Here is a 115,343-nt window from a genome sequence, read left to right as displayed (position 1 = left end):
TTTAAATTTGAAAAAGCCCACTCGAAAGAGTGGGCTTTTTTGCGTTTCTGGGTTTTGAAAATTACCTAAGCACTCAGAACTCAAAACATCTATCGTTAAGGTGTAATGTATTTACTCTCTGCCACTTTCCAAAAAGCCTTCACTAATGGATTCTCTAACTGATTTTTGTTGCAGCAGACACCAAGTTCAAAAGGCTTAATTGGCAACACTTTTAAGCGATTTATCTTCTCTCTCACCGGGCTATTGTTGATCACGACATCAGGTGCGATACCTACACCGCATCCTAGTGCAACCATACTTACGATGGCTTCATGCCCTGACGTTTGCGCGTAGATATTCGGCTTTATTTTCATTTGTTTGAGCCAAGTATTGGCTCTATCTCTTGCTGTCCCTGCTTCTGGGAGAATGAATGGAATGACTGACCAGTTTGGTCTTTCTTTTTGTAGCTCCTCCGCAAATGAACTCACGCCGACAGGAGCGATGACAGAAAGCGGTATTTCACTGATCGTTTCAAATGCGATTTTGCTTGGCATCTGCTCAGATTTGGCTGAGATGGCAATATCGGCTTCATCTGCTAGAATTTTGTCGATCGCTTGAGCTGGATCGCCGGTTGATAGCTTAAATTCGATAAAAGGATGCTGCAGACGAAAATCAGAGATTAACTCTGGCAGGTGGCTGTAGCTTGCAGTAACCGAACAAAAGAGACGGATTTCTCCTTTCAACTCGTCCTCTGCTCCCTTTAGGTGACTTTGGTACTGCTGCCATTCGCCAAGAATTTTTAAGGCGACAGGAACCAGTTTTTTGCCTTGGCTCGTTAAATCAACACTGCGATTGTCCCGCAAAAATAATTGTTGGCCAGTTTCTTCCTCTAGCTTTTGTACTTGTCTGCTCAAGGCTGAAGGACTCACATGCATCGCTGCTGCGGTCTTAGCGAAACTTTTACTCTCACACAGATGAATAAAAAGTTGCAGGCTTTTGATATTCATTAAATCTTCATTTCCATGTTGCACAAATTGCAATAACTAATTGTGAATATATCACTTTAAGCAATTTAATGTCTGTTTTAGTATGAAGTTATTCGGTAAGGCAATTACCGACCTCAATGGAAGAATCTTAAAGGAGCACCCAGATGGCTAATTATTTCAATACCTTAAACTTGCGCGAGCAGTTGGACCAATTAGGTCGTTGTCGCTTTATGGACCGTAGCGAATTTGCTTCAGAAGCGGATTACTTAAAAGGCAAGAAAGTGGTCATCGTAGGTTGTGGTGCTCAAGGTCTTAACCAAGGTCTGAATATGCGTGACTCTGGTCTAGACGTTGCTTATGCGCTTCGCCAAGCAGCGATTGATGAGCAACGCCAGTCATTCAAAAACGCAAAAGACAACGGTTTTGAGGTAGGTAGCTACGAAACGCTAATTCCACAAGCTGACTTAGTAGTAAACCTTACTCCTGATAAGCAGCACACAAACGTTGTTGAGACGGTAATGCCGCTAATGAAAAAAGGCGCAGCGCTAGGTTACTCACACGGCTTCAACGTTGTTGAAGAGGGCATGCAAATCCGTAAAGACCTAACAGTAGTAATGGTTGCACCTAAGTGCCCGGGCACGGAAGTTCGTGAAGAGTACAAGCGTGGTTTCGGTGTTCCAACTCTTATCGCTGTTCACCCAGAGAACGACCCAAAAGGTGAAGGTTGGGATATCGCGAAAGCTTGGGCTGCAGCAACAGGTGGTCACCGTGCAGGCTGTCTAGAGTCTTCTTTTGTTGCTGAGGTGAAATCTGACCTAATGGGTGAGCAAACTATCCTTTGTGGCATGTTGCAGGCTGGTTCTATCGTATGTTACGAGAAGATGATTGCTGACGGTATCGAACCTGGCTACGCAGGCAAGCTTCTTCAATACGGCTGGGAAACGATCACGGAAGCTCTGAAGTTTGGTGGTATCACTCATATGATGGATCGCCTAACTAACCCTGCGAAAGTAAAAGCATTTGAACTTTCTGAAGAGCTAAAAGAGCTGATGCGTCCGCTATACAACAAGCACATGGATGACATCATCACAGGTCACTTCTCTAGCACGATGATGGCTGACTGGGCAAACGACGATGCAAACCTACTAGGCTGGCGTGCAGAAACGGGTGAAACTGCTTTCGAAAACTACCCAGAAACTGACGTAGAAATTTCTGAGCAGGAGTACTTCGATAACGGTATCCTGATGGTTGCTATGGTTCGTGCGGGTGTTGAGCTAGCATTTGAAGCGATGACCGCTTCTGGCATCATCGATGAGTCTGCTTACTACGAGTCTCTACACGAGCTGCCACTTATCGCAAACACTATCGCACGTAAGCGTTTATACGAGATGAACGTGGTTATCTCTGATACGGCTGAATATGGTAACTACCTATTTGCTAATGTAGCAACGCCGCTACTGCGTGAAAAATTCATGCCTTCTGTTAGTACAGACGTCATTGGTAAAGGTCTAGGTGAAACGTCTAACCAAGTGGATAACGCGACTCTTATCGCTGTGAATGAAACAATCCGCAACCACCCTGTAGAATATATCGGTGAAGAACTACGTGGTTATATGACTGATATGAAGCGTATCGCGGTGGGCGGCTAATTTTCTTTGCTGCAAGGAAGAGAAAATATTAAATGAACTCTGGCCAGACTGGAGTCGGTAAATACAAAAACACGACATCTAATCAAAAAGCTTGGTCGCCGTTGACCAAGCTTTTTCTTTTTAGCCACTTATGAAACAAGTCGGTTTAATCCGAATAAAAAAACGCTCCTTTATGAGGAGCGTTTTAACACTTATTTTTCTGCAAGCTTCTCTTCAAGCTCCGCCAATTTCTGTTCCATTTCTGTTAGCTTTTGACGTGTACGTAGTAAAACTTGAGTTTGAACATCAAACTCTTCACGACTTACAACATCTAGCTTGTTTAGTTGGCCTTGGATTACTTGACGAACTTTCTGATCAACATCAGAGCCCAACTCTTTTACAGGTTGAGGCATTGAGTCGTGAATCTGTTTAGCAATTTGCTCTAATTTCTTTGGGTCAAACATAGTGGCTAAAACTCCTTTTGATTTGTCCTCATTTTAAGTAAATGATACGTGAAAGTCGCCATTTAGATGGCAAAAAAGAGAGCGGCAATAAAAAAGGTCACCGAAGTGACCTTTTTGAATGCCTTAAAAGCTTATCTGTTATCCGCTAATTCACGGTGGGCTGCTTTCGCTTCATCAACTCGTGCCAACTTCTCCAAGTCTTTGTCTTCAACAAATACTGGCAGTGGTTTGTGTTTTTCTGCTAGGTAGCTGTAAATCACAGGTAGTACGAATAGTGTGAACAATGTACCAATTGCTAGACCAGCAACGATTACGATACCGATACTGAAACGTTGCGCGGCACCTGCACCGGTAGCGTACATCAGCGGGATCAGACCTGCGATCATTGCTGCGGTTGTCATTAGGATAGGGCGAAGACGCACTTTCGCAGCCTCCATCACCGCATCAATACGAGACAGTTTATTATGTAACTGCTCTTCTTTGGCTACTTCACAGATCAAGATGCCGTGCTTGGTGATTAGGCCGACCAGCGTGATCAAACCAACCTGCGAGTAGATGTTCATTGAGGCCGTACCCCACGCCAACGCGATCAAGGCACCACATATTGCTAGCGGTACAGATACCATGATGACAATAGGGTCGCGGAGTGATTCAAATTGAATCGCCAGAACGAGGAAGATGATCGCAAGTGCAAGACCAAAGGTTGCATACAAGGCACTACCTTCCGTTACAAACTGACGAGATTCGCCCATGTAATCGTGGTTATAGCCTGCAGGCAGTTTGGTTTGTGCGATGTCTTCAAACCAGTTAATTGCATCACCCATAGCAACGTTAGGCGATGGCACCGCACCTACCGTCGCGGAGTTTAGCTGGTTGAAGTGTGGCAAAGAGCGAGGCTCTGCTATCACATCAATCGTAATCAAGCTGCTTAGTGGGACGGCTTTACCATCAACAGAACGCACATAGTAGTTCTTCATCGACTCTGGGTTTAGACGCCATTTACGTTCAACTTGAGGAATCACTTCATATGAGCGGCCGTTAAGGTCGATACGGTTAACATAACCATCAGCCATCATGGTGCTGAGAGTGATACCAATATCTTGCATGGTCACACCATAGGCACCCGCTTTGTCTTTATCGATCTTAATCTTCATGGTTGCTGAATCGTAGTTCAGGTCCAGATCGGAGTAGACAAACATTGGACTACTTGCAACATCGGTCAGGATATCGCTAGCGATAGTAAACAAGCTTTCGAAGCTATTTGGTGTCGTAATTACAAACTGGACAGGTAGGCCTGAGCCCGCACCAGGCAGTTCTGGCATTTGGAACGCAGTGACAGACATACCTGGGACACTTGAAACTAGGCCTCCCACACGTTTTGTGATTTCAGATTGACTTGCTTCTCGTTCACTCCATGGCTTCAATGTTGCTAGACCAAACGCTTGGTTTGAGTTTGGCACACCGTTAAATACCTGAGCGTATTCTACTTCTGGCTGATCAGAGAGAATCTTATTCACGTCATCCATGGTGTTTTGGATGTAGTCCAAGTTCGCGTTTGATGGTGCGGTACCCATCAGAACAACCACACCTTTATCTTCGGACGGCGCCAGCTCACTAGGAATAAACTTAAATAGAATCGGTAAGCTCGCAAATACAATTATCGCAAATGCAATTACAACAGGACGGTGAGCCATGACTGCTGTAAGCATTTTCTCATAGCGACTAGTCATGCCATCAAGGATATGATGAACTTTTTGCTCAAACTTGCTCGGTTTTTCGTTCGCCTTCAGCATCTTTGAACACATCATAGGTGATAGCGTTAAAGCGATGATACCGGACACAAATACCGAACCTGCTAGCGTTAAAGCGAACTCTTTGAACAACGATCCTGTAATACCACCCATCAACGCGATTGGTGCGTATACTGCACCTAGCGTTAATGTCATAGCAATAACTGGCACTGCAATTTCACGAGTACCAATGATTGCTGCACGGAATGGTGATTCGCCCTCTTTGATATGACGATCCACGTTTTCTAGTACCACGATCGCGTCATCCACCACCAGACCGATGGCAAGTACCATCGCCAGTAGTGTCATCAAGTTCCAAGAGAAGCCCATTGCCTGCATAACCATCGCTACACCAATCAAAGAGAGTGGAATAGTGACGATAGGAATGATGACCGCACGGAACGAACCTAGGAACAGTGTGATCACTACAAGTACGATAATTGCCGCTTCAAGAATCGTTTTCACTACTTCGTGAATTGACTCGTTGATCGCAATGGTAGAGTCGTACATCACGTTCATTTTGATGTTACTTGGTAAGTTGCGCTCAAGTTGAGGTAATAATTCAAGCACATCAGCAGCGATGTTGATTGGGTTGGCACTTGGCGCGGCGTTGATTGCAGCAACCACTGCTTCTTGGCCGTTTGCACTTGCACGGTAAACGTCGTGACTCTTCTCAAGTGTTACCTTCGCGATATCACCTAAGCGAATAACGTCCCCTTCACCCGTTTTTACGACCAACGCTTCAAGCTCAGCAACGTTTGATACCTGAGTATCCGCGCTGCCGTTATAAAGCACGAACTCACCCGTCGCTTGACCCGTCGCAGATTGGTAGTTATTGGCGTTAAGAACGCTCATCACATCCGTTGCCGTTAGCTTTAATGCGCCCATTTTGGCTGGATCTAGCCATACGCGCAGCGCGTATTTCATACCACCGTAAAGGTCAACTTTTGATACACCATTTACAGTGAATAGCTGTGGGTTGATTACACGCTCAAGGTAGTCGGTGATCTGGCTGGAAGACAACTCGTCACTGGTAAAACCAATATACAATACCGCGGTAGTAGAACCGGTCGACATGGTTACGGTCGGGTCTTCGGCTTCTTTTGGAAGCTGGGAACGTACCGAGTTAGTTTTCGCTAAGATGTCAGCCAATGCCGCGTTTGGGTCGGTATTCAACTTCATGTTGACAGTAATGGTTGATTTACCTAACACCGATTGCGAGGTCATATAATCAATATTATCGGCTTGCGCCACCGCTTGCTCCAAGGGCTGAGTAATAAAGCCCTGGATCAAGTTGGCACTTGCACCGTAGTAACTGGTGGTCACGGTGACCACTGTATTCGTCATTTCAGGGTATTCACGAACTTGCATTTTGAACACGGCTTGCAAACCAAGCAATGCAATCAAAAAACTGATCGATACCGCTAAAACTGGACGTTTTATAAAAACATCTGTAAAGCGCATGATGCCTCCAACTTAAAGCATTGGTGTTTCAGCAGGTGGGGTAGTTGCATCGCTTTCAACAATGCTTACTTTTGCGTGGTTACTTAAACGGACTTGACCCGATGTCACCACTACATCACCTGGCTTCACGCCTTCTAGAATGTGTGCGATATCTTTAGAGCGTTCGCCAACTTTTACCACATGCTGCTTAACGCGTTTCTCGCCATCTTCTTCCGTTACGATGTAAACATTGTCGCCGTATAGCGTAAACGTGATCGCAGTTTGAGGCAGAGTGACCTGATTTTCTAATTTAGGCAGAATGATGTTTGCACGTGCGAACATACCACTACGCAGTTTGCCATCACTGTTAGGGATATCTGCTTGAACCTGAATCAAGCCACTTTGTACGTTAACCGCAGGCTCAATTGCAGAAATTGAACCTTTGAAAGGCTGATCTGGGTAGGCATCCACGAAGATATCCACTTCTTGGTCGATATTGATACGTGAAATATCGGTTTGCGGCACGGTAAAGCGTAAGCGCATCACGCTGGTGTCTTCCAGGCGAACAATATCGGTACCCGCTTGTAGGTACTGACCTAGATACACGTTACGAATACCTACTACACCATCAAATGGCGCTTTGATCTCGCGTCGGTCGATGGTCGCTTTCAAGCTTTCAATGTCCGCTTTTAAGGAGAAGTAGTTCGCTTCTGCTTCGTCATACGCTTCTTTAGAAATAGAGCCTTTTTTAAATAGCCCTTGGTAGCGTTTGTATTTCGCTTCTGCTGCTGGCAACTTGGCTTGCGAGCTCTTTAAATTCGCTTTCTCAACGTCAGAGTCAAGCAGTACTAATGGCTGACCTGCTTTGACTTGAGTGCCGGAATCAAATGCGATTTTGTCGATAACACCACTGGTTTCGTTTGCGACCGTCACACCTTGGTTTGGTTCGATAAAACCGATAGCCTCGATCACTGGTACCCAATCAACCGCTTGTACTTCCGTCACGGTTACTGGGAACTCTGGTTCAGGACGGTTTGCCATGTATTCAGCAATCTTTTGTTGCTTAAATAAATTGAAACCTATCACGCTGCCGAACAAGAGAACGGCGATAAGTAACATAAAGAAAGTCCACTTTTTCATTCTATTAAGAACTCCAAGTTAGTGTTTAATAATTGCATCCCAACTGGCTTCAATAGCAGCTTCTAATGCCGCCTTATCCAGTTGATAAAATCCCAAAGCGTGTTTCCTAGCAAGTGCAACACTTGCCTCAAAACTCAATCCAGAAAGCACTTCGTTATCGAGAGGCTTGAATACGCCCTCTTCTTTCCCCTGATTAAAAAGAAGATCTACTTGGGCAAACATTTGTCTTTCAAGTTCCCGAGCTTTGCTACTATTTGAACAGGGTAGAGACTCATATTGAACTCGATTGCTGAGCGCATTTAAATTCGAGCTCGCTAGATTCCAAATATTGAGCCACATGGTTCGATATCGCTGTTTTAAAGGCATCTCTTCACTCACGCCCAGTTGCACAGCCGTAGCGACGCGCTTTGCAACGTTAAGGCGTAACTCCTCCAAAAGATGTTCTTTATCTGAGAAATAACGATAAATCGTTCCTGCTGCGACACCTGCTTCATTGGCGAGCTTTTGCATGGAAAGCCCTTGAAAGCCCGATTCAGCAATGAGTTGCTCTGCAGCGACTAAGATTTGTTCTCGCTTATCTACAGCAGGGTTATCCTTCATAATCCTACCACTAGTGAATGAACGTTCATTCATTATAGCTCAAATACCCGCCTTTTATGCAACAGAATGTTGCGCTTGTTGGTATGAAAATTACAAGAAATCAGCGTAGCTTTCACGAGGCCACCCCTTTATCATAGGCGCCACATTTATCACCCGCAGAGAATTTCTATGAAGCTGAACCCTAGTCAAGATGAAGCCGTGAAATACGTGTCTGGTCCATGCCTAGTGCTAGCTGGTGCTGGCTCGGGCAAAACTCGTGTTATTACCAATAAAATCGCTTATCTGGTTCAGCAATGTGGCTACAAAGCGCGTAATATTGCAGCGGTGACGTTTACCAACAAAGCGGCGCGTGAAATGAAAGAACGTGTCGGCCAAACGTTGGGGAAAGCCGAGTCTAAAGGTTTGATGGTATCAACGTTCCACACCTTGGGATTAAACATCATCAAACGCGAATACAAGCATTTAGGGTTAAAAGCGGGCTTTTCACTGTTTGATGACCAAGACCAACTGGCGCTACTCAAGGAACTTACCGAAAAGCAGCTTGATGGTGATAAAGATCTGCTACGTCAGCTTCTGAGTTGTATTTCCAACTGGAAAAACGACATGTTGACGCCAGAGCAAGCCAAAGCGCGTGCGCAAGGTGAGCAGCAACAATTGTTTGCGTTCTGCTTTGATATGTACCAAAAGCAAATGAAAGCCTATAACGCGCTCGATTTTGATGACCTAATTTTGATGCCCGTCTTACTCTTGCGCAATCATGAAGACGTTCGTCAACGTTGGCAGAACCGTATCCGCTATCTGTTGGTCGATGAGTACCAAGATACCAACACGAGTCAATATGAGTTGGTGAAATTAATCGTCGGTGAACGTGGGCGATTGACGGTCGTAGGAGATGATGACCAGTCCATTTATTCATGGCGTGGTGCGAAACCTCAGAATCTAGTCTTGCTGGGTGAAGATTACCCGAATTTGCGATTGATTAAGTTGGAGCAAAACTACCGCTCAACGAGTCGAATCCTGCGTGCGGCCAACATTTTGATAGCCAATAACCCTCACGTCTATGAGAAGTCCTTATTCTCAGAAATTCCTGACGGTGAAAAACTCAAAGTGTTGTTGGCTAAAAATGAAGAGCATGAGGCTGAGCGTGTCACGGGGGAGTTGATTGCACACAAATTCTTGAATCGAACCGACTATCGTGATTACGCAATTTTGTACCGTGGTAACCACCAATCACGCTTAATTGAAAAGTCTCTAATGCAAAACCGTGTGCCGTATAAAATTTCTGGTGGCACCTCGTTTTTTGCACGAGCAGAAATTAAAGACATCATGGCGTATTTGCGCGTTTTGGTTAACCCAGATGACGACAATGCATTCTTACGCATTGTGAATACACCACGACGTGAAATTGGCCCAGTAACTTTAGAAAAGCTAGGCAGTTATGCCAATATGCGTGGGAAGAGCCTGTTTGAGTCGAGTTTTGAAATGGGGCTCGAACAGCACTTAACGGGACGCGGCCTGGAAAATTTACGTCGTTTCACCCAATGGTTAGTGGCGATTGCTGACCAAGCTGAGCGTGGTGATACCGTCGAAGCGGTTCGCTCGCTAGTTCGCGATATCCATTATGAAGATTGGCTATACGAAACTTCAGCAAGCCCGAAAGCCGCTGAAATGCGAATGAAGAACGTTTCTGATCTTTACTCCTGGATAGTGGCGGACCTAGAAGGTGACAACTACGATCAAGAAGAGAAAACGTTAAAAGAGGTCGTTCAGCGTTTGACCTTGCGTGACATGATGGAACGTGGCGAAGAAGATGAAGACAGCGATGCAGTACAACTGATGACGCTGCACGCATCAAAAGGCCTTGAGTTCCCATATGTATACCTAATTGGGTCTGAAGAAGGTATTTTACCGCACCAAACCAGTATTGATGAAGACAACGTCGAAGAAGAGCGTCGTCTGATGTATGTTGGCATTACCCGTGCGCAGCGTGAACTGACTTTCACTATGTGCAAAGAGCGTCGACAGTTCGGCGAGTTGATAAAACCGACTCAAAGCCGATTTTTGGATGAGTTGCCATTTGATGACGTTGAATGGGAAGCCAATAAAAAGCCAGTATCAGCAGAAGAGCGTATGGCGAAAGGTCAGGCACACATTGCCAATATTCGAGCAATGTTTAAGAAATAGAGTAACCTTGTGCTCACTGACTAAAAACAAAAAGGCTTGCCAGTTGGCAAGCCTTTTTCGTTGATGTCTTTACTTATAGACCTTCAATCATGTGGTCGATTGCTGCGATGATTTCATCGTCAGAACAGTCCATACAGGTTCCTTTGGCAGGCATCGCATTGAAGCCTTCTAACGCGTGCTTCACTAACGTCTCTTTGCCTTGTGCAATACGCGGTGCCCAGTCATCGGCATTACCTGTTTTAGGTGCGCCGTTTACACCAGATGCGTGACAAGCAATACAAAAAGTACCATAAACTGTGGCGCCATCACGTGGACCGGTTGGTTCTTCTTTCACTGGCTCAGAACCCGCTAGATAAACATCACCGACAGGTTGGATGCGTTCTGCGATCGCATCGTATTCAGTTTGGCTGATGTCAGAAGCTAAAGCTGCCGTAGAAAACGTTAAGGCAGCGAACAAAACGCTAATCATTTGTCGAGACATATCCATTAAACCCACTTCACATTCCCGAGGTAAGTGACTTACCTATTTATATAGTTAGAGTATTAATGCCGAGCAGAGAAATCACTAAATTCCACTGAATGGCATAGAATGATTAGACAACTTGGTTGCAGCTGTTAAATCAATGTAAATAATGGGTGATTATATCCCGATAACTTGTTGCAATAAACAACAAGTTATCCATGACAGGGCGTGAATCACATCAAAAATTCAGTTTAAAGGAAGATAACTGTCGAAAAAGAGACCAAACGATAAAAAAAGTAAAAAAAGTACTAGACGGCATAGTGTGATATCCGTATTATTCCACTCCGCCGATAGGGCATGCGCCCGTAGCTCAGTTGGATAGAGCGTTGGCCTCCGGAGCCAAAGGTCGAAGGTTCGAATCCTTTCGGGCGTACCATTGCCTCGGAGGATACATCGGTAAAAATCAGTGGTGGCTATAGCTCAGTTGGTAGAGCCCCGGATTGTGATTCCGGTTGTCGCGAGTTCAAGTCTCGTTAGCCACCCCATTCTTTCTTTTTTAGATTGAATGCGGTAGCATTGCTCCCAATCTTGATTAAATCAAGATAAAACATCGTCGGTGAATAGCGCAGTTTGGTAGCGCATCTGGTTTGGGACCAGAGGGTCGGGGGTTCGAATCCCTCTTCACCGACCACTATTTAGTTTATGGCTGAGATAGCGGTAAACATGACAATTTGATGGTGGCTATAGCTCAGTTGGTAGAGCCCCGGATTGTGATTCCGGTTGTCGCGAGTTCAAGTCTCGTTAGCCACCCCATTCTTTATTTAAAGAATATATGCTCGGTGAATAGCGCAGTTTGGTAGCGCATCTGGTTTGGGACCAGAGGGTCGGGGGTTCGAATCCCTCTTCACCGACCACTATTAGAAAGCCTGCTTTTTAGCAGGCTTTCGTCGTTTTAGAGTTTATGATCTCGCTTGGACTGTATTAGTCGGTAATGTATCAATGGATTTGAACCCAAGTGGGGTTCGCCTGAAGTTAGAATTCGGCTCTTCACCGACCGCTATTTAGAGCCCCAGTCGAAAGACTGGGGCTTTTTTGCATCTATCCTCTTAAAAGCATCTGCATTCGATTTCAATTTCACCAAAAGTGTACAGCTCTAGGGGCTTTTGACCACCTATGATCCAAATGCTTTTCGAGCTGACAAAATAAACCCCAGAACGACGTCTGGGGTTTTGTGTTTTTCTAATCCGCTACTTTTATTGGGCGAGTGTTTTAAGGATTTCTCTCAGCTCTACCGTTTCTTGGATTTCAAAATTTGGCGTTATATCTGTTGAGTTACTTGCGCCTGTCGCATTTACCCACACACTCAAAATGCCCATATTGTTAGCGCCTGCTATATCTGCTGGTAAAGAGTCGCCAATGTGTAGGGCTTCTTCTGGTTTTACTTCGACCAAGTCGAGCGCTTTTTGGAAAATGCTCGCAGCGGGCTTCTCTTCAGGCTCTTCTCCCCCCACAATAATATGGTCCACCCAGTCGCTCATCTGTGTCGCGCTGAGTTTAGGGTGTTGAGAAAAAATCGGGCCGTTAGTGATCACGACGAGTTTATAATGCTGACGAAGGTCGCTGAGCATTTCTTTTACACCAGGGAAGAAAGTGAACGCGCCCATACGTGCAGAGTCAAAGTAGTCTTGAGCTTGTTGAGCCTCTTCGGTATTAATGCTGACTCCGTGCTCCGCCAATATGTTTTGGATCAGGCCACAACGGAACGCGTTTTCATCAGGTAGCAGAGCCACAAGGTGAGGGAATTCCGCATTCAGCTTCTTGTACACACCCTGTAAGTAGCGCTGTAAGAAAGCTTGTGGTTCGGTAACTTGCGGGTAGGTCTTATGAATCCAAGTCGTAAACTTTTGTCCTGCAACTTTATCGGCTTGTGACGTCGCACATAAAGTCTCGTCCATATCAAAAAAAATCGCTTTAAGCACAGGGGCTCCTTTCATTTACAGCTTGGCTCTAACATTGATTATCTATTATCCCACTCTGAATTGTTCCGTAAAGGGTTAAAACCGACGTGTTTCACCTACAATGGGAGATTGATGGTAACCGCACTTTCTTTTGTTTAGTCAACAAACCGCTTAAGCGGCGCATAATCGTCGTCGACAGAGGATTTGTGTGGTTTTGCTGTTGTGTTCACGTTTTAGCCTATCCTTTCTCTTTCTAAGTTTGGCTTTTTATATTTGCCGACTATTTTATTAATAGTTTTTTATGTTGAAAAATTGCTTTTCGCATACGATATTGTTTGTTAAATGTTAATAATTGCACATGAATAGTATGGTTAATGGTCCTGGTTGGCTCGTGCTTATTTTTTAGAGCATTTTTCTAGTTTTATTGGTGCATGGCGCACAAAAATAGTGTGATATGAAAATGGTTAAATACTTGTTAATGCATTTTTATTCGCTCATTGTGCGTTTATTTAATGTTTTCTCGGCGGAATATACTTTAATTGTTGCTTTTTTGTGTGATTTTTGCCAAATTGTTTCCGCATTAAGATTTCAGAGTATTATTCTGAATTTGAACGGATTCATTCAGGTGATGAATGGTGCCTTTGGCGCGATTCGATACCACAGACAAGGCAGTAGAGGTCTGAAATGTCACTATTAGAAGTGAAAAACCTTCGTATTGAATACCCATCCCGACACGGCGTTCACGCTGCCGTGAAGTCACTTTCTTTTCATATTGAACGTGGTGAAATCGTGGGTGTTGTTGGCGAATCAGGTGCGGGTAAATCCACCGTTGGTAACGCCGTTATTGATTTGCTTAGCCCTCCAGGTCGCGTTGCTAGCGGCGATGTTTTCTTGGATGGAGAAAAAATTTCTGGTTTATCACCAGAAGCGATGCGTAAGGTTCGCGGATCGAAGATTGGTTTTATTTTCCAAGATCCAATGACCTCACTTAACCCACTTTTTACGGTTGAGCAGCAACTGAAAGAGACGATCCACGCCAACATGAAAGTCTCTGATGAAGAGGCGTATCAGCGTGCGCTTTCTCTAATGCAGCAAGTTGGCATCCCGCAGCCAGAAAACCGCTTAAAACAATACCCACACCAATTCTCTGGTGGTATGCGTCAGCGTGTCGTCATTGCGATTGCTTTGGCTGGTGAGCCAGATCTGATCATCGCCGATGAGCCAACTACGGCACTGGACGTTTCTATCCAAGACCAAATCCTCAACTTGATCCGAGAATTGTGTATCAAGAATAATGTCGGCTGTATGCTGGTTACTCACGATATGGGTGTGGTCTCCAACGTCACTGACCGCGTCGCGGTAATGTATCGTGGTGACTTGGTGGAGTTTGGACCAACAGCCAAAGTGTTGGGCGATCCTGATCACTCCTATACTCGCAGCCTAATTTCAGCCGTTCCACGTTCAGACAGAAAGCTCGATCGCTTCCCTTTGGTCAGCTACATCGAAGAAGCGGCAGAAATGGAGCCACTCGACATCAAGAATCACTGGCTAGGACAAAGCCAGGATGAGCGCGAGTACACAGGCCCGCTTTTGGACGTGAAGAACGTTAATCTGCGCTTTGTCACCAAAGACTCTTTATTTGAAAGCCGTCGCGAATACGTGCAGGCATCCAATAATGTGAGCTTTGAAGTGCATGAAGGCGAAACCTTTGGTTTGGTGGGTGAGTCTGGCTCTGGAAAATCAACCATTGCGCGAGTCATTGCTGGTTTATACCAACCTAACTCTGGTCAGGTGAAGTTTGAGGGTATTGACCTGACAGCTTTAACCTCTGAGAAAGAACGCCGCCCAATGCGTCGTCAAATGCAGATGGTGTTCCAAAACCCGTATACCTCAATGAACCCTCGTATGAAGGTATTCGATATTATTGCTGAGCCAATCCGTTTTCATAAACTGACGAAAAACGAGTCGGAAACTCGCCAAATCGTGAATGACCTTCTCGATCATGTTGGTTTGGGTCGTATGGCTGGGCTTAAGTACCCTCATGAATTCTCCGGTGGTCAGCGTCAGCGTATTTCTATTGCGCGTGCGTTGGCGACTCGTCCTCGACTTTTGATTTGTGATGAACCGACATCGGCACTGGACGTATCGGTACAGGCACAAATTTTAAACTTGCTGAAAGATCTGCAAAGTGAGCTGAACTTGACTATGTTGTTTATCAGCCACGATTTACCTGTTATTCGTCAGATGTGTGACCGAGTAGGTGTGATGCAAATGGGTACACTTTTAGAAGTGGCACCAACAGAACAGTTATTTACGGCACCCCAACACGAATACAGCAAAAAATTGATTTCTCTGATGCCTGAATTTACAGGCTTGCGAGAAGAGATCGAGACGGCATAAACCAAGCACCTCGCTTGGCTAACCTTTAGTCATAACAAAGACGCAAACACAACAACAAGGGATCCGTATCCCCGCATGAAGGAGTTATGCAAATGAAAACCATGAAAAGCAAATTAGCAGTGGCGCTAATGGCGGCGGGCCTAAGCTTTAATGCACTGGCTGCAGATATCAAAGTTGGCTACGCAGCTGACCCAGTATCGCTTGACCCACATGAGCAGCTATCAGGTGGCACACTGCAAATGTCACACATGGTATTTGATCCGTTGGTTCGCTTTACTCAAAAAATGGATTTCGAACCTCGTCTAGCAGAGAGCTGGGAGCGCATTAACGACACTACCGTTCGTTTTAAATTGCGTGAAGGTGTGAAATTCCACTCTGGTAATACCCTAACGGCTGACGACGTTGTATGGACGTTTGAGCGTCTACAAAGTTCTCCTGATTTTAAAAACATTTTCGACCCGTACGAGAAAATCGTCAAAGTGGACGACAACACGTTCGATCTTGTAACCAAAGGTCCTTACCCACTTGTGCTGCAAACTGCAACGTACATTTTCCCTATGGACAGCAAGTTCTACACGGGTAAAACAGCAGACGGTAAAGACAAGTCTGAGCTAGTGAAGCACGGTAACTCATTTGCATCGACTAACGTATCTGGCACGGGTCCATTCATTGTGACTTCACGTGAACAGGGCGTAAAAGTGGAATTTGAACGCTTTAAAGATTACTGGGACAAAGAGTCGAAAGGTAACGTTGATAAGCTAACGCTTGTACCAATCAAAGAAGACGCGACTCGTGTAGCTGCGCTACTTTCTGGCGGCGTTGACATGATTCACCCGGTAGCACCAAACGATCACAAACGTGTGAAAGACGCAGACGGCATCGATCTAGTCACGCTACCAGGTACTCGTATCATCACGTTCCAACTAAACCAAAACAGCAACGAAGCACTGAAAGATGTTCGCGTTCGCCAAGCGATTGTTCACGCAATCAACAACGAAGGCATCGTTAAGAAAATCATGAAAGGCTTCGCTACTGCAGCTGGTCAGCAGAGTCCAACTGGCTACGTTGGTCACGATGACAAGCTAGTACCTCGCTACGATCTGAAGAAAGCAAAACAACTGATGAAAGAAGCGGGTTACGAAGACGGCCTGACTCTAACTATGATTGCGCCAAACAACCGCTACGTAAACGATGCGAAAGTAGCGCAAGCGGCGGCGGCAATGTTGTCTAAGATTGGCATCAAGGTTGATCTGAAAACCATGCCTAAAGCGCAATACTGGCCTGAGTTTGATAAGTGTGCGGCAGACATGCTGATGATTGGTTGGCACTCGGATACAGAGGACTCGGCAAACTTCAACGAGTTCCTAACCATGACTCGTAACGAAGAAACCGGTCGTGGTCAGTACAACTGTGGTCACTACTCAAACCCAGAAATGGACAAAGTAGTTGAAGCTGCAAACGTAGAGACGGACCCTGCGAAACGTGCAGCAATGCTGAAAGGTGTCGAAGCGACGCTATACAACGATGCTGCATTCGTACCGCTACACTGGCAAAGTGAAGCGTGGGGTGCGAAGTCTAACGTGAAAGCCGCAGACATCGTGAACCCAATGGTAATGCCTTACTTTGGCGACCTAGTTGTCGAGTAATCATACTTAGTCATGACAGAGAGGGGCGCCAGTCCTTCTCTGTTTTCGACACTTGGCTCGGTTTTGTTTCAGTCGGATTGAGCCAGTTTTACAGACTGAATTTTCTCTCTAAGTTTAGAGATCTATGGATAGTTAAGGGGCAAGGAATGTTTTCGTTTCTGGTCAAGCGCCTGTTTCAGGCACTGATAGTGATGTTTGTGATCAGTTTGGTGGCGTTTGCCATTCAGGACAACCTGGGTGATCCGCTGCGTGAGCTTGTAGGTCAGTCGGTTTCGGAATCGGAGCGCCAAGCGCTACGCGACGAATTGGGCCTGAACGATCCCTTTATCACAAAGTACACGCGCTTTGTGGGTAATGCACTGCAAGGTGATTTGGGTACATCATACTTTTTCAAGCGACCTGCGGTTGAGGTGATCCTCGATAAGCTGGTGGCAACATTAGAGCTCGTGTTTGGCGCGACGCTCATCATTATCGTTTTCTCTATACCACTCGGGGTGTATTCCGCGATTCACCCGAAGAGTGTCTTTACCAAATTTGTTATGGCGATGAGTAGTGTCGGCATCTCGATTCCGGTGTTCCTAACCGCAATCATGCTGATGTACGTCTTCTCCATCGAACTCGGCTGGCTGCCTTCCTACGGGCGAGGTGAAACCGCTAACGTGCTCGGTTGGGAATCTGGCTTCTTTACTATCGATGGTATTAAGCACCTTATCCTGCCGTGTATTGCGCTAGCGTCTATCATGCTGCCGTTGTTCATCCGTCTGGTACGTTCAGAAATGCTGGAAGTACTGAGCTCGGAATACATTAAGTTCGCGAAAGCAAAAGGTTTGAACTTACAAAAGATTTACTACCAACATGCACTTAAGAACACCATGCTGCCAGTATTGACGGTAGGTGGCGTGCAGATTGGTACCATGGTGGCTTACACCATCCTAACCGAAACCGTATTCCAGTGGCCGGGTACAGGCTTTCTTTTCCTAGAGGCAATCAACCGTGTCGATACACCGTTGATCACAGCTTACGTTATCTTTGTTGGTCTGATTTTCGTGGTAACCAATACCATCGTTGATTTGCTGTACGGCATCATCAACCCAACTGTGAACCTAACTGGAAAAGGAGCTTAATCATGAGCCAATCAAATGTAACACCAGCTCCTGAAGCCGCTCCATCTGCATGGCAGCGTTTTAAAGAGTCGGACTTCTTGTATTACTTCAAGCGCGACAAAGTGGCGATGGCAAGTTTTACGGTCTTTATGATGTTCTTAGTGTTGGCATTAGCTGCGCCAATTCTAGCTCCGACTGACCCGTATGATCTAACGTCTATCGATATCATGGATTCAGAGCTACCACCGTCTTGGATGGAAGAAGGCGATGAGCGTTTTGTTCTTGGTACTGATGAGCAAGGCCGTGATATTTTATCGACCATTCTTTACGGTTCTCGTTTGTCTTTGACGATCGGCTTTTTAGCCGTCGGTCTTCAGTTGATTCTGGGTATCATCATTGGTTTGTCGGCGGGTTACTTCGGTGGTCGTATCGATAGCTTCTTGATGCGCTTTGCGGATGTTCAACTATCGTTCTCAACCATGATGGTGGCGATCATCGTATCGGCCATTTTCAAAGCCAGCTTTGGCAGCGATTTTTACAGCCAATACGCGGTGGTGATGCTGGTGGTGATCATCGGTGTGGCTGAATGGCCGCAATACGCACGTACCATTCGTGCTTCAGTACTGGCTGAGAAGAAGAAGGAATACGTAGAAGCGGCACGAGTGATGGGCTTTAAAGCGCCACGCATCATGTTCCGTCACATCCTGCCAAACTGTCTATCACCAATCTTGGTTATCTCGACGGTACAGGTAGCGAATGCGATCATGTCGGAAGCGGCACTGTCATTCCTAGGTTTGGGTCTTCCTGTTGATCAGCCGTCACTAGGTGCGCTGATCAGCATCGGCTTTAACTACATCTTCTCAGGTGCGTGGTGGATTACTGCCTTCCCAGGCATCGTGTTGGTTACACTGGTTCTGGTTATCAACTTATTGGGTGACTGGTTACGAGATGTATTCAACCCGAAACTGTACAAAGGCTAAGAATTTTCCCGCCAAGCGTTGTAAATTCGCTTAATTCCTTCCTAAACTGAGAGCCGGATGCAAATTCCGGCTCTTTTTTTGCTAGTTATTCTTTGTTCACATTTTTTTGGCGCTTTGCCGCCATAATGACCTTACCCACTAATTTAGAGTGAAGTGTATGGAAATGAAGAAGGCACAACACCCATCTCGTATCTTCCAAGCAAGCCTAGCTTTCGGCTTGTTGCTGGTATGCGCCCAGTTTTCTAGCCCAGTATCGGCGGAGGAGTTCCTTTGCCAAGCTACTCAAGCCAGCGAGAAAGAACTGCCGATGCTTGAGAAAACGTGCCCAATTGGTAACGGAGTATGGGGAAAGAAAGTGCCGCAAGGAGGCAACTACCTCTACTGGATTCAATGCGGATTACTACCAAAGCCAATGTCACTCGCGAAAGCAAAGCCGCTTTACAGCAAGATTACGACTGACGTGTGGATGAAGCCGGAGTCCAAAGGTTATCGCTGTTTGATTGGGCCTTACAAAGATCTGTCTGATGCGAGAGGGGATTTGCGAGGAGTCAAAACCTTGTCGAATTACAAAGAGGCGTTCATCCGCGTGGTTGGAAAAGAGAATAAACAGTCTACGACACCATCTAAACCCGCTGTGCCGTCGAAATCAGCCGCATCTTCGGTTAAGCCAACACCGACGGTGACCCCGAAATCCGCGCCAGTTCCTGCCGTGCGAGCTGATACCGACGCCTTTACAGCGCCGGCAGAGAAGTCAAAGACCAAGGTAAAAAATACACGTGATAATTCTTCGTCCAAGCCTGTTGCTAAGACCAAAGCGAAGCCAGTTGTGAGCGGGAATGATGACATTGAAGTTCGGTTGAGAACCTCCTTACAAGGCAAAACGTACGTGGTGCCGTACTTACTCGACCACCACAATCAGTTTTACATGGAATACGGCAAACCGTGGAATCGTCTCAACTACGAAAACTCGCAAAAAGTATGTCAGCAACTGGGTATGAGCTTAGCCAGCCCTGCAGAATTCAAAGTGTTGAGGGCGTCTGGTGTGATGGAAAAAAATCAATGGCCACTGCAACTGCCGTATTGGGGCAAAGATAAGAAAGGTTTGTTCGCAGATCGTGAGCCAAACCAGCTCACCGGAACCTCATTATTGAACGTAGTGTGCGTGAAATAACGACTCAAATATTGCGGTCAAAAAGATAGAAGAAAGCCCCGAGTTCGGGGCTTTTTTGCGGTCTCAAATATTATCGCTATTTGAGTGGCGTTTCTTTGTGACAGTTAGAGCAGATATACACTTCTTTGATGCCGACCAAGCGTTCCCAAAGCGTTCTGCGTCTTCTACGCAAATGCACGCTATCACAGCAAGGGTTAACGATGGTTGCTTTAGTCATCATCGCCAGGCTCCAAAATCGGGAGCGAACTCGCGATGCTCGTCATGGCTTCTTTGTTGTGAGAGTACAGACCATATTCCGGCGCGGATTCATGACCGTTTTGCTCTTTACTCCAACGAATACCGATGTAGAAGTCACCAAAATCACGGTTGATGTAACGATGACGAGTTTTGTAATCTGACTCTGAGCCTGTTTCTTTTAGAATCAGCAGCTCACGGCCTTCATCACTCTGGATTTCCCAATTACCTGGAGTTTGGAATCCTGTTGGCATGAACGACGTGTAGTTGTAAGTATCAGCGTCGTACTCGTACGTACCTGACGAGTATTTCAGGACTTTGTCGTCGCCCGAGCCTTTACTTTCTACCATCAAGTCATGCTCTACCGTGCCGTGTTTGATGTGTTCTGCAACCGAAAGTGATTCTGCAAATGGTGTATTGCTTGAATCCATCCAGAACAGCTCATCATCTGAGATTTTAACGATCATCTGAGTGCCGTTATGCTCGGTTGTGTGCTGGTACAGCATTTCATACTCTTCGCCGTAGCTGTTGTATAGCTTGCCGTCTTTCAGCTCGACGTCTTTACAGCCTTTATTGTGGTATTCCGCGTAACCAGTTTGTTGGTCCAAATCGGAAAGAATAGCGTAGGCATCGTGTTCCCATGTGTTTTCTAGGAAGTCGCTGATGCTCGCTTTGTACTCTTGATTCATCTCATCATGGTTTGAGCCCCAGCAGAATAGTAGGCCTTCAGAGTCTTGCATCAGCATGGCGTAGCCAATTTCACCGTCTTTTTGTGCAAAGCTACCCATTTTCCACTCTTGGCCGTTGAAGTGCTCTTGAGTGAAGCCCAAAGTCGGCACTACTGGTGGTGGCGTTACGCCTTCGATAACCGTTGGCATGCTGAGCGCAATCTGTACCGCGGTATGGCCATCTGTTGCGCTAATCGCAAGTGCTGCACCAGCTTCGCTCGCTTTTGTCGGTGTGCCTTTAATGGTGATAATCGCATTACCATCCTCAGATACTGTTAGACCTTCAATGTCCACATAGTCCGCTGAGTAGTCGGTGATATGACCGTCTTTATCTTGGAACAAGCTAGAAATATCGAGCGTTTGTTCAAATACTTCACCTTGTTGTAGGTACCAACCATCAACGATGGACTGTAGATGCGCTTGTTCTGTTTCTACAACCATTGGTGGTAAGTTTGCCGATTCGATTTCGAACTTAAATACGGTGCTTACCGTACCCAAAACCTTACCTGAAGAATCAATGTCTTGCGCCGTTAGGACGATCTCAAAATCACCAGCTTTTTCTACGATAGCAGTCGGATATAGAACAATCAGGTTGCCAGTTTGCGCAACTTCAATGCCTGTGCCTGCTAAGTTGTGCGTCAGTTTGGTTGTCACAAGGTTTTGGTCTTTGTCTGTGAAAAGACCTTCGATGTTTAGTTCAACGCCATCAAAGCCTGCGCCTTGTACGATTTTTGGTAATTTGCCAAGCTTATCTTTAGCAGCCTCTTCGACGGTTTCGTTTACGGTTAGCTTGTTATTGATTGCCGTTTCAGGTGCTAAGTTGTCGCTATTTGGGGTCGCGTCAGTGATGATTGGGCGTAGGCTTGCATCATTGATGTTTTCGCCGGATGCGATAAGACGATCGACTTCTTGGTTTGCCGCTTGAGCAAATTCAGTGGCCTTTTTCTCGTAGTTAGCTGGGTTTTGCGCTTTTGAGTCGGTCAGAATCTGAGCGGTTTTATGTAGTTCGGCGTTTTTTGTCGCACCTTCAACAAAATCACTGTACAGATCAATTGGTGCTTCTTCTGAGCCTCCTAGCGCTTGGTTTACCTTGGCTTTTGCGTCTTCTTCACTAATGGATGGATCTTTTGCCATTTCAATCGCAACAAGGTCTGTGATAGGTGAAATCACGTTTGACGATGTTGGTGCACGGAACACGATTTCGTGGGCCATGGCTTGGCCTGGATGATCCATATCAACCGTGTATTTGCCAGCGTACTCTTTAGCATCCAAAGCGATAAGCTGTTTCTGCTTTGCACCGTTTGGTGTAATGGTCTGCAGTGCTAGAGTGTTTTCTGGTTTTGCATCCAATTTAAGCTGACCTTTCTCATCGGTCAGACCAAGGAATGTTTCTTGAGTGTCCCATTGGCCGTTGTTGTTCGTATCTTCAAAAACAACTGCATGTTTGAAGTAGCCGTCAAAGCCTGTGATCACAACACCGTTGTTAGCACTGTTTGAGCCACCATCTGAACCGCCACAGCCAGTAAGAGCGATAGCCACTGACGCTGCTAATAAACTCACCTTATTCATTATTCATTTGTCCTTGTTTCGTTTCCGAATGAGAAAGTCGCTTTTTTATTGTTTTTATCTTTCAATCTCACTAGTGAGATTGAAGAGAGTGGTGTCTTTTTAATGACTATTGAGCCTAGGTTCAAGACACGAAAAACCGCACAAAACCCGTAAAATTTATTTCTATTTTTTGTCTATGATGGAAAATTGATAATTTGATCACGGTTCCAGTTTTATTTTGGGGATGATTGTTTTGTCAAAATAACCACCTGTAAAGAAAGGTTTATTGGGTGTCGCTAAGGACAGGGGCGTGATAAATCATGTTGATCTTAAATTCCTCAACGCGATCAGCGAGCTCAGGTTTCGGACGTAAAATGTAGCTATACACCTCGCCATCAAGTAGTTCATCGTAAGGGAAATAGTTAAGATCAAACGATAACGATTGTTGTCCAGTAGCGGGGGCGCTGATGAACTCGTGGCAATCAATTTGGTAAGTCGGATCGTCTGGGTTAGGGTCTGATATGATGTCTATTTGATAGTCTCCTTGACCAGCAATGACATGGCTGTGATACCAAATGGCGACATCGCTACAATACAGGTTAGGACCATAAGTTCGTAAATTGAGATCGGATTCGAGACTTTCACCATGCGGACCCACGACTTTAGTACCATAGTGATAAATATAATTGCCAGCTTCAGCAACCAGATACCCCCCGCTTGGGAGAGGTAACAAATAGTCAAAAAAGGATATCTGGCGTAAATATCGCCCTGTCGGTGCGTTGATGCGCTTTTCCATCGATTGCTTGTTTTTTTGCATGGTGTAGCTTTCGAATTGTTTGCCATCAAATACGGTGGTGAAATAGTTCAGAGTCTCTTTATGAACCTGAGATGCGTATACCTTTTTGGTGGTCCAAATTTGGCGTACGCCGTGGACATAAACAATCAACGAGTCATCACTGATTTTGTACTCACCCACCTTTTTTAAGTCTCCCTTTTCAGGACACTGGTGTTTGTTGTTTGAGGCGGCATAACGTACCTCGTCATCCTCAAACTGAAACGCTTCGCAATACACCACTTCATACGCGTACGCGGTACCGCCAAGATTTTGCGTCGTCTCCAAGCGATAGACAATGTCGCCAATTAACGGGTGTTCCGTGTCATTGTGACCTGGAGTGACAACAGGCAACTCAAAACGTGTTGTGACCCACGCATGGTCGCTGTCGCCGTGGTAATCATCACGCGCCGCTACCGCCAGGTATGTGGTGGTTTTAATGTTCTCTGGTGCACCTAGTACCATCATTTGTCCTTGGTTTAGCACCCTTAATCCATTGGCGTTTTCGAGCCAAATCCGAGTGGTGAGGAGATCGCCATCCGGGTCTTCAAACAGTTGGTTAAGATTGAGCGAATAGCTAATCGGAGAGTTTTGGTTGAGCTCCCAAGCATAAATAATGGTTTGTAGCTGTTGTTCCACCGTGAGGTTGATGATGGGTTTATTATTCTCTGATGGGGCCTCTTTTGAGCGGCTGTCTTCATAACCCAATGACGAGTCGTAAAAAGAGCCGTCTTCTGTAGTATGAAATGGGTTCGTAACTGGCCCTGGTTGTCCTAAAATGGCAGAGTTGAAGGCGTCATCACCGTCTTTTTTGTGGGCGTTCTCCAACGCAGAACCTGTCAACGCTTGCTTTACTTCAACTAAAGATGTGCGCTCATATTGACGATGTGTTCGCGTGGTTGATTGGCTCGTGCTGTCTGATGAGTCCGCCGCGGATGCCAAGCTGGATTCGTCTGACATGCAGTATACGCCGAGCAAACCGACGCAGATTGCGCCGATTATCCAAAACTTTTTGCTTATCATTACGCGTGCGCCATTCGTGATTGCAACCAGCTGCGAGAGAATTTTAGGTCTTTCTCTATTAAGCTTGCGCTGCACTCGAGCAGTTCACTGATTTCTTGGTTTTTCATTCCCATTAAATACTTGAGTTTGAGTGCACTTGATTGGCGTGGGTAACGGCTACTGAAGTTATCCAGAGCTTTATCCATGATAATCAATTGTTCGAAGCGATCTTCTTCATCTCTCATCAATGTGATGTGTTGACGCTTTTGTGCTTGGTGCGAGCGTGCGTTATCGATCAAGATTTGACGCATCACTTTGGCGGCCATCAAAAAGAAATCACGTTTTGTTTCAATTTCACTCATGTCGCAGTTGGACATCTTCAGGTAAGCATCATGAATTAATGCCGTGGTGCTGTTGACGCTATCGGCCAATACCTTGTTGTCGGTGCCGTACTTTTCCGCGTTTCGTTCACGCTCGTGTTGGGCGATCTTACGTAACTGCAAATACGCAAATTGGTAAAGCTCACTCTCAGCTTGTTTATCACCAGATTGCCATTGTTGAATGATTTGTGTCAGTGCTACTGCTGTTGCCATGGTTATACATCCTCGCTCACTTTGACAAATTCAGAAATGGTGTGGGTTTCAATGCGATCAGAGCCGTCTCGGTTGCGGAGAACATCTTGTTGATAGCGATATAAAATGCCTTGTTCCCAAGTTGCGCCAGCGGGCAAATATTCCCAAGTGGTGTAATTGATTTCGGCAGGGGTCGTTGACCAACGTACCATGACATTCATTTGCGCAAGCTCGGCTTTGGGTTCGTCATTGTTGACCCACCACATGTCCGCATACTCTTGGGTGACATCTTGTGTGTATAGGCTTGCGTCGGTTGGACAGGTGTCTGCATTGTGCGGCAGTCGCATGACTTGTTGGTGGCGCATCAATAGGCACGATTGTGTCATGGACTGCTGGTGGTATTGGGTCTGCTGCCATACCCCGAGGTAGTCGATGTCGTGTTCGTTCGTGTTGGGGTAGGTAAACCACAGCATTTCTGTACGATTGTGGTGGTGGATGTTTTTTTTACGCCCAAGGCCTTGTACTTTTTCCATCAGTAGCTCAGTACTTGGATCAAAGTTGAGTGCAACGGAGCGGTATTTCCAGTCGCCTTCATCATCAAAGTCTTCGAGAGAGAAACCATTCAAGTCGTTGCGGGTGCACCCAGTGATTGAGCAACCGACGATATTAAACCAATCCGCAAACTTGCTTATCGGTTCGACAACATCTTCCGTGATAGGGCGCTTCATCGAGAGGAAGCAACCTTGAAAATGATCGCCAATGCTTGGATGCTCAATCAATGAATCTTTGGTGATGGTGAATCGAGTTTCACCAAACGGAGGGCGATATTTAGGATGATGTTGATAACGTAAATCGTAAGCACAAGCGCGGCCTTGCCAATCTTTCTTTTTGATCACGATGTTTTTGAACGTCATGCCGCGAGGTTCGAAGATGATCTCATCAGAGGCAAAGTTTTTCTCAATGTACTGCTGGCTTTCGTTTAGGTGCTCGATTGCCTCATCGACAGATACCCAGTCGAGATTGAGGTGACGTTTGGCGTCATCCAGATAATTGAGGTCAAGGCCCTTGAGCTGGTTTTGAAAGCGAGCATCAGACAACACGCGGTTGGCTAAGACAATTTCCTTACGATTCTCAGGTGTGCTGTCGAGAGAGAGCAGCAGGCGCGTCATATTGATGCTACGACTGGGTTTGGTTGTTGCCATCGTCGGTGTAAGCACTTCTTGGCTCGATAAGGTTGTCAGCAGATACCCCTTATCATCGTTGCCAAGGAAGAAGCTAATCACATCACCAGGTTGGTAGTGAAATGCCCCTTGTTGGGTAACGCCAGTGATATTGGAACTGGTTTTGTAATACAAGCCAGTCACTGGCGCATCGATAAAGTAGCCTTGCTTCAAGGTTGAAGTGGGCGGGTGTGAAGTGGCAGTAGAAGTGTCTGCTGCTAACGTGGAGGTAGCCGTCAATGCAGACAGCCAAAATACCACTGAACGTGTATACATCTTGTTTTAAGCCTTATTGGTTGGTGCTGTCCTCAGACGCACAATTTGGCTGACAACTCATTGGAGTAGTTAGGTGCTTCTTTGGCACCGGTGTCATCATCGCCAACAACATTTTTTGTTTTATATGTTTGGGGATATCTGGATTAGAGAGTATCCGCCTTCGTGTTAACTCCATCATGGAGCTCACCGAGAGGTGTTCGACATTCTGCCCCTTCGCGTGGAAGATAAGGCGGGTCATTTCGTACATCATATCTTCTGCAATCTTCTTCTCTTGTTGCAGTTGGATATTCTTTTGCATCATGGCGCTGCCAAATATCACACCTGAGAGTACGATGATGCCTGACAATGCCGAAGCAAGAGGGCGCCGTTGCACCAAGCGAAAGGCGCTATACAAGGGCCAGTGTTTTTTCTGCTCGATAGGGCGACGTTCGATAATTCGCTCGATATCAATGCGTAGCGCTCGCACATCTGGGTATCGCACTTGGGTGGCTGGACGCGTCGCCCGTCTTATCACCCAATACACATCAGACCAAACCGCTGGTGACGGAAACATCAAAGCGAGGATTTTGCCCAATGAATAAACATCGCTTTGTTCTGTCAGTACTTGTCCTGCCTGCTGCTCAGGGCTGGCAAAGTTTTGGCTAAAAGCAATCAGTGCCGAGGGTGAGCCCTCTCGGGTGGAGTGCGCTTTTTGAGTTAAGTTGAAGTCGAGCAGTTTGGGTCGTTTGCTACGATCGATCAGTATATTTTCTGGTTTTAGATCGGCATGCAAAACATGATGCTGGTGGGCGTGCTCCATCGCCTGACAAATCTGCTTAAACAGCAACAGTTTTTCCGTCTTTTCCAGCTTATTTTCTGACAGGTATTCATCTAAGGTTTGACCAAATACCCGCTCCATCACGATGTAAACTGAATCTTGATGAAGACCGCCATCAAACACTTTCGCTATGTACGGATGGTTTAGACGCGCGAGCAGTTGTGCCTCATCGAAGAGTGCACGTTGTCCCAGCACATTACTCAAATTGCTTTGAATAAACTTGATGGCCAGATCTTGTTCGAACGTTTCATCTGCACGTAGGGCGGCGTAAACGACACCCATGCCACCGCGACCCAACTCATGAGTTAGGCGATACTTACTGATGACTTCTCCGCTTAGATCGACGTCTCGGTTCGTAGCCTGGTGAGCACCAAAGTAAAGTAACTGCGTTAGTTGTTCTTCTGGTGTCTCATTGGCTAAAAGAGGAACGAGTTGTTGATACAGCTCAGGTTGACTTTGTTGCAATGCTTGGAGGTATTGCTGCTTTTGGGAGTCGTCCAGATCAAGCAAGTGATAGTAAATCTGGGTTTCGCTAGAGCCTAACTGCACTGTGCCTAATGTCTTATTCTTTTAGGTACGGCATTTTATAAGAACTTTGATATAAATGTCATTTATTTATTCGGCTTTGACTCACAATGTATGAAACGCAATTTGGTGGCTAATAGAATAATAACGTCATGATTTTGCGAATTATTTTTACTGAGCTTGTCGGCAGAGAGTCTATTCGTCATAATGTTACTTGTAACATTACTGATAAATCACATATTTATGGCTCAACAGAATAAGAAAACTCGCACGACATTGCAGGATGTCGCAGACCAAGTTGGTGTCACGAAGATGACGGTTTCACGTTATATGCGTAACCCTGAATCGGTGGCAGAAAAGACTCGGGCCAAGATTGCGACTGCGATTGAAGAGATGGGATACATCGAAAACCGCGCCCCCGCTATGCTGTCAAAGTCGTCCAGTAAAGCCATTGGTATTTTACTGCCCTCATTGTCCAACCAAATTTTTGCTTCCTTTGTTCAGGGCATAGAGATGGTGACCAAAGCCAATGGCTATGAGACGCTTTTAGCGCATTTTAGCTACGATGAGCTTGAAGAAGAACGCAAGATCGCATCATTACTCTCTTATCAGGTCGATGGACTTATTCTCACTGAAAGCCATCATACGCCGCGTACATTGCAAATGATAAAAAATGCAGGGATCCCTGTAGTGGAAACCATGGAACTACCACCAAAGCCGATTGATATGGCGGTTGGGCTAGATCATGAAGATGCCTCGTACACAGCGGTTAAGCAGATGCTAGATTCAGGTAAGCGTACAATCGTTTATTTTGGGGCGCGTTTGGATACGCGAACCAAGCTGCGTATGCAAGGTTATGATCGCGCGATGACGGAAGCAGGGCTAGAACCTAAGCACGTATTAACGGGTGACCACTCTAGCTTCTCTTTAGCGCATGATTTGCTTGAACGCGCGCTAGAAACTCACCCAACGCTTGATGGCGTATTCTGTACCAACGACGACATCGCGATAGGGACCATGCTGAGCGCGCAACAACGTGGCATTCAAGTTCCGCAGCAGCTGGCGGTTGTGGGCTATAACGCGCTGGATATTGGTCAAACCATCAGCCCGAAACTGACTAGCGTCGATACACCGCGTTTCAAAATCGGTGAAAAGAGCGCAGAGCTTTTGATCGCGCGTCTGAAAGGTGAAGCGCAAGAAGAAAAAGTGGTTGATATGGGGTATCAAATTACCTCCGGAGAGAGTGTTTAACTCGCAGTTAACCGCTCTCTGTATTCGCTCATCAATGGTATTGGCAGGTTAGGGTATGGCACATCAGCTGGATGCATTGGATCTCAACTTAATGCGTTTATTAAAGGCCGTGGTGGAAAACCGCAGCATCAAGCTGGCCGCGATGCAGCTGGGCATTTCTCAACCGAGTGCCAGTCGCGGCGTAATGAAGCTTAAGCAAGTGTTTGATGACCCGCTGTTTGTGCGTAAAGCGCATGGGGTTGAGCCGTCACCGATGGCGATACGTCTCGCCGCCGAGTTCGACAACATAATTGCACCACTGGAAAAAGTGGTGCAAGAGTTTGAAGTGTTCGATCCACTGCAATACCAAGGGCAGATCGCGATTGTGACCGACCCTTATTTGATGGATGAGCAAGGGCAGCGATTGCTAACTGGCTGTCATCGAGCCTTTCCCAAAGCGCACTTTGCCTTTTCCAGTTGGAACAGTTACTCGCACGATGAAATGCTAGAGGGCGAGCACGATTACTGCATTCTTGACCAAGAGACCGAGCTGTCGAAAGACATTTATATGCGTCCGTTGTTTGTTGAAAAACGGGTGATTTTGGCACGTAAAAACCACCCGACTTTATCGAAAGTCAGTAATGATTGGGACACGGTGTCCAAACTGCCTCTGGTGTCTCTGCCTGCGCCCGCTTCGTATAAACCACTTTGTACCGTGGAGTCCGAATATCGTCGTATGGGCTATGAGCCTGTGGTGTTACTTAAATCCTATAATTTGCGTGTGGCGTGCCAAATGTTGCAAGAAACCGACGCGATTATGTATGCCAGCCAAAGCTCAGCAGTATTGATGCCGGAGCTGGACTCTTACGCGATGCCTTTGGTCAACCGTGAGTTTAGCCAGTTTGTCGTCTCTGGCGGTTTCTTACAAACCAATCGCAACCATCCTTTGCACCGACACTTACATAAAGTGGTACGCCAAACCCTGAAGACGCCATTAATTTTCGCACAGTGATGACTGGTTATTGTCTCGCGTCACCGAGATTCTCTGCATAAGATAACCATGAAGAAAATGTGTGATTACATAGGCAACTCGATCCTATAGATATTCAAAAATGAATATCTCAATTACCTGTCTCTTTTTCCTGCTCAGCGCTAACCTTATCTCAAATAGTCAGGAGAAGTGGCTCATTTTTATCTTTTTAACTTTTTGAATGTCGATACAGATGCGTGACATTCACCATTCTCCGTTATGCAGTTTTTTAATTTCTGATGGAGGATTCATCATGATAGTTGCACGTCTATTTTTATTGCTCGCCATCGTTGCCGAAGTAGCAGGCACCAGCACCATGTCTTTTATCGGACAAGGTCATGGATGGTTGGGCTACATCGTGATGTACGTATTGATTGCGGTGTCGTACTACTTCCTCTCGATTGCAGCGAAAAAGATTTCTATCGGCGTGGCATACGCTGTTTGGGAAGGGTTGGGTATCTCATTGATCACGGTCGTTTCAATCGTGTTGTTTGATTCTGACTTAAATACCCAAGAGCTGCTTGGTTTGATGTTAGCTGTCATCGGCATCGTTTGTGTGACTTTAGGGGAGTTACACGGTCAATCTAACACCAAGAAAAACGCCGATAAACTGACAAAAGAACGTTCATTTTCTACAAGTGTAAGGTGTGAATCATGAGTCAATTTTTTACGATGTCATTTGGATTTGTCGTGATGGCTGCCTTGGTCGATATCGTGGCGAACATGGCGCTCACACGTTCTCACGGCTTTAAATACAAAGGCTGGGGCATTACCGCGATTGTGTTGGTACTGACAGCATTCACGCTGTTGGCACAAGCGGTTAAAGAGATCGACTTAGCCATTGCTTATGCTTCTTGGGGCGCGATCGGTATCTTGGGTACCGCAGTGGGTGGTGCCTTGCTGTTTAAGCAGAAACTCAAGCCAATCGGCTGGTTTGGTATCTTTGTGGTGATTGCTGCGGTCGTGGTGATGAAAACCGCTTAATGCAATCCTCTGAACCCCAGATATCTTCATTCTGAACAGCGAGGGACGCGCGTGATTCAGAATCTACCGACAACAAAGTGCAGTGGCAGAGGGGGTTTCTCTGGCTTCACAACACGTTGATAGTAGATCCCTGATCTCGCCTAGGCTCGTCGGAATGATGGACTAATTCGTTTATTTAAAAAGAGAAATGACCAATCCCAAAGCTCGTCATTCTGAACAGCGAGGGACGAGCGTGATTCAGAATCTACCAACAAAAAGTGCTGTGGCAGAGGTGTTTTCTCTGGCTTCACAGCACGTTGATAGTAGATTCCTGATCTCGCCTAGGCTCGTCGGAATGACGGACTAATTCGTTTATTGAAAAAGAAAAATGACCAATCCCACATCTCGTCATTCTGAACAGCGAGGGACGAGCGTGATTCAGAATCTACCAACAAAAAAGTACTGTGGCAGAGGTGTTTTCTCTGGCTTCACAGCACGTTGATATTAAATTCCTGATCTTGCTTAGGCTTGTCGAAATGACGAGGTTTTTCTTCTCGCCTTAAACAATGAAGCTTGCGCCTTCTTCTGCGCTAGAGACGTTTTGGCGGATCACGCTAAACAAGCCTCGTCCCCAAGTTTGTTGGGTCGATTCGGTATCGAAATGAATCAACTCGCGACCAGTGGTGTCGCTTAAGTTGTTCAGTTCACCCGTTTGGCAATCCAGACGAATCAAATCACCGTTGCGCACTAAACCAATCGCGCCGCCACGAATGGCTTCTGGAGAAACATGAATCGCAGACGGAATTTTACCTGACGCGCCAGATAAACGACCGTCAGTAACCAGCGCCACTTTAAAGCCCGCTTTTTGCACGTTACCTAAAATGGGCATCAGCTTGTGCAGTTCAGGCATGCCGTTTGCCGCTGGGCCGTTGTGTGTGACCACAACGATGCAATCTTTGTTCAGCTCACCACGTTTGTACGCGGCTTCCACTTCGTGTTGGCATTGGAATACGATCGCTGGTGCAACAATCACGCGTTGCTCTTCTTTCACCGCAGACACTTTCACCACGGCTTTGCCCAAGTTGCCAGTCAGCACGCGAGTGCCGCCAGTGTTTTGGAACGTGGCGTCTGGTTTGGCGATCACGTCACCGTCTTGGCTGCCTTGGCACGGTGTCCAAGTCAGTTGTCCATCGACAAGGCTCGGCAGCGTCATTTGGTCTTCAAATTCACCAAACACGGGTTTCACATCGCGATGCAAAAGCTCGGATTGGTTCAAGCGGTGCAATAACGCAGGCACGCCCCCCGCGTCTTGGAACGCGTTCATATCGGCTGGGCCGTTCGGGTAAACGCGAGCTAACAAAGGAACCACATCCGACAGATCGCTGATGTCTTGCCACGTGAGCAAGATGCCAGCAGCACGCGCCACGGCGATCATATGAATGGTGTGATTGGTGCTGCCGCCAGATGCGAGTAGAGCGATGATGCCGTTGACCAAGCTCTTTTCTGTGACCACTTCTGCCAACGGACGGAAGTGTGCAGAACCCGCCGTCATTGAGGCGATTTTCAGAGCCGCGTGATCGGTTAACGCTATACGCAGTTGGGTATGGGGATGAATGAATGCCGAACCTGGCAGCATCAAGCCCATGGCTTCGAACACCAACTGGTTGGTGTTGGCGGTGCCGTAAAACGTACACGTACCCGCAGAATGGTAAGCGCGACACTCCATATCCAGCAGAGCGTCTTTGCCGACTTCACCCGCTGCGTATTTTTGGCGCACGTCGACTTTCTCTTCGTTGCTGATGCCTGTTGCCATCAGACCCGCTGGTACAAACGCAGTCGGTAGGTGCGCGTAAGACAGCGCGCCCATCAGTTGCCCCGGGGCGATTTTGTCACAGATGCCAAGCAGCAATGTGGCATCAAAGACATTGTGGCTCAAAGACAACGCCGTTGATTGCGCAATTAAGTCACGCGAAAACAGCGACATATCCATGCCTGCTTGACCTTGAGTCACCCCATCGCACATCGCTGGCACACAACCTGCGACTTGCGCTGTATGGCCGTAGTCCGCCAGCACTTGTTTGATTTGCGCTGGGTAGTCTTGGTACGGCTGGTGGGCGCTCAACATGTCGTTGTAGGCGCTGATCAGCGCGACATTGGCATGAGTAAAATCGAGAATATTTTTCTTTTCAGAAGAGCAAGAAGCGGCGACTGCATGGGCTAAGTTACCACAAGATAAACCAACACGGCCTTTGCCAGCTTCGGCTTGCACTTCGGTGCGAGTAAGAAAGGCAGCGCGCGCTTCACGGCTGCGCTCGGTCAAACGTTGTGTAACCTCAAGAACAACAGAGTGAGTCATTACGCCACCTCGATCGCTTGCATTTTGATTAGCTCAGCGGCAGAGCGTTCCACCACGTCGCTGATGTCTCCGTCGATACTGACGATCAGAGTTTGAGGCTCGTTGTCTGGGCGCTCTAGCGTCTCGAATTGGCTCTTCACCATGTTTTCTTTCATGAAGTGGCCTTTGCGCATACGCATGCGATTAAGGATCAACTCCATATCGCCATCAAGGAACAGGAAGGTCACGTTGTTGTTACCTTCGCGGATCTGATCGCGGTAAATCTTTTTCAGTGCTGAACAGACAATAATGCCGTGTTCGTTTTTGCTTTCTAGGCTGTACGCCGCATCACGAATGCGTTCTAGCCATGGCTTGCGATCATCATCGTTCAGAGGCTGGCCCGACGCCATTTTCTGAATGTTCGCTCGTGGATGAAGATCATCACCATCAATGAATTTACGCCCTAGCTTTTTCGCTAGATGCTCACCAATTGTGCTTTTACCACTAGCACAAACGCCCATAACGATGACACTACTACCAGCCATAACTTATCCTCATAACCAAATTTGCGCGTGATCTCAATTTTTGAATTCACTTTAAAATATGGGTTTATCTTATTCATGTTATCGGTAACATGTTACCGGTAACTGAAATAAATGTGAACCATAACACAAACAATAATTCTTAAAGGTGAACCTATGGAGCAATTAACCCAAGCCCCAGATCCTACGTTCCTACTGACGATTGCAGGCCTTGCCATTGCAGCGTTACTCGTTCTGATCATTAAACTGAAAGTCCATGCTTTTGCTTCCCTTACTATGGTGAGTTTAGGCACAGCAATCGCCACTGGCGTTCCTTCTGAGAAAGTCGTATCGACCATAATGGGCGGCTTCGGCGGCACACTGGCTTCCGTGGCATTACTGGTTGGTCTTGGTGCGATGATCGGTAAAATTCTTGAAGTGACTGGCGGTGCGAAAGTGCTGGCAGACACTTTGATTGGTCGCTTTGGTAAAGAGCGCGCACCATTTGCTTTGGGCGTTGCTTCATTACTGTTTGGCTTCCCAATTTTCTTCGATGCTGGCCTTGTAGTGATGATGCCAATCATCCTAAGTGTGGCGGCTCGTTTTGGTGGCTCACCAATTAAATACGCGTTGCCTACTGCCGGTGCTTTTGCGGTTATGCACGCGTTTGTTCCACCACACCCAGGTCCGGTTGCAGCGGCAGAATTCCTTGGCGCAAACATCGGTCTGCTATTGGTGGTGGGTATTTTGGTTGCTATTCCCACTTGGTACCTTGGCGCTTACCTATTTGGCTTGTACGCGGGCAAAAAATTCGATATCCCACTATCTAAAGCCTTCTTTAATGGCGAAGCGATGGTGGATGAGCGCAACGCACCAAAATTTGGCACGGTTATGACCATCCTTGTGCTGCCAGTCCTGCTAATCTGTTTGGATACGGTATTGAACACACTGGCGGTTGCAGGTTTGATTGATGGCAAAACGGCACTGGTTGAGTTCCTACGTATGCTAGGTAAAACCCCAGTCGCGTTGCTGATTACTTTGATTGTCTGTCTGGCTGTGTTTGCCAAAGACTACGGCATGGCAAAACTAGAAAAATTATGTGGTGAGTCATTGGCTCCAATCTGTGGTGTTATCCTAGTAACGGGCGCAGGTGGCATGTTTGGCGGCGTACTGCGCTCAAGTGGTATCGGTGATGCACTGGCTGACGTTCTTACAGACACAGGTATGCCTGTGATTGTGGCGGCGTTTGTGATTTCAACCTGTCTGCGTGTTGCTCAAGGCTCGGCAACCGTAGCGCTAACCACGACGGCGGCTCTTATCGCGCCAGTTGTGGCAGCATCAACAGGTTTGAGTGAACTAGACCTTTGCTTTATCGTAATCGCGATTGCGGGTGGTGCAACGGTACTGTCTCACTTCAATGACTCTGGTTTCTGGTTGGTCTCTCGTCTGCTTGAGATGGATGAGAAAACCACATTAAAAACTTGGACGGTAATGGAAACGTTACTTGGTGGTATCGCGTTTATTATCGTCGCAACATTAAGCTTTATTCTTTAGAGGTTCCCCATGACAACACTTGAACAACGATTAAGAGAAATCAAAATCGTCCCAGTTATCGCAATCAACGACGTAGCACACGCTCTGCCACTGGCAAAAGTGTTGGTAGAAAACGGTTTACCATGTGCTGAAGTAACATTCCGCACAGAAGCGGCGGCAGAGTCGATTCGCATCATGCGTGAAGCGTACCCAGAGCTGTTGATTGGCGCGGGCACCGTTCTGACCACAGAACAAGTGGATATCGCAATCGAAGCGGGCGTGGACTTTATCGTTAGCCCAGGTTTCAACCCAACCACAGTGAAATACTGTCAGCAACGTGGCGTGACTATCGTACCAGGTGTAAACAACCCAAGCTTGGTTGAGCAAGCGATGGAAATGGGTCTGCGTACGTTGAAGTTCTTCCCTGCTGAGCCATCAGGCGGCGTAAACATGCTGAAAGCACTCACGGCGGTTTACCCAGTTGAATTCATGCCAACAGGTGGCGTAAGCCCATCCAACGTTGAAGATTATCTAGCGCTGAAATCGGTTGTAGCTTGTGGCGGTACTTGGATGGTGCCAACCGCAATGATGGACAACGGCGATTGGGAAGGCATTGCTGAATTGGTTCGCGCAGTTAAGTAAAACGCACAAACGGCGCCGAAATACCCCCGAACGTTAGAAAACGTGATACGAAAAAGGGTCATCAAGTTACTTGATGACCCTTTTGCTTTTTGGAATGAAACAGCTTTAGAAGTGATGCTTCATAAAGCGCTTAATAAAGCGAATGAAATCTGCTTCGGCTAGCTTCGCGCACTTCAATGTTTGGGCGTGAGACAATTCTACATCTCCCAAGCCTTCTGCCATGTTGGTGATCGCACACACTGCCAATACGGGTAAGCCGCAATGCGCCGCAGAAATCACTTCTGGCACGACCGACATGCCCACTATATCACCACCGATGATTTGCATCATGCGGATTTCGGCTGCGGTCTCAAAGTTGGGGCCAGTGTAAGAGACAAACACGCCTTCATTCAGGTGAATACCATTGGCTTTGCCGACTTCAAACGCTTCTGCGCGTAGGTCTTTGTCGTACGCATTGGCGAGGCTGAAGAACCTCGGGCCGTACTCTTCATCATTCGGACCGATCATTGGCGATTCAGGCATGGTATTGATGTGGTCATGAAATACCACCAGAGAACCGACATCAATACGCTCAGGGCGAAGTGAGCCTGCTGCGTTGGTGACGAGCAAAAACTCACAGCCCAGCTTTTTAAAGGTGCGCACGGGCGTGGTCATGACCTTCATTGAGCCGTGTTCGTAGTAGTGACCGCGACCTTTCATGCACACTACGTCTACGCCGCCCATGGTACCAAGCACCAACTCACCAGAGTGGCCTTGCACGGTGCTAACCGGAAAGCCTTCGAGCTCTTCGTATGGAATGACCACTTTGTCTTGTAGTTCGTCTGCCAATACGCCTAAGCCAGAGCCTAAAATAAACGCCGCTTTAGGTTGGAAGTTTGGTTTGCGTTCGCGAATGGTTTGTAGTGCGCCGATTACTGGATCGTGATTCATGTTAGTCACCTTCTGGTTATGTGTTGATTCCATTGTGTGACTTTCTGCGCTGGTTATCTTTGCTTTATTCGCTACTATCATCCTTAAAAAGAGGATGATGAAATTCGCCTAGGACTCAATGCATGAAGTCAGAACCATTTGAGCGCGTGACGCTGAAGATGCTGCGTTACTTTTACGAGGTCGCACAAACCAAGCATTTCACTAAGGCCGCCGAGAATCTCAATATCACCAATTCGCCGTTGAGCAATCGCATCAAAGAGTTGGAAGAAGTGCTTAACGTCAAACTGTTTGAGCGTGATTCAAGAAACGTCATGCTGACGGAGGCCGGGCGATTGTTGGAGTCCAAATGCCAACTGATTTTTCAGACCTTGGATGTCTCACTCAATCAAGTGCAGCAAGTGGGTTTGAACCAGAGAAATATCTTGCGAGTTGGTGTGGTAAGTAGTGCATTTTGGGGCGGATTTGATCGTTTGTTACAGCGCTTCCATGCTGAGCATAGCACTTATCACGCCGACATTTTTGACCTTAACCCAGAGACGCAAAAGAAGCATCTGAGTGAGAAGAAAATCGACGTGGGCATTGTACGTTTTGCCGATGCACTCAACATTTATCCGTATCAGTCGGTGTCTTTGGGCAAAGATGTGTTTGTGGTGGCGGTGTCGGAGCAACATGAGTTAGCCAGCAAATCTTTGCTGCGGCTCCAAGATTTAAAGGCGTGTGAGTTTGCGTTTATGAGTTTGGCGAATTCTGCCTCGGCAAACTTCATCATCAATGCCTGTCTGCAAGAAGGCTTTTCACCCCATATTGGCAAACAAGTGGTGGAGCCAAGCACCTTGATGGCATATGTAGCAAACAGCAATACCGTGACGTTGGTGCCGTCGACGTTTTCTCAGCATCATTGGCATGGGATTCGTTTTATCAAGCTGAAAGAGTCACTGCGTGCAGACTTATGTCTGATTCATGACGGTAAGCAGGAGAGTGCTATCAAAGCCGAGTTTATTCGCACGTTATTGGAGAATGCGAGTTAAGCATGGGCTAACAAAAAAAGGTCACCCTAAGGTGACCTTTTCAAATGATTCGCTGAAATCAGCAATGCGATTAGCGCGCAATTAACGCATCGTTACGAACTCTTCTGAGCCCGTTGGGTGGATAGCCACAACCGAGTCGAAGTCTGCTTTGGTTGCGCCCATCTTCATTGCTACGCCGAAGCCTTGGATCATTTCATCTACCGTGAAACCGATGCCGTGTAGACCAACAACCGTTTCTTCTTCACCCGCACATACAAGCTTCATCTTACATGGTTGACGGTGCTTAGTAACGGCGGTGTACATCGCAGTAAAGCCAGATGTGTAGACTTTGATGTTGTCTTTGCCGTACTTCTCTTCCGCTTCTTGCGTTGTAAGACCGATAGTGCCGATTGGTGGGTGGCTAAATACCACAGTTGGAACCAAATCGTAGTCCATCTTCGCGTTTGGTTTATTGTTGAACAAACGCTCAGAAAGTTGACGACCCGCTTTCACTGCTACTGGTGTTAGCTCGATACCGCCTTCCATGATGTCACCCACACAGTAGATGCCTTTCACGTTGGTTTCTTGGTATTCGTCTACCTTAATGTAGCCTTTTTCGTTCGTTGCAACGCCAGTTGACGCTAGGTTGATTGCGTCAGTTGCTGGGTGACGACCGATTGCCCAAATCAGTTGGTCAACGTTTTGGCTCTCACCGTTTTCTAGGTGCAGAGTTAGGCTGCCATCGGCTTCTTTTACCACTTCTTTTGGTACAGAATGGGTATGCAGTGTTGGGCCTTCTGCTTCCATTACTTCAACCAACGTATCGATGATCATTGGATCGAAGCTACGCAGTGGTGACTCTTTACGTACGAACAGGTGCGTTTCTGTACCTAGTGCGTGCAGTACGCCAGCAATTTCAACTGCGATGTAGCCAGCGCCGACAACCGCAACGCGTTTTGGTTGCTCTGCTAGGTCGAAGAAGCCGTTTGAATCGATGCCGTATTCAGCGCCTGGAATGTTTGGAATAGTAGGACGACCACCAACCGCGATTAGGATGTGATCCGCAGTATAATGTTCACCGTTTACTTCTACGGTTTTCTCGTCAACAAACTTAGCAAAGCCTTTAATTACGTTTACTTTGTTGTTGCCAAGAACGCGATCGTAAGATTGGTGAATACGACCAATGTACGCCTGACGGCTCTCAACCAGTTTGCTCCAGTCGAAACCTTTCACGTCGACATCAAAACCGTAATCTTCTGCGTACAGGTTCATTGCTTCTGCGATTTGTGCGCCGTGCCACATCACTTTCTTCGGTACACAACCTACGTTGACACAGGTACCACCGAGATCTTGAGCTTCGATTAGCGCAACTTTCGCGCCGTACATCGCCGCACGGTTTGCAGATGCGATGCCGCCACTGCCGCCACCGATACAGATATAGTCAAAATGAGTCGCCATTACTTTCTCCAAGAGCTTATAAATTTTATCTGGTACATAGATAGATTGGGATGACCTTGCCTGAACTCAATGCCACCGTTATCCCACTATCATAAATCGAATGTAACGAATTCCTAAATGGGAAAAAGTGACATTGCTTATGACAAATAGCGATGAGAGGTATAAAAAGAAGAATAAGCGCGATCAGACGGCGGGGTTGAGAGCATAAAAAAGCGCAACGAGAATGTCGTTGCGCTGAGAGGTTTCGGTGCAGAAGTGTTTACTCTGGCACAATCCAGTCCACTTTCCAGTGGCCGGTGGCTGGTGCGATCGCGTCTTGCAGGAATGGCAGAATTTCTTTCATCTGGCTTTCCAGTTTCCACGGTGGGTTAATCACAATCATGCCGGATGCCGTCATGCCGCGCTCGTTGGTATCGGGTGCGACACCCAATTCGATTTGCAGAATCTTACGAATGCCGAGGCTCTCTAGACCTTCAATCATGTCTTCGATGTCGTGACGGTTTACCACTGGGTACCAAATCGCGTAGATACCGGTTGCCCAACGTTTGTGGCTTTGGTAAATCGCTTGCACCACATCGCGGTACTCTTTAGCTAGCTCGTATGGCGGGTCAATCAGTACCAAGCCACGACGTTCTTGCGGTGGTAGGCTGCCTTTTAGACGCTTAAAGCCATCTTCTTTGTAGATGCTGACTTGGCGGTCGCGATGGAATTCTTGTTCCAGCAATGGATGATCGGCTGGGTGCAGCTCTGTCAGTACCATGCGGTCTTGTGGGCGGATTTGCGCACGCGCCACACGCGGTGAGCCTGGGTAGTAGCGCAGCTTATCGCCGTTGTTGAGTGCTTTGATGGCATCGATGTAGCTTTTGATGTCTTCAGGAATGTTTGGGTTATCCCAAATACGCGCGATGCCTTGTTTGTATTCGCCCGTTTTCTCAGACCATTCGTGAGTCAGATCGTAACGGCCCACACCCGAGTGGGTATCGTGATAAACGAATGGCTTATCTTTTTGTTTCAGCGCATCAAGAATGAGGCTTTGAACGATGTGTTTGACCACGTCGGCATGGTTGCCAGCGTGGAAGCTGTGGCGGTAACTTAACAAATTAAACTCTCGAAACACTCTTTGGCTGAGTGTGGTCTGTGATTTCAGATACAATAAATTTTCGCTGTGTTGAGGGTATTATACCCAACATCCTTGCAGATGCAGAATCTCCGTTTGATTTTGCACGACTTAAAATGCGCTCACTATTGAAATCTCTTTAAGTCACCCATACTTACTAAACATATTGAACCTAAGTGGGATCGCAGTGCTCCAATAGAGTGCTCTGCCACTTAGGCAGAATAAGACTCAAGGACAGAGCAAGCTCTCGTTGATCATCCGGTCATCGCAGCATAGAGAAAGGGAACGGAGCTCCCCCAATCCATGTTGTCGGCTTACTTGTGCATTGGGTCCGCCTATTTTATGGGCAGTCATAGAGCCAAAACACAAAAGGAATTATTCATGTCTAATCCACTTCTAACGTTTACGGACCTACCTCCGTTTTCGCAAATCAAACCAGAACACATTAAACCTGCTGTCGAGCAGGCGATTGCAGATTGTCGCGCCAAAGTTGAAGAGGTGCTAAAAGACAACACCAACCCAACTTGGGAAAATGTGATTGCTCCTCTAGAAGAAATTGATGACCGTCTGAGCCGCATTTGGTCGCCAGTTGGCCACATGAACTCTGTGGTGAACAGCGAAGCTCTGCGTGAAGCGTACGAAAGCTGCCTACCAATTTTGTCGGAATACGGCACTTGGGTTGGTCAGCACAAAGGCCTGTACGAAGCGTACAAGACCATCAAAGCGAGCGAAGAATTTGCAACGCTAACGCGTGCCCAGCAGAAAACCATCACCGATGCGCTACGTGACTTCGAATTATCGGGCATTGGCTTGCCATCAGACGAGCAGCACCGTTACGGCGAGATCAGCAAACGCATGTCTGAGCTGAGCTCTAAATTCTCCAACAATGTGCTGGATGCCACCATGGGTTGGACCAAGCACATCACGGATGAGAAAGACCTCGCGGGTATGCCAGAATCGGCGTTGGCAGCAGCAAAAGCCGCTGCAGAAGCAAAAGAGCTCGATGGCTACCTGATCACGCTGGATATCCCATCTTACCTACCTGTCATGACGTACTGCGACAACCAAGAGTTGCGTAAAGAAGTGTACGAAGCGTACGTGACGCGCGCTTCTGATCGTGGTCCAAACGCAGGCAAATGGGACAACTCAGAAATCATTACTGAGCAGCTAAAACTGCGTCATGAAATCGCACGTATGCTGGGCTTCAACACCTTCAGTGAGAAGTCGTTGGCGACGAAAATGGCAGAAACTCCGGCTCAAGTGCTTGGCTTCCTAAATGACTTAGCGACACGTGCGAAACCGCAGGGTGAGCGCGAAATTGAAGAGTTGCGTCAGTTTACTAAGAGCGAATTTGGCGTTGAAGAGCTGAACGTGTGGGATATCGCTTACTACAGCGAGAAGCAAAAACAGCACTTGTTCCAAATCTCGGACGAAGAGCTGCGCCCATACTTCCCAGAGTCAAAAGTCGTGAGCGGTCTGTTTGAAGTGCTAAACCGCGTGTTTGGCATGACCGTTACCGAGCGCGAAGGCGTAGACACTTGGCACGAATCTGTGCGCTTTTTCGATATCTTTGATGCTGAAGGCACACTCCGTGGCAGTTTCTACCTAGATCTCTATGCACGTGAACACAAACGTGGCGGCGCGTGGATGGACGATTGTCGTGGTCGTCGTATTACGCTCTCTGGTGAACTGCAAACGCCGGTGGCGTACCTAACGTGTAACTTCAACCGTCCAGTGGGCGACAAGCCAGCACTGTTCACGCACGATGAAGTTGTGACGCTATTCCATGAGTTTGGTCATGGAATCCACCACATGCTGACGCAAGTAGAAACTGGCGCGGTATCAGGCATTAATGGCGTACCTTGGGATGCGGTTGAATTGCCAAGTCAGTTCCTGGAAAACTGGTGTTGGGAAGAAGACGCACTGGCGTTCATTTCTGGTCACTATGAGACAGGCGAGCCGTTGCCAAAAGTGATGCTAGATAAGATGCTCGCGGCGAAAAACTTCCAGTCGGCGATGGGTATTTTGCGTCAGCTAGAATTCGGTTTGTTCGACTTTACTCTGCACACCGAATACGACCCAGAAGTGGGTGCACGCGTTTTAGAAACGCTGGCGAAAGTGAAAGAGAAAGTTGCGGTGGTTCCAGCAGTTGAGTGGGCGCGCTTCTCGCACAGCTTCGGTCACATCTTCGCTGGTGGTTACAGCGCGGGTTACTACAGCTATCTGTGGGCGGAAGTGCTGTCGTCAGACGCGTATTCTCGCTTTGAAGAAGAAGGTATCTTCAACAAAGAAACGGGTCAAAGCTTCCTGAACAACATCTTAGAAATGGGTGGCAGTGAAGAGCCAATGGAGCTGTTTAAGCGCTTCCGTGGTCGTGAACCACAAATTGATGCGCTATTGCGCCATTCTGGTATTGCAGCGTAAGCGCACGCTGTCTTTCCAAAAATACTAAGGCCAACCATTCGGTTGGCCTTTTTTGTCCATTTTTTATAAAAAATTCACGGATTCACACTGCGGTTAATTGGGTTCTGCAGCGATATCAATGTTTCCGTAGACTGAACCTCATCAATGGCTTGCAGCTTATCAATCAGCACAAATTGCAGTTCTTCAATCGATTTGCACATCAATTTGACGAATATGTTATACGCGCCCGTGGTGTAGTAAGCTTCAACGACTTCGTCGAGCGCGTTGAGTTTTTCTAGCGCGGAATGGTAATCGCGAGCTGCGTTTAGGTTAATACCAATGAAGCAGCACACATCGTAGCCGAGCTTTTTGGTATTTACGATCACCTCCGTTCCTTCGATGATGTCAGCCGATTTCATCTTCTCAATACGCACATGGATAGTGGCAGGGCTGACATCGAACTGCTTTGCCATTTCTGCGTAGGGCGTTCTGGCGTCAGCCATCAGTGTTTTTAATATTGCGCGGTCAAGGTCGTCGAGTTTCGGCAGGCTCGCATTCATACTATTATTTCCGTTAGGGATAGAGTTTTACCTCCCTTTTATACTCATAGCGGATAGGATTCACAAGGTTTGGCAGGAGTAACTGCGGGTTAACTCCGAGCTATGGAGATAATGTGCAGCGTTTTCTGGTTATTGTCGCGCTATGTTGGAGCGCGTTTGCCGCGGCCTCAGATCCGAAAGTTTTGGTCGTGCACTCCTATCATCAAGGTTTTTTCTGGACGGATTCCATACAGCGAGGTATCGAGCAGCAATTGGGTGATCGATCGCTGGATATGCGTGTGCTCTATTTAGACTCGAAACGTAACCAGAGTGAGCAGTTTTTCGCTCAGCTTGAATCCTTATATCGTACGAAATTGAGCAAAGAACGATTCGATGCCATTTTAGTGAGTGATAACAACGCGCTTGAACTGATGCAGCGTTTGGCGCCAATCATCAAAGACACTCCGGTTATATTTAACGGCATCAACAATTATCATCCTTCTTTGCACCAATCTCTGAACGCAACAGGAGTAACAGAAGATGTCGATTTGGAGGCAAATTTAGCCCTCATAGAGCGACTACACCCTGATTACACCCAAATTCTTATTGTCAGTGACCATTCCGTAACGGGAGAGGTATTACGCTATCAAATCGACGATTTTGTACATGAACATCCGCAATATCGCGACAAAATCGTGCAAGTTATTCCCGATAGTATCATTGACTTAAAGCAACAAGTGGCGAAGCTGAATAAAGATAAAGTCGTCTTGTTTTGGACTTATTACCGAGATAAACAGGGTGTGGTTGGCAGTGAACGTGACTGGATTGGCGTTAACAGAGCCTCAAATGCGCCGCTGTTTATGGTGCACGACATTGGCTTAGGGCACGGTGCGGTTGGTGGCGTGATCCAAAGTGGTTATCGGCATGGCATAGAGAGTGCTGAGATACTTGAGTTTGTGTTGGATAACCCTGACCAAGCTCTGCCAGCCGTGAAGAAAAGTGATTCTGAAATCAAGCTCGATTATCAAGCTGTAGTGCGCTGGGGGCTGGGTGCTGAGCAAGAGGTCTCTGCGGTATTTTTTAATAAACCGATGAAGTTTTCTGAGCGTTTTGCCAAAGAAATTCGCTTGTTTGGTAGCCTGTTTGTGGTGATGTCGGTGGTCATTTTGTTGATGGGTTACTATTTACAGCGGATGCGTCGCAGCGAGAGTGCCGCGCGAGAAAGCCAAGCCATCTTAGAGTCGATTTTTGATCAGAGCATGCAGTATATGGGCATTTTGGATGCCAACGGTGTACTTAAATCGGGCAACGATCACCTGCAATCTTTGCTGTATCACCAAGGGCTGCGTTTAGACCGACCACTTTGGTTTCATCCCAATTGGAGTGAGAAAGCACAAGCGTTGCTTGAGGCGTATTTCCACGCGCCTCACCATCAAGTGTCGACGTTTGAGGCTGAAATTTGGAGTAAAGAGCACGGTACATTGGTGTTGGAAATTTCACTCAAGCCTTTTTCTCAGCAAGTAGGAAATCAAAAGCAATACTTGTTTGAAGCGCGCGATATCACTAGTCGTAAGTTGATGGAAGATAAGCTCTATCAACGCGAATCAACCCTGCGTAACTATTATGAGCAACAGCCCGTCATGATGGTGACACTCGACAGCAATAACCGCATTCAAGAAGTGAATCGATTTGCTCAGCTACTCCTTGGCTACAAACCGATGGACATGCTCGGACACCGCCTAAGGGAGTTTTATTTTGATGACAAGGTACTGTTTCCTCGCCAAGTGCTATTGCAACCCAATCAACAGGTGCATGGGGTCTGGCGACGTGAAGTCGAGTATCGCCATGCAAACGGTCATCGTGTTTGGGTACGCGAGAACATTCGTCCACTGAGTGAATCTGATCAGCTGTTGATTGTGGGCGAAGATATTACAGAAACTAAACAGCTTTCCGAGAAACTGGAATATCAAGCGCGCTATGACTTACTGACAGGGACTTATAACCGAAACCACTTTGAACTAGAGCTCAAGACCGCACTGCGTGAGGTGGACAGCCATCGTCGCGTCCACGCCATGCTGTACCTCGACTTAGATCAGCTAAAAGTCCTCAATGATACGGTTGGGCATGATGCGGGTGACGCGGCGATTCAATTTTGTGCCAGCATGTTAGAGGAAGTGTTGCCATACAATTCCATCTTGGCTCGAATGGGAGGCGATGAGTTTGCGGTACTACTCAAAGATTGCGACGAATACGGCGCGATTAATATCGCTAAACTGATCATCTCGACGTTGAGTGAACATCTCTTTATTTGGGAAGATACACGCTTGTTCATCAGTTGTTCTATTGGTATTCGTATCATCGATCATACGGCAGAGACGCCGCAAATGGTGCACGCTCAAGCGGACTCTGCGTGTCATGCCGCCAAGGAGCAAGGCCGTAACCGCTACAATCTGTTCAGCTTAGATAACGAAGAGCTACAACGTCGCCAGATGGAAATGCAGAGCGTCAATTTGGTGCATGAGGCATTGTCGAATCAGCGTTTAGAGTTGTTTGCTCAACCGATCAAAAGCTTACAACAGCACGATGCTCAGATGTATTTTGAGATTTTAGTGCGCATTCGCAATGGATATGGTGATTATGTTTCTCCTGCACTGTTTATTCCGGCTTCCGAGCGCTACAACATTGCGCATTGGATTGATAAACAGGTCATTACTCAAACGCTAGAATGGTTTGAGCAACGCCCGGAGGTGGTTGAAAAACTCGGTCGTTGTTCGATAAACCTTTCAGGTCAATCTATGGGGAATCAAGAGTTTATCGATTTCTTATTGGAGCGATTGGAACGTTCGTCCATGCCGTGTGAAAAAATCTGTCTAGAAATCACCGAGACAGCAGCGATGAGTAATCTTGAGCAAGCCATTGAGCTCTTCACCAAGCTCAAAGCGTTGGGTTGCATGATTGCATTGGATGATTTCGGCTCGGGCTTGTCTTCATTTGGTTACTTAAAGAAACTTCCCGTTGATATCGTGAAAATTGATGGTCTTTTCGTGCGAGATATCAACGTAAATGAAATGGACCGTGTGATGGTTCGCTCGATCAATGATCTGGCAAAACAGCTAGGCAAAGTGACGGTGGCGGAGTTTGTCGAAAACGAACAAGTCATGCAGCATTTGATCGATCTTGGTGTGGATTATGGCCAAGGCTACGGTATTGGGCATCCTCAACCGCTTTCTGAGTTAGTTGAGCGACTGACGGCTGAGTAGTCTTGTCATATCAAGCTCAACCTAGCATTGAGAGGTAACTTAGGTATACACTCAGCGCCAGTTACCGCGATTTTTTATTGGAGCCTCCTTTTGCAACTGCAATTGATCTGTGAAGACCCGTCTCAACAACCTCATCTGGATGAACTGGCTGCGCGCTGGCAGCTTTCTCACACTGACGAGAGCGATTTTGCTTTGGTGTTGACCACCGAGCGTTTAGAGCTGCGTAAAGTGGATGAGCCAAAGTTGGGCGCTATTTTTGTCGATTTAATTGGTGGCGCAGTGGGGCATCGCCGAAAATTTGGTGGTGGTAAGGGCCAAGCCATCGCAAAAGCCGCAGGTTTGAACAAAGGGGCAACGCCAACCGTTCTAGACGGCACGGCGGGGCTGGGACGTGACGCATTCGTTTTGGCTTCGCTCGGCTGTAAGGTACAGATGGTGGAGCGACACCCGGTAGTCGCAGCGTTGCTGGATGACGGGTTAGCGCGTGCGAAACAAGACCCTGAAATTGGAACTTGGGTATCAGAGCGTATGTCGCTGATCCATGCCTCCAGTCATGATGCATTGGAACAGCTGGCACAAGATGAAGACTTTGTTCAGCCAGATGTGGTGTATCTCGACCCTATGTATCCGCACCCAGAAAACAAGAAGAAATCGGCGCTCGTAAAAAAAGAGATGCGCGTTTTCCAATCGTTGGTTGGCGCCGATTTGGACGCCGATGGTTTGCTAGATCCTGCCATGGCGTTAGCCACAAAACGCGTGGTGGTGAAGCGCCCAGACTATGCAAACTGGTTGAACGAGCAAAAGCCGACCATGGCGATTGAAACCAAAAAAAATCGCTTTGATGTCTATGTTAAAGCCTCAATGGCATAACTTCCTGACCGCTCAACTTTTCTTGTCACAGTACGGTGTATCGTGCTGTGATAAAGCCTCTCTTTCTGAATCGTTACTGATAGTTTTCTCTTGCTAATTCTCCTCCCTGACTGTATATCTAACTAAGAATTATTATTATTTCACTTGTTGTGATGCGGTCGATTATTGGGAAGCTGGAGTAGTAGAATGGCTAAACGCTTATGTAAAATGAGTCGTAAACAAATCGCGGCGGAGCTTGGCGACATCCATCGTTTAGTTGTCGCACCAAAGTTTGTTTGTCGCTCTTGCGCACGTTCTTCAGCGGCCAAAGATACCCTGTGTAAGCCAGCCGCTATTCCGCCGCAAAAATGCCAAGACAAGCCATTGAACGAGCAACAATCATGTGGCTTATTGGCTGAAGCGCTGCCAGTACAACCGATTCCTGTGACAACAAAACAAAGCAACGAAAAAGCAGCGATTGTGAAGCGTGTTGTTGAGCGCGTGAAAGAGAAAAAGCAAGCCGAAAAATCCCTGGAGCCAGTAAGAACCGACGCACCAGTATGGTTTGATTTAGCGGATAAAAAATCGCTTAAGAAAGCGAAAAAAGCACTGAAAAAGCATTATAAGCAGCAGAAGAAGTTGTTAAAAGTAGCGAAAAAACAACAAAAGTTACTTAAGCGTCAGCGCAAGCTTGAAGCGCGCAATGCCAAGCTAGAGGTGTTGCTATCAACGCCACCTAATGCGTTGATGAGCACAAGCTCGCAAGTCAAAGTGCATTAATCTAATCCAAAAAAACGCTCTCCAGTTGGAGAGCGTTTTTTATTGTCGGTATGTGTGTTGGGAGCGGTCGCTTTACTTCTTGGCGTAGCTCATTTCGACGCGCTTTTTCACCCAGGTTTCGTTAATCCATAGCGATAGCATGATGATCGCACCGCCAATGGCGAGTCGCATGACATCAACATCGCGGTTCCAAATCACAATGTTCACAATCAAACCTGCTGGCACTAACGCGTTGTTCATTACTGCAAGTGCTCCTGCGTTTACCATGGTTGCGCCTTTGTTCCACGCGAAGTAACCAAAACCGGAAGCAATTAAACCAAGGTACGTCAGAATGCCCCATTGCGTTGCGGTGGTGGGTAGTTTGTCGAGGTTGCCCATCAGAGCGAAAGCCACGGTTGCTACACAAAGCGCACCTAAGTAGAAGTAACCAAACACGGTGTGTTGTGGCAAATCAACCGGCTCACTTTCCATGATGTATTTGTAGCCTACCTGACCAATGGCAAAACAGAGGTTTGCTCCTTGTACGACCAAAAAGCCCAGCAGGAAGTCTTCATTAATGCCTGCAAACTTAATCCAGGCTGCGCCAAATACAGCAATCGCCGCGGTAACCAAATACCAAGGTGAAAAGCGACCTTTCAAGAAGTCATAGATCAGCGTGACGTAAATGGGTGTGAATACGGTGAACAGCAATACTTCTGGCACGGAAAGGAGCAAAAAAGATTGGTAGTAGAAGCAGTACATCAGACCAAGCTGAAAGCCACCGACCGTCATCAGTTTCGCGATTAGGGATTTGCTAACGCCACGGAATTTTAAAAAGGGAATGAAAACCAGACTCGCCAGTGCCACGCGCATGAACACCGAGAACCAAGAATCAACCTGACCAGCGAGGTAAACGCCGATCAGGCTAAATGAGAATGCCCAAAGTAGGGTAACTGCGGATAGATAAGCCATGGATGAGAATCTTTATCAACAACAAATGTGCCCGCAGTCTAACCAAGTTTTAACGTCGCGCCAATCAGTCTTTTAGCGGTACGACCAGCATATCGACTGGAGAGCAGTTAATCAGTTGTCGAGTCGAAGACAGAATCTTGCTCCAGAAATCTTGGTGATGACCACAAACCACCAAGTCGATACTGTAATCTTGAATGGTATCGCACAGCTCATTACTCAAATCGCCACTACCGACCAACGTATGGGCTATTGGGTATTGCGCATATTCTGCGAAATTCGCCAATTGTGTGCGCGACGCTTCCATCGCTTGATGTTGCGCTTCTGCCATATTGATGTCGATAAGCCCGGTGTAGAGCTCTGCGTAGTTCACGTCGATGTGAATAAAAGAGACTTTCGCATCCAGAGGTTTAGCCAGTGATACGGCTTTTTTAATCAACACTTTACTGTCGTCTGACAGGTCGACTGCCACAAGTATGTGTTTGTAACTCATATTGCTATCTCCTTGTAAGGTCATAGTTTTAGATTAGCACTAACCCCCAAAAAAATTTGCTGAAGTGATCTCATATCAGTGTCGTAGGTACAAAGTCTTGTCTCAGTAATCATGTTATAGTGGCGTTATACCCAAGTGACTTTGAGATGCGGAGTTCAGCGCTCCGTTACTGACTATAGTTCAAGTAAAACCTTGCCTCTGATGTAGAGCAAGTCAATCTCGCGGCGTCGTTTATCTCGAGGTTACTTGGGTATATTGCATGCACATTAATAGGAGTTAACATGCTGTCTCAAACTATGGTCGAACAATTGAATGAGCAAATTAACCTAGAATTTTTCTCATCCAATCTATACTTACAAATGAGTGCTTGGTGTGAAGACAAAGGTTTTGAAGGTGCGGCTGAATTTTTACGCGCTCACGCCGTAGAAGAAATGGAGCACATGCAACGCCTATTCACCTACGTAAGTGAAACTGGCTCAATGCCAATTTTGGGCGCTATTGATGCACCAAAGCATGATTTTGCTAGCTTAGGTGATGTTTTCCGCGAGACCTTCGAACATGAGCAAATGATCACGGAAAAAATCAATAAATTGGCACATGTTGCATTTACTAGCCAAGACTACTCAACGTTTAACTTCCTACAGTGGTACGTGTCTGAACAGCACGAAGAAGAGAAGTTGTTTAAAGGGATTTTAGATAAGATCGAATTAGTAGGTGAAGATGGTAAAGCATTGTTCTTCATCGACAAAGATCTAGCACAAATGGCGAAAGAAGGTTCATCTTCAATCATGGATGCTCCAGCTGCGTAAACGCGTTTTTTGACGCTATAAGTAGCGGGTAAAGACGAAGCATTGATCGTCTTTTTCTCTTGAGCATTGTTGAAGATGTAGGGAGGAAAAGATGATCAGTGGAGACACAATCTTATTTGCGCTAATGGTGGTAACTGGAGTCAATATGATCCGGTATCTCACCGCTCTTCGTTCTCTAATTTACATCATGCGTGAAGCGCATCCGTTGTTATATCAGCAAGTTGATGGCAATGGCTTTTTTACCACCCATGGAAATGTCACTAAACAGGTGCGTTTGTTCCACTACATCAAAAGTAAAGAATATCACCATCACCACGATGAAATTTTTACTGGTAAGTGTGAAAGGGTGCGTGAGCTATTTGTTTTATCGACCGCTTTACTCGGTGTTACCCTACTCGCGGCCTTCATTCTTTAAAGAATCAATAATCTAGCGAGTTAATCTCCTAGGATTGTACGGGCATGCATAGCGCTTACCGTTTAAGCGCTTTTCCCCTTCGAGATTTGTCGGTAGAATGTCGCGCCTAGAAAGCAAGGATGTGCAATGTGCACATCCTTTTTTATTTCGATTCGATCCCAATCAGTCTAAGAGCTACCGATGAGTAAGAAATTTGATGTTGTTGTAATTGGCGCAGGTGCAGCGGGTTTGATGTGTGCTGCAGAAGCCGGCAAGCGAGGCCGCCGTGTTTTGGTGCTCGATCATGCTAAAAAGCCAGGACGTAAAATCCTTATCTCAGGCGGTGGCCGTTGTAACTTCACTAATTACGACGTCTCAGCCAGCAACTACCTATGCCAAAACCCGCATTTCGTTAAGTCGGCGCTTTCTCAATACACCAACTGGGATTTTATCTCGATGGTGTGTAAGCATGGTATTGAATTTGAAGAGCGCGATCACGGTCAGCTGTTTTGTGTCGATGCGTTTACGGCTAAAGACATCGTGAAGATGCTGTTGGCTGAGTGTGACATGCCGAATATCGAGCAGCGTTACCAATGCGATGTTCACTCAATTGAGAAAATCGATGAAGGTTTTCGTTTGCACGCGGGTACCGAGCCAGTTGAGTGTGAGTCTTTAGTTATCGCAACAGGTGGCTTGTCGATGCCAAAACTGGGGGCGACACCATTTGGTTATAAAGTCGCGGAACAATTTGGTCTTCGAGTTATCCCAACTACGGCAGGGCTGGTGCCATTTACGTTGCATAAAGAAGACAAAGAAGATTTTGCTGAGTTATCTGGTATCGCGGTACCTGCGGAAATTACAGCTGAAGATGGCACCATGTTCAAAGAAGCCCTGTTGTTCACACATCGTGGTTTATCTGGCCCAGCCGTTTTACAGATTTCATCATTCTGGCGAGCGGGGCAAAAGGTGTCGATTAATCTGGTGCCAAACGATGATGTTGCCGAGTTATTAGAACGCAGCCGTGAAAAGCATCCGAATCAGTCGCTCAAAAATACGCTCGCTAAAGTGCTACCAAAGCGCTTGGTTGAAGTCTTGATTGAACGTAAAGAGCTGGTCGATAAACCGCTAAAGCAGTTCAATCAAAAGGAGCTTGCGGCGATTGTGGCGCGCTTAGAACATTGGGATATCGCCCCGAATGGCACTGAAGGCTACCGAACCGCGGAAGTGACACTAGGCGGTGTGGATACCGATCACTTATCTTCGAAAACCATGGAATGCAAAGACATCAAAGGGCTGTACTTCATTGGCGAAGTGATGGATGTGACTGGCTGGTTAGGGGGCTACAATTTTCAGTGGTGCTGGTCGAGCGGCTTTGTCGCGGGTCAGTGGGTGTAATCAAACACTACACATCCGCATAAAAGATAAGATAAAAAAAGAGCACTGAATCGTATTCCGTGCTCTTTTTTGTAGTTCCACAGCGAGTTACTCGTCTTGATACTTTTCGAGTTTGTTGTAGAGCGTTTTAACGCTAATGCCTAATTCCTGCGCTGATTCCGTTTTATTGCCTTGATTCTCTTCAAGGGTATTGAGAATGGCGGCTTTTTCTAGCTCTTCTAGCGAAACGCCCGCTGGAACAAGGTCTTCGATGCTTGTGCCTGTTTCCAATGGTGGTGTATCGAATATCAGGTGTTCATCTCGGATGGTGTCGTCAGCCAAAATAAATGCACGCTCGATCGTGTGTTTGAGCTCACGGACATTACCTGGCCAATCGTGTGCAGCGATTTTTTGGATGGCAGAATCAAGAATGGTTTTGGTTTTAGCCTCATTTGCGTTGCGGTGCGCGATAAAGTGCTTAGCCAGACCGACGATGTCACCGCCTCGCTCTCGCAGCGGCGGTATCGTTAATGGGAAGTGCGATAAACGGAAAAACAGATCTTCACGCAGGAACTGCTCTTCAATGGCGACTTTAGGATCACGGTTGGTGGCGGCAATGATGCGAGTGTTGGCGATATGCACCGTATTACTGCCCACTGGGCGATATTCTCCGGTTTCCAAAACACGCAATAGCTTCACTTGATGCTCGATAGGCATCTCGGTGATTTCATCTAAAAACAGCGTGCCGCCTTCTGCCTGTTTAAATACACCTTGGTGAGTTTTATTCGCTCCGGTAAAGGCGCCTTTTTCATGGCCAAACAGTTCACTATCGACCAATTCTGGGCTAATCGCACCACAGTTAATCGCGATAAAGGGTTGTTGCTTGCGATCACTGGCTAAATGAATGGTCTGTGCGACTAACTCTTTACCCGAGCCACTTTCTCCAACAATGAGGACGTTGGCTTCTGTTTTTGCGACGCGTCGGATCATGCGATAGAGCTGATGCATTGGCGATGAGGACCCTACCAAAAGGCCAAATTGGTCGAGATCGCTAGTGGACACTTTACGTCCTTGATCTTGTTTTTGCTGATAGTACTGGCTGACTTCGCTTAGGGTGTCCGTCAAAATGGCAATATCGACGGGTTTTCTGTAGTGAAAAATTGCACCTAAGTTCATTAGCTTATCCAAATTTTCGTTTGGAGCACCAGAGCTAATGATGATCAAGTCCATATCGTAGATGTCTTCGATATTAGAAAGGCGCTGGTAATCTGCGCTAGTAAAGTGGGCGACTTCAACAATCGCAACTTCCGGTTTGAGTTGTAGGAAATCTTCAATCCAACCATCTGCGGCATCGGTATTATGCAGACGAAATTTGTTCAGTTCCTGGCAAGAGGCGATAGCATCTTTAAGTGTCGGGTCTTGTATTCGTAGAAACAGGCTTGGCAACGACATAGAAATGTCCTCTTTACTATGACAGAAACAATGTACGTGGATTATTCTAAGTGCACAAGACAAAATATTGTCAGCAGAGATTTAAGGGTCTGTAGGCTATTTTAATTTTGTTGATCCTCTCTTGGTATATATCAGTAATAATTCTGATAAATATTGCTTCTTTATTCGGGTGTCTCACATTTTAAATAATAATTCTGCGATTAAGTGAAGTCGAAGAAATAATGTCTCATCTTTTATTGGCGTATTATGTAATTGATTGCGAAATTATTAACGATTAAAAATTACATTTCTTCTGTGTAAATAATTCATACTTATATTGTCTTGTTCGTCTTATTTTTATGTCTTGTTTTTATTATTCCTTTAAAAATAACAAGTTACAAACTTGGCACATGGTTTGCTCCTATGGAAATACAACGTCAATAAAGGAGAATTACCATGAATAACATCGCAGCTAAAATTGTACTTACGTCAGTTCTTGCTACTTCATCTACAGCAGTCTTAGCGAGTGATAAATGGGAAAAAGAATCCATGGACGCTTGGCTAGATGGTAAAGCTGAAACGACGCTGCTGCTAAACAGTAACCTTAACTCTTTTGATATCAACACCGATGTTGAAAATCAGGTAGTTACCCTTTCTGGTTCGGTAAACAATGACCTTGAAAAATCGCTTGCCGAAGAGCTTGTAACAGGTCTTGATGGTGTGAAAGAAGTAAATAACGAATTGTCAGTGGTGAATGAAGGTAAGAAAGAAACCGATTCAGAGGCATTAGCCACACTGACCGACTCTAAAATCACGACTATAGTTAAAACGCGCCTACTGATGGATACCAATGTAAGTGGTACGGACATTGATGTAACGACGGAACGTAAAACGGTAACGTTGGCAGGTAAGGTTAATTCAGATGCGGAGCATGATCTTGCACTTTCAATTGCAAATAATACCAATGATGTAAATAAGGTGATTGATAAGCTAGAAGTGGTTCAATAATAACGAGCCGAGTGACCTAACCCAATTTTATTAGGAGGTAACACTATGGTTCGTTGGATGTTTATTTTTCTGGCTTTGGCACTGGTTTCTGCACTACTAGGTTTTACTGGTATTGCAGGGGCGGCGGCCTCTATCGCGCAAGTGATATTTTACCTATTCCTATTGTCATTAATTGTATCAATAGTGATTATTCTGCTAGGAAGAAAAAACGTAAATAGATAGGAGATTTCATGCGACTTACGTCATTAATTTACCGTATCGCCGCAGTATTTGGTTTGGTGTTCGCACTGGCTGCTTGTAGTGAAGAAGGGCCAATGGAACAGGCAGGCAAGAAGATAGATGAAGCCGCCGAAGAAACTCAAAATGCGATTGAAGATGAGTGTGAAAATATTAAAGAGAACTTGAACGCAGAAGACCAAGATTGTTAGTCGAGTCAGGTCAGCTTTTTGTTCACAGCAATGTAAGAGAAGGGCGGTCAATCACCGCCCTTCCTTTTATCCCAAGTGTTTACAATCAGTGAGGAGTCAAAGATGAAAAACATATTTGATGTACTAAAAGAGAGTCATGAAAAGCAACGCCTTTTACTCGATGCTCTGATGGAAACGTCTGGAGATTCCCCTGCACGCGAAGAGTTTTACCACAATCTGAAGGATGAACTCGAACAGCACGCCGCCGCAGAAGAGCGTTTTTTCTACGCGCCTTTAATCGAGAGCGATAAAACCATCGATCTTACTCGTCATGGCATCGCAGAGCACCACGAGATTGATAAAGTGATTGCACAGCTTGATGCAACCGACATGAGCTCGCCAGCATGGCTCAACCTCATGAAAACTTTGCGTCACAAAGTATTGCACCACCTCGAAGAAGAAGAGCAGCGTTTTTTCCAATTGGCCGGTAAGGTGATGACCGATCAGCAGAAAATGAAACTAGCGGATAGCTACGTCGAAGAAATGGCTAGTTAGGTGGAGTATTGGTCCTTTTCGTGCCATTTCGGCACGGGAAGGGGCCCAATCAAAGCGTTTACCAAGCTAATTAGCCTAAACTAAAACCAGCTTATTCTCACTTTCACTAAAAAAGCGCACTCGCTGAAGGCAAGGAGAGCGAATGTTTATCATCAAATATTATATTCTTGGCGCTCTGATCAGTTTATTGGCCGCTATTTATATTCCCCAAATCATGGTTAGCCTGTTGTTCTTATGGGTATCTCTTTCTTTAGCATTAGTCAGCGTAGCCTACGTTTTCGACATTCCCTCCATTTTTAGAAAAAACCAAGACGGCAAGATTGTCAGGTGGATCCGCTGGGCATTCATCCCCTTTTTACTGGGCGCTAGAGCATATAATGCCTGGGAAAGACGGCGCGATACTGTGCCTCCGATCCAAAAAGTCAGCGATAATTTATACCTCTCCCGTCGGCTATTTCAGAGTGACTTAGATTTTCTCGAATCCAATGACATCTCTTGTATTGTCGATGTCACCGCAGAGTTTGCTGGGCTTGAAAGTGCGATGACCGACAAGCAGTTTCATTACCTTTCGATTCCGGTACTCGACCACAAAGCCCCAACGCTAGAGCGCCTTCGCCATGCGATTAACTGGATTGATACGCAAATCTCGTGCTCGCGAGCTGTGGTTGTGCATTGTGCGTTAGGGCGTGGTCGATCGGTGTTTGTTGTTGCGGCGTATCTACTGAGCAAAGATCCGTCGCTGACGGTTGAATCTGTGATGAAAAAAATCAATGACGTGCGCAGTACCGCGAGATTGAATAAATTGCAGATCAAAACGTTACGAGCGATAAGTGAAAAAGGCGTACTGGGTCTGGATCAGTCCACTTGGATGGTGGTTAACCCTGTTGCAGGTGGCGGCAAATGGGAGGAAAACGAACAGCACTTGATTCGTGAACTAACCAAAAAATATCGCTTGAGTATTCATCAAACCACCACAAATCTCAGCGCTGAGCAGCTAACACAACAGGCAAAAGAAAGTGGGGCTAAGCAAATTATCGTAGCGGGTGGCGATGGCACAGTGACGGAAGTGGCGAGCCAGCTGGTAGGTACCGATATCAAACTCGGTATTGTTCCGCTCGGAACCGCCAATGCGTTATGTCATGTGCTCTATGGAGTTGGCGCAAAATTCTCACCAGTTGAAAAAGCGTGTGAAGCATTGCTAGCAGGTCACTGCCAACGTATTGATACGGCGGAGTGTAATCAGAGGCTTATATTGTTAGTCCTAGGTATTGGACTAGAGCAGAAAATGATCGAGCATGCGCAGCGAGAAGAGAAAAACACCTTTGGACAATTGGCCTACTTAACGGGCTTTTTTAACGCGGTGGTGGCGGAAGATACGCAAACGTTGACCGTTGCGATGGATGCGCCATTTGAAGATGAAAACCGCGAAAATGGATCACAAACGCTAGAAGTTCATAGCTTTGTCGTTGCGAACATCGCTCCTTTTAGTACGTTGCTCGCGCAAGGTGGTGGTGCTCCGCAGCCTGACGATGGCAAGCTGCATATCACGTATTTAGATAACACCGAATCTTTAGGCGGACGCCTCATCGCATTGTCTGATCTGACATTAACCAGCGTAGGTGCGCAGGAGGAATCGACTCATTTTCAATACGCGACGGCTCAGAATGTCACTATTTCTGCGAACAAACCGATTGAGTATGTGATTGATGGTGAGCTTTATTCTGATGAGCAATTAGCGATTAAGCTTCGTCCAAAATCGTTGAATGTATTTGTCCCAAGCGGGAGAAGTAAATCGGCTTAGCTTTAAAACAGATAAGCAGTGGATAATGCGCGATTTGCCTAGTGCTTTATAGCGCGCCTTTGTTTACCGGTTTAGTCATAGTTTTGAGGGAACCAATAAGGTCGCTGCGTAGGTGCAGCGGCTTTTTTATATCGGCATTTTTTGTATCTGAGAGAGCGTCTATTTATCGTTCTCGAAGTGAAAGGAAGAAGGGGGTGAGTATGACTACTCACCCTGGGGTAAGTGCTTTTCAATTTCATCGTTTTCGACTTGTAAAGCAGCTAACCAGTAAGAAACAAGCGCCGTTAAGTTGGTGTCGTCAATGGCTCTGAGTAGCGCTTTTAAATCATCTAACAACAACTTGTTCATGAAATGCATTTCTTTGTAATTACCTAATTCGGCAACGCCGTATTCGGTGGCATTTTCTGCAATGAATTGTTCACCATCTTGGTCGAAGAACAACTTCGCCATCTTTTTGATCATCACTTTTTCTATTTTAACGAATCGATACGCCGCTCTTGCGAGTGTCATATGCGATTGCGGATTAACGAGAGGCAAACACGTTTGGCGATGGTGTGTCATTTTTACGAGTAGCTCCCTTACTCGATTATTATCCAATGTCATACTGACCTCTTTATTTATGACTACCGTGTTGATTACTCGGTTTAGTGTTTTCTAGTTTTGGTTGTATTGAGGTGCCTGTGGTCTTATCAGAAATGGCCAAAACGAGTTGGCCATTTTCTCTGCCAGCGCTTGATTGCAAAGGCGACCACTAAGGATCAGCTGATAAGGCTGATGCTGCTGAGCTTTTCTTTACAGCTTTTGATATCACTGCGAACTTTCAGTAGAACCGAATTATCCGCTTGCTCTGGGTGGCTAGTAATTAGGTTTTCAATCTCTTTGAGCACCTTGCTTTCAACACCTTCGAGCTGTTCCAAATACATGGACTCTTTGTCAGAAGACACCTCCTTCATCACATCGCTGTATACCTCACGCGCTTTAATGGTGTAGGAAACCGGAGTGTCGTCGGCAGAGTCTTCCTGGTTATTTGCCAATGTGTAGGGAGTAAGCTCAAGCACCGCTCGCTCACGTACTCTAAGCAGTTCTACCAACACATTATTCAAAGAAGTGTTGTCAATGTTCTCAATGGCCTTGTTGTAAATGTCATTTCCGCTCTCGATAAGCTCAATGATTGAGGCGATATTTTCATTTTTCATATCTCACTCCTGATTTGGTTGGTGATGGGAGTGTTTGTACGTATGGGGAACAAACACAGATGTTTCATCTTTAGTTGCAGGTTGTATGCCAATGAATGTTATTTTTCTATTAATCAATTGGTTATGAGTTTATTGCGCAAGAATTGGAGGGTTGCAGACGAGGCGCTAAGAAAAAATTACAAGAATGTTGGGGGAAGTCTGGAAAGAATTACACGTACAGATAAGGATTTGTCGTGAAACAAAACAAAAATCAAATAAAAACAAATACTTATGATTTTGGCACGGATATGGCTTTGTAGTGAGTAAGTGAGTTCAAAAGTTGTTTCACTTGATTTACTACTCAACTCATCAACGGAGGCTAGTTATGGCTACAACAAAAGAAAGCACAGTAAAACCTCAAGAGCAGTTAGAAGAAGCATATCACTTAGCGGAGCAAGCTACGACGGAAGCCGTCGGCGCAATGAAAGACCAAGCTAAAGAGAAATTTGATGTGGGCGCGGAACACGTTCAGCAGGCGACCAAGTCGGCAGAGAACGTTATCAAGGAGCGTCCATTGCTGAGCATTGGTTGTGCCTTCCTTGCGGGTTGGGCGGTTTCGAAGCTGATCAAATAATCACGGTCCAACGGATTAAGCCACATAACAGAAGGCGAGGGTTCCAATGAATAATTCCGGACAAGTCACCAACCAGCAACCGGGCTCGGCCGCAGCAGACAGCGGTCGAGCCCCAAGTGGGGCAGAAGAGCAGGATATCCAACAAACCATCAATGGTTTGAGCAGTATTCTTTCACAACTGGACCAATTGACTCAATCGCTGAAAGCGTGGTCGGGTTCAACGTTGGATTTGTTCCTCTTGGAGGTGAAAATTAATGCGTCCGCAGCGCGACAGATTTTGCTGTGCGCCATTGTTTTTACCTTATTGTCGGTATTGTTCGTGTTCAGTTTGTGCCTTGCTTCTGGTGTTGTGGCTTATCAGCTGACCGCTAACGTGTATGTTGCAGTGGGCGTATTTATTGCGTCCTTAGGTTTGGCATTATTGTCTTTAGCTTGGTGGCAGAAGCGTTTAGTTGGTTTCCTTGGATTCAAAAATACGACAGAACAGTTGCAGGAGGGATGGGATGCGCTCGCTACAAAAGCTCAATCGAGCCATGCGAATCAAGCGGATGGAAGGTAAGGCATCTTTAGAGCAATGCTGCTTGTCGATGGAAATGTTCACGTTTACCACTAAGAAGTTTGTGAAAGAAAATCCTTGGACGACGCTAGGTATTAGTGCTGTCGTTGCCGTTACCGCTGCCAAAGCGGGTCGATTGTCTCGACTGACTTCCTCTATTTCTTCCATGGGGCTATTGGCGAGTAGTGTCTCCGAACTAACGGATTCGCTTGCCAAGCCAGTTAGGGCCGCGTCTTCTGACCAGTCGGGCGTAGAACAAGAGCGAAATGCTGAACCACAAGCAGGCACTACTGCTTCGACAGAAGAGACCGCGACACAAACAGAAGTCGAGCAACCCCAATAACGACTTTCGCCGATAATGATTCCTACCGACCTTGAGCCTTTTTATGACAGCGAAATTGAACATCCCTGCCAACACCGCGATTGGTGCAACCCTTCTTGTCTTATTGCTCGTTCCAGGGTTGTATTTTGCTAAGCCAATCTTGTTACCTATTGTGCTTAGTACCTTTATTTCTCTGTTATGCAGTCCTTTCATTAATTATCTTGAAGACAAAGGTTTACCGCGCGCGATTACCGTCGTGGTGACTCTGTCATTCTTGGTTGGTGCTTCAATTATTGGCCTTGCTGCCATGTCGGAGCCAGCTAAGCAGTGGTGGTCTGAACTACCCAGTATCGTGAAAAATGTGTCGCAAGAAGTGAGTGAAGTGACTCAAGCCTCGGCGGATCACCTTAATACGCCGCTGAATATTGCCAGCGATATGGGTATGGATGAAGTCGGGAATAACACCGTATTTTCTTTGGTGAAGACACTCGCGACCACGACGCCGACCATTTTGACACAAGCGATGATCGTGCTGTTTATGGTTTATTTTATGCTCAATCATGGACGCAGCTTATTTCGAAAGTCAGTGTCGTACTTGCATGGGTTTGCCAAGCAGCGCCAAGCGATTGAACTGGTCAAAGCACTACAGAAAGACCTATCTCGATACATTGGCACTATCACGTTGGTGAATGCGGGACTTGGATTGAGTGTTGGGGCGGTGTTTTTTGTTTTAGGCCTTGAGGACCCATTCTTGTGGGGCGCGTTTGCTGGCGTGATGAATTTTGCGCCGTATCTCGGCCCTGTCATCTCCATGGTGAGTTTCGGTTTTGTGGCTTATCTGCAGTTGGAGTCGGCCAGTTTTATGCTCACTGTGGTGTCTATCTATTTGTTGATCAACTTGATTGAAAGCCAGTTTGTTACGCCAACGTTATTAGGGAAAAGGTTCAACTTAAATCCGTTAGTGATCTTCGTTTGGCTCGTGTTCTGGGGTTGGCTTTGGGGCGGTATGGGGCTCTTAATCGGTGTACCGCTATTGGTCTGCATTAATATTTTGGTTGAGCGTCTAGAGTTGTGTCAATCAACTCAAAGTCAACCAAGACAAACCATCCCCGAGGATATGGCTCCACGAGAATGACTTGGGCTACAAGCTGGCTCAACGAAAAAGTTTTTCCGCACTTACAGGTCGGCTAAAAAGATACCCTTGACCGTAAACACAGCCTTTTTCGAACAAGTAATCGGCTTGCTCCTGAGTTTCTATTCCTTCCGCTACCACTTTCAATGACAGTGTTTTGCCCATGGCGATAATCGCATTCACAATCGCATTGCTATCGCTGTTGCTGGGTACATCACTGACAAACGAACGATCAATTTTCAGCTTATTTATGGGTAAACCTTTCAAATAAGACAAAGACGAATAGCCTGTGCCGAAATCATCCAGAGAAATCTCGATGCCTAACTCTCTTAGTTGATTTAACGACGCAATGGCTTGTTGAGGGTCGATCAGTAAAAAGCTCTCGGTGATCTCCAAATCCAGCCGTTGAGCAGGGAAACCAGTTTGATTGAGGATATCGCTCAATCTCTGAATGAAATTCGATTGCTGAAGCTGTAATGCCGACACATTAACCGCAATTCTGCCAAACTCAACGCCTTGTTCCAGCCAAGCATTTCCTTGCTGACAAGCGTGTAGCAAGACCCACTCGCCAATGCTTTGGATAAGCCCCGTTTTTTCTGCAATTGGAATAAAGTCGGCTGGTGGTACAAGGCCAAATTCGGGGTGCTGCCAGCGTAATAAGGTTTCAACGCCAACAATCGCATGTTGCTCCAAGTTATATTGTGGCTGGAACTCTAATCGAAGTTGCTGCTTTTCTATCGCTTGATGTAAAGCAGATTGAATGCGCACATGGGATACCGATTTATCGGTTAAATCTGGCGAGTAAAATGCGTAGCCGTTGCGCCCATTTTTCTTTGCTAAGTACATTGCTGTATCTGCGTTTTTGAGTAAGGTTTCGCTGTCTTGGCCGTCTCTTGGGTATAAGGCTATGCCAATACTGGTCGAGACGCGCAGTGAGTCGTGGTTTGCCAAGTCGAACGGTTGTTGGAAAACGCTGAGAATATCGCCGACGGTTTCCAGCAAAGCCACATCACTGTGGACGTCCGGCAAAATGATCACGAACTCATCGCCGCCAATACGAGCCACATGCGCATTTAAGTGAAGAATATCTTGCAGACGGATAGCCAACTTAGACAGCAACTGATCACCACAAAAGTGACCCATGCTATCGTTGATGTGCTTGAAATGGTCGATATCCAGAAATAGGGTGGCAAACGTCTGTTGGTTCTTGTGCCCGGTTTCAATGTGTTGCTCAAGCAAGCTAAGTAAATGGGTGCGATTAGGTAGATTCGTTAACGGATCATAAAAGGCCATGCGCTGCAGTTTTTCTTCGTGCGCTTTACGCACGGAAATATCTTCAAATACACAGATGTAGTTAATGAGATGATTTTTATCGTCCATTACGGCACTAATGGTCGCTAACTGCGGGTAAATGCTGCCATCTTTCTTTCGGTTGATGAACTCGCCTTTCCATTGACCTTTGGTTTCGAGTTGATGCCACAACTGTTTATAGAAGCCTTGGTCATGATGACCTGAGCGCAGAATTCTGGGGTTCTTTCCAATCACCTCTTCAGAGCGATAGCCGGTGATTTGAGTAAAGGCTGTGTTTACATCAATGATGTTGGCATTGCGATCAGTAATGACCATGCCTTCTTGTGAATTATTAAAAATTTTGGACGCCAATGAGAGTTGCGTTTCGACCATTTTCCGGCGTGTGATGTTGCGCGTCATGCCCAGAATACCAATTAAGTTTCCGTCATTATCACGAACAGGAGACTTAATGGTTTCTAGCCAAGTTGGGTTATTGTTTTCATCAATTTGGCGGCATTCTTCGACGATGTTCAGCGTGCCTGTCGCCACGACCAAGTTATCGGCCTCAATGAACTTCTCTGCTCGCTCGTGGCTAAATAGTGCGAAATCATCTTTGCCGATGATCTCACTGTTGGTCTTTTGCCACGCATTTTCTACGCTTCGATTGGTCATCGAATAAAGACCATCCATGCCTTTTATCCAAATATGGTCTTCAAGACAGTCGATAAACTCTTGCAGCGTCGGTAATGGTGTGGTCGCTGCAGTTTGATGGCGTGTTCGTTCTTGCTGGTAGTGTGAGCTGACATCAAAGCTCATTCGCCCCACTAATGCACTCAGCCAAGCAGATACTACCGTGATTTGATCGTCAGGGTGAGTTAGCGCTAATACGGCAAACAGATCGCCATTTGGTAGCCAAATTGGACCTATGCTCAAGGTTTGCTGTCCAAAGGATGTGTGGCTTATCGTCAAGTCTGTCAGTTTAAATTGATCGGCAACTTGCACTACCACTTCGACGATAGCGCAATGATTTTGAACCGAGGTGGACACCTCAGTTGATAGCCACTGCTGGGTATCGCTCAGAGTATAAAGTTGTCCCTGAGCTTGAGTAGCATCACAGCATTGTTGCAGAGCCTGTTGCCAGTCTGCCATCAAAGGCGAAGGAATAGCGAAGCGAAACATAATTAATAACGTGTCCTGAAGCGCCCAAAGATAGTGGTATTAGAATCTAGCTTAAGCTATTGGGCCGTGTTGGTATCGTATCCAACGCTTAGGTAATTCCCAGCAGCGTAAGGCGCTTTCTATCATTAAACTGTTAGCTACATCTCTTTTTTATCCAACTCATTGCATCGTTTATTGAGGTTTTTTGTTCATCATTGAGAAGTGCTCATGGCTTTGGTTTTTTTACCCCACGATACTTGTTGGACCACTAATCCACTGATGATCAGTATTAAACCAATCAAGGTTGATGGATGAATTTCTTCACCAATGATGGTTGCCAATAGCATCAGTGAGATGAATGGCGAAGCAAAGATCAGATTACTGATGCGGGCTGTGTTTTGCGTCGATTTGAGGGCGCTTAGCCATAGGACGAAAGTAATCCCCATTTCAAATAGCCCGACATACGTCACCGCTGCCCAGCCTTTAATTGAGATTGCCTGCCAGCTCGCACCTTCATAAATACTTAAACCAATGGCAAATGGAATAGCGACCAAAAAACCAAGTAATACACCAACCACAGGGTCGGCCTTATTTTTGGTGTTTAAAATCCAGTAACCAGCCCACAACAGTGTCGATAGCAGCGCCAGTCCCACGCCCAACGGGCTCTCGAATTGCATGCCGAGAACATTGCCCTGCGTGGCAATCACAATCACGCCTACATAGCTAAAACCGCAAGCGAGCCAATCTTTAGCTCGGATCTTCTGCCCTAAGAAAACAGCAGCCATTAGCGTCAAGGTAATGGCCCAGCTGTAGTTGAGCGCTTGGGCTTGGGATGCAGGCAACAAGTCATACGCTTTAAAGAGAATGACGTAATACGCCAAGGGGTTAATCAACCCAAGCAGTAGGTAATACCAAGGGTTTGAGAGGAAGGTGGCACTTAATTGGCCCAACTTGCCTTGCACACCACAGATTATCGTCAGCGCAATCGCAGAGACGATACTGGCAATGCACAGCATTTGGATTGGCGTAAATTCTGCCAACGTGAGTTTAAATGCGGTTGCAACGGTAGACCAAAGTAATACTGCTGAGAGCCCAAATCCTAGGGCGCGACGCTCGTTCATGATGCCTCTGCGTGATGATGTGCCGCTCGGTTCAGTTAATTTGAGCGGAAGAAAGAATATTATAGGAAGGCCTAGTGTATGCGAGGATTTTTCATCCAACAAACTGGACATTTATCCAGTGTCTAAATACCATTGTTATAGATACAAAACACAGGCTAACTCGCTATTATGCAATGGATTCTTGAGTACCAATCTCTCATTCTCTCTTCTCTTTGTGCTGCCACGCTTAGTGGTGTCGCCGTCGGTTGGTGGGTGAAACAGCGTTTTATCACCCAAACTCAGCTTCTCGAACAACAACTTGTTTCAGAAAAGCAGCTTCACCAACAGCAGCTTGAACAGGTTAAACAAAGCCTTGCCGATGCCCAGCAAGAGTTGGATGAATTAGATGATGAGCGCGATAAAGCCGCGTTTGAAGTACGCCAAACACACGGAAAGCTGATGGCCGCAATGGAAAAACTGCGTTACTTCGAGGCCGTAAAGCAAGAGCGCCAACAATACTTTGATGAGCTTGGTCAGATGCGTGAGCACAAATCACGTCTAGAAACGCAACTGCGTGAGCAGCAAGCACGTCATGAGCAAATCAACCAAGCCAATGCCGAAAAACTGCAAATTCTAGAGCAAGCGGAAGCGCGCCTGAAACAGCAATTTGAGCACTTGGCCAACCAACTGTTTGAAGAAAAAACCGCGAAGGTCGACTTGCAAAACCGTCAGAGTTTGGAAGGTTTGTTGTCACCGCTCCGAGAGCAGCTAGAAGGATTCAAAAAGCACGTTAATGACAGCTTTAGCCAAGAAGCTAAAGAGCGCCATACCTTAGTGCATGAGCTCAAAAACCTGCAACGTTTGAATGAGCAAATGACGCGAGAAGCGGTTAATTTGACCCAAGCGTTGAAAGGGGACAACAAGCAGCAAGGTAACTGGGGCGAAGTGGTGCTCGCGAGGGTACTTGCCGAGTCGGGACTGCGTGAAGGGCACGAATATCAGACTCAGGTGAATTTGCAAAATGAAGCAGGCAAGCGCTACCAACCTGATGTGATTGTTCATCTCCCACAAAACAAACAAGTGGTTGTGGATTCTAAAATGGCGCTGGTTGCCTATGAGCGCTATTTCAACGCCGAAACTGATGCTGAGCGAGATCAGGCTTTGAGTGCGCACTTAGCCGCACTGCGTGCGCACATTAAGGGTTTAAGCATGAAGGACTACCACAAACTCAAAGGTATTCAGAGTTTGGACTATGTGCTGATGTTTATTCCGGTTGAGCCTGCGTTCCAAGTCGCGATTCAAGCCGATCCAAGTTTGATCAAAGACGCGATGGAGCAAAACATCATTTTGGTGAGCCCAACAACGTTGCTGGTGGCACTGCGCACCATTGATAATCTATGGCGCAATGAACGCCAGAATGAAAACGCCAAAATGATTGCGCAGCGCGCGACAAAACTCTACGACAAATTACGATTGTTTGTGGACGACATGGAAGGGCTCGGCGGTGCGCTGGATAAGGCGAATCAAAGCTATCAAGGCGCAATGAACAAGCTTGCCACAGGGCGCGGGAATGTGATTCGTCAAGCCGAAAGCTTTAAGCACCTTGGGGTTGAAATCAAACGACCAATTTCTTCTGACCTCGCACAGTTAGCGCAGAGTGATTCATTTTCAGAAAATGACCCGTTAGTAGAAAGACATCCGGCTGAGGATAAAGTAAACTAATCGCCCGCAGTGCAGTGGGCGATTTTATTTGTCAGCAAACGCCCCGCAGAGAGAAAGCGCTGCCTAAGAGGAATTAGAATGACGGACACAAGTTTGCAATCCAATACAGCGTTAGAGAATGAAACCACCCACTTTGGTTTCTCTACAGTGGCAAAAGACGAAAAAGTGACTAAGGTTGCCGAAGTATTCCACTCCGTGGCAACAAAATACGACATCATGAATGACCTGATGTCTGGTGGTATTCACCGCCTTTGGAAGCGCTTCACTATCGATTGTAGTGGCGCTCGCCCTGGCCAACGTATTCTTGACCTAGGTGGTGGTACGGGTGATTTAACGGCGAAATTCTCGCGCATTGTTGGCGATGAAGGCCATGTCATCCTTGCTGATATCAATAATTCAATGCTTAACGTTGGCCGCGATAAACTGCGCGATAACGGAATTGTGGGTAACGTGCATTACGTTCAAGCCAACGCAGAAGAACTGCCGTTCCCAGATGACTATTTTGATGTCATCACCATCAGTTTTTGTTTGCGTAATGTGACTGACAAAGACAAAGCGCTTCGTTCAATGTTCCGCGTACTGAAGCCAGGCGGCCGTCTATTGGTGCTAGAATTTTCGAAACCAGTGCTAGAGCCGTTATCGAAAGTATACGACGCATATTCATTCCACTTGTTGCCGAGAATCGGTGAGCTAGTTGCGAATGACTCAGAGAGTTACCGCTACCTAGCGGAGTCAATCCGTATGCATCCAGACCAAGAAACGCTGGAAGGCATGATGCAAGACGCAGGTTTTGAAAACACCAAATACTACAACTTAACTGGTGGTATTGTGGCTTTGCATCGCGGTTATAAATTCTAAGGGTTAACGGCATGCCATTTGAACCACTTATCACCGCTGTGATTGAAACGTCACTGAATACTCTGATCAAAGACGACCCTGCATTGGGCCGTCGTTTAGCGCGTCTAAAAGGTCAAGTTATTCAAGTTCACCTGAAAGAGATCAATAAAACACTGACGTTCGTTTTTAGTCAGCAAATTGATGTGCTCGGTCATTACGAAGGGCAGCCTAACTGCTACTTATCGCTCAACTTGAGCGTGTTGCCAGAGCTGCGTGACCAGGCCAACATCACTCGCCTTATTAAACAAGATAAACTTGAGCTTGAAGGCGATATTCAATTGGCGCAGAAATTCTCTCAGTTGATGGTGGATTGCAAGCCAGATGTTGAAGAGTGGTTGTCTCGCGTAACTGGCGATGTCGCCGCACATACCTTTGTGCAAGGTTCAAAAAACATAGGCAACTTCCTCGCATCTCAAGCAGAGAAACACCAGCGTCATCTTGCGCAAGTAGTGACTGAAGAGTGGAAGTTGGCACCTGCTCCTCTAGAAGTGGCGTATTTTTGCGACCAGGTTGATGAGGTTCGTAGCCAGGCTTCTCGCGTTGAAGCACGCTTGACTGCTTTGCTGAATAAGCTGGATGCAGATAAGCCGGCATTGGAGAAACCATGACGCCAGCAGAACTAAAGCGCTTATACCACATCGCCAAAGTACAACTGGAATACGGCTTAGATGAGCTGCTTCCCGATCACCAACTGACCAAAGCTCCGTTATTACTGCGCAAAAGCCTGTTCTGGATTAAGAACAAGCATCCAGAAAAGCCACTCGGTGAGCGTCTGCGTTTAGCGTTGCAAGAGCTGGGGCCGGTTTGGATTAAGTTCGGCCAGATGATGTCAACGCGCCGTGACTTATTTCCTCCGCATATTGCTGATCCCCTAGCTTTGCTTCAAGACCAAGTGGCGCCATTTGATGGTGAGCTAGCAAAAAAGCAGATGGAGCAAGCATTAGGTGGCCCGTTAGAAAACTGGTTTACCGAGTTTGATATCAAACCACTGGCGTCTGCGTCGATTGCTCAGGTGCATACTGCGCGTTTAAAAGACTCTAACCAAGAAGTGGTATTAAAGGTTATCCGCCCAGATATTCGCCCGGTCATTGATTCAGATCTAAAACTGATGCACCGAATGGCGCGTATAGTCGCCGGAGCGATGCCTGAAGCACGTCGTTTAAAACCAGTTGAAGTCGTGCGTGAGTACGAGAAAACATTGCTTGATGAACTCGACTTACGACGTGAAGCGGCGAATGCCATTCAGTTGCGCCGCAACTTTGAAGGCAGCGAAGAATTGTATGTTCCTGAAGTTTTTCCTGACTTCAGTAATGAAACTGTCATGGTTTCTGAGCGAATATATGGCATTCAAGTCTCTGATATTGAAGGCTTGAAAGCAAATGGCACCAATATGAAATTGCTCGCGGAGCGCGGCGTGAGTGTGTTCTTCACTCAGGTGTTCCGAGACAGCTTCTTCCATGCCGATATGCATCCGGGGAACGTGTTCGTCAAACCAGAACACCCAGAGAACCCAATGTGGATCGGGCTAGATTGCGGAATCGTTGGTACACTTAATAGTGAAGACAAGCGTTATCTGGCGGAAAACTTCCTGGCGTTTTTCAATCGAGACTACCGCCGAGTGGCGGAGTTACATGTGGATTCAGGATGGGTGCCTGCCGATACCAATGTCGATGAGTTTGAGTTCGCGATTCGTATTGTGTGTGAGCCTATTTTTGCTAAGCCACTGTGCGAAATCTCCTTTGGTCATGTGCTGTTGAATTTGTTCAACACGGCACGTCGATTCAACATGGAGGTTCAGCCACAACTTGTATTGCTGCAAAAAACGCTGCTGTACGTGGAAGGTCTTGGTAGGCAGCTGTACCCTCAGCTTGATTTGTGGGAGACCGCAAAACCATTCCTTGAAGAATGGATGATGAATCAAGTTGGGCCGCAAGCTTTGGTGAATGCGATTAAAGATCGCGCACCATTTTGGGCGGAGAAGTTACCGGAACTGCCAGAGCTGCTTTACGATAGCCTGAAACAAGGTAAAGCGATGAACCAACGAATGGATCAGCTTTACCAAGGGTATCGTCAGAGCAAGCGCCAGCAGGCGACAGGAAAGTTTTTATTTGGCGTTGGCGCCACTTTAGTCGTATGCTCGGCAATATTGGTGAACAATGCTTTTGAGCAGCTTTCGTTGGCCAGCGGTATCGCAGGTGTCACATTTTGGCTGCTTAGTTGGCGAGCTTATCGTCAATAGACGTTAAACTCTTGAAATATTTTTGTTTATTTAAAGACCCGAGGTAAAGAGAATGGGTGGTATCAGTGTTTGGCAACTTCTAATCATTGCTGTAATTGTTGTATTGCTATTCGGAACTAAGAAACTACGCGGTATCGGTGGCGATCTGGGTGGTGCCGTTAAGGGCTTCAAAAAAGCGATGAGCGAAGATGAACCTGCGAAAAATGACAAAGACGCAGACTTCGAACCAAAAAGTCTAGAAGAGCAGCAGAAAAAAGAAGCTGCTCCTGAAACGAAAAAAGACAAAGAGCAGGCGTAAAACGTGTTTGATATCGGTTTTTGGGAACTGGTATTAATATCTGTTGTTGGTCTGGTCGTTCTTGGGCCGGAGCGTTTGCCTCATGCTATTCGCAGCGTGTCTCGCTTTATCGGTGCCGCTAAGAGTATGGCAAATAGCGTCAAAGACGAATTGTCACACGAGCTGAAAGTCCAAGAGCTGCAAGAAAACTTGCGCAAAGCAGAACAAATGGGGATGGATGATTTGTCCCCTGAGTTGAAATCTTCAGTCGAAGAATTGAAGAAGGCAGCGCAATCTGTAAATCGTCCTTACGCAAAGAACACCGATTCAGAGGCTGAGCCTGTAAAAACAGAGCCAGCAGCAGAAAAGGTAGAGAAAGCGGAAGAGAGCAAGGTTACAGCGGCAGATAAGAAAGCCGAATAGTCTCATTAGGAGGAGCTACTAGTGATTGGTAGCTCCTTTTTGATCTGGTTTTTAATAAGAGGTTTGCCATGTCTACCGTCGAGCAGACACAACCTTTAATTAGTCATTTGTTGGAGCTTCGCAACCGACTACTGCGCTCAATTTTGGCAGTGTTGGTGGTGTTTGTCGGACTAATTTATTTCTCTAACCACATTTACGAGTTTGTTTCCGCACCTTTAGTAGAGCGTCTACCTGAAGGCGCAACCATGATTGCTACGGATGTGGCTTCACCCTTTTTCACGCCACTGAAGTTGACGTTAATCGCTTCGGTATTTATTGCGGTGCCGTTTATTTTGTATCAAGTTTGGGCCTTTGTTGCTCCTGGCTTATACAAACATGAGCGTCGTTTGATCATGCCGTTGCTGTTCTCTAGTTCGCTATTGTTCTACTGTGGAGTGGCATTTGCCTACTTTGTGGTATTCCCATTGGTGTTTGGCTTCTTTACCGCTATCTCTCTTGGTGGGGTAGAGTTTGCAACTGATATCTCGAGTTATCTCGACTTTGTGCTGGCGCTATTTATGGCGTTTGGTATCGCATTCGAGGTGCCTGTTGCGATTATTTTGTTGTGTTGGACTGGGGCCACCACACCAGAAGATCTAAGACAGAAACGGCCTTATATCATTGTGGCGGCGTTTGTCGTAGGTATGGTGTTAACGCCACCAGACATGATCTCGCAAACCTTACTCGCTATTCCGATGTGTTTACTGTTTGAAGTCGGTTTATTCTTTGCGCGTTTTTATACGCGTCGAGGCGAAGAGGCAGAAGCTGAAACCGAAGAATAAGTTTACTGTAGATGTAAAAAGCGGCTCAATTGAGCCGTTTTTTTGCGGTTGGTTTGTTTCTTGGGCTAATTACTTAACTTTCATGACGTAACCACACTTTGTGCATACGTATACTTCCTTGATGCCCAGCAGCTTTTGAAAAAAACTGCGCGGTACGCGTTGTAAGTAAGCACCATGTGTACACACTTCAACTTCCATATTCATGCTGTTTTACATTTGTGCTAATTAATGGGCATAAAGCAGTATAGAAAAAGAATATGTCTAGTTGTCGACAGTTTTGCAAAACAGACGAAGTAAAGTGGCGATATGAGAGGTAAGTAGAGTTGCTAGTTAATTATTATGTTTATCAATAACTTTGTGTGGGTTGTTCTATTATTTCAATAGGTTGAATCATTCATTCAATAGTTTAGGTAATAAAAAAGCGACGTTGATTTCGTCGCTTTTTTCAATTTTCGTGAATTAAATATTAAACAGCTTTTTGGCATTTTCAGTCGTTATTGCATCGATAGTTGCGACATCGACATCACGCAAGTCGGCAACACGTTGTGCAACGAGAGAAGTGTAGGCTGGTTCATTACGCTTACCACGGTGCGGTACAGGCGCTAAGTATGGACAATCGGTTTCTAAAATGACCCACTGCATATCCAAATGTGGAATGACTTTATCCATCCCGCCATTCTTAAAGGTCGATACGCCACCCAAGCCTAAGTGGAAGCCTAGCTCATTGATTGCTTGCGCTTCTTCTAAAGTGCCTCCAAAACAGTGGAATACACCACGCAGACGACCATCTTGCTCTTGTCTTAGCAAAGTGAGTGTTTCTTCAATCGAATCACGAGTGTGGATCACGACCGGTAAATCCATCTCTTTTGCCCAGTTTAGCTGAGTCACGAATGCCATCTCTTGCTCGGCGCGATAGGTTTTGTCCCAATACAGGTCGATACCAATTTCGCCCACCGCAATAAACTTGTGTTTCTCAAACCAGCCGCGGATGATTTCCAACGTTTGCTCAACGTTGTTATCCACATAGCAAGGGTGGAGTCCCATCATTGAGTGGCACACGTCAGGATATGCCGCTTCGGTTTGTAGCATGGGCTCAATAGAGTCCAGATCGATGTTTGGCAACAGGATCTTATTAATGCCTTGCGCTAAGGCGCGTTGTACTACTTCATCGCGGTCGTTATCAAATTCGCTGGCATAGATGTGCGCGTGGGTATCGATCATCGTTACTCTCTGTGCTTCATGGTTGGTTTCGTATTCGAAGTATACTTGAGTGTGAGTGCTGGGTCATTTTCAGTTTTTTTCATTACCTTTTTCCAGATTGTCACTCGCAACATGCATCAAGAGTGATATGATTTTGTTCACCAGATGATTTGATCATCATAACCGTCCAGACAAGGAGAAAATGGTGTCTGTATCAATTCAAGGTCCATTCCCTGCACGCCGTATGCGTCGTTTACGTAAGCACGATTTTAGTCGTCGTTTGATGGCTGAGAACCAACTTTCTGTTAATGATCTGATTTACCCAATGTTCATCCTAATGGGTAAAGGTCGTCGTGAGAGCGTGGAGTCCATGCCGGGTGTAGAGCGTTTGTCGATTGATTTAATGCTAGAAGAAGCGCAATACCTTGCAAATCTAGGCGTTCCAGCAATCGCGCTTTTCCCTGTCGTAAACCAAGACGCTAAAAGCTTATGTGCTACTGAAGCCTACAACCCAGAAGGTTTGGTCCAGCGAGCAGTACGTGCGCTTAAAGAACATATTCCTCAAATCGGTGTGATCACAGACGTGGCACTTGACCCATTCACGACGCACGGCCAAGACGGCATCATCGATGAAGATGGCTACGTAATGAATGATGAAACCACGGAAGTACTGGTTAAGCAGGCTTTGTCTCACGCTGAAGCGGGTGCTGACGTCGTCGCGCCTTCAGACATGATGGATGGCCGTATTGGTAAGATCCGCGAAGCATTAGAAAATGCGGGCTACATTCATACACAAATCATGGCTTACTCGGCTAAGTACGCGTCGAACTACTACGGACCATTCCGTGATGCGGTTGGCTCTTCTTCAAATCTAAAAGGCGGCAACAAGAAAAACTACCAAATGGACCCAGCAAACATTGACGAAGCGATCCATGAAGTGGCGCTAGACATCAATGAAGGTGCGGACATGGTGATGGTTAAACCTGGTATGCCATACTTAGATGTAGTTCGCCGAGTTAAAACCGAACTTCAGGTACCGACGTTTGCGTATCAGGTGTCTGGTGAGTACGCGATGCATAAAGCGGCGATCATGAATGGCTGGCTCAAAGAGCGCGAAATTGTGATGGAATCACTACTGTGCTTCAAACGTGCAGGTGCTGACGGCATCTTAACGTACTTTGCGAAAGATGTGGCTGAGTGGTTGGCAGAAGAGAATGCACAAACTGCTCAACACCTAAATCGTACTCCGGAAGCGACTGAAGAGTAATTATCGCTCAGTGAGAAACACCAGACCAACAAGAGTTGTTCGTCTGTATATACCCAAGTAACCTCAGGCGGATTACAACAGTAACAATCCAAGGTGCTTGGGTATTTTTATTTTGGAGAAGAGAACAATGACAATGCTGATTCGTGAAGGCACATTGGAAGAAGCACTTCAAGTTGTGGCACGTGTTACCGAATTTTCGAAAGGAGAAACGGTAGACTCCATGACTCAACGTTTAGAAGAGAAAAACAGTTTAATCCTCGTTGCAGAAAAAAATGGCACGATTGTCGGCTTCAAAATAGGTTACGAATTAGAGGATGGTGTTTTCTATAGCTGGTTAGGTGGTGTAGTTCCTGAGGCTCGAAATGAAGGCGTGGCACAATTACTTTTGGAAGCACAAGAAGATTGGGCGGCTGAGCAAGGCTATAACACGTTAAAAGTGAAATCTCGAAATCAGTTTCCTGCTATGCTTCGATTGTTATTGAGAAATGGGTATATCATTGAAAAATTTGAAGAAAAAATTAATCTTCGTGAATCTCGAGTTCATTTCATTAAAGCGATGTGAAAATAAATGAGATTTTTTCTCATTTAACTGTTGACTACGAAATGAGAATCATTATTATTAAACCTGTCTTAGGGAATGAGGAAGAGTTCACAAGGACGTTGAATGACTTATTAACAGAAGTTGATTAACTGAAAGTTGAGAAGTGATGAAACATTTTTCCGAGAACTTGCACGAATTCTTTTTGACACGACATTGCTCACATTGCTTCCAGTGTAATTTATAGCTTCTTGGTTAAGCTGCTCTATTTACAGAATTTGCTTTACCACTTCTGCTAGGCGACCCCATTCGGGTCGCTTTTTTCTTTTCTACGATTTCTATTTGACGTCACTATTCGTATTTTTTTCCACACACGATGATCATTTAAGGATCGTTGATCTTCTCGCCGTTTTATAAAATAAATATTTAAAAACAATAAGTTATCATGTGTGTTTTTTGTGTTTTCTATCATTGGATAACCAGTGGATAATTTCTATAAACAGAGTTATCCACAGGGTGAGGTTGTCTTCGTGAATAAAATCGAAAAATTTACGCGACCTAGATCGAGCGAACAAGATAGATTCGGATCAGCAGTCATGGCATCCTAGGCAGATCTCTCAAGTACTGAATTGGATACAGACAATTATGGCAAGTATTCCTGAAAATCCGTTGATCCTTATCGACGGCTCTTCTTACCTATATCGCGCTTTTCACGCCTACCCGGGCACCATGAGTAATGGTGAAATTCCAACTAATGCCGTTTACGGTGTCGTGAACATGTTACGCAGCATGATGCGTCAGTTTGCGTCTGAGCGCATCGCGGTGGTTTTCGATGCGAAGGGAAAAACCTTCCGTGATGATATGTATGCAGAATACAAAGCTAATCGTCCGCCAATGCCGGATGATCTGCGTTGCCAAATTGAACCATTGCACAATGTTATTCGCGCGATGGGTTTACCACTAATCTGCGTTCCTGGTGTCGAAGCGGATGACGTCATTGGTACGTTGGCGCATCAAGCATCACAAAAGGGCATGCCTGTATTGATCAGTACTGGTGATAAAGACATGGCGCAGTTGGTGGATGATAATATTACCTTGATCAACACCATGACGAACGTCGTGATGGATCGTGAAGGTGTGGTTGAAAAGTTTGGCATTCCACCTGAGTTAATCATCGACTACCTAGCGCTGATGGGCGATAAAGTAGATAACATCCCTGGTGTACCAGGCGTGGGTGATAAAACAGCGACCGCACTACTGCAAGGTATTGGCGGTCTGACTAAGCTGTATGAAAATCTCGATGACATTGCTGCGCTCGGTTTCCGTGGTTCTAAAACCATGGCGAAGAAGCTCATCGATAACAAAGAAAATGCCATGCTGTCGTACGAGCTCGCAACCATTAAATTGGATGTTGAACTTGAAGAAACGCCAGAATCACTGCTGAAAGCGGAACCAAATAAAGACGAACTAGTGAAGTTGTATGGTCAACTGACGTTTAAATCTTGGTTGAACGAGCTACTTGAAGGTGGTTCTGGGTCGGTAGAAGCTGTTGAGCTTGCTGGCTCTGCTCAAGCCTCTGCTTCTCATGCTGAGATGGAAACTTCCGCAGTGACAATCGACCGCAGCCAATATGAAACGATTCTGGATGAAGAAACCTTCAATGCGTGGCTAGACAAACTTCAAACGGCCGAGTTGTTTGCGTTTGATACGGAAACCGACAACCTAGATTACATGCTAGCGAACTTAGTTGGTTTGTCATTCGCTGTCGATGAAGGTATTGCCGCTTATGTGCCTGTTGCACATGACTACCTAGATGCACCTGAACAGCTTGATCGTGATTGGGTTCTAGAACAGCTTAAGCCAATTCTTGAAGATGCAGCGAAAGCAAAAGTTGGTCAAAACTTAAAGTATGATGCGTCTGTATTGGCTCGTTATGACATTGAGCTAAAAGGTATCAAGCACGACACGATGTTGGAATCGTACATTTACAACAGTGTCGGCGGTAAACACGATATGGACAGCTTGGCGCTTCGCTTCCTACAACATAGTTGCATTTCTTTTGAGCAAATTGCAGGTAAAGGCAAAAATCAGCTTACGTTTAACCAAATCGAGTTGGAACAAGCATCGCCATACGCGGCAGAAGATGCGGATGTGACCCTTCGTCTGCACAATCGCTTGTTTGCGAATATCGAGCAGGATGAAAGCCTGAAGACAGTGTACGAAGAGATTGAAATGCCGTTGGTGCCAGTTCTTTCGCGCATTGAACGCACCGGGGTCTTTATTGACGAAATGAAGCTGAGTGCGCAGTCGGTCGAGATTACCGCTCGCCTTGATGAGCTTGAAAAGAAAGCGTATGAAATTGCAGAGCAAGAGTTTAATATGAACTCGCCAAAGCAATTACAAGCCATCCTATTTGAAAAAATGGGTTTACCGGTGGTGAAGAAAACGCCATCAGGTACACCATCGACGAATGAAGAAGTGCTGCAAGAGCTTGCCTTAGATTACCCACTGCCAAAATTGATTTTGGAATACCGTGGTTTGGCGAAGCTTAAATCGACGTACACGGATAAGCTGCCGAAGATGATCAACCCAACAACAGGGCGTGTGCATACTTCTTACCATCAAGCGGTAACCGCAACAGGTCGTCTATCTTCTACCGATCCGAACTTACAGAACATTCCAATTCGTAACGAAGCCGGCCGTCGTATTCGCCAAGCGTTTGTCGCACCAGCTGGCCATAAAATCTTAGCGGTCGACTACTCGCAAATCGAACTGCGCATCATGGCGCACCTTTCTGGCGACCAAGCGTTATTAGATGCCTTCCGTGATGGTAAAGACATTCACGCGGCAACTGCGGCAGAAATTATGGGTCTGGATATTGAACAAGTATCGAGCGAGCAGCGTCGCCGTGCTAAAGCCGTTAACTTCGGGCTTATCTATGGCATGAGTGCATTTGGTTTGGCGAAGCAGCTTGGTATCCCTCGCGGCGAAGCACAAGCCTACATGGATAAATACTTTGAGCGTTACCCTGGCGTTATGCAGTACATGGAAGACACGCGCAGCACGGCTGCAGATAAGGGCTATGTTGAAACGATTTTTGGTCGACGTTTGCATTTACCAGAAATCAAATCGCGCAACGGTATGCGTCGTAAAGCTGCTGAACGTGCGGCAATCAACGCACCGATGCAAGGTACAGCTGCGGACATCATTAAGAAAGCGATGCTGTTGGTTGATCAGTGGATTCAGGAAGAAGGCAATGGCCGTGTGAAGTTGTTAATGCAAGTACACGATGAATTGGTCTTTGAAGTTGAAGAGTCATCATTGTCCGAAATTGAAAGTAAAGTACAGAAATTGATGGAATCTGCAGCAGAGCTAAAAGTACCGTTGGTTGCAGAAGCAGGGCACGGTGACAACTGGGATCAAGCTCATTAGTCACTTTTAGACCAAAATAACCAATTAATTATGAGCCAGCGCACAAACGCTGGCTTTTTTTTGCGATTAAAAAAGCTAGCGCAAAGTTAACTTTGATGTTGCTTAATAAAAATTTCATGAAAAAAAACTACAAAAATTCTTTGCAATTCTGACCAATTGTTGTACATTAATACTCGTAGGGTACAGAGGTAAGATGTTCTATCTTTCAGACCTTTTGTTTCACGTTATTGGATTAGGCTGATTCAGCCGCCCCAGTCAGCTTTTGACTGGGGCGTTTTTTATTGGGCGAAAGAAAATTTTTCTTTTTGTTCAATGTGTTGGGTTGGTAACGACTTGTCTTTATATTTCTCCCACCTTTAACCTATTGTCTACACTCCAATTTTCTTCAAAAACTCGCAAACTATTCAGTCTGTAAATTTATGCCAATCACACTATGATTTTTTCTTGAAGGAAACTAAGTTGACGGGAAAATGGGTAGCTTTCTGTCTAACTTGTTGAATTGTATTTTCTTTATTGGTTATGGTTGTGAGTTGATTAAGCGAAAGCTAAAGTTAGGCGGCTTTTTAAGCTATTGAAATCATCCGATAGTTCAGCAATGCTTCGTCACATAACAATAATTACCAATTTTTCTCTCCCGTTATCCCTGCCAGGAAGGTGGGGATTTTTATTGCCTGTTATTTAGCTCAGATAAACAAAAGCCCCACCAAATGGTAGGGCCGTGTCGAAAAAATTTAACAAATATTGTTAATTATTCTTCGTCGCTTGCTGGGGTATCCAGTTCGCCTTCTTCTATCAGGTGTGCGAGCGCCGGTGCAAACCAGGTATCCAGTTTTGCGCGCAGTTGATCAACGCCTAACCCTTTAAGGGAAGAGAACACATCAACGGAAACGTCGCCACCGAAAGTTTCCACTTGTTTGCGAACTTTCAGCAGGGTTTGTTTGCGTGCGCCACTTTTTAGTTTATCTGCTTTGGTTAGCAAAACTTGCACAGGAATGTGGCTATCGATGGCCCAGAAAATCATTTGCTGGTCGAGATCTTTCATTGGATGACGAATGTCCATCAGAACCACTAAGCCTTTTAGGCACTCGCGTTTCTGTAGGTATTCACCTAAAGATTTCTGCCATTTGTTTTTCATCTCTACCGGTACTTGAGCAAAACCGTATCCAGGTAGATCGACAATGTGACAACCTTCTTCTACTTTGAAAAGGTTGATTAATTGGGTACGACCAGGTGTCTTTGATGTCTTGGCTAAGCTTTTTTGATTAGTTAGACGGTTAAGTGCACTCGATTTACCAGCGTTTGAGCGTCCTGCAAACGCAATTTCGACACCTTCGTCTTCCGGTAGGTGACGAATATCGGGTGCGCTGGTGATGAAATGCGTATTTTGGTAATGAATTTTTACGCTCACTGTTAACTCCATCTCGACTTTGTGTAGTCGATTGATTACTTTTTTGTGAAAATGTGTAAAATAACCGTGCTCGGCATAAGGTCGCCTATTGTACCATGAGTGTACGCGGTATGTTCACATTCCGTGGTACTGGAAGCTTGATAATTATAATGGAATGTCATGAAGAAATTAGCGCTAATTTTGAGTCTTTTAGCCAGTTGCTCAGTATGGGCCCAAGGTAATATTGAGGCTGGTAAAGCAAAATCACAAACCTGTGTCGCCTGTCACGGAGCAGATGGCAACAGTGCAATAACAACGTACCCGAAACTCGCAGGCCAACACGCTAAGTATCTTGAGAAGCAGTTAAAAGAACTTAAGCTAGGCATGACAAGTGGTGGTAAACAAGGTCGTTACGATCCTGTAATGAGTGGTATGGCAATGCCACTGAGCGATGAAGATATCGCAGACCTATCTGCTTACTACGCTTCGCTACCAGTTTCAGAAAACTCAACACCTGAAGATGTGGTAGCAAAAGGCAAAACGCTTTATACCGCTGGTGATGCCGAGCGTGGCCTAACCGCATGTATTGCATGTCATGGTCCTCGTGGCAATGGTACAGAGCTTTCAGGTTTCCCGAAAATTTCTGGTCAGCATGCTGACTACATCAAAGCTCAGCTAGAAAAATTCCGTGATGGCGACCGTGGTAATGATATGAATGCCATGATGCGCGACATCGCGAAGAAAATGACAGACGAAGATATCGAAGTGCTGTCTAAATACGTTGGCGGTCTGCACTAATATACCTAAATCGCTCAAGATCCTGCATCTTGAGTTTATTGGGTAGATGTCCCTACATCGTTCGAGCAACTTATACAAAAATGCCCTAGTGAATTCGCTAGGGCATTTTTGTTAGTGACAAATATCACAGTCGACTTTGAGTTCGAAAGCGATAGTTAGCTCGGTAGTTTGTGAGACATTTGCCATACTTGATGTTGGCTTTTTCTTGTTAGTGTTTTTAAGTTTTTGATTAAATGATAATTTTGATGTTTTAGAAAAATAGGCGGATTATTTTTTCAACTCATTACTTGTGAGCATCGCGGGATGGCGTAAAGTAGAAGTTGTTCACAGGGGGTGAATGTAAGGATTTAAGACCACGGTTTAGGTCTCCAAGGATGTAGCTCGGATGCTTGGTGATTTAGAAAGGGATTTAGATAGGTAGGGAGCCTATCAGATAAGGATGGTCATCTCGTCTGACGGTTAAGACAGTGAAACGGATCAGGCACAGGAAGTTGCTCAGTAGACAGGAAGTAAACGGATAGCCAAAACTCATCAGGAAGATGAAAAACAACTCTTTTTGGCAGGGAAAGCTCGAAAAACAAAGGGAACATTGATGCACCAAATGCGTGCAACACAGTTTCGCCACTTGATGGCACTTAGAAAGCGACAGTCTGACTGTCGCTTTTTTTATATTCTTTTCTCTTGGTAAGTCGCAATCTGAATTACGATTACTGCACTTATTTACTTCGATGGGTTGTAAACAAAGTTTTTTAACAAAAATTGCTGAAAAAATGCTCAGTAACACTCCAATCTGAGTTCACTTTCTGGTATGTTTCGCATCCCTGTTTGAGGAAGTCAGCATGCATACCTGTCCTTTATGCCAAAATCAGCGTACTCACCACTATTTTGAAGATAAGCGACGTGAATATCTTCAATGTGAGCAGTGCAGTTTGGTGTTTGTGAATCCAGACCAACGTTTGGATGCGGAAACCGAAAAAGCTCACTATGATTTGCATGAGAACAACCCTGAAGATTTAGGTTACCGACGCTTTTTGTCGCGTATTGCTGACCCGATCACAGAGCGAATTTCTCCACAATCAAATGGTATCGACTTTGGTTGTGGTCCTGGCCCAACGCTTTCCTTAATGTTGGAAGAGGCGGGGCACAACATGGCGTTGTACGACCTCTACTACCATCCTGATACGTCGGTTTTAGAAAAAACGTATGACTTCATGACAGCAACAGAGGTGATAGAGCACCTCTACCACCCAGACTTGGTGTGGAAGCAATGGTTGAATTTAGTTAAGCCAGGGGGCTGGATAGGCCTGATGACGAAAATGGTCATCGACGTGGAGGCTTTCAAATCATGGCATTATAAGAACGATCTCACTCATGTAGTGTTCTTTAGTCGTGACACGTTCCAGTTCCTAGCAGAGCGGGATAAGCTCGAACTCGAATTTATTGGTAATGATGTAATTTTACTGAGGAAACCCCAGTAATGAGCCGTAGTAAAAAATCTAGAAAGCCAGGTGCCGCTGGCGCACCTGAGTTTGTTGTAACTCGTAACCGTACAGAATCTGATGTGGAAGGCCGCCTACGCAAGCGTGCTAAAAAGCGCAAAGGCTTGAAAACGGGTAACCGTAACTCAGAAGTTAACGAGCAGAAAAAGCAAGCTGCTGCACAAAACCGCGACCCGCGTTTAGGCAGTAAAAAGAAAATTCCTCTGGTTGTTGAGCCTGCGAAGAAAATGACGAAGCAAGAGCGTCGTTTGTCGGCAGAGCAAGAACTAGAGATGCTAGAAAATGACGCGCAATTGAACGTGTTGCTAGACCGTATTGAAGCGGGTGAAAACCTAGGCACAGGTCTACAGAAATACGTCGATGAGAAGCTCGACCGCATTGAGAAGCTAATGGACCAACTAGGTTTGTTGGAACCTGAAGAAGAGGAAGACTTCACTGCTCCTGCTGAGAAAAGCACGCGCAATGATGATGACTTGCTGGCAGATTTCGACGACATTAACTTCGACGACTACAAAGGATAATTAAGCTATGAATGTAACCTTATTAGCTATTGCTGGTGTTGTGATTATCATCGCACTTGCTTCTTATGCAGGTTACCTTCTGCTTCAATTGAAAAAGCAAAAGGAATTGCAGCTAAAGCATCAAAAATTGGCGATAGATAAACGTAACGCCAACATTTTTGAGAATGTGCATACCTTGTGTCAGGCGGGTATTCAAGGCCAATGCGATTTGTCTGAAATCAGTATTCGTGTGTATAACATCATGGATTATGTACAAGGTGAAGACCGTGTCGATTTTGATAAAACGTACCCTGCAATTTCTGAGCTTTACCATATCGTGAAAGATATGGCGCGTGGTGAAGAACGCCAACAACTTGCCAAGAAAGAGCGTATGCAACAGAACTTGACGCGTCATAAAGCGGAAAGCCGCCTTACTGATGCGATCATTGAGGAGCTCAAAGTGTTGCAGAAAAACGTCCAGCCACTGAATAATCAAATCAATATTCAGATGATTTAATAGTTACCCCCAATGGTTTCCTTATGACTGCTTGGGGGTATCGTGATCACGCTAGCACTTCTTTAGTTTTATAATTAAAAAGCCAGTCGGCGTTGCCACGCTTGTCATCGTCGTATGGCAAAATAGCGGCTCTGAATATCGGGTGACGGCTTTCGTTGCCCTAGCATTTAACGGAAAGTACCACCATGTCGAATCAACACACTGAATCGAAGCAGCAAATCGTCTGGGATCAAGCGGTATTGGATAAGTACAACTATTCCGGTCCTCGCTACACGTCGTACCCAACGGCGCTGGAGTTCCATGAAGCGTTCACCATTTCTGATTATGATATGGCATGCACTCAGTACCCAGACCGCCCATTATCGCTGTACGTACACATTCCGTTCTGTCACAAGCTTTGTTACTACTGTGGTTGTAATAAAGTCATCACGCGCCACTCGCACAAAGCGGACGAATACCTCGATGTGCTTGAGCATGAGATTCGTCAACGTGCAGCCTTATTGGTGGGCAGAACGGTAACGCAATTGCACTTTGGTGGTGGTACGCCAACGTTCCTTTCTGAAAAGCAAATTACACGCGTAATGAGCCTGTTGCGCCAAGAGTTTACCTTTAGCAGTGATGCTGAAATCAGTATCGAAGTTGACCCGCGTGAAATTCAGATCACCATGCTGGATCACCTGCGTAGTGAAGGCTTTAACCGCTTGAGCATCGGTGTTCAGGACTTCAACAAAGAAGTGCAAAAACTGGTGAACCGTGAGCAAGATGAAGAGTTCATCTTTGCGATGGTTGCGCGCGCAAAAGAGTTGGGTTTCCGTTCGACAAACCTAGATTTGATCTACGGCTTGCCAAAGCAAACCAAAGCCTCTTTTGCCAAGACGTTAGAACAAGTACTGGAAATGCAGCCGGGCCGTCTGTCCGTGTTTAACTACGCGCACATGCCACAGCTATTTGCAGCGCAGCGTAAGATTAAAGACGAAGATCTGCCTAAAGCAGAAGAGAAGATGGCGATTCTGCAAGATACCATCGCGACACTGACTGGCGCTGGCTATCAATTTATCGGCATGGACCACTTTGCATTACCTGATGACGAACTTGCCGTTGCTCAGCGCGAAGGTATTTTGCATCGCAACTTCCAAGGCTACACCACACAAGGTGAATGTGATTTGGTTGGCTTTGGTGTCTCTGCAATCTCGATGATCGGCGATGCATACGCGCAAAACCAGAAAGAGCTGAAGAAATACTACGCTCAAGTCAACGAACTTCGTCACGCACTGTGGAAAGGGGTCTCGCTGGACTCTGATGATTTGCTACGTCGCGAAGTGATCAAGCAGCTGATTTGTAATTTTAAACTAGACAAGAAAGCGATCGAGTCTGAGTTTAAAGTGAAGTTTGATCAGTACTTTAAAGAAGACTTGCAGCTACTTCAGACCTTCATCAACGATGAGCTGGTGGAAGTGGATGACAATGAAATTCGTGTGACGCTGCGAGGTCGTTTGCTGATCCGTAATATTTGTATGAGCTTCGATAAGTACCTGCGAGCGAAGGCGCGTCAGCAACAATTCTCTCGTGTTATCTAATCATAGACGCCGATTCAAGATATAAAAAATGCCAGCAGATGCTGGCATTTTTTTATGTTTTCGCTGGATTTAAGCGCGATCTTTTACTTTTGCTTTCAGTTCCGCTTTTTCTGCTTCTGAAAGGAACGCAATCTCAAGGCCATTGATTTGTGCTTGGCGAATCTGGTCTTGGCTCAGACCAGCTGCTGGTGCCGCTACTTCGTATTCGTATGGCAGTTCGATGCCTTCTACCGCTGGATCGTCAGTGTTCAGACACGCAAGAACGCCATGCTCTAGGAACTGTTTGAGAGGGTGGTTTTCTAACGTTTCTACCGTGCTTGTTTGGTAGTTTGATGTTAGGCAAGACTCAATACCAATGCGGTTTTCTGCTAGGTAATCCATCAGTTTTGGATCGTGGATCGCTTTTACGCCGTGACCGATACGAGTTGCGCCCAGCTCATTGATTGCTTGCCACATGCTCTCTGCACCTGCTGCTTCACCAGCATGAACCGTTACCCCAAGGCCAGCGTCGCGTACTTGTTTGAAGTGAGACACAAAGCGATCGCCCGGTTGGCCCAGTTCGTCACCCGCCAAGTCGACGGCAACGATGTGATCTTTTTGGCTCAGAATGCCGTCCAGTTCTTGTTGGCATGCGTCGGTGCCAAATGTGCGACTCATGATGCCGATCAGGTTGGCTTTCACGCCAAAATCGCGCATACCCGCTTGCACACCGTCCACGACTGCTTCAACAACACCCGCTACTGGTAACTTGTGTTTCATTGCCATGTAGTATGGTGAGAAACGCAGTTCAGCGTAATCGATTTGAGCGTTTAGTGCGTCTTCTACGTTTTCGTACGCCACACGACGACATGCATCTAGGTCGCCCAGTACCGCAACACCCCAGTCGAGCTTAGAAAGGAAAGCAACAAGAGAGGGTTCCGCTTCGACAATTTGAACGTGAGGAGTGAGAGACTCAATATCGTACGCTGGCAGAGCAATACCAAATTTTTGGCCAAGCTCAAGAATCGTTTTAGTACGAATGTTACCGTCAAGGTGGCGGTGCAAATCAGTAAGAGGAAGGTTCTTCGTTATCATTATGTCGATCCGGATAGTTATGAACTGGAACAGGGCCCAAACATCATCTGTGACAATACATGGGTAAGATTTGCAGTTAAGTATAAATAACAGTTAGGTAGATTGTCAGTAGAGGATGACTAGGAAATCAACGATTCTCGCTCTTTTCTACTTCATGTTAACCAAATGTGTTGGCCACTCTTCTAGTGGCATTGGACGACTGTAATAGAAGCCTTGCACTTGGTTGCAGCCTAAAGAGCGCAGTAATTGTGCTTGATTGCTATCCTCTACGCCTTCTGCGACGACATTGGTTTTGAGGCCTGCGGTGATATTGATGACCGCAGCAACGACCGAACTGTCTAAGTTTTCTTGCGTGAGTTGATTGATGAAGGTGCGATCAATCTTCAAACAAGTAAATGGCAGTGAGTGAAGATAACCCAGTGATGAGTAACCGGTACCGAAATCATCGATCGCGATCCCAATCCCCATATCACGCAGTTTGGTCATGTTTTCCAGTGTGGTTGGTGCGCTATCAATAATGCGCGACTCGGTGATCTCCAGTGTTAGGTTACTGGCGGGTAATTTTGTGATATCCAATACGTTGGTCACTGTATCGACAAAATCAGGGCAGGACAGTTGATTAACGGAGATGTTCACATGCAGTTGGAAGTCTGATGGCCACTGATTACTTTGAATGGCTTGGTATGTATCGCGGCAAGCTTGTAACAGAATTTGTTGGCCAATGGCTTTGATCATGCCGCTTTCTTCTGCGATTGGAATAAAATCTAATGGTGACACCATTCCTGAGTCACTGTGCCAGCGCGCCAGCGCTTCTGCGCCACACACATTACCACTAGCGAGATCCACAATAGGTTGATAATGAGGGACAAACTCTTGGTTTTCGATGCCAGTTTGAATCTTAGTCAGCATTTGGGTGCGGAACTTTGAAGCGCTTGCCAGTTCAGGGCTGTAATGACAGACACCGGTCAGTGAGTCTTGCTTGGCGTAGCTTAATGCGATGCTGGCGTTGCGAAGCCACAGCGGCATGGTTTCATTTGGTTGGGTTTGCACAATGCCAAGTGAAATCTTCATCACTACATTCTCACCTTCCACCATAAATGGGGTGGAAAAGAGTTGCTGTAATCGACGCTCGGTTTGTTTAACTTTGGCTTCCGTATCGGCGTTTGAGAGAAACACTGCGAACTCATCACCACCAATCCGAGCCAGTAACGCGTTATCACTAAACTCTTGTTTTAGCCTTTCTGCGATGCTGACCAACAGTTGATCACCGTTATGATGACCCACACTGTCGTTGATATCTCTAAATTTGTTGATACCAAGTAAAAATAAACTGCCGTGGCACAGGTGAGATTGGTTCTCACAGATTTCGACCAAGCCCTGACGACTGTATAAGCGTGTCAGAGAGTCATAAACCAACTGTTCACGCAACGCTTTAAATGAGGCTCTGAGGTTACTCGTCATCTCATTAAAGGCATGCACAAGTACCGTTGTCTCATACACATAACCAGGTTTTGGCATACTGCTGTCCCAATCGCCATTCGCAAGGTGTTGGGCGGCGTCGGCCGTCGCGTTAATCGGTCTGGTGACTCGGTTGAAAATGATCCAACTGATGGCGATACCAAATAAGCTGACGATAAACCCGACCAACCAACTCTTTTGTTGGCTTTTCGGCAATGTACCCAGCAACTCGGATTCAGATATAGAGGTGCCAATAAACCATGTTAAACCGTTTTGATCTCGGTATGGGGTTAGTCGGCTGAAAATACGTTGGCCGTCATGCTCAAATGAAAAGGTGTAAGGTTGCTTAGTATTGTTGAGATCAAACGACCGAACGCGGCTCGCACTGATTTTGATGATCGGATCTGCGTTTTCAGCCGCAAACAAACGCTGCCCTTTATCAGAAAACTTTGTGCCCCATGAGATGACGCTTCCCGGGCCTGAGTGAGCGATTAAACGATGCTCTGGGTCCATGATGTAGACCGAAGCTTTGGTGTTGTATTTTAACTCACGTAGAAATTCGTTAAATGTGTTGATGCGAATGTCTGTCACCAAAACGCCAGCAAATTGGTCGTGTTTATACACTGGTGTCATGGCTGACAGCGTAATATCCTGGCGTTCATCGGCATTCGTATAAATCTCAGACCACATCGAGGTTTGAGTCTCTGCGACGGGCGTATACCATGGGCGAGTGCGAGGATCGTATGGAGAGATAACCGTTCGAATGCTATTACTCACATGGTTGGTGCCATAAATAATCAGATCACCATCGGTATATCGATCTTGAACCATTAAGGTGTAATCGTCGGAAAGCTCGCGGCGGAACCCGGCAAAGTCACCGCTTTCTGAACCAAATGCGATGACATCCAACTGCGGTATCGATTGGTAAAGGTTTTTGAATGCACTCAGCAGGTAGCTTTGAATATCTGAGGTGTCGTGAGGGTGATAAAGGTTGTGATAGCTGACGTTATGCGCGAGAGCCATAACCGCAGTAAACGGCTTGCGCAGATAGCTATTAAGGTGGTCGTGGACACTTTCGGTTAACACGGAAAGTTGTTTGTCGCTGATATCTGTGACCACTTCTTCGTAGCTTTGTTTTTGGACGTAGACAATGACACCGATCGCCAGTAAGAAGATCATGACAAATGGAATGAGAACAGCGGTACGCAGTGTAATTTGAGTCGTAGCAGTAGACATTGCCTAATCACATAGATGGTGGTGCGCCACAATTGTACTGATATTTTTGTTAATATCGAGTGACAAACGACTCTCGTTGTTAACGCACCACGTAAGTGATTGTCAGTACAATTCTTTTAATTTTCTGGTAAGCGTGTTTCGCCCCCAGCCTAATACTTTAGCGGCATCTTGCTTGTGACCTTTAGTGTGCTCCAAAGCTGCCTCTAATAAAATGCGCTCAAATTCTGGTAAAGCATAAGAAAGTAGTTCTTTATCTCCTGCCGCGAGTGATTGACGTGCCCAATCCGCCAATTGTTCTTGCCAGCTGCCATGTTCAGAGTCCGAAATGGATTTTTTCTCTTCGAGCAGTTCGCTTGGTAAGTCGTTTGGCAATACCTCGCTACCACTGGCCATGACGGTTAACCAACGGCAAATATTCTCTAATTGACGCACGTTGCCTGGCCAATCAAGGCGGTTAAGAATTTCAACGGTCGACGGATGCAGAGTTTTGGTTTCGACCCCCAGCTCATCAGCCGCTCGGATAAGAAAATGCTGCGTAAGTTTTTCGATGTCTTGCTTACGTTCACGCAATGCCGGAATCTGCACTCGAATCACGTTCAAGCGATGGAATAAATCTTCACGGAAATCGCCTTCATGCACCAGCTTTTCTAAATTCTGGTGTGTTGCCGCGACAATCCTTACGTCGACGCTGATTGGGGAGTGACCGCCCACTCGATAAAACTGTCCGTCGGCCAGAACACGCAGCAAACGGGTTTGAATATCTAACGGCATGTCACCGATTTCGTCTAAAAATAGGGTGCCGCCATTGGCTTGTTCGAATCGACCCTGACGAACATTGTTCGCCCCGGTAAATGCCCCTTTTTCATGACCAAACAACTCTGACTCAATCAGATCTTTGGGAATCGCCGCCATATTGAGTGCAATAAAAGGTTTGTTGGCGCGAGGACTATGGCGGTGCAACGCATGAGCAACGAGCTCTTTACCCGTGCCCGATTCACCGTTAATCAATACTGAAATTGAGGAGCGAGAAAGACGACCAATGGCGCGAAATACTTCTTGCATGGCTGGCGCTTCACCGATGATTTCTGGCGTTTCTGCTGGAATGTCTTCTGGAGAGAGTTGCTCACGTTTATTTTCGTGACTGTGTGCAATCGCTCGCTCAACTAACGTTAAGGTTTCATCGATATCAAAAGGTTTTGGTAAGTATTCAAAGGCGCCTTTTTGGTATGCATTCACTGCCGCATCCAAATCTGAGTGGGCGGTCATGATAATCACGGGAAGGTCTGGGTAATCGCGCTGTACTTGTTTTAGCAGCTCTAATCCATCAATACCCGGCATGCGAATGTCCGATACCAGCACATCTGGTACTTCGCGTTCGAGCGCCATCAAAACGCTTTCCCCATCGGCATAGGTTTCGCATTTTATGTTGGCAGAGGAGAGCGTTTTCTCCATCACCCAGCGAATGGAACTGTCGTCATCAACGACCCAAACATATCCTTTACTCATGTAGTAATCCTTGCAGCAAACCGAAAACTGATGCGACTTGAAGTCCATTAGCGCAATCAGATCGGCAAATAAATAGTAAATGTTGTGTGACCAGGCCAGCTTTCTACGTCTATTTTTCCATTGTGCTGGTCGATCAAATTTTGTGAAATAGACAGCCCTAAGCCAGTTCCTCCCTCGCGGCCACTGACCATGGGATAGAACAGCGTGTCTTGTAATTCCGGTGGAATGCCTGGGCCGTTGTCTGTGATTTCGACACGCGCAGCGAGTTTACAGCGTTTGCCGTGAATATTAGCTTGATGCACCGTTCTGGTGCGAATGGTGATTTTGCCGTGTTCTTGATGGCTAAGAATTTGCGCTGCATTACTGACGATATTAAGCATCGCCTGTTCGATTTGGTCCGCATCCATCAAAATTTCTGGCAAGCTCGGGTCGTAATCACGTTCAATCACGATTGAACGTTGCGATTCTAGTTCAACCAACTGGCGGACCTTTTCCAGAATTTGATGCAAGTTTTCTTGTGTCTTCTTACCTGGCTTTTGTGGTCCGAGTAATCGATCAACGAGCGCTCTTAAACGGTCGGCTTGCTCAATAATGATGTGCGTATATTCGGTGAGAGAGGGATCTGGCAGCATTTTTTCTAGCAATTGCGCTGCACCACGTAATCCACCTAGCGGGTTTTTGATCTCATGTGCAAGCCCTCGGACTAACAGTTTCGCCGCTTGTTGTTGGGCGTGCTGGTTCAGTTCTTGAGAGAGTCGGCGCTGCTGATCAATTTTGCGCATCTCAACCAGAAGCATCAACTGCTTTTGCCAAGTGATTGGGCTAACTGTCACCTCTAGCATTAAGGGGCGGCCATCAACAACGAAAGTGACGTCACTGTCGGTGATGCTTTGGCCACTTTGCAATGGTTGAGTGAGCAGCGCGAGATCCAGCGACGCATGTTGAATCAATTGAGAAAGCGATTGTTCAACAATACGTTTCGCGCTTTGAGAAAACAGCAACTCGGCAGCCGGATTGGCATAACGGATAGCCAATCCATCATCAAGAATCAGCGTTGCTGTCACCATGTTGTTGAGAATGGCACTAGGAAGACTGGTATCCACATTACGTCCTTGTTTTGCTTTAAGATTGTGCGTTGCACAATAATGGTGCAATTGAACGTTAAGTATGGCGAATAAATCTCAGAAGAAAAAGTGAAAAGCACCGCAGTGATGCTATTTTTTTCACCAGATATTCTATTTTGCCCCTTTTACGGTCGGCTTAACACTTGCTCTATGTAAATGCACCGTTATAGGGCTAGTAGATGCAATAAGCTTGCCGCTTCTTTTCGCGTGCACGGCCAGTGTGTGGGTGCCTCGGTCAATATTGTTTAACTGCCACATCATATGGCTTTGTGGCGCACCATAAGGTTTTCCGTCGAGCAGCAGTTGCAACTGTTCGCCGATACCAAGCTTGCGATTGGTTTCCAGTTGAATATTGATGATGCCTCGGTTGCTGCGGATGGTTTCGTTATGTTGAGGAGTCAGCATCGAGAGCTTTAATGGGAGAGGTTTATCGGTTTTCTTTTCCGGCTTGTCTTGTGGCTCTTTCGATGGCTTGGTCTGAGGGGCGAGTGATTCCGTGCTTTCTACCTTAGGAGCGGGTGCGCTGGCTTCAAGGTTTGGCAACGCGATGGCTTTTGCACCTTGGTTTGGCGTATCACTAAAATGAACCACGCCATTTTTATCTACCCATGTATAAGCAACCTGCGCTGATGCGATGGAGACGATTAATAATCCGCTGAGAGCACATAGCGATGGAATAAGCTGAACTTTCATTGCTCACCTTCTTTTGATCGATGATTTCACGTTTCAATGGCTTAGCTCTTTGACCTACAAGGTAAAAAGTCCAAGCGTATTTTTATTATCCCCTCATGTTAAACGTCGAATCTTGACTGACGAATACAAAAAAGGCCCGCCTGCGAGGCGAGCCTAATATTTTGTTGCTGTGTTTACATTTTACACAGTGTCGACCTTATACAGAGTAGTAAAGTTCGAACTCAACTGGGTGAGTTGTCATGTTCACGCGCTCTACGTCCTGAGATTTCAGCTCGATGTAAGAGTCGATGAAGTCGTCAGAGAATACACCACCCGCTGTTAGGAATTCACGGTCAGCATCTAGCTCTGCTAGTGCGTCTTTCAGTGAGTATGCAACCGTTGGGATTTCTGCTGCTTCTTCTGCTGGTAGATCGTAAAGGTCTTTATCCATTGCTTCGCCTGGGTGGATCTTGTTCTTAATACCGTCAAGACCAGCCATTAGCATTGATGCAAAGCATAGGTATGGGTTAGCCGCTGGGTCACCAAAGCGAACTTCGATACGACGTGCTTTCGGGCTTGGTACCACTGGGATACGGATTGAAGCAGAGCGGTTACGTGCAGAGTAAGCAAGCATAACTGGCGCTTCGAAGCCTGGTACAAGACGTTTGTACGAGTTTGTTGATGGGTTAGCAAATGCGTTGATTGCACGAGCGTGTTTGATGATACCGCCAATGTAGTAAAGCGCCATTTCAGATAGACCGCCGTACTTGTCACCAGCAAATAGGTTTACACCATCTTTCGCTAGAGATTGGTGAACGTGCATACCGCTACCGTTGTCACCAACAAGTGGTTTAGGCATGAACGTCGCTGTTTTACCAAACGCGTGAGCAACGTTGTGTACAACGTACTTGTAGATTTGGATTTCGTCAGCTTTGGTTGTTAGCGTGTTGAAACGAGTTGCGATTTCGTTTTGACCCGCTGTTGCCACTTCGTGGTGGTGTGCTTCAACAACAAGACCCATCTCTTCCATTACTAGACACATAGCAGAACGGATATCTTGAGATGAATCCACTGGAGCTACAGGGAAGTAACCACCTTTAACGCCTGGACGGTGACCTTTGTTACCTTCTTCGTAATCAGAACCTGTGTTCCATGCTGCTTCTACGTCATCGATCTTGAAGAAAGAGCCTGACATGTCAGTCGCGAATTTCACGTCGTCAAATAGGAAGAATTCTGGCTCAGGACCGATAAGTACAGTATCTGCAACGCCAGTAGAGCGCATGAAGTCTTCAGCGCGTTTTGCGATAGAACGTGGGTCACGGTCGTAACCTTGCATTGTTGCCGGCTCTAAGATGTCACAACGGATGTTTAGTGTTGCGTCTTCCGTGAATGGGTCAAGCACAGCAGAAGATGCGTCAGGCATCATTACCATGTCTGATTCGTTGATACCTTTCCAGCCAGCAACTGATGAACCATCGAACATTTTACCTTCTTCGAAGAAGTCTGCGTCGATTTGGTGAGCAGGGATCGAAATGTGCTGCTCTTTACCTTTTGTATCAGTGAAGCGTAGGTCAACAAACTTAACTTCGTTTTCTTGGATCAGCGATAGAACGTTTTCTACTGACATCTTGGATAACCTCCAGTGTTAATAAGCGGTAAAAGCTCGATTTATGAATTATTCATGAAACCTGGCATTGATTAATCAATTTGACTTTTCATTAATCGATGCTGTTTTAACTAAAGCCAAAACCGTGCCAAAAAAAATATTCCATTAATTTCAAGCAATTGTGTTTTTTGGCGCTAGCTTGGTGCAGATGATTGCACCAAAATGATCTTTACTTGCACTATTATGGTGCGGAAAATCATTATTGCACCATAATGTGACAGGCGCATTGCTTATTCAGCCCAGTTTTTGAGCAAGAGTCAATTTGAATTATGCATCGATTGGAATAAAGTTGCGTTTAATCAATTCGTTCTGAGGAAGAAAATGGGCATTAAGCGTAAAAATCGCAGAAATGCTCGGGAGTAGATCACATATTTCTAGGCTTTTTGCTAAAATCTGGTACATTATGGCCGTTTTTTTAATCAGCAAATGTCGCCAGAGAGCACCCGTTCTCAGCGTGGGGGCATTTCATCTATCTAAGTGAATCAATATCCATGGCTACTCCACAGATTGATAAATTAAGAAATATCGCGATCATCGCGCACGTTGACCACGGTAAAACCACGTTGGTTGACAAGCTGCTACAACAATCAGGCACGCTTGAGTCTCGCGGTGAAGCTGAAGAGCGAGTCATGGACTCGAACGACATCGAGAAAGAGCGCGGTATTACCATTCTTGCTAAAAACACAGCAATCGACTGGAACGATTACCGTATCAACATCGTAGATACTCCGGGACACGCGGACTTCGGTGGCGAAGTTGAACGTATCATGTCGATGGTAGACTCTGTACTACTTATCGTTGACGCGGTTGATGGTCCAATGCCTCAAACGCGTTTCGTAACACAAAAAGCGTTTGCTCATGGTCTAAAACCAATCGTTGTTATCAACAAGATTGACCGCCCTGGCGCACGTCCTGATTGGGTTATGGACCAAGTGTTCGACCTATTCGACAACCTAGGTGCTTCTGACGAACAGTTAGACTTTAAAGTGGTTTACGCTTCTGCTCTTAACGGTTGGGCTTCTCTAGAAGAAGGCGAAACGGGCGAGAACATGGAACCGCTATTCGAAACTATCGTTGGCGAAGTAGCTGCACCAGAAGTTGACCTAGATGGTCCACTACAGATGCAAATCTCTCAGTTGGATTACAGCTCTTACGTTGGCGTTATCGGCGTTGGCCGTGTAACTCGTGGTAGCGTTAAGCCAAACCAGCAAGTAACGGTTGTTGGTGCAGACGGCAAAACTCGCAACGGTAAAGTGGGCACAGTAATGGGCTACCTAGGCCTAGAGCGTCACGAAGTTGAGCAAGCTAACGCGGGTGATATCATTGCAATCACTGGTCTTGGCGAGCTTAAAATCTCTGATACTATCTGTGCACAAAACGCAGTAGAAGCACTACCAGCACTGTCTGTTGATGAACCAACAGTAACCATGACGTTCCAAGTAAACACGTCTCCATTCGCTGGTAAAGAAGGTAAGTTCGTCACTTCACGTAACATCCTTGAGCGTCTAGAGAAAGAATTGGTGCACAACGTTGCACTACGTGTTGAGCAAACAGACGATCCAGATAAATTCCGCGTATCAGGTCGTGGTGAACTTCACCTTTCTATCCTGATCGAAAACATGCGTCGTGAAGGCTTCGAGCTTGCCGTATCTCGTCCAGAAGTAATCATCAAAGAAGAAGATGGTCAGCTAATGGAACCGTTTGAAACGGTAACTATCGACGTAATGGAAGAGCACCAAGGCGGTATCATGGAGAATATCGGCCTACGTAAAGGTGAGCTGAAAGATATGGCTCCAGACGGTAAAGGCCGTGTACGTATGGACTTCATCATGCCATCTCGTGGTCTGATCGGCTTCCAAACGGAATTCATGACACTGACTTCTGGTTCTGGTCTTCTATACCATACGTTTGACCACTACGGCCCACACAAAGGCGGTAACATCGGTCAGCGTATCAACGGTGTTCTGATTGCTAACGCTGCGGGTAAAGCGCTAACTAACGCACTGTTCAACCTTCAAGAACGTGGTCGTCTATTTATCGGTCACGGTGTGGAAGTTTACGAAGGCATGGTTATCGGTATTCACAGCCGCGACAACGACCTAACAGTAAACGCACTGAAAGGTAAGCAGCTAACCAACGTTCGTGCATCTGGTACAGATGACGCACAGGTTCTAACTCCGCCAATCATCATGACGCTAGAGCAAGCGCTTGAGTTCATCGATGACGACGAGCTAGTAGAAGTAACACCTGAAAGCATCCGTATCCGTAAGAAATTCCTAACGGAAAGCGATCGTAAACGTGCTTCTCGTGGCGCGAAATAACTTTCGTTAAGCGATTCAATTAAGAAGAAGCCCTGAGTTATGCTCAGGGTTTTTTGTATCTAGAGAATAAAAATATCAGCATGAAGCCAATCGTGATTACTGGTGGCCCTGGTGCGGGGAAAACCACCCTACTGAATGCATTAGAGCGGCAAGGGTATGCGACGTTTGCAGAGAGCTCTCGTACGCTGATTGAACAGCAAAGCCAGTTAAACGACGGTATCTTGCCGTGGACGAACCTGCCTGAGTTTGCTCAATTGTGTCTCGACTTGATGAGCAAGCAAAAGAGTGATGCGCGTTGTCATGACGTTGCGTTTGTTGATCGCGCCATCCCAGACATCATTGCTTACTTACAAGTGGGCGGTTGTAAGGTTGACCAAGCTTTCTTAACCGAAAGTGCTGGGTACCATAGTCAGGTGTTTACCTGTCAACCTGAAGCATCCATTTACGTGCAAGATGAAGTGCGTCCACACAGCTTTGAAGAAGCATTGGAGATTCATCAATCCTTAGTAGATATCTATGCTGAGTTGGGTTACGAAGTGGTAGAAGTGCCATGGGGCAGTGTGCTAGAACGAGTAGGCTTTGTTCGAAGAGTCATCGGTTTAGTTGGTGAGGTCACAGACTAAAACCTCCTCGCTAGGAGGAGGTTTGAATCATTTACTTTTGATTGAGCTTTTGCAGGAACTTATCAGACTCTGCAATCGCTTCGTTCATCTGTTTGATTGCAAACTGAATGTCTTTCTCTAGACTAGAAAACTCACCTTGTAGAGAGCCAATCGCACTCGCGTTAAGGTTGTGTTTCAAGTACAACGTGTTGTCGCGCAGTGTATTTAGTACAGGCGTCATCTTTTTCTCTGCACGCTTCATTGCGCTAAGCATGGTTTTGTACGAAGCTTTGGTTTCACGTAGCTTTTGTTCGCTTGAACGGCGCAATTTCACGCTCGAGTACAGCTCTAGTTCGTCTTGCCATTCATTAAACAGTGCGCCGGAAACGTCTTCAATCGCAGCAATGCGGTCACGAACGTCTTGCGCCGCTTTTTCGCTGTCTTCGTACTTGTCATTGATTTTGTTGTAGACACTTTCTAGCTCACCACCATCAAAATTAGTGATCGCAGATAAGGCTTCGAGCGCACTGGTGAATTCTTCTTGTGCATCTTGTTGAGATTCTTTGGCATCTTCAACGCGGTCGACCATAATATCTCGTTTATGGTACCCAACTTGCTCCATCGCTGAGTAATAAGCAGATTGACACCCTGTTAAAGTGAAAATTGATAGTACAATTGCTAATAAATAAGGCATTCTTATGTCCTCGACAATAGGGTCTGCCGACCTTTTGTGGTTGTTTTTTGTTCGATATAAAAGCGTTTTAATCGCGGCGAGAGGGTTGTAGCATAGTCATTCTAAGCAAAACGCCTCTCAACAAAGAGTAAAACGCTTCTAGACGAACCCTTCGGGCAGCGCTTGTGGTTTCTTTCTACTGCGTTATCGGCTTCTCTGGTAGGTTAACTACAATTCAAAGCCTCTGCCTTGTATAAAGAACCCACAAACTGCTGCAAAAATCAGCTCAAAAGGTCAACAGACCCTTATTATGGGATGAACTATGAACCAGTTATCAGAGAGTTACAAGGCAAGATTAATCAATCTACTGCCAAGTTGCGTCGCGTTTTTTAAGTATCTTCTTAAGCGATTAACGCATGATCGCGTCAATGTGAACGCGGGCTATCTTGCCTACATTACCTTGTTATCCATCGTGCCAATGCTGACGGTATTGTTATCAATATTGTCGAAATTTCCCGTTTTTGCGAACGTCGGTGAGGTGTTGCAAGGCTACATTATTGAGAATTTTGTTCCGGCATCTGGGGAAGCTGTACATACGGCATTGCAGGAATTTGTGGCGAATACGGGCAAAATGAGCGCGGTTGGCGGTGGGTTTTTATTCATTGCTGCAGTCATGCTGATTTCGAACATTGATAAGAACTTAAACTACATTTGGCGAGTTAAAGACAAGCGCCGTTTAGTCTTTTCATTCTCTATGTATTGGATGGTACTCACGTTAGGGCCGATCATGGTCGGTGCGAGTATCGCGGCGACATCGTACGTGACCTCACTGCAAATTTTAGAGAACGAGACATTATCTGGTGCGTTCAATCTGTTTTTACGTTGGTTACCGCTGTTGTTGTCTTTTTTCGCTTTCCTTGGATTATATATTCTGGTGCCGAATAAAAAAGTGCACCTGGCTCATGGCGCGATGGGGGCAGCAGTCGCTGCGATACTGTTCGAATTAAGTAAAAAGGGCTTTGCACTCTACATCACGCAGTTCCCATCTTATCAGCTCATTTACGGCGCGTTAGCCGCGATTCCTATCTTGTTTGTTTGGGTGTATTTATGCTGGATGATCGTGTTATTGGGTGCGGAAGTCACAGCTGCGCTTGGTGAGCGAGAGCACTGGAGCGAAGATTTAGACATGATACACTCGACCGCTGAATCTCAGTTAACAGATGAAGGAAGCGAGAGTAGTGATAGCGCTAATTCAACGAGTCAGTGAAGCTGCCGTCCGTGTGGATGGTGAAGTCGTAGGGGAAATTGATCGTGGTCTGCTGGTCTTATTAGGAGTAGAGAAAGACGACGATGAGGCCAAAGCAAAACGCTTGATGGAGCGTGTTACGACCTACCGCGTGTTCGAAGATGATGAAGGTAAGATGAACCTGAACGTCAAACAGGTAGCAGGCAAAGTGCTGGTGGTTTCTCAATTTACGTTACCTGCGGATACAAAAAAAGGCACTCGTGCTGGCTTTTCTCGCGGTGCGCATCCTGCTGATGCTGAGCGCTTGTATGATTACTTTTCTGATTTGTGTGAACAAGTTTTACCCACACAGCGTGGCCGCTTCGCTGCCGATATGAAAGTGTCCTTAGTGAATGACGGTCCGGTGACGTTTTGGTTGCAGGTCTAGTCTGGTAACACCGGTGCCATAGTCTAAGCTTTAACTCCAAGCTCATGGAATTGGCTTGGAGTGATTTTCCCGACATTTATTAGTGTTGTGCTTTCAAAGGATTGATATGTTCAAACTCATTACTCCCAAAACCGATAATCAGATAAACAAGTATTATCAGTTTCGCTGGCAACTGCTTCGTGAGCCATGGCGTATGCCAATTGGCTCTGAACGCGATGAATACGATGAAATGAGCCATCACCGTATGATTGTTGATGGCCGAGGTCGTCCTATGGCGATCGGTCGTTTATACATTACGCCGGATAATGATGGCCAAATCCGCTATATGGCGGTTAAAAATAATCGCCGCAGTAAGGGGATGGGCTCGCTGGTTCTGGTCGCGCTAGAGTCGTTAGCACGCCAAGAAGGGGCGAAGCGCTTGGTGTGTAATGCCCGTGAAGATGCTATCGCATTTTACGAGAAAAATGGCTTTGAGCGTCGCGGTGAACTAACCGACGAGCGCGGTCCTGTGCGTCACCAACAAATGGTGAAGCCATTGGATCCGATGGCGAATGTGTTACGTCGCCCAGAATGGTGCACTGAACTTCAGCAGCGCTGGGAGCAACAGATCCCAATTAGCGACAAAATGGGGATCAAAATTAACCAGTACACGGGTTATCAGTTTGAATGCTGCGCGCAACTTAATCCGAACCTTAATCCGCATAACACCATGTTTGCGGGGTCGGCTTTTACTTTAGCCACCTTGACGGGGTGGGGTATGACGTGGCTGCTGCTTAAAGAGCGCGGTCTGCATGGTGATATTGTGTTGGCCGACAGTTCGATTCGTTATCGTCAACCAGTCGAGCAAAACCCTGTGGCGAGCACTTCGTTGGATGGGATCAGTGGTGACCTAGATCGATTGGAGTCAGGGCGCAAAGCACGCATCGTCATTCACGTGGTGATTTATAGTGGCGACACGCCAGCCGTAGATTTTGTTGGTACCTATATGCTGATACCGAACTATTCGCAATTACTCAGCTGTTAATTGAGAGGGCGCCTTACTGATCTGTAGGGCGCTTATCTGTTTCGTTTTCTCGCTCTGTCGGTGGGAGGATTTGTTCCTCTGCGGTGGGATCAGTGACAGATGCTTCGTCTTCTTCGACAATTTCTTCGGAAAATTCTTCCTCTTGAATCTCCACATTGATGTTATCGATCGCAGTTGGCTGCTCCATGGCTGATTCACTTATTTGTGGAGTGCTTTCAACATCAGCCGGTTCTTTTGGAGCTGGTGCTTTTAAACACTCATTATGATGGATTTCGCCACTGAGTAGATCGCCTTCAACGCTCCCGCACGACTCTTTCCATTGATAAATAATGCCACTTAGCGGGTTGTTGGCCATATCAAACTCGCCCCAAACCCTACCACTCATAGCTTTCCCTGAAATGGTGACTGGTTCTATGGCGACTTCCCCTCGTTGTGCGGTTAAACGCAGCGGACTTAAGGTAATGGCTTTGAGAGAATGATTCGCTTGGGACTTTAAACGGGTATCTCGTAGGTTGGCTTCCACTTCACCCGATAAGCTGTAGGCCAGCATGTTGCGATCACCTGATAACCCTTGTAGATCGAGGCTGAGATCGGAAAAACCATCAATAGCCAGTGTGTCGGGTAAATAATCGTGGAAGAGTGATAAGGGAATGCCATCGGCATTGAGGTTGAGTGCCCAAGGCTGGCTCGGAGTACTTAGGTCTATCTGTCCGATGCCTTCTACGTAGCCTTGCTCGAGTGGTGCAAAAAGGCGTGTCAGTTTCCAAAAGCCATTCTCACTTTGCATGGCAAGTGCAGCATGAGACGTGAGCACTTGGTTATAACTGGCGTTGATAACGCTAGCTTCCAGATCGCCATGCCAAAGGCCCCAACGTTGATTGACATGTTTAAGATCAAGCTGCTGCCCTTCGATGTTTAAACCGGAGAACTGCCAATAAGGTTCGTGAGATAGCTGAATGATTTGGCTGCGCTCGATGTCGAGTCGTTGGATTGTGACATGATCTAACTTACTGATGGCGGCGTGCCACCAGTTTTGGTTATCTTCAGGTTGTATTGCCCACTTGAGGCCTTGAATGGAGGCTTCTTCGAGTTGCCATTGCGTTGGAGTGAACCCCCCAGAGACCTGCACACGACCTTGCTGCCAATCTAAGCTGAGATCGTTGAGCTGGATTTTTCCAGGCTCTATAGCAGCACTTAAACGAGGCTCTATTGCGGTTTGCTGTTGGAATTGGACGCTATCCGCCTGCAATGAAACTTGAGCCGTTGTCTCCCAGAGAGATAGTGGCAGTGTGGCGTTTTCTACGGAGAGCTCTAAGTTTTGCCAGTGCCAATCGCCCCATTCAATATCGGCGTTCAGTAAGTCTAAGCTATTAATGTGATTAATCTTGAATGGTATTGCTTGCCAAGGCTTAGCAAGCAGTGATTGGAGCTGGGTATCATTGAGTTGCAACTTATTGATGGTCACATTCACTAAAGACCAGCCTTGTGGATACTGCTCGCCTTGCCCTGAAATTTGACTGTTACGCCAGTTAAATGAGGTGCCATAGAGCGTACTGTCTTGCGGTTTGTAGTCCATGTCGACCAAGACCTGATTAAAGGCTTCGCCATTCCAATAGATCTGGTCGGCTGCAAGTTGAACCTCGCCATATGGTATTAACTGGCCATTCCATTGTGGTGATTGAATTTGAAGGTCAATGCCATTACCAGAAAACTGCTCGTCGGCGTAATCAATATTTTTGAGCGCGATTTGATGGAATAAAACGTTATCTAAAGGCGGGAGCTTTGGCGCGCCATACTGCAAATTAAGTCCATCAATCAATAAGCTATCAACGATCCATTTACCATCGCGATAAACATCGGGATTCATCCATAAATCGACTTGCTCGATGTAAGAGCCGTCGTCTACGCTTGTGTTCACACCCTGTAAAGTTAGGTGGTAGGGAAAATCGTAACGCACGCTTTCTGCTTGAAAGGGCAAGGAAATGCTGTTTGATAGCAGACGCCAAGTTGCATCGGCGTAAGATGTTGTTAACAGCGCAATCGTAGTGGCCGGAATGGCAACTAAGATAACCAGTAACAGAATTAGAAATCGACGCGCTGTTTTCATCCCTGCTAGAACCTACGTTTGCTATTAAATAAAACTAGATAGGCTTTAGCTTGTATCAATATTCTGCGGTATTCAATAAAAAGCCCCTCAAAAGAGGGGCTTGAAGCGGTTTTTTGTAACTTGGTCTACGTAAAAGTGATAAGTGGCTGCCCACTTATCACTGTGGTTTACGCGACGTCGTTGTTACTCGACTTAATCAATCTGAGGGCCAGCGGCAACCAGAGATTTACCTTCCGCATTGTCCGTGTATTTATCAAAGTTATTGATAAAGCGTTCAGCCAAGTCTTTCGCTTTGCTTTCCCACTGAAGTGGATCAACGTATGTGTCACGAGGGTCTAGAATGCTTGGATCCACACCTGGTAGTGAAGTCGGTACTTCAAGATTGAAGATAGGAATGTGCTTAGTTGGTGCATCTTCAATCGAACCATCAAGAATCGCATCAATAATTCCGCGCGTATCTTGAATCGAGATACGTTTGCCAGTGCCGTTCCAACCTGTGTTCACTAGGTAAGCCTCAGCGCCTGCTGCTTCCATACGTTTAACCAGTACTTCTGCGTATTTAGTTGGGTGAAGCGTTAGGAACGCTGCGCCAAAACATGCAGAGAAGGTTGGTGTTGGCTCAGTAATACCACGCTCTGTTCCTGCCAATTTTGCAGTAAAGCCAGATAGGAAGTGGTACTTAGTTTGCTCAGGTGTCAATTTAGACACTGGAGGTAGCACACCAAATGCGTCCGCTGATAGGAAGATCACTTTATTCGCGTGACCGCCTTTTGATACTGGCTTAACGATGTTGTCGATATGGTAGATAGGGTAAGAAACACGAGTGTTTTCTGTTTTCGAACCATCATCAAAGTCGATAGAACCATCGCTACGTACCGTTACGTTTTCTAGCAGTGCATCACGGCGAATTGCGTTGTAGATGTCTGGCTCCGCTTCTTTCGATAGCTTGATGGTTTTCGCGTAACAACCACCTTCGAAGTTGAAGACGCCGTCATCATCCCAACCGTGCTCATCATCACCAATTAACGCACGTTTAGGATCAGTCGATAGTGTGGTTTTACCCGTACCAGAGAGACCAAAGAATACCGCTACGTCGCCGTCTTTGCCCATGTTAGCGCTACAGTGCATTGATGCGATGTCTTTTAGAGGAAGGAAGTAGTTCATCATTGCGAACATGCCTTTCTTCATCTCACCGCCGTACCAAGTACCACCGATAAGTTGCATGCGCTCGGTTAGGTTAAATACGGTGAAGTTTTCTGAGTTCAGACCTTGCTCTTCCCATTTTGGGTTAGTGCATTTTGCGCCATTCATTACCACGAAGTCTGGTTCAAATGTTGCCAATTCTTCTTCCGTTGGGCGGATAAACATGTTTTTAACGAAGTGCGCTTGCCATGCGACCTCCGTGATAACACGAATGCTCAAACGCGTATCTGGGTTTGCACCACAGTAACCGTCAACAACAAACAAGCGTTTGTTAGAAAGCTGGTTTGTGACCAGTTCTTTCAGCTCGTCCCACACTTCTGGAGTGATTGGTTTGTTGTCATTTTTTACTTGATCAGACGTCCACCACATATGCTCTTCTGTCGTAGCGTCTTTGACGATGTATTTATCTTTTGGTGAGCGACCAGTAAAGATGCCAGTGTCAACGGCAACCGCACCTAGTTCAGTAACCACGCCACGCTCATAACCTGTTAGGTCTTCACGCGTTTCTTCCTCAAACAACATTTCGTAGCTAGGGTTGCGAATAACCTCTTTAACGTTATGCAGTCCGTGCTTGGTTAGATCAAGTGTTGCAGCCTTAGTATGTTCCATAACGGTCATAGGTGCTCCTTATAAGGATTTTTGTAGGGATTTTGTAAGAATGTTTTAATTTTAATCTGCTCACCATGCTAGCAACGGGGCGGGGAGAAAACAGGGAGATAGCTCAAAATTTATCCATGATTTCAATAAGGTTTTAGGTAACCCGTCACATATTGGTGGGAATAGTTTATCGTGCACGCAATCCTTTGCGCTAGGGCAAAATCATTATTAATTGTTTAAAATTAAGCAGTTGTTTTATTACGCTTGAAGCGAGGCATTACGAGGGGTTGATCACAAAAATGCCAGCATTAAGCTGGCATTTTGTAGGGTAAATTACGTGCTTGATAAGCTATGTAAATTAATGCAGTGTTTTCTTGTCCGCAGAAGCTTGTGCATACAGCTCGGTGACTTCTGCTTCGTCGAACGTATAGGTCGTGCCACAGTAATCACAATGTAAAGAAACGGATCCTACTTCAGCCAAAATGTCATAAATTTCAGCTTTCTCAACGGTGATGATAGCGGCACCACTACGATCACGAGAACAGCCACAATGGAATTCGACAGGTTGCGGTTCGTAAAGGCGCACTTTGTCTTGGTTATATAGGCGGTATAGTAGTTCGTTAGCTTCTAGACCAAATAGCTCTTCATCTTTTACCGTGTCAGTCAGTTGCTCTAGATGCTCGAAATCATCTGGTGAACCAGTGCCATCAGGGATTACTTGAATCAACATACCTGCTGCGTGGGCTTTACCTTCATGCTCGCCCGTGCGGATCCATAGACGCGTTTTTAGCTGCTCTGAGTTTGCAAAGTAGCCTTCTAGTACGTCGGCTAGAGTATCACCTTCTAATCCAACGACACCTTGGTAACGCTCACCGTTTTTCGGTTCGATAGTGATAACGAGGTAACCTTTGCCCATGAGATCGTGGAGGCTTGCATCATCGGCAATATCGCCTTCCCAGCGAGCCACGCCACGAACGCGTTGCTTGTGGTCACCGTTGATAACGGCAAGAGATACAGGGCCGTCGCCTTGTAGCTGAATGGTGATTGAGCCTTCGAACTTAAGAGTGGCAGTTAAAAGAGTGGTTGAAACGAGTAGCTCACCCAGCAGTTTCTCTATTGCTGCCGGATATTCCTTGCTGGAGATAACACGTTGGTACGCTTCATCCAATTGTACCAACTCGCCACGTACTGAAAGATCTTCGAATAGGTAGCGGTTTAAAACATTATTTGCCATGGAGTGCTTTCCTCGTTGGTAATTCCGGCTTTTATTGGTGTTTGAACTTAATGATGTCTCTGCGCTGCTTTTTATCTGGGCGGCGTTCTGGACTTGGGTTGTGGGCATTAAGCTTACGTTGAGTCGCGTGTTCCTCACGTTTCGCTATACTTTCATTAGTTTCGCGATACAAGGTCTGTGCGATGGGAGCGCCTCGGCGTTGATCAGAAATTTTTTCGATGATCACCGTTTTTTCTTCGTTGCCTTGACGAAGTCTTACTTCGGCGCCCACTTCAACGATTTTACTCGGTTTGCTTCGTTGGCCATTATAGTGGACTTTACCACCATCGACCATGTTACGAGCGATAGAGCGGGTTTTATAAAATCTTGCGGCCCATAGCCATTTATCTAGCCTAACGGCTTCATTTAGGGAACTCATAGAACACTACGCTATCTAATCACTGCCCGAATATGGCAATGAGTGATGGATTATTCACCTACAGATGGAGTCAAGGCGTATTTTTTTCAAGGGAGTTGGCAAAAACTGCATAAGAAAAAGGTATGAAAGACAACTTGTGATATAGTTCACTGCTCTTTGTTGAGTAATAATTTTATTGCAAATTTAGCAATTTAAAGTCGATAGCTATTGTTATAGCTTACATGACGAACGTTAGAATAAAGGAATCCATTCAGTGAAACGTTTAGAGCTAAGTGCAGGATTATCAAGCAGACCGCTACTGGCTCAGATCAAGTCCAATAATTATACAATTCAAGCCAAACTTAGCTTGTTGCTCACCTGTCTGTTTATTGCGATAACCGGATGGATACTTGGCAAAATTGTATGGTTAGCCATACCTCAATCGTCGGAAGTGCCGCAATGGCGTCCATCGACGAGCAGCGTTGTTGCGAGCAATAAAGGCGACGCGATAGATTTTAATGCCCTTCAGAATGCCAACCTATTCGGTAAATTCACTGAACAAAAGCCTGCAGTTGTAGAACAACCTGTTGTTAAAGACGCTCCTAAGACGCGCCTTAACCTTACACTGGTTGGCGCGGTTGCAAGCAGTGATGCGAATACCAGCCTTGCTGTCATTGCCAACCGTGGCAAGCAAGCAACGTATGGTTTAGGTGAAGAAATTGAAGGTACGCGTGCGACACTAAAAGCCGTATTAGTGGATCGCGTCATCATTGATAACCAAGGTCGAGACGAGACCTTAATGATGCAGGGTATAGAATATAAGAAGCTATCTGAATCGCCGCAGATAGCCAGAGCCCAATCTCAACGAGCAGAATCAACGTCTGACGTTGGAGAAAAATTAGAGCAAATCCGAGAGGAAATTGCGAAAGATCCACAAAGCGTTTTCAAATACATCACCATTTCACCCGTCAAAAGAGACGGGGGCATTGTTGGTTATCGAGTGTCACCTGGTCGTGATGCCGCGCTGTTTAATGATGTGGGTCTAGAACCTGGTGATATTGCGGTGCAACTTAACGGGATCGATTTAAGCGACCCGTCTTCTTCAGTACAACTGATGCAAGTGATGAGCGATCCGCAAGAATTAAATTTAACTGTTGAGCGCGACGGCCAACAGTACGATATCTATATCCAATTGTAAGACTTAGGCAACCGGCGTAAGTTCAGGGAGACATACGTGAAACATTGGTTCAGCAAAAGTGCTTGGCTACTAGCAGGAAGTTTACTCTGCGTCCCAGGTGCAATAGCAAACGAATTTAGTGCCAGCTTTAAAGGCACTGATATTCAAGAATTCATCAACATAGTGGGTCGTAATCTCGAAAAGACCATCATTGTTGACCCTTCAGTGCGCGGTAAAATCGATGTCCGCAGCTATGACGTGCTTAACGAAGAGCAATACTACAGCTTTTTCCTTAACGTACTCGAAGTATACGGCTACGCCGTCGTAGAAATGGACAACGGTGTACTTAAGGTTATCAAAGCGAAAGACTCAAAAACGTCAGCAATCCCTGTATTAGGTGATGGCAGCGCGCAAGGCGACAGCGTTATCACTCGAGTTGTTGCAGTGCGTAATGTGTCGGTTCGTGAGTTGTCGCCTCTACTTCGTCAACTGATTGATAATGCTGGTGCTGGTAACGTAGTTCACTACGATCCTGCGAACATCATCTTAATCACAGGTCGTGCGGCGGTCGTAAATCGCTTAGCAGAAATCATTAAGCGTGTTGACCAAGCGGGTGATAAAGAAATTGAGCTGGTGGAACTGCGCAATGCTTCTGCTGCCGAAATGGTGCGTATTGTTGAAGCACTGAATAAAAGCACCAATCAGAAGAGCACGCCTGAGTTCCTTGAGCCTAAAATTGTTGCCGATGAACGCACCAACGCGATTTTGATTTCTGGCGATCCTAAAGTACGTGCGCGTCTGAAGCGATTGATTCGTCAACTTGACGTTGAAATGGCGACCAAAGGTAACAACCGTGTGGTTTACCTGAAGAACGCGAAAGCTGAAGATTTGGTGGATGTACTAAAAGGTGTCTCCGATAACCTACAAGCTGAAAAGCAAGTCGGCCAGAAAGCGTCAGGTGCCCAGCGTGGTGAAGTGGTGATTGCTGCGCACGCAGCGACCAATGCCTTAGTATTAACGGCTCCACCAGATATCATGAATGCGCTACAAGATGTTATTGCTCAGCTTGATATTCGTCGTGCTCAAGTCTTGATTGAGGCGCTGATCGTTGAAATGTCAGAAGGTGACGGCATTAACTTAGGTGTTCAGTGGGGCTCACTGGAAACCGGTGCGGTGATTCAGTACGGTAACTCTGGTGCACCGATTGGTCAGGTAATGGTTGGTCTAGAAGAAGCAAAAGATCAAACTCGAACTGAATACTACACAAATGCGAATGGCGAACGAACGCCATATGATGTTACTGAATCTGGTGACTATTCTACTCTTGCATCGGCACTGAGCGGTGTTAACGGTGCTGCGATGAGCATCGTGATGGGTGACTGGACTGCTTTGGTCAGCGCGGTAGCGACCGACTCCAACTCAAACATTCTATCTTCTCCAAGTATCACTGTAATGGATAATGGTGAAGCATCATTTATTGTTGGTGAAGAAGTGCCTGTTATCACAGGTTCTACTGCTGGCTCAAACAACGACAATCCATTCCAAACGGTTGATCGTAAAGAAGTGGGCATCAAGCTTAAGGTTGTGCCACAAATTAACGAAGGTGACTCTGTTCAGTTAAATATCGAGCAAGAAGTGTCCAATGTGTTGGGGGCTAACGGTGCGGTTGACGTTCGCTTTGCTAAGCGTCAGCTAAATACCTCAGTCATGATCCAAGATGGTCAGATGCTGGTTCTTGGTGGCTTGGTTGATGAACGTGCACTCGAAAGTGAGTCAAAAGTACCGCTACTGGGTGACATCCCAGTGCTTGGTCATTTGTTCAAATCAACCAGCACGCAAACAGAAAAGCGTAACTTGATGGTGTTCATCAAGCCGACGATTATTCGTGATGGTATGACCGCAGACGGCATTACACAGCGCAAATACAACTTTATTCGCGCAGAGCAGCTCTACAAAGCGGATCAAGGATTGAAGTTGATGGCTGACGAGAAGATCCCAGTCATGCCGGCCTTTGGTCAGGAGCGTCAGCACCCAACCGAGATCCAAGCGTTTATTGATCAGATGGAAAATAACTAATGGTTGATATGTTAGACACAGCGCCAAGTATGCGTCGTCTGCCATTCAGTTTTGCCAATCGCTTTAAACTGGTGCTGGAGACAGAGCATCCTGAGCGTCCGCCCATTCTTTACTATGTCGAGCCGCTCAACCCAGCGGCTCTGGTCGAAGTCCGTCGTGTGCTGAAGAAAAGCTTCGTACCGCAGCCTATCGATAAAGAAGCCTTTGATAAAAAGCTGACCGAAGCCTATCAACGTGACTCGTCTGAAGCGCGTCAATTGATGGAAGACATCGGTGCCGATAGCGACGACTTTTTCTCATTGGCTGAAGAGCTGCCGCATGATGAAGACTTGCTAGAGTCAGAAGACGATGCACCAATCATTAAGTTGATCAATGCGATGTTGGGTGAAGCAATTAAAGAAGGGGCGTCGGATATTCATATCGAAACTTTCGAGAAAACCCTTTCGATTCGTTTCCGTGTCGATGGCGTATTGCGTGAAGTGCTCACTCCAAGTCGTAAGCTTGCACCACTGTTAGTGTCGCGAGTGAAGGTCATGGCGAAGCTGGATATTGCAGAAAAGCGTGTACCTCAAGATGGTCGTATCTCGCTGCGTATTGGTGGTCGTGCGGTTGATGTGCGTGTTTCTACAATGCCGTCGTCACATGGTGAGCGAGTAGTTATGCGTCTGTTGGATAAAAACGCGACGCGTCTCGATTTGCATAGCTTAGGTATGACGCCTTCCGTGCACGACAATTTCCGTCATCTTATTCAGCGTCCTCACGGTATTATCTTGGTCACCGGCCCGACGGGTTCTGGTAAGTCGACGACTTTGTACGCTGGCTTGCAAGAGATCAACAGTAACGAACGCAATATCTTAACGGTTGAAGACCCGATTGAATTTGACATTGATGGCATCGGTCAGACTCAGGTGAACCCGAAGGTCGACATGACTTTTGCGCGTGGCTTGCGTGCTATTCTGCGTCAGGACCCTGATGTGGTGATGGTCGGTGAGATCCGTGACTTAGAAACCGCACAAATTGCAGTGCAAGCGTCCTTAACGGGTCACTTAGTAATGTCGACCCTTCACACCAACACCGCTGTTGGTGCGATCACGCGTCTACGCGATATGGGCATTGAACCATTCCTTATTTCTTCATCGTTATTGGGTGTGTTAGCACAGCGCTTGGTTCGTACGCTTTGCCCGAGTTGCAAAGAACCGTATGAAGCCGATGCTGAACAGAAGAAACTGTTTGGTATGGAAGCGCATGAACCACTAGAGCTACACCGTGCTAAAGGCTGCGAAGCGTGTAACCAAAAAGGCTACCGAGGTCGAACAGGTATCCACGAGCTCATTATGGTCGATGAGCAAGTGCAAGAATTGATTCACCGAGAGTCTGGTGAGCAAGAAATTGAGAGAGCTGTTCGCGCCCATACGCCAAGTATTCGCAGTGATGGTCTAAGCAAAGTACGTCGTGGTATTACGTCACTTGAAGAAGTGATGCGAGTGACGAAGGAAACCTAATGGCGGCATTTGAGTACAAAGCGCTAGATGCAAAAGGCAAGCATAAAAAAGGCACGATAGAAGGGGACAATGCCCGACAAGTGCGCCAGCGACTCAAAGAGCAAGGGATGATCCCGATTGAAGTGGTTGAGACGAAAGCTAAATCGGCTAAGTCTTCAGGCTCAGTCAGCTTTAAGCGCGGCATCTCAACATCTGAGCTGGCACTAATCACACGTCAATTGTCCACGTTAGTCCAATCAGGTATGCCTTTGGAAGAATGTTTGCGTGCTGTCTCTGAGCAGGCTGAAAAGCCGAGAATTCGTTCTATGCTGGCTGCGGTTCGCTCGAAAGTAACCGAGGGTTATCCGCTCGCCGACAGCTTTGCTGATTACCCACACGTGTTTGATGAACTCTATCGCTCCATGGTTGCGGCGGGTGAAAAGTCAGGCCATCTTGATACGGTATTAGAGCGTTTGGCGGACTACGTCGAAAACCGTCAGAAGATGCGTTCCAAACTGCTTCAAGCCATGATCTACCCGGTGGTTTTAGTGGTGTTTGCGGTTGTTATTGTTTCTTTCTTATTAGCGACAGTGGTACCCAAAATCATTGAGCCAATCATTCAGATGGGACAAGAGTTACCTCAGTCAACGCAGTTCTTATTGGCAGCCAGTGAGTTTGTGCAAGATTGGGGGCTTATCATCTTCGTCGTGCTGGTGGTGTTTTTCTATGGGCTCAAACTGGCGTTGCAAAAACCAGACTTTCGCTTAGCTTGGGATAGAAAAATCTTGAGCCTACCGCTATTAGGCAAAATCTCTCGAGGTTTGAATACCGCACGATTCGCACGAACACTTTCGATTTGTACTTCCAGTGCGATCCCAATTCTAGAAGGCATGCGCGTTGCGGTGGATGTTATGTCTAATCGCTATGTGAAGCAGCAAGTATTGCTTGCTGCGGATAACGTTCGAGAAGGTGCCAGCCTGCGTAAGGCGTTGGATCAAACTCGTCTGTTTCCACCAATGATGCTACACATGATCGCCAGTGGTGAGCAAAGTGGTGAATTGGAGAGCATGTTGACGCGTGCTGCCGATAACCAAGATCAAAACTTTGAATCTACAGTCAATATTGCGCTAGGTGTATTTACTCCGGCATTAATTGCCTTAATGGCTGGATTAGTGTTGTTTATTGTGATGGCGACCTTGATGCCAATGCTAGAAATGAATAACTTGATGAGCGGATAAATTCGAATTAAGACGTGTCTACTTACGGCATGGCTTGAATCTAACTTTCGGAGAAAAAAATGAAATTTAAGCGTAGTAAACAACACGGTTTCACACTTTTAGAAGTGATGGTTGTTGTCGTTATCCTTGGTATTTTGGCAAGTTTCGTTGTTCCAAACCTATTGGGTAACAAAGAGAAGGCTGACCAACAAAAAGCGATTACGGACATCGTAGCGCTGGAAAATGCCCTAGATATGTACAAGTTGGATAACAGCGTTTACCCAACGACAGACCAAGGCCTGGAAGCATTAGTTAGCAAGCCTTCTAACCCAGAGCCTCGCAACTACCGTGATGGCGGTTACATCAAACGTCTTCCTAATGATCCTTGGGGTAACCAGTACCAGTACCTAAGCCCAGGCGATAACGGTACGATTGATATCTTCACTCTAGGCGCAGATGGCCAAGAGGGTGGAGAAGGTCCAGCTGCAGATATTGGCAACTGGAACATGCAAGATTTCCAATAAATAGAGCCTAAGCCAGCACTAATGAAGCAAATGCGAAAACACAACGGTTTTACATTGATAGAAATTCTATTGGTGCTGGTTTTGCTATCCCTCACGGCAGTGGCCGTGATCACGACATTACCGACCAGCCAAAAAGATCTTTCCAAACAGTATGCTCAAAGCTTTTTTCAGCGTTTACAGCTACTTAACGAGGAGGCCGTACTAAGCGGTAAAGACTTTGGCGTTCGAGTGGATGACGCTAAATCAACGTACGCTCTACTGAGTTTGACCGCGGAAGGTTGGCAGCCTCTGGAGTTAAAGCAGATTCCGAGCAAAACCAAGTTGGAAGATGACATTACGCTACTGCTCGAACTAGGTGGCGGTGCTTGGGATAATGATGATCGCTTATTCAAACCGGGCTCTCTTTTTGATGAAGACATGTTTGCTGAAGAAGACGACGACGAAAAGAAAGTTAAGCCACCGCAAGTGTTTATCTTCTCCAGTGCAGAAGTTACGCCATTTACTCTGTCTTTTTTTCCGCAAAATGGTGACGCCTTTAATGACGGGTGGCGAGTCATCGGCAAAGAAAGTGGACAAATCTTGTTACTAGCGCCGGGCGAAGAAGTGAAAGAGGATGAGAATGCGCAATTCTAAGCAAGCTCGCCCACATTGGAGTCCTCGCCGGACGAGAGGCATGACACTACTGGAAGTATTGGTCGCACTGGCTATTTTCGCCACCGCTGCCATCAGCGTCATTCGCTCGGTGAGCCAGCATATTAATACGATCAGTTATTTAGAAGAAAAAATGTTTGCAGCCATGGTTGTGGATAATCAGATGGCCAACGTGATGTTGAGTACCAGTGAACTTAAAGTAAAGAACGGCACAGAAGAGCTGGCTGGGCGCACTTGGTACTGGAAAATCACGCCTGTTGCCACCACGCAGCCATTGCTGAAAGCATTTGATGTGAGTGTCGCGCTCGAGAAAAACGCGAGCCCAGTCGTGACGGTACGAAGTTATGTGGCGCAATAAGAATCCACGCGCAAGTAAGCGCCAACTGGCAAAAGGTTTTACACTTATTGAAGTGCTGGTCTCGATTGCCATTTTTGCCAGTTTAAGTGTCGCCGCGTATCAAGTGGTATCGCAAGTGCAGCGCAGCAATGCACTATCACAAGAACGAACTCAGCGCTTAAATGAAATTCAGCGCGCCATGGTGATGATGGATAATGACTTTCGTCAAATGGCGATGCGCCAAACGCGGACAAATGGTGAAGAGCCCGCGAGCCAACTGATTTTTTGGTCAGATTACTTGCTCGACTCCGATACTAAAGGGCTAATGTTTGCTCGCTTAGGATGGCACAACCCTCAACAGCAGTTTCCCCGAGGGGAGGTCACTAAGGTTGGCTATCGTTTAAAAGAAGAAACATTACAACGAGTATGGTGGCGCTACCCTGACACGCCAGTGGGTCAACAAGGCATCGTTACCCCATTGCTGACGCAGGTCGAATCGTTTGATATGCGTTTTTACGATGGTAAACAATGGAAAAAAGAGTGGGATGATGAACAATCGCTACCGAAAGCGGTTTCTGTGATCCTGACTCTAAAAGATTATGGAGAGATTGCCCGCACCTATCTGACTCCTGATGGCACATTGAGTCAGAAAGAAGGAAGTTCAGGAGGCAGCAATAATGGTTAATCGTCAGCGCGGTGTCGCTTTGATTATTGTGCTGATGTTACTGGCGATTATGGCGACAGTTGCCGCCAGTATGTCGGAGCGTTTGTTTTTGCAGTTTCAGCGGGGCGCCAATCAAGTTAACTACCAGCAAGCGTATTGGTATAGCCTTGGGGTAGAGGCGTTGGCAAAAGTCGGTATCGAGCAAAGCTACAAAGACACCGATACGATCAATATGAGTCAGCCGTGGGCAATAAAAGAACAAGTCTATCCGCTAGATTATGGTCAAGCGGCGGGACGAATTAGAGACAAACAAGCGTGCTTTAACCTCAATGTATTGAGCCGTGTGCAACCGACGGGACAGCAAATCGCAAGACCTTATTTAGTCAATGTGCTGCAGCGTTTATTGGAAGAATCGGATGTTGAATCGTATCAGGCAGAAATCATTGCAGACTCTACCTGGGAATACATTGATGCTGATGACACCGTTCGCTCCACAACCGGGGTCGAAGACAGCACATATGAAGCGATGAAACCCGCGTATTTAGCGTCAAATGGCTGGATGGCAGATGCCACCGAGTTACGAGCGGTTTATCAGGTGAGTGGTGAGATTTTCCAAAAATTGGAACCGCTAATCTGCGCATTGCCTAGTGATGATTGGCGTTTAAACGTAAATACGATTGAAGTCGAGCAAGCTCCGATTTTGGTGGCAATGTTCTCACCAAACTTAAGCAGTAGTGATGCGATTCAGCTAATTGAAAAACGCCCATTTGATGGGTGGGATAGCATTGATGAATTTTTAGCAGAGTCAGAAATGGCTGGCTTAAGTGAAGATGTAAAGAAAAACGCCAAAGGCTATTTGGGTGTGGATAGCGCCTTTTTTGAATTGGATGCACAAGTGTTGGTGGATGAATCACGTGTACGTATCCGAAGCCTTTTGCAAAGTACAAATAGAGAGACGGTGACCGTAGTTCGCCGTCGTTTTGGAGGGATCAGTGAGCGAGTTTCTGACCGTTCGGCTGAGTAGCGAACAACAAAGTACCATTCCTTGGGTGGTGTGGTCGACAGATCAACAGGAAGTGATTGCCAGCGGTGAAATCGCCGGATGGGAACACTTAGATGAGTTGATCTCTTATGCAGGTCAGCGCCAAGTTGTGGCGCTATTGGCGAGTAATGATGTGGTCTTGACGCAAGTGGATATACCGCCAGGCGCAACACGTCAGTTCGACGCGATGTTACCGTACCTCGTGGAAGATGAAGTTGCGCAGGACGTTGATGGCCTTCACTTTACCGTGTTAGGTAAACAAGCGGATAAAGCGCAAGTGTGCGCTGTTGAACGCGCTTGGATTCAGACCGTATTGCAGCGTTTTTCAAGCCAAGGCATCACCATCAAACGCATCTTGCCAGATGTGCTTGCGTTACCTGTTCAGGGAGAGCATAGCAGTGCCGCGATGCTTGGTGATCAATGGTTGATTCGTCACTCAGCGACAGAGGGTGCGGTTGTCGATGCTTCTTGGTTAGACCTTTACCTCTCTTCTTATCTACAAAATCATGAAGGTTGGAAGCTCGATTGCTATAGCTCAGTCCCTGAATCTGCGTTACCTGAAGTATGGGAGCCGCAGCCAGAAGAAATGACCATGGGGTTACTGGCGAAGGGGGTTACAGAAAGCAAAGTCAATTTGCTGACCGGGATCTTCAAGCCTAAATCCTCTTGGGGGAAATACTGGAAGCTCTGGCAAAAAGCCACCATTGCTGCGGGCGTGCTTATCGTTGTTATGGTTGCGCAGCAGTTGCTCGTGGTCCACAAGTACGAAGCACAAGCACAAGCGTATCGTGAGGAGAGTGAGCGCATTTTCCGCCAGGTGTTCCCGAATAAACGACGAATTCCTACCGTTAGTTATCTCAAACGACAAATGGATGATGAAGAGCGCCGCTTATCTGGTGGTGGCGGTCAGCAGGCGATGTTGTCGTGGTTGGCGGCACTGCCAGCGACACTTGGTCAGGTCAGCGATTTGGAAATCACCAGTTTTAAATATGATGGTCAACGTGGCGAAGTGCGAATTCAAGCTCGCAGTTCAGACTTCCAACCTTTTGAGCAGGCTCGTGTGAAATTGGCAGAGAAGTTTAATGTTGAGCAAGGACAGCTGAACCGTAGCGATAACGTTGTGGTTGGCAGCTTTGTTTTGAAGCGTTTGTGAGGTGATGATGAAAAACTTAATTTCTCAAGCTCAGGCTTGGTGGAGCAGCATCTCTCAGCGTGAGCAGCGTTTGGTCATGGGATGTGGCGCTATTGCCGTTATCGGCATTATTTATTGGGGGTTGCTACAGCCAATGAGCCAACGTGCGGAGCTAGCTCAATCACGCATTCAAAGTGAAAAACAGTTGCTGGCTTGGGTACAAGATAAAGCGGATGGCATTACTGCACTGCGCAAAAGCAGCGGTGTGAGCTACTCTAGCCAACCGTTGAATCAACTGGTTTCTTCTTCAGCCCGTCGTTATAAAGTTGAGTTGATTCGAGTGCAGCCTCGCAATGAGAGTGTTCAGGTGTGGATCAAACCACTCGCGTTTAATCAGCTGGTGGATTGGTTACGTTACTTGAAAGAGCAGCAGGGTATTGAAGTCGAATTTTTAGATATCGACCGAACGGATCAAGCGGGCATGATTGATGTGAACCGCCTTCAGTTT

101 protein-coding genes and 5 tRNA genes (1 of these 106 running past the window's edge) are annotated in these 115,343 nt (G+C 46.3%); 67 read left to right on the top strand and 39 right to left on the bottom strand.

Annotation, left to right across the window (positions count from 1 at the left end; all coding sequences use genetic code 11):
* Positions 1–95: 95 nt before the first annotated feature.
* Positions 96–986 carry an HTH-type transcriptional activator IlvY gene (gene ilvY, locus FR741_RS15220; protein WP_104971105.1) on the bottom strand — a complete coding sequence of 297 codons (891 nt, stop codon included), beginning with the start codon at positions 984–986 and terminating at the stop codon, positions 96–98.
* Positions 987–1,129: 143 nt separating this feature from the next.
* On the opposite strand from ilvY, the gene ilvC reads away from it, so the two are divergent.
* A complete protein-coding gene (gene ilvC, locus FR741_RS15215) occupies positions 1,130–2,614 on the top strand; it encodes a ketol-acid reductoisomerase (protein ID WP_167427046.1) in 1,485 nt (494 codons plus the stop codon).
* A gap of 191 nt (positions 2,615–2,805) precedes the next feature.
* Here the strand turns inward: ilvC and ubiK are convergent, their stop codons facing one another.
* From ubiK to FR741_RS15195, 4 genes are all read right to left on the bottom strand, one after another.
* The gene (ubiK, locus tag FR741_RS15210; RefSeq protein ID WP_005398178.1) at positions 2,806–3,057 is read right to left on the bottom strand and encodes a ubiquinone biosynthesis accessory factor UbiK; all 252 of its coding nucleotides are present in this window, start codon (positions 3,055–3,057) and stop codon (positions 2,806–2,808) included.
* Between the two features lie 131 nt (positions 3,058–3,188).
* A complete protein-coding gene (gene vmeD / locus FR741_RS15205) occupies positions 3,189–6,311 on the bottom strand; it encodes a multidrug efflux RND transporter permease subunit VmeD (RefSeq protein ID WP_167427045.1) in 3,123 nt (1,040 codons plus the stop codon).
* Positions 6,312–6,323: 12 nt separating this feature from the next.
* Positions 6,324–7,430, bottom strand: coding sequence for a multidrug efflux RND transporter periplasmic adaptor subunit VmeC (vmeC, locus tag FR741_RS15200; protein ID WP_005398173.1), 1,107 nt, complete (start codon positions 7,428–7,430; stop codon positions 6,324–6,326).
* Positions 7,431–7,448: 18 nt separating this feature from the next.
* A complete protein-coding gene (locus tag FR741_RS15195) occupies positions 7,449–8,030 on the bottom strand; it encodes a TetR/AcrR family transcriptional regulator (protein WP_005398171.1) in 582 nt (193 codons plus the stop codon).
* A gap of 168 nt (positions 8,031–8,198) precedes the next feature.
* On the opposite strand from FR741_RS15195, the gene rep reads away from it, so the two are divergent.
* Positions 8,199–10,214, top strand: a complete 2,016-nt coding sequence (rep, locus tag FR741_RS15190) for a DNA helicase Rep (RefSeq protein WP_109168649.1) — start codon at positions 8,199–8,201, stop codon at positions 10,212–10,214.
* Between the two features lie 73 nt (positions 10,215–10,287).
* Here the strand turns inward: rep and FR741_RS15185 are convergent, their stop codons facing one another.
* Positions 10,288–10,701, bottom strand: coding sequence for a c-type cytochrome (locus tag FR741_RS15185; RefSeq protein ID WP_012841248.1), 414 nt, complete (start codon positions 10,699–10,701; stop codon positions 10,288–10,290).
* 335 nt (positions 10,702–11,036) lie between these two features.
* Between FR741_RS15185 and FR741_RS15180 the strand changes: the two genes are divergently transcribed.
* The 5 genes from FR741_RS15180 (at position 11,037) to FR741_RS15160 (ending at position 11,591) form a co-directional block, all read left to right on the top strand.
* A tRNA-Arg gene (locus FR741_RS15180) sits at positions 11,037–11,113 on the top strand.
* A gap of 33 nt (positions 11,114–11,146) precedes the next feature.
* Positions 11,147–11,222 (top strand) — tRNA-His (locus FR741_RS15175).
* A gap of 69 nt (positions 11,223–11,291) precedes the next feature.
* Positions 11,292–11,368, top strand: a tRNA-Pro gene (locus tag FR741_RS15170).
* A gap of 46 nt (positions 11,369–11,414) precedes the next feature.
* A tRNA-His gene (locus FR741_RS15165) sits at positions 11,415–11,490 on the top strand.
* A 24-nt stretch (positions 11,491–11,514) separates the two neighbouring features.
* Positions 11,515–11,591: transfer RNA gene (locus FR741_RS15160), tRNA-Pro, on the top strand.
* 339 nt (positions 11,592–11,930) lie between these two features.
* Here FR741_RS15160 and FR741_RS15155 read toward each other — a convergent pair.
* On the bottom strand, positions 11,931–12,656 hold the full coding sequence (locus tag FR741_RS15155) for an HAD family hydrolase (protein WP_053808541.1): 726 nt from the start codon (positions 12,654–12,656) through the stop codon (positions 11,931–11,933).
* A 663-nt stretch (positions 12,657–13,319) separates the two neighbouring features.
* On the opposite strand from FR741_RS15155, the gene FR741_RS15150 reads away from it, so the two are divergent.
* From FR741_RS15150 to FR741_RS15130, 5 genes are all read left to right on the top strand, one after another.
* Complete coding sequence (locus FR741_RS15150) at positions 13,320–15,035, top strand: dipeptide ABC transporter ATP-binding protein (protein WP_005379108.1); 1,716 nt, start codon at positions 13,320–13,322, stop codon at positions 15,033–15,035.
* Positions 15,036–15,127: 92 nt separating this feature from the next.
* The gene (locus FR741_RS15145; protein ID WP_046874194.1) at positions 15,128–16,681 is read left to right on the top strand and encodes an ABC transporter substrate-binding protein; all 1,554 of its coding nucleotides are present in this window, start codon (positions 15,128–15,130) and stop codon (positions 16,679–16,681) included.
* Between the two features lie 146 nt (positions 16,682–16,827).
* Positions 16,828–17,805, top strand: coding sequence for an ABC transporter permease (locus FR741_RS15140; RefSeq protein ID WP_031780394.1), 978 nt, complete (start codon positions 16,828–16,830; stop codon positions 17,803–17,805).
* A 2-nt stretch (positions 17,806–17,807) separates the two neighbouring features.
* A complete protein-coding gene (locus FR741_RS15135) occupies positions 17,808–18,764 on the top strand; it encodes an ABC transporter permease (RefSeq protein WP_005394358.1) in 957 nt (318 codons plus the stop codon).
* A 157-nt stretch (positions 18,765–18,921) separates the two neighbouring features.
* Positions 18,922–19,935 carry an SPOR domain-containing protein gene (locus FR741_RS15130; protein ID WP_085343344.1) on the top strand — a complete coding sequence of 338 codons (1,014 nt, stop codon included), beginning with the start codon at positions 18,922–18,924 and terminating at the stop codon, positions 19,933–19,935.
* Between the two features lie 76 nt (positions 19,936–20,011).
* On the opposite strand, the gene FR741_RS15125 is transcribed toward FR741_RS15130, so the two are convergent.
* The 6 genes from FR741_RS15125 to FR741_RS15100 form a co-directional block, all read right to left on the bottom strand.
* Positions 20,012–20,155 (bottom strand): hypothetical protein, encoded by a 144-nt coding sequence (locus FR741_RS15125; protein ID WP_012841245.1) that lies wholly within the window; start codon positions 20,153–20,155, stop codon positions 20,012–20,014.
* Complete coding sequence (locus FR741_RS15120; protein ID WP_005394364.1) at positions 20,145–22,466, bottom strand: hypothetical protein; 2,322 nt, start codon at positions 22,464–22,466, stop codon at positions 20,145–20,147. Before FR741_RS15120 ends, FR741_RS15125 begins: the two co-directional genes overlap by 11 nt.
* Before the next feature lie 262 nt (positions 22,467–22,728).
* The gene (locus tag FR741_RS15115; protein WP_408646613.1) at positions 22,729–24,300 is read right to left on the bottom strand and encodes a hypothetical protein; all 1,572 of its coding nucleotides are present in this window, start codon (positions 24,298–24,300) and stop codon (positions 22,729–22,731) included.
* Entirely contained in the window at positions 24,300–24,872 is a 573-nt protein-coding gene (locus FR741_RS15110; protein WP_005394366.1) for a sigma-70 family RNA polymerase sigma factor, read from the bottom strand. Before FR741_RS15110 ends, FR741_RS15115 begins: the two co-directional genes overlap by 1 nt.
* Positions 24,873–24,874: 2 nt before the next feature.
* Positions 24,875–26,347, bottom strand: coding sequence for a chromosome partitioning protein ParA (locus FR741_RS15105; RefSeq protein WP_167427044.1), 1,473 nt, complete (start codon positions 26,345–26,347; stop codon positions 24,875–24,877).
* 13 nt (positions 26,348–26,360) lie between these two features.
* Positions 26,361–27,713 (bottom strand): serine/threonine-protein kinase, encoded by a 1,353-nt coding sequence (locus tag FR741_RS15100; protein WP_167427043.1) that lies wholly within the window; start codon positions 27,711–27,713, stop codon positions 26,361–26,363.
* A 219-nt stretch (positions 27,714–27,932) separates the two neighbouring features.
* On the opposite strand from FR741_RS15100, the gene FR741_RS15095 reads away from it, so the two are divergent.
* From FR741_RS15095 to FR741_RS15080, 4 genes are all read left to right on the top strand, one after another.
* Positions 27,933–28,940 carry a LacI family DNA-binding transcriptional regulator gene (locus tag FR741_RS15095; RefSeq protein WP_005394370.1) on the top strand — a complete coding sequence of 336 codons (1,008 nt, stop codon included), beginning with the start codon at positions 27,933–27,935 and terminating at the stop codon, positions 28,938–28,940.
* A 55-nt stretch (positions 28,941–28,995) separates the two neighbouring features.
* Positions 28,996–29,931, top strand: coding sequence for a LysR family transcriptional regulator (locus FR741_RS15090; RefSeq protein ID WP_005394374.1), 936 nt, complete (start codon positions 28,996–28,998; stop codon positions 29,929–29,931).
* Positions 29,932–30,202: 271 nt separating this feature from the next.
* Entirely contained in the window at positions 30,203–30,607 is a 405-nt protein-coding gene (locus FR741_RS15085) for an SMR family transporter (protein ID WP_167427042.1), read from the top strand.
* Positions 30,604–30,933: an SMR family transporter gene (locus tag FR741_RS15080; protein WP_005394379.1), complete on the top strand. Its 330-nt coding sequence runs from the start codon at positions 30,604–30,606 to the stop codon at positions 30,931–30,933. Before FR741_RS15085 ends, FR741_RS15080 begins: the two co-directional genes overlap by 4 nt.
* Before the next feature lie 538 nt (positions 30,934–31,471).
* On the opposite strand, the gene edd is transcribed toward FR741_RS15080, so the two are convergent.
* On the bottom strand, positions 31,472–33,268 hold the full coding sequence (gene edd / locus FR741_RS15075; RefSeq protein ID WP_167427041.1) for a phosphogluconate dehydratase: 1,797 nt from the start codon (positions 33,266–33,268) through the stop codon (positions 31,472–31,474).
* Positions 33,268–33,792, bottom strand: a complete 525-nt coding sequence (locus tag FR741_RS15070; protein WP_053349770.1) for a gluconokinase — start codon at positions 33,790–33,792, stop codon at positions 33,268–33,270. The genes edd and FR741_RS15070 overlap by 1 nt, the downstream gene beginning before the upstream one ends.
* 153 nt (positions 33,793–33,945) lie before the next feature.
* Here FR741_RS15070 and FR741_RS15065 point away from each other — a divergent pair, with 153 nt between their 5' ends.
* A complete protein-coding gene (locus FR741_RS15065) occupies positions 33,946–35,322 on the top strand; it encodes a GntP family permease (protein WP_167427040.1) in 1,377 nt (458 codons plus the stop codon).
* Between the two features lie 9 nt (positions 35,323–35,331).
* Positions 35,332–35,943 carry a bifunctional 4-hydroxy-2-oxoglutarate aldolase/2-dehydro-3-deoxy-phosphogluconate aldolase gene (locus tag FR741_RS15060; protein ID WP_005394384.1) on the top strand — a complete coding sequence of 204 codons (612 nt, stop codon included), beginning with the start codon at positions 35,332–35,334 and terminating at the stop codon, positions 35,941–35,943.
* Positions 35,944–36,048: 105 nt separating this feature from the next.
* On the opposite strand, the gene xapA is transcribed toward FR741_RS15060, so the two are convergent.
* Complete coding sequence (gene xapA, locus FR741_RS15055) at positions 36,049–36,873, bottom strand: xanthosine phosphorylase (RefSeq protein ID WP_167427039.1); 825 nt, start codon at positions 36,871–36,873, stop codon at positions 36,049–36,051.
* 122 nt (positions 36,874–36,995) lie between these two features.
* Here xapA and FR741_RS15050 point away from each other — a divergent pair, with 122 nt between their 5' ends.
* Positions 36,996–37,901 carry a LysR family transcriptional regulator gene (locus FR741_RS15050; protein ID WP_025622053.1) on the top strand — a complete coding sequence of 302 codons (906 nt, stop codon included), beginning with the start codon at positions 36,996–36,998 and terminating at the stop codon, positions 37,899–37,901.
* A gap of 81 nt (positions 37,902–37,982) precedes the next feature.
* Here FR741_RS15050 and gorA read toward each other — a convergent pair whose 3' ends face one another.
* Together gorA and FR741_RS15040 are read right to left on the bottom strand one after the other, a co-directional pair.
* The gene (gorA, locus tag FR741_RS15045; protein ID WP_005478739.1) at positions 37,983–39,338 is read right to left on the bottom strand and encodes a glutathione-disulfide reductase; all 1,356 of its coding nucleotides are present in this window, start codon (positions 39,336–39,338) and stop codon (positions 37,983–37,985) included.
* 259 nt (positions 39,339–39,597) lie between these two features.
* Positions 39,598–40,437: a 23S rRNA (adenine(2030)-N(6))-methyltransferase RlmJ gene (locus tag FR741_RS15040; RefSeq protein ID WP_005478729.1), complete on the bottom strand. Its 840-nt coding sequence runs from the start codon at positions 40,435–40,437 to the stop codon at positions 39,598–39,600.
* 399 nt (positions 40,438–40,836) lie between these two features.
* Between FR741_RS15040 and prlC the strand changes: the two genes are divergently transcribed.
* Positions 40,837–42,879 carry an oligopeptidase A gene (gene prlC, locus FR741_RS15035; RefSeq protein ID WP_167427038.1) on the top strand — a complete coding sequence of 681 codons (2,043 nt, stop codon included), beginning with the start codon at positions 40,837–40,839 and terminating at the stop codon, positions 42,877–42,879.
* A gap of 74 nt (positions 42,880–42,953) precedes the next feature.
* On the opposite strand, the gene asnC is transcribed toward prlC, so the two are convergent.
* A complete protein-coding gene (asnC, locus tag FR741_RS15030; protein WP_005394393.1) occupies positions 42,954–43,418 on the bottom strand; it encodes a transcriptional regulator AsnC in 465 nt (154 codons plus the stop codon).
* A gap of 113 nt (positions 43,419–43,531) precedes the next feature.
* Here asnC and FR741_RS15025 point away from each other — a divergent pair, with 113 nt between their 5' ends.
* From FR741_RS15025 to FR741_RS15015, 3 genes are all read left to right on the top strand, one after another.
* Complete coding sequence (locus tag FR741_RS15025) at positions 43,532–46,657, top strand: EAL domain-containing protein (RefSeq protein ID WP_005394394.1); 3,126 nt, start codon at positions 43,532–43,534, stop codon at positions 46,655–46,657.
* 90 nt (positions 46,658–46,747) lie between these two features.
* Positions 46,748–47,527: a class I SAM-dependent methyltransferase gene (locus tag FR741_RS15020; protein ID WP_005394395.1), complete on the top strand. Its 780-nt coding sequence runs from the start codon at positions 46,748–46,750 to the stop codon at positions 47,525–47,527.
* Positions 47,528–47,713: 186 nt separating this feature from the next.
* Positions 47,714–48,286, top strand: a complete 573-nt coding sequence (locus FR741_RS15015) for a hypothetical protein (protein WP_046874169.1) — start codon at positions 47,714–47,716, stop codon at positions 48,284–48,286.
* Between the two features lie 72 nt (positions 48,287–48,358).
* Here the strand turns inward: FR741_RS15015 and FR741_RS15010 are convergent, their stop codons facing one another.
* Together FR741_RS15010 and uspA are read right to left on the bottom strand one after the other, a co-directional pair.
* Positions 48,359–49,237 carry a carboxylate/amino acid/amine transporter gene (locus FR741_RS15010; protein WP_006741764.1) on the bottom strand — a complete coding sequence of 293 codons (879 nt, stop codon included), beginning with the start codon at positions 49,235–49,237 and terminating at the stop codon, positions 48,359–48,361.
* Positions 49,238–49,301: 64 nt separating this feature from the next.
* On the bottom strand, positions 49,302–49,727 hold the full coding sequence (gene uspA / locus FR741_RS15005) for a universal stress protein UspA (RefSeq protein WP_005379165.1): 426 nt from the start codon (positions 49,725–49,727) through the stop codon (positions 49,302–49,304).
* Between the two features lie 281 nt (positions 49,728–50,008).
* On the opposite strand from uspA, the gene ftnA reads away from it, so the two are divergent.
* The 3 genes from ftnA to FR741_RS14990 all read left to right on the top strand — a co-directional run bounded on the left by ftnA (position 50,009) and on the right by FR741_RS14990 (position 52,325).
* Positions 50,009–50,536, top strand: a complete 528-nt coding sequence (ftnA, locus tag FR741_RS15000; RefSeq protein WP_005379167.1) for a non-heme ferritin — start codon at positions 50,009–50,011, stop codon at positions 50,534–50,536.
* Positions 50,537–50,627: 91 nt separating this feature from the next.
* On the top strand, positions 50,628–50,951 hold the full coding sequence (uspB, locus tag FR741_RS14995) for a universal stress protein UspB (protein ID WP_005394407.1): 324 nt from the start codon (positions 50,628–50,630) through the stop codon (positions 50,949–50,951).
* 180 nt (positions 50,952–51,131) lie between these two features.
* On the top strand, positions 51,132–52,325 hold the full coding sequence (locus FR741_RS14990) for a BaiN/RdsA family NAD(P)/FAD-dependent oxidoreductase (protein WP_047009370.1): 1,194 nt from the start codon (positions 51,132–51,134) through the stop codon (positions 52,323–52,325).
* Between the two features lie 87 nt (positions 52,326–52,412).
* On the opposite strand, the gene FR741_RS14985 is transcribed toward FR741_RS14990, so the two are convergent.
* Positions 52,413–53,756: a sigma-54 interaction domain-containing protein gene (locus FR741_RS14985; protein WP_104970018.1), complete on the bottom strand. Its 1,344-nt coding sequence runs from the start codon at positions 53,754–53,756 to the stop codon at positions 52,413–52,415.
* Between the two features lie 435 nt (positions 53,757–54,191).
* Between FR741_RS14985 and FR741_RS14980 the strand changes: the two genes are divergently transcribed.
* The 5 genes from FR741_RS14980 to FR741_RS14960 all read left to right on the top strand — a co-directional run bounded on the left by FR741_RS14980 (position 54,192) and on the right by FR741_RS14960 (position 57,506).
* Positions 54,192–54,743, top strand: coding sequence for a BON domain-containing protein (locus FR741_RS14980; RefSeq protein WP_047009372.1), 552 nt, complete (start codon positions 54,192–54,194; stop codon positions 54,741–54,743).
* A gap of 45 nt (positions 54,744–54,788) precedes the next feature.
* Complete coding sequence (locus FR741_RS14975) at positions 54,789–54,965, top strand: DUF1328 family protein (protein ID WP_167427037.1); 177 nt, start codon at positions 54,789–54,791, stop codon at positions 54,963–54,965.
* Positions 54,966–54,973: 8 nt separating this feature from the next.
* The gene (locus FR741_RS14970) at positions 54,974–55,171 is read left to right on the top strand and encodes a hypothetical protein (RefSeq protein WP_048624594.1); all 198 of its coding nucleotides are present in this window, start codon (positions 54,974–54,976) and stop codon (positions 55,169–55,171) included.
* 102 nt (positions 55,172–55,273) lie between these two features.
* Entirely contained in the window at positions 55,274–55,705 is a 432-nt protein-coding gene (locus tag FR741_RS14965; protein WP_005394414.1) for a hemerythrin domain-containing protein, read from the top strand.
* A 142-nt stretch (positions 55,706–55,847) separates the two neighbouring features.
* Positions 55,848–57,506 carry a diacylglycerol kinase family protein gene (locus FR741_RS14960; RefSeq protein WP_167427036.1) on the top strand — a complete coding sequence of 553 codons (1,659 nt, stop codon included), beginning with the start codon at positions 55,848–55,850 and terminating at the stop codon, positions 57,504–57,506.
* Between the two features lie 204 nt (positions 57,507–57,710).
* On the opposite strand, the gene FR741_RS14955 is transcribed toward FR741_RS14960, so the two are convergent.
* A complete protein-coding gene (locus FR741_RS14955; protein ID WP_005379193.1) occupies positions 57,711–58,109 on the bottom strand; it encodes a hypothetical protein in 399 nt (132 codons plus the stop codon).
* 155 nt (positions 58,110–58,264) lie between these two features.
* On the bottom strand, positions 58,265–58,702 hold the full coding sequence (locus FR741_RS14950; RefSeq protein ID WP_005394423.1) for a DUF2383 domain-containing protein: 438 nt from the start codon (positions 58,700–58,702) through the stop codon (positions 58,265–58,267).
* Between the two features lie 364 nt (positions 58,703–59,066).
* On the opposite strand from FR741_RS14950, the gene FR741_RS14945 reads away from it, so the two are divergent.
* From FR741_RS14945 to FR741_RS14930, 4 genes are read left to right on the top strand one after another with little or no spacing between them, the layout of a single operon-like run.
* Positions 59,067–59,315 (top strand): hypothetical protein, encoded by a 249-nt coding sequence (locus FR741_RS14945; protein WP_005394426.1) that lies wholly within the window; start codon positions 59,067–59,069, stop codon positions 59,313–59,315.
* Positions 59,316–59,361: 46 nt separating this feature from the next.
* The gene (locus FR741_RS14940) at positions 59,362–59,874 is read left to right on the top strand and encodes a hypothetical protein (protein ID WP_167427035.1); all 513 of its coding nucleotides are present in this window, start codon (positions 59,362–59,364) and stop codon (positions 59,872–59,874) included.
* Positions 59,819–60,214, top strand: coding sequence for a hypothetical protein (locus FR741_RS14935; protein ID WP_233059791.1), 396 nt, complete (start codon positions 59,819–59,821; stop codon positions 60,212–60,214). The genes FR741_RS14940 and FR741_RS14935 overlap by 56 nt, the downstream gene beginning before the upstream one ends.
* Positions 60,215–60,257: 43 nt before the next feature.
* Positions 60,258–61,328: an AI-2E family transporter gene (locus tag FR741_RS14930; RefSeq protein ID WP_046874162.1), complete on the top strand. Its 1,071-nt coding sequence runs from the start codon at positions 60,258–60,260 to the stop codon at positions 61,326–61,328.
* An 18-nt stretch (positions 61,329–61,346) separates the two neighbouring features.
* On the opposite strand, the gene FR741_RS14925 is transcribed toward FR741_RS14930, so the two are convergent.
* A complete protein-coding gene (locus FR741_RS14925) occupies positions 61,347–63,794 on the bottom strand; it encodes an EAL domain-containing protein (protein ID WP_167427034.1) in 2,448 nt (815 codons plus the stop codon).
* A 191-nt stretch (positions 63,795–63,985) separates the two neighbouring features.
* The gene (locus tag FR741_RS14920; protein WP_167427033.1) at positions 63,986–64,894 is read right to left on the bottom strand and encodes a DMT family transporter; all 909 of its coding nucleotides are present in this window, start codon (positions 64,892–64,894) and stop codon (positions 63,986–63,988) included.
* A gap of 168 nt (positions 64,895–65,062) precedes the next feature.
* On the opposite strand from FR741_RS14920, the gene rmuC reads away from it, so the two are divergent.
* The 7 genes from rmuC to tatC all read left to right on the top strand — a co-directional run bounded on the left by rmuC (position 65,063) and on the right by tatC (position 71,252).
* A complete protein-coding gene (gene rmuC / locus FR741_RS14915) occupies positions 65,063–66,595 on the top strand; it encodes a DNA recombination protein RmuC (protein ID WP_005394435.1) in 1,533 nt (510 codons plus the stop codon).
* A gap of 78 nt (positions 66,596–66,673) precedes the next feature.
* Positions 66,674–67,453, top strand: a complete 780-nt coding sequence (gene ubiE / locus FR741_RS14910; RefSeq protein ID WP_005379210.1) for a bifunctional demethylmenaquinone methyltransferase/2-methoxy-6-polyprenyl-1,4-benzoquinol methylase UbiE — start codon at positions 66,674–66,676, stop codon at positions 67,451–67,453.
* A gap of 11 nt (positions 67,454–67,464) precedes the next feature.
* Positions 67,465–68,100 (top strand): ubiquinone biosynthesis accessory factor UbiJ, encoded by a 636-nt coding sequence (locus tag FR741_RS14905; RefSeq protein WP_005394440.1) that lies wholly within the window; start codon positions 67,465–67,467, stop codon positions 68,098–68,100.
* The gene (ubiB, locus tag FR741_RS14900) at positions 68,097–69,731 is read left to right on the top strand and encodes a ubiquinone biosynthesis regulatory protein kinase UbiB (protein WP_104974618.1); all 1,635 of its coding nucleotides are present in this window, start codon (positions 68,097–68,099) and stop codon (positions 69,729–69,731) included. The genes FR741_RS14905 and ubiB overlap by 4 nt, the downstream gene beginning before the upstream one ends.
* Before the next feature lie 52 nt (positions 69,732–69,783).
* Positions 69,784–70,029 carry a Sec-independent protein translocase subunit TatA gene (tatA, locus tag FR741_RS14895; protein ID WP_005382958.1) on the top strand — a complete coding sequence of 82 codons (246 nt, stop codon included), beginning with the start codon at positions 69,784–69,786 and terminating at the stop codon, positions 70,027–70,029.
* Positions 70,030–70,032: 3 nt separating this feature from the next.
* On the top strand, positions 70,033–70,431 hold the full coding sequence (gene tatB, locus FR741_RS14890) for a Sec-independent protein translocase protein TatB (RefSeq protein ID WP_005382959.1): 399 nt from the start codon (positions 70,033–70,035) through the stop codon (positions 70,429–70,431).
* Positions 70,432–70,499: 68 nt separating this feature from the next.
* The gene (gene tatC, locus FR741_RS14885) at positions 70,500–71,252 is read left to right on the top strand and encodes a twin-arginine translocase subunit TatC (RefSeq protein ID WP_005394442.1); all 753 of its coding nucleotides are present in this window, start codon (positions 70,500–70,502) and stop codon (positions 71,250–71,252) included.
* Positions 71,253–71,711: 459 nt separating this feature from the next.
* Here the strand turns inward: tatC and FR741_RS14880 are convergent, their stop codons facing one another.
* Entirely contained in the window at positions 71,712–72,473 is a 762-nt protein-coding gene (locus FR741_RS14880; protein ID WP_134647572.1) for a TatD family hydrolase, read from the bottom strand.
* Between the two features lie 184 nt (positions 72,474–72,657).
* Between FR741_RS14880 and hemB the strand changes: the two genes are divergently transcribed.
* The 4 genes from hemB (at position 72,658) to FR741_RS23805 (ending at position 77,930) form a co-directional block, all read left to right on the top strand.
* Complete coding sequence (gene hemB / locus FR741_RS14875; protein WP_167427120.1) at positions 72,658–73,719, top strand: porphobilinogen synthase; 1,062 nt, start codon at positions 72,658–72,660, stop codon at positions 73,717–73,719.
* A 127-nt stretch (positions 73,720–73,846) separates the two neighbouring features.
* Positions 73,847–74,281, top strand: coding sequence for a GNAT family N-acetyltransferase (locus tag FR741_RS14870; protein WP_012841227.1), 435 nt, complete (start codon positions 73,847–73,849; stop codon positions 74,279–74,281).
* A gap of 621 nt (positions 74,282–74,902) precedes the next feature.
* Complete coding sequence (gene polA, locus FR741_RS14865; protein ID WP_048624601.1) at positions 74,903–77,689, top strand: DNA polymerase I; 2,787 nt, start codon at positions 74,903–74,905, stop codon at positions 77,687–77,689.
* 193 nt (positions 77,690–77,882) lie between these two features.
* Positions 77,883–77,930: a hypothetical protein gene (locus FR741_RS23805; RefSeq protein ID WP_438356636.1), complete on the top strand. Its 48-nt coding sequence runs from the start codon at positions 77,883–77,885 to the stop codon at positions 77,928–77,930.
* A 507-nt stretch (positions 77,931–78,437) separates the two neighbouring features.
* Here the strand turns inward: FR741_RS23805 and yihA are convergent.
* Complete coding sequence (gene yihA / locus FR741_RS14860) at positions 78,438–79,097, bottom strand: ribosome biogenesis GTP-binding protein YihA/YsxC (protein ID WP_005394452.1); 660 nt, start codon at positions 79,095–79,097, stop codon at positions 78,438–78,440.
* A 159-nt stretch (positions 79,098–79,256) separates the two neighbouring features.
* Between yihA and FR741_RS14855 the strand changes: the two genes are divergently transcribed.
* From FR741_RS14855 to hemN, 5 genes are all read left to right on the top strand, one after another.
* Complete coding sequence (locus FR741_RS14855; RefSeq protein WP_005379248.1) at positions 79,257–79,874, top strand: c-type cytochrome; 618 nt, start codon at positions 79,257–79,259, stop codon at positions 79,872–79,874.
* Positions 79,875–80,713: 839 nt separating this feature from the next.
* Positions 80,714–81,352: a class I SAM-dependent methyltransferase gene (locus FR741_RS14850; RefSeq protein ID WP_005394454.1), complete on the top strand. Its 639-nt coding sequence runs from the start codon at positions 80,714–80,716 to the stop codon at positions 81,350–81,352.
* A complete protein-coding gene (yihI, locus tag FR741_RS14845; RefSeq protein WP_005394455.1) occupies positions 81,352–81,894 on the top strand; it encodes a Der GTPase-activating protein YihI in 543 nt (180 codons plus the stop codon). The genes FR741_RS14850 and yihI overlap by 1 nt, the downstream gene beginning before the upstream one ends.
* 7 nt (positions 81,895–81,901) lie before the next feature.
* Entirely contained in the window at positions 81,902–82,390 is a 489-nt protein-coding gene (locus FR741_RS14840; RefSeq protein ID WP_005379254.1) for a DUF2489 domain-containing protein, read from the top strand.
* A gap of 185 nt (positions 82,391–82,575) precedes the next feature.
* Entirely contained in the window at positions 82,576–83,967 is a 1,392-nt protein-coding gene (gene hemN, locus FR741_RS14835; RefSeq protein WP_005394456.1) for an oxygen-independent coproporphyrinogen III oxidase, read from the top strand.
* A 69-nt stretch (positions 83,968–84,036) separates the two neighbouring features.
* Here the strand turns inward: hemN and add are convergent, their stop codons facing one another.
* From add to glnA, 6 genes are all read right to left on the bottom strand, one after another.
* Positions 84,037–85,041: an adenosine deaminase gene (gene add / locus FR741_RS14830; protein WP_005395038.1), complete on the bottom strand. Its 1,005-nt coding sequence runs from the start codon at positions 85,039–85,041 to the stop codon at positions 84,037–84,039.
* A gap of 147 nt (positions 85,042–85,188) precedes the next feature.
* Entirely contained in the window at positions 85,189–87,735 is a 2,547-nt protein-coding gene (gene gepA, locus FR741_RS14825) for a phosphodiesterase GepA (protein WP_005395037.1), read from the bottom strand.
* A gap of 102 nt (positions 87,736–87,837) precedes the next feature.
* Positions 87,838–89,241 (bottom strand): nitrogen regulation protein NR(I), encoded by a 1,404-nt coding sequence (glnG, locus tag FR741_RS14820; protein ID WP_005395036.1) that lies wholly within the window; start codon positions 89,239–89,241, stop codon positions 87,838–87,840.
* Positions 89,242–89,297: 56 nt separating this feature from the next.
* Positions 89,298–90,344 carry a nitrogen regulation protein NR(II) gene (gene glnL, locus FR741_RS14815; protein ID WP_012841226.1) on the bottom strand — a complete coding sequence of 349 codons (1,047 nt, stop codon included), beginning with the start codon at positions 90,342–90,344 and terminating at the stop codon, positions 89,298–89,300.
* Between the two features lie 132 nt (positions 90,345–90,476).
* Positions 90,477–91,058, bottom strand: coding sequence for a DUF4124 domain-containing protein (locus FR741_RS14810; protein ID WP_012841225.1), 582 nt, complete (start codon positions 91,056–91,058; stop codon positions 90,477–90,479).
* 196 nt (positions 91,059–91,254) lie between these two features.
* Entirely contained in the window at positions 91,255–92,664 is a 1,410-nt protein-coding gene (gene glnA, locus FR741_RS14805) for a glutamate--ammonia ligase (RefSeq protein WP_005395023.1), read from the bottom strand.
* Positions 92,665–93,194: 530 nt separating this feature from the next.
* Between glnA and typA the strand changes: the two genes are divergently transcribed.
* Together typA and FR741_RS14795 are read left to right on the top strand one after the other, a co-directional pair.
* Positions 93,195–95,024 (top strand): translational GTPase TypA, encoded by a 1,830-nt coding sequence (typA, locus tag FR741_RS14800; protein ID WP_046874152.1) that lies wholly within the window; start codon positions 93,195–93,197, stop codon positions 95,022–95,024.
* 80 nt (positions 95,025–95,104) lie between these two features.
* Complete coding sequence (locus tag FR741_RS14795) at positions 95,105–95,647, top strand: AAA family ATPase (RefSeq protein WP_167427032.1); 543 nt, start codon at positions 95,105–95,107, stop codon at positions 95,645–95,647.
* A 31-nt stretch (positions 95,648–95,678) separates the two neighbouring features.
* Here FR741_RS14795 and FR741_RS14790 read toward each other — a convergent pair whose 3' ends face one another.
* Positions 95,679–96,320 carry a DUF2959 domain-containing protein gene (locus tag FR741_RS14790; protein WP_167427031.1) on the bottom strand — a complete coding sequence of 214 codons (642 nt, stop codon included), beginning with the start codon at positions 96,318–96,320 and terminating at the stop codon, positions 95,679–95,681.
* A gap of 301 nt (positions 96,321–96,621) precedes the next feature.
* Here FR741_RS14790 and FR741_RS14785 point away from each other — a divergent pair, with 301 nt between their 5' ends.
* From FR741_RS14785 to FR741_RS14775, 3 genes are all read left to right on the top strand, one after another.
* Positions 96,622–97,566 (top strand): virulence factor BrkB family protein, encoded by a 945-nt coding sequence (locus FR741_RS14785; RefSeq protein ID WP_005379281.1) that lies wholly within the window; start codon positions 96,622–96,624, stop codon positions 97,564–97,566.
* The gene (gene dtd / locus FR741_RS14780; RefSeq protein WP_048624608.1) at positions 97,538–97,972 is read left to right on the top strand and encodes a D-aminoacyl-tRNA deacylase; all 435 of its coding nucleotides are present in this window, start codon (positions 97,538–97,540) and stop codon (positions 97,970–97,972) included. Before FR741_RS14785 ends, dtd begins: the two co-directional genes overlap by 29 nt.
* Positions 97,973–98,078: 106 nt before the next feature.
* On the top strand, positions 98,079–98,996 hold the full coding sequence (locus tag FR741_RS14775) for a bifunctional GNAT family N-acetyltransferase/hotdog fold thioesterase (RefSeq protein ID WP_005395003.1): 918 nt from the start codon (positions 98,079–98,081) through the stop codon (positions 98,994–98,996).
* Between the two features lie 13 nt (positions 98,997–99,009).
* Here FR741_RS14775 and FR741_RS14770 read toward each other — a convergent pair whose 3' ends face one another.
* The 4 genes from FR741_RS14770 to hslR form a co-directional block, all read right to left on the bottom strand.
* Positions 99,010–101,103: an AsmA family protein gene (locus FR741_RS14770; protein ID WP_167427030.1), complete on the bottom strand. Its 2,094-nt coding sequence runs from the start codon at positions 101,101–101,103 to the stop codon at positions 99,010–99,012.
* Positions 101,104–101,295: 192 nt separating this feature from the next.
* A complete protein-coding gene (pckA, locus tag FR741_RS14765; RefSeq protein WP_005395000.1) occupies positions 101,296–102,924 on the bottom strand; it encodes a phosphoenolpyruvate carboxykinase (ATP) in 1,629 nt (542 codons plus the stop codon).
* 337 nt (positions 102,925–103,261) lie between these two features.
* Entirely contained in the window at positions 103,262–104,137 is an 876-nt protein-coding gene (gene hslO / locus FR741_RS14760) for an Hsp33 family molecular chaperone HslO (protein WP_046874147.1), read from the bottom strand.
* A gap of 31 nt (positions 104,138–104,168) precedes the next feature.
* On the bottom strand, positions 104,169–104,555 hold the full coding sequence (gene hslR, locus FR741_RS14755; protein WP_031780440.1) for a ribosome-associated heat shock protein Hsp15: 387 nt from the start codon (positions 104,553–104,555) through the stop codon (positions 104,169–104,171).
* Between the two features lie 253 nt (positions 104,556–104,808).
* Between hslR and gspC the strand changes: the two genes are divergently transcribed.
* The 11 genes in view from gspC to FR741_RS14700 are tightly spaced (at most 59 nt apart) and all read left to right on the top strand, a layout consistent with a single transcriptional unit that may run on beyond the window.
* Positions 104,809–105,732 (top strand): type II secretion system protein GspC, encoded by a 924-nt coding sequence (gene gspC, locus FR741_RS14750; RefSeq protein ID WP_048624610.1) that lies wholly within the window; start codon positions 104,809–104,811, stop codon positions 105,730–105,732.
* Between the two features lie 36 nt (positions 105,733–105,768).
* Positions 105,769–107,787 (top strand): type II secretion system secretin GspD, encoded by a 2,019-nt coding sequence (gene gspD / locus FR741_RS14745; protein ID WP_005394995.1) that lies wholly within the window; start codon positions 105,769–105,771, stop codon positions 107,785–107,787.
* A complete protein-coding gene (gene gspE / locus FR741_RS14740; protein ID WP_005394994.1) occupies positions 107,787–109,289 on the top strand; it encodes a type II secretion system ATPase GspE in 1,503 nt (500 codons plus the stop codon). The genes gspD and gspE overlap by 1 nt, the downstream gene beginning before the upstream one ends.
* Complete coding sequence (gene gspF / locus FR741_RS14735; RefSeq protein WP_005394987.1) at positions 109,289–110,506, top strand: type II secretion system inner membrane protein GspF; 1,218 nt, start codon at positions 109,289–109,291, stop codon at positions 110,504–110,506. The genes gspE and gspF overlap by 1 nt, the downstream gene beginning before the upstream one ends.
* 59 nt (positions 110,507–110,565) lie before the next feature.
* The gene (gene gspG / locus FR741_RS14730; protein WP_005394985.1) at positions 110,566–111,009 is read left to right on the top strand and encodes a type II secretion system major pseudopilin GspG; all 444 of its coding nucleotides are present in this window, start codon (positions 110,566–110,568) and stop codon (positions 111,007–111,009) included.
* Positions 111,010–111,039: 30 nt separating this feature from the next.
* A complete protein-coding gene (gene gspH, locus FR741_RS14725) occupies positions 111,040–111,642 on the top strand; it encodes a type II secretion system minor pseudopilin GspH (protein ID WP_046874189.1) in 603 nt (200 codons plus the stop codon).
* A complete protein-coding gene (gene gspI / locus FR741_RS14720) occupies positions 111,629–112,018 on the top strand; it encodes a type II secretion system minor pseudopilin GspI (RefSeq protein WP_170902468.1) in 390 nt (129 codons plus the stop codon). Before gspH ends, gspI begins: the two co-directional genes overlap by 14 nt.
* Entirely contained in the window at positions 112,005–112,682 is a 678-nt protein-coding gene (gene gspJ / locus FR741_RS14715; RefSeq protein WP_167427029.1) for a type II secretion system minor pseudopilin GspJ, read from the top strand. Before gspI ends, gspJ begins: the two co-directional genes overlap by 14 nt.
* Entirely contained in the window at positions 112,675–113,685 is a 1,011-nt protein-coding gene (gene gspK / locus FR741_RS14710; protein ID WP_006741791.1) for a type II secretion system minor pseudopilin GspK, read from the top strand. The genes gspJ and gspK overlap by 8 nt, the downstream gene beginning before the upstream one ends.
* Positions 113,654–114,856 carry a type II secretion system protein GspL gene (gene gspL, locus FR741_RS14705; protein ID WP_005394975.1) on the top strand — a complete coding sequence of 401 codons (1,203 nt, stop codon included), beginning with the start codon at positions 113,654–113,656 and terminating at the stop codon, positions 114,854–114,856. Before gspK ends, gspL begins: the two co-directional genes overlap by 32 nt.
* Positions 114,857–114,863: 7 nt before the next feature.
* On the top strand, positions 114,864–115,343 hold the 5' portion of the coding sequence (locus FR741_RS14700) for a type II secretion system protein M (protein WP_012841219.1). The gene runs 12 nt beyond the window's last position; the window shows 480 of its 492 coding nt (coding positions 1–480); its start codon is at positions 114,864–114,866; its stop codon lies beyond the right edge, outside the window.

It is taken from the genome of Vibrio diabolicus (assembly GCF_011801455.1).
GTDB lineage: Bacteria > Pseudomonadota > Gammaproteobacteria > Enterobacterales > Vibrionaceae > Vibrio > Vibrio diabolicus.
Note: the sequence above shows the minus strand (reverse complement) of the source record. Positions and strands in the feature narration are given on the sequence as shown.

What these genes read in the sequence shown, in the direction of transcription:
- ilvY (WP_104971105.1), bottom strand. Translation starts at nt 986, where the DNA reads ATGAATATCAAAAGCCTGCAACTTTTTATTCATCTGTGTGAGAGTAAA.
- ilvC (WP_167427046.1), top strand. Translation starts at nt 1,130, where the DNA reads ATGGCTAATTATTTCAATACCTTAAACTTGCGCGAGCAGTTGGACCAA.
- ubiK (WP_005398178.1), bottom strand. Translation starts at nt 3,057, where the DNA reads ATGTTTGACCCAAAGAAATTAGAGCAAATTGCTAAACAGATTCACGAC.
- vmeD (WP_167427045.1), bottom strand. Translation starts at nt 6,311, where the DNA reads ATGCGCTTTACAGATGTTTTTATAAAACGTCCAGTTTTAGCGGTATCG.
- vmeC (WP_005398173.1), bottom strand. Translation starts at nt 7,430, where the DNA reads ATGAAAAAGTGGACTTTCTTTATGTTACTTATCGCCGTTCTCTTGTTC.
- FR741_RS15195 (WP_005398171.1), bottom strand. Translation starts at nt 8,030, where the DNA reads ATGAAGGATAACCCTGCTGTAGATAAGCGAGAACAAATCTTAGTCGCT.
- rep (WP_109168649.1), top strand. Translation starts at nt 8,199, where the DNA reads ATGAAGCTGAACCCTAGTCAAGATGAAGCCGTGAAATACGTGTCTGGT.
- FR741_RS15185 (WP_012841248.1), bottom strand. Translation starts at nt 10,701, where the DNA reads ATGGATATGTCTCGACAAATGATTAGCGTTTTGTTCGCTGCCTTAACG.
- FR741_RS15150 (WP_005379108.1), top strand. Translation starts at nt 13,320, where the DNA reads ATGTCACTATTAGAAGTGAAAAACCTTCGTATTGAATACCCATCCCGA.
- FR741_RS15145 (WP_046874194.1), top strand. Translation starts at nt 15,128, where the DNA reads ATGAAAACCATGAAAAGCAAATTAGCAGTGGCGCTAATGGCGGCGGGC.
- FR741_RS15140 (WP_031780394.1), top strand. Translation starts at nt 16,828, where the DNA reads ATGTTTTCGTTTCTGGTCAAGCGCCTGTTTCAGGCACTGATAGTGATG.
- FR741_RS15135 (WP_005394358.1), top strand. Translation starts at nt 17,808, where the DNA reads ATGAGCCAATCAAATGTAACACCAGCTCCTGAAGCCGCTCCATCTGCA.
- FR741_RS15130 (WP_085343344.1), top strand. Translation starts at nt 18,922, where the DNA reads ATGGAAATGAAGAAGGCACAACACCCATCTCGTATCTTCCAAGCAAGC.
- FR741_RS15125 (WP_012841245.1), bottom strand. Translation starts at nt 20,155, where the DNA reads ATGATGACTAAAGCAACCATCGTTAACCCTTGCTGTGATAGCGTGCAT.
- FR741_RS15120 (WP_005394364.1), bottom strand. Translation starts at nt 22,466, where the DNA reads ATGAATAAGGTGAGTTTATTAGCAGCGTCAGTGGCTATCGCTCTTACT.
- FR741_RS15115 (WP_408646613.1), bottom strand. Translation starts at nt 24,300, where the DNA reads ATGATAAGCAAAAAGTTTTGGATAATCGGCGCAATCTGCGTCGGTTTG.
- FR741_RS15110 (WP_005394366.1), bottom strand. Translation starts at nt 24,872, where the DNA reads ATGGCAACAGCAGTAGCACTGACACAAATCATTCAACAATGGCAATCT.
- FR741_RS15105 (WP_167427044.1), bottom strand. Translation starts at nt 26,347, where the DNA reads ATGTATACACGTTCAGTGGTATTTTGGCTGTCTGCATTGACGGCTACC.
- FR741_RS15095 (WP_005394370.1), top strand. Translation starts at nt 27,933, where the DNA reads ATGGCTCAACAGAATAAGAAAACTCGCACGACATTGCAGGATGTCGCA.
- FR741_RS15090 (WP_005394374.1), top strand. Translation starts at nt 28,996, where the DNA reads ATGGCACATCAGCTGGATGCATTGGATCTCAACTTAATGCGTTTATTA.
- FR741_RS15085 (WP_167427042.1), top strand. Translation starts at nt 30,203, where the DNA reads ATGATAGTTGCACGTCTATTTTTATTGCTCGCCATCGTTGCCGAAGTA.
- FR741_RS15080 (WP_005394379.1), top strand. Translation starts at nt 30,604, where the DNA reads ATGAGTCAATTTTTTACGATGTCATTTGGATTTGTCGTGATGGCTGCC.
- edd (WP_167427041.1), bottom strand. Translation starts at nt 33,268, where the DNA reads ATGACTCACTCTGTTGTTCTTGAGGTTACACAACGTTTGACCGAGCGC.
- FR741_RS15070 (WP_053349770.1), bottom strand. Translation starts at nt 33,792, where the DNA reads ATGGCTGGTAGTAGTGTCATCGTTATGGGCGTTTGTGCTAGTGGTAAA.
- FR741_RS15065 (WP_167427040.1), top strand. Translation starts at nt 33,946, where the DNA reads ATGGAGCAATTAACCCAAGCCCCAGATCCTACGTTCCTACTGACGATT.
- FR741_RS15060 (WP_005394384.1), top strand. Translation starts at nt 35,332, where the DNA reads ATGACAACACTTGAACAACGATTAAGAGAAATCAAAATCGTCCCAGTT.
- xapA (WP_167427039.1), bottom strand. Translation starts at nt 36,873, where the DNA reads ATGAATCACGATCCAGTAATCGGCGCACTACAAACCATTCGCGAACGC.
- FR741_RS15050 (WP_025622053.1), top strand. Translation starts at nt 36,996, where the DNA reads ATGAAGTCAGAACCATTTGAGCGCGTGACGCTGAAGATGCTGCGTTAC.
- gorA (WP_005478739.1), bottom strand. Translation starts at nt 39,338, where the DNA reads ATGGCGACTCATTTTGACTATATCTGTATCGGTGGCGGCAGTGGCGGC.
- prlC (WP_167427038.1), top strand. Translation starts at nt 40,837, where the DNA reads ATGTCTAATCCACTTCTAACGTTTACGGACCTACCTCCGTTTTCGCAA.
- asnC (WP_005394393.1), bottom strand. Translation starts at nt 43,418, where the DNA reads ATGAATGCGAGCCTGCCGAAACTCGACGACCTTGACCGCGCAATATTA.
- FR741_RS15015 (WP_046874169.1), top strand. Translation starts at nt 47,714, where the DNA reads ATGGCTAAACGCTTATGTAAAATGAGTCGTAAACAAATCGCGGCGGAG.
- FR741_RS15010 (WP_006741764.1), bottom strand. Translation starts at nt 49,237, where the DNA reads ATGGCTTATCTATCCGCAGTTACCCTACTTTGGGCATTCTCATTTAGC.
- uspA (WP_005379165.1), bottom strand. Translation starts at nt 49,727, where the DNA reads ATGAGTTACAAACACATACTTGTGGCAGTCGACCTGTCAGACGACAGT.
- ftnA (WP_005379167.1), top strand. Translation starts at nt 50,009, where the DNA reads ATGCTGTCTCAAACTATGGTCGAACAATTGAATGAGCAAATTAACCTA.
- uspB (WP_005394407.1), top strand. Translation starts at nt 50,628, where the DNA reads ATGATCAGTGGAGACACAATCTTATTTGCGCTAATGGTGGTAACTGGA.
- FR741_RS14990 (WP_047009370.1), top strand. Translation starts at nt 51,132, where the DNA reads ATGAGTAAGAAATTTGATGTTGTTGTAATTGGCGCAGGTGCAGCGGGT.
- FR741_RS14985 (WP_104970018.1), bottom strand. Translation starts at nt 53,756, where the DNA reads ATGTCGTTGCCAAGCCTGTTTCTACGAATACAAGACCCGACACTTAAA.
- FR741_RS14980 (WP_047009372.1), top strand. Translation starts at nt 54,192, where the DNA reads ATGAATAACATCGCAGCTAAAATTGTACTTACGTCAGTTCTTGCTACT.
- FR741_RS14975 (WP_167427037.1), top strand. Translation starts at nt 54,789, where the DNA reads ATGGTTCGTTGGATGTTTATTTTTCTGGCTTTGGCACTGGTTTCTGCA.
- FR741_RS14970 (WP_048624594.1), top strand. Translation starts at nt 54,974, where the DNA reads ATGCGACTTACGTCATTAATTTACCGTATCGCCGCAGTATTTGGTTTG.
- FR741_RS14965 (WP_005394414.1), top strand. Translation starts at nt 55,274, where the DNA reads ATGAAAAACATATTTGATGTACTAAAAGAGAGTCATGAAAAGCAACGC.
- FR741_RS14960 (WP_167427036.1), top strand. Translation starts at nt 55,848, where the DNA reads ATGTTTATCATCAAATATTATATTCTTGGCGCTCTGATCAGTTTATTG.
- FR741_RS14955 (WP_005379193.1), bottom strand. Translation starts at nt 58,109, where the DNA reads ATGACATTGGATAATAATCGAGTAAGGGAGCTACTCGTAAAAATGACA.
- FR741_RS14950 (WP_005394423.1), bottom strand. Translation starts at nt 58,702, where the DNA reads ATGAAAAATGAAAATATCGCCTCAATCATTGAGCTTATCGAGAGCGGA.
- FR741_RS14945 (WP_005394426.1), top strand. Translation starts at nt 59,067, where the DNA reads ATGGCTACAACAAAAGAAAGCACAGTAAAACCTCAAGAGCAGTTAGAA.
- FR741_RS14940 (WP_167427035.1), top strand. Translation starts at nt 59,362, where the DNA reads ATGAATAATTCCGGACAAGTCACCAACCAGCAACCGGGCTCGGCCGCA.
- FR741_RS14935 (WP_233059791.1), top strand. Translation starts at nt 59,819, where the DNA reads ATGCGCTCGCTACAAAAGCTCAATCGAGCCATGCGAATCAAGCGGATG.
- FR741_RS14930 (WP_046874162.1), top strand. Translation starts at nt 60,258, where the DNA reads ATGACAGCGAAATTGAACATCCCTGCCAACACCGCGATTGGTGCAACC.
- FR741_RS14925 (WP_167427034.1), bottom strand. Translation starts at nt 63,794, where the DNA reads ATGTTTCGCTTCGCTATTCCTTCGCCTTTGATGGCAGACTGGCAACAG.
- FR741_RS14920 (WP_167427033.1), bottom strand. Translation starts at nt 64,894, where the DNA reads ATGAACGAGCGTCGCGCCCTAGGATTTGGGCTCTCAGCAGTATTACTT.
- rmuC (WP_005394435.1), top strand. Translation starts at nt 65,063, where the DNA reads ATGCAATGGATTCTTGAGTACCAATCTCTCATTCTCTCTTCTCTTTGT.
- ubiE (WP_005379210.1), top strand. Translation starts at nt 66,674, where the DNA reads ATGACGGACACAAGTTTGCAATCCAATACAGCGTTAGAGAATGAAACC.
- FR741_RS14905 (WP_005394440.1), top strand. Translation starts at nt 67,465, where the DNA reads ATGCCATTTGAACCACTTATCACCGCTGTGATTGAAACGTCACTGAAT.
- ubiB (WP_104974618.1), top strand. Translation starts at nt 68,097, where the DNA reads ATGACGCCAGCAGAACTAAAGCGCTTATACCACATCGCCAAAGTACAA.
- tatA (WP_005382958.1), top strand. Translation starts at nt 69,784, where the DNA reads ATGGGTGGTATCAGTGTTTGGCAACTTCTAATCATTGCTGTAATTGTT.
- tatC (WP_005394442.1), top strand. Translation starts at nt 70,500, where the DNA reads ATGTCTACCGTCGAGCAGACACAACCTTTAATTAGTCATTTGTTGGAG.
- FR741_RS14880 (WP_134647572.1), bottom strand. Translation starts at nt 72,473, where the DNA reads ATGATCGATACCCACGCGCACATCTATGCCAGCGAATTTGATAACGAC.
- FR741_RS14870 (WP_012841227.1), top strand. Translation starts at nt 73,847, where the DNA reads ATGACAATGCTGATTCGTGAAGGCACATTGGAAGAAGCACTTCAAGTT.
- polA (WP_048624601.1), top strand. Translation starts at nt 74,903, where the DNA reads ATGGCAAGTATTCCTGAAAATCCGTTGATCCTTATCGACGGCTCTTCT.
- FR741_RS14855 (WP_005379248.1), top strand. Translation starts at nt 79,257, where the DNA reads ATGAAGAAATTAGCGCTAATTTTGAGTCTTTTAGCCAGTTGCTCAGTA.
- FR741_RS14850 (WP_005394454.1), top strand. Translation starts at nt 80,714, where the DNA reads ATGCATACCTGTCCTTTATGCCAAAATCAGCGTACTCACCACTATTTT.
- yihI (WP_005394455.1), top strand. Translation starts at nt 81,352, where the DNA reads ATGAGCCGTAGTAAAAAATCTAGAAAGCCAGGTGCCGCTGGCGCACCT.
- FR741_RS14840 (WP_005379254.1), top strand. Translation starts at nt 81,902, where the DNA reads ATGAATGTAACCTTATTAGCTATTGCTGGTGTTGTGATTATCATCGCA.
- hemN (WP_005394456.1), top strand. Translation starts at nt 82,576, where the DNA reads ATGTCGAATCAACACACTGAATCGAAGCAGCAAATCGTCTGGGATCAA.
- add (WP_005395038.1), bottom strand. Translation starts at nt 85,041, where the DNA reads ATGATAACGAAGAACCTTCCTCTTACTGATTTGCACCGCCACCTTGAC.
- gepA (WP_005395037.1), bottom strand. Translation starts at nt 87,735, where the DNA reads ATGTCTACTGCTACGACTCAAATTACACTGCGTACCGCTGTTCTCATT.
- glnG (WP_005395036.1), bottom strand. Translation starts at nt 89,241, where the DNA reads ATGAGTAAAGGATATGTTTGGGTCGTTGATGACGACAGTTCCATTCGC.
- FR741_RS14810 (WP_012841225.1), bottom strand. Translation starts at nt 91,058, where the DNA reads ATGAAAGTTCAGCTTATTCCATCGCTATGTGCTCTCAGCGGATTATTA.
- glnA (WP_005395023.1), bottom strand. Translation starts at nt 92,664, where the DNA reads ATGTCAGTAGAAAACGTTCTATCGCTGATCCAAGAAAACGAAGTTAAG.
- typA (WP_046874152.1), top strand. Translation starts at nt 93,195, where the DNA reads ATGGCTACTCCACAGATTGATAAATTAAGAAATATCGCGATCATCGCG.
- FR741_RS14795 (WP_167427032.1), top strand. Translation starts at nt 95,105, where the DNA reads ATGAAGCCAATCGTGATTACTGGTGGCCCTGGTGCGGGGAAAACCACC.
- FR741_RS14790 (WP_167427031.1), bottom strand. Translation starts at nt 96,320, where the DNA reads ATGCCTTATTTATTAGCAATTGTACTATCAATTTTCACTTTAACAGGG.
- FR741_RS14785 (WP_005379281.1), top strand. Translation starts at nt 96,622, where the DNA reads ATGAACCAGTTATCAGAGAGTTACAAGGCAAGATTAATCAATCTACTG.
- FR741_RS14775 (WP_005395003.1), top strand. Translation starts at nt 98,079, where the DNA reads ATGTTCAAACTCATTACTCCCAAAACCGATAATCAGATAAACAAGTAT.
- FR741_RS14770 (WP_167427030.1), bottom strand. Translation starts at nt 101,103, where the DNA reads ATGAAAACAGCGCGTCGATTTCTAATTCTGTTACTGGTTATCTTAGTT.
- pckA (WP_005395000.1), bottom strand. Translation starts at nt 102,924, where the DNA reads ATGACCGTTATGGAACATACTAAGGCTGCAACACTTGATCTAACCAAG.
- hslO (WP_046874147.1), bottom strand. Translation starts at nt 104,137, where the DNA reads ATGGCAAATAATGTTTTAAACCGCTACCTATTCGAAGATCTTTCAGTA.
- hslR (WP_031780440.1), bottom strand. Translation starts at nt 104,555, where the DNA reads ATGAGTTCCCTAAATGAAGCCGTTAGGCTAGATAAATGGCTATGGGCC.
- gspE (WP_005394994.1), top strand. Translation starts at nt 107,787, where the DNA reads ATGGTTGATATGTTAGACACAGCGCCAAGTATGCGTCGTCTGCCATTC.
- gspF (WP_005394987.1), top strand. Translation starts at nt 109,289, where the DNA reads ATGGCGGCATTTGAGTACAAAGCGCTAGATGCAAAAGGCAAGCATAAA.
- gspG (WP_005394985.1), top strand. Translation starts at nt 110,566, where the DNA reads ATGAAATTTAAGCGTAGTAAACAACACGGTTTCACACTTTTAGAAGTG.
- gspH (WP_046874189.1), top strand. Translation starts at nt 111,040, where the DNA reads ATGCGAAAACACAACGGTTTTACATTGATAGAAATTCTATTGGTGCTG.
- gspI (WP_170902468.1), top strand. Translation starts at nt 111,629, where the DNA reads ATGCGCAATTCTAAGCAAGCTCGCCCACATTGGAGTCCTCGCCGGACG.
- gspJ (WP_167427029.1), top strand. Translation starts at nt 112,005, where the DNA reads ATGTGGCGCAATAAGAATCCACGCGCAAGTAAGCGCCAACTGGCAAAA.
- gspK (WP_006741791.1), top strand. Translation starts at nt 112,675, where the DNA reads ATGGTTAATCGTCAGCGCGGTGTCGCTTTGATTATTGTGCTGATGTTA.